Here is a 112,688-nt window from a genome sequence, read left to right on the forward strand (position 1 = left end):
CCCACCTGCGCTGGCTCGACGTGCTCCGGGCGCTCAGCGCTTCGAGCGAGCCCTGAAGACCCCGACCAGGCGCGGACCGGAGAGCCGTTGCTCAAGCTTGCGCGCCTCCCGCTTCACCGGCTGCGCGACGTACTCGCCGAGGATCACCCCGGAGGCCAGCGCGATCGCCACCGAGGCCGCGGTGACCATCGCGAGCAGGCCCTGGGAGATCGCCTCGCCGCCCTCGGCCAGCAGCGAGAGGCCGCGATAGATCGAGAGCCCGGGCAGCAGCGGCACGATCGCGGAGACCACCACCACCAGCGGCGGCACCCGGACCCGGCCGGCGACCGCGTAGGCGACCAGACCGATCGCGAACGCCGCGGTGGCGGCCGCCCAGGTGCGCCCGAGCCCGGCCTCGTCGATCACCCGGAAGATCGCCGCGGCACCGCCGGCGACCACCGCGATCGGCAGCAGGATCCGCTTCGGCGAGTACGCCGAGTAGGCGAAGGCGGCCGCGCAGAGCGCCGCCCCCACGGCCAGCACCCCGATGTCCTGCCAGCCCGACCGGCCGGGCTCCAGCTGGCCCACGTCGACCCCGACCATCTCACCGAGGCTCAGGCCGCCGCTGACCCCGGCGATGATCCCGGCGGTGGCCAGGAGCGCCTCGATGATCCGCGCCCCCGCGGTCACGTAGAAGCCGGAGAGCGCGTCCTGGAGGGCGCCCATGAAGCCGATCCCGGCCAGCAGCATGATGATGTTGGCGGTGACGACCAGCGACGGGTCGACGTCGAGGCCGGAGGCCGCAGCCCCCACGGCGAAGAGGGTGGCCACCACCCCGCCGGCCACCTGGAGGTAGAAGGTCGGCAGCCGCCGGCGGCTCAGGAAGAGCTGCACCCGGTCGATGCAGGAGGCCGCCACGAAGGCGATCGCGACCACCAGCGCACCGCCGCCGAGGAAGAGGGCCACGGAGGCACACATCACCCCGGTGGCGACGGTGACCGCCCAGCGCGGGCGGTTGTGCCCGACCGAGACAATGGTGGCCATCCGGTTGCGCGCCATGTAGAGGTCGAGGCGTCCGGCCAGCAGGTCCCGGACCAGGTGGTCGACCTGGGTGAGGTCCTCGTAGTCGATGTCGCGCTGCTTGACCTGCCGGAGCATCACCAGCGACGGCATCGCCGCGTCGTACTGGTGGCCCATCGAGACCTGGGTGAAGGTCACGTCGATGTCGGTGTGCCGCAGTCCGAGGTGGTGGGCGACCGCGCCCATCGTGGCGGTCACGTCCGCCGCGCCGGCCCCGTTGGCGAGCAGCATCTCGCCGATGCGCAGGCAGAGGTCGATGGTCAGGTTGAGCTCCTTGACGTCAACCTCGCTGTTCTGATCAGGCACAGTCGTCATGCTGTCACGCGCCGCCGGCGACCTCCCGTGCACCTGCCCCTAGGCTGACCGCGTGCGCATCGACTTCCACGCGTCCCCCACGCCCACGTTGGGAGTGGAGTGGGAGCTGGCCCTGGTCGACTCGGAGAGCCGAGACCTGGTCAGCGCCGCGGCCGACCTCTTCGAGCTGGCGGTCCCCCGCCTCGCGCAGCCGGAGCGGCTGCACAAGGAGCTGCTCCGCAACACCGTGGAGGCGGTCACCGGGATCTGCCACGACGTCCCGGAGGCGATGGGGCAGCTGCGCGAGACCCTCGAGGTGGTCAGCAAGGCGGGCGACGAGCTGGGCGTCGACCTCTTCGGGGCCGGGGCACACCCCTTCGCCAGCTGGTCGGCCCAGCAGATCACCGAGGGCCACCGCTACGAGGAGCTGATCAACCGCACCCAGTGGTGGGGCCGGCAGATGCTGATCTGGGGGGTCCACGTGCACGTCGGCCTCCCCGAACGGGACCGGGTGATGCCGGTGCTCACCGGGCTCCTCAACTCCTACCCGCACCTGCTGGCCCTCTCGGCCTCCTCCCCGGTCTGGGCGGGCCAGGACACCGGCTACGCCTCCAACCGGGCGCTGATGTTCCAGCAGCTGCCCACCGCCGGGCTGCCCTTCCAGTTCCAGCGCTGGGATGAGTTCGAGGCGTTCGCCCACGACCAGCTCACCACCGGAGTGATCTCGGAGCTCAACGAGGTGCGCTGGGACATCCGCCCCGCACCCGGACTCGGCACCCTGGAGAACCGGGTCTGCGACGGGGTCTCCACCCTCGACGAGCTCGGGGCGCTCACCGCCCTCATGCACTGCCTGGTCGTCGACCTCGACACCCGGATCGCCGCGGGCGAGCAGGTCAGCACGATGCCTCCGTGGCACGTGCAGGAGAACAAGTGGCGCGCCGCCCGCTACGGCCTCGACGCGATCATCATCCTCGACGGCGACTCACGCGAGCGGCTGGTCACCGACGACCTGGCCGACCTGCTGGAGCGGCTCGAGCCGGTCGCCCGGCGGCTCGGCTGCTCCGACGAGCTGCGCCGGGTCGCGGACATCCCCACCCGCGGCGCCTCCTACCAGCGCCAGCGGGCGGTGGCCCACGAGTCGGGCGGCGACCTGGTGGCGGTCGTCGACTCGGTGGTCAGCGAGCTGCGCAGCTCGCTCGCCTGAGGCGGGCTCAGCGCTCCTCGAGTCCCCCGCCCAGCTGCTCGGCCACGGCGCGCAGCCGCGCGCGGGTGATCTCGGCGACGGTGCCCAGGCCGGCGCGGGCGGCGTTCGAGCCCTGCCGGGTGGCCTCGGCGGAGTTGATCGAGAGGCAGTGCCGGGTGCCGCCGTCCTCGAGGTTGGCGAGCGCGACCGCGTGGCCGGTGGTCCCGCTGCCCGCGAAGGGGTCCACCACCCGGGCGTCCGCCGGCATGGTCCGCAGGATCCGGCGCAGCAGACCGGTCGGCTTCGGGGACTCGAAGACGTGCCCCACCAGCTGCTTGAGCTCGGCGACCGCGGTGTCGGTGGAGCCGACCTCCTCGGCGTGCCAGATGGTGCGCAGCTTCTTGCGGCGCCCCCCGGGCTTCTCCAGCCAGTCGCGCTGGAAGACGTCGACCCGGGGGCCCCGCAGTCCCCGGATCTCCCGGCAGACCAGGTCGTCGGGGCGGGACCCGATCAGCGGCCGCGACCAGCGCCAGACCGCCGCGGCGCCGTCGCCGAAGACGGGGTGCACCTCGACGGCACCGGGGAACGGCGCCAGGGCGACACGCCCGTCGCCGGGGTCGCCGTAGACCGGGAAGTGCAGCGTCGGCGCGGTCAGCGGGTTGAACTTCTTGTTGGTGTTGCGCAGGGGCAGGTGCCGGAAGCGCCGGCCGTCGTCGGCGACCTCGGGGAAGTCGGCGGCGTCCACGCTGTCGGCCGTGGAGGCGTCGAGCCGGCACTCGCGCGCGTCGCGGGCGAAGACGAGCAGGTACTCGTGGTCGGTCGCGAAGCCGCGGCCCAGCTGACGCCCCTTGGGGTTGAGGTTGACGACCACCTGGGCCAGGAAGTTCTGCTCACCGAAGACGTCGTCCATCAGCAGCCGCAGCCTCGCCGCCTCGTTGTCGTCGATGCTGACGAAGACGGCGCCGCCGGGCGCGAGGATGCGGTGCACCTCCTCCAGGCGCGGCCGCATCATCTCCAGCCACGCCTGGTGCCGTCCGGCACGGCCACCGCCGGCGGTCCGGAAGCGGTCGGCGTAGGCGAAGTCGTTGCCGGTGTTGTAGGGCGGGTCCGCGTAGACGAGGTCGACCGAACCCGTCTCGAGACCCGACAGCACGTGGAGGTTGTCCCCCTCGACGAACGTGTTCCAGGCCGTCACGTCCGCCACATTAGTGCTCATCCGTCCTACTCTGGAGCGCATGCCCTCCTTCACAAGACCGCATGCCCCAGCCCACCGCGCCGTCTGGGGGGCCGTCGCCGGCCTCGCCGCCGGCTCCTGCGCGCTGGCTCTGACCGCACCGACCGCCACCGCGCAGACCGGCTCCGCCGGACCGGGCGCCGCCGCGGTCGCCGACCTGAAGGCCGCAGACTCCGCCCACCCAGCCGGGGAGCGGGCCCCCGGGACCGGCACCGCCGAGCGCCCGCGCCACGCCAGCGACGGCAAGACCGGCTGGGTGGCCGAGCCGCTGCCGGCCGGCCGCCGGGCCCCCGCCACCGTGATCTCCGAGACCGGATGGAACATGGCCCCCGGCATCGACTACCGCACCTGGGACCAGATCGAGCCACGCGGGGCGGGCATCCCCCAGACGGTCCGCTTCCAGCTCCTCACCGTCGACATCGTCAACCCGGCCAACAGCTTCGACCTGGTCGCCACCCAGAAGGTCGCCGACGGCACCTCCGTGGAGTGGATGGCCAAGCAGTCCGGTGCCGTGGCCGCCATCAACGGCGACTTCTTCGACATCGGCGACACCGGCGCTCCCCTCGGCGTGGGCAAGGCCCGCAAGGGCGGGCTGCGCCACGCCCCCGCCTCGGGGTGGAACAGCGCCTTCTGGGTGAACAAGGCCGGTCGGCCGCACGTCGGGGAGATGCCGTTCGTCGGCAAGTTCCGCCACGGCAAGCGGCCCAACATCACGTTCTCGGGCTTCAACTCCCCCGTCGTCCCCAAGGGCGGCATCGGGGTCTACAGCCCCAAGTGGGGCAAGACCAGCGGCTACTCGGTGACCGACGGCCAGAAGCGCGCCCGTCAGGTGATCATCAAGAAGGGCCGGGTCGTCTCCAACCGTTACGGCCTCACCCAGGGCAAGAAGATCCAGGGCAAGCTCCTGGTCGGCCGGGGCAAGGGCGCTGCCCTGCTCAAGAAGCTCAAGCGCGGCGAGAAGCTCGGCCTCCAGTGGCGGGTCAAGGGCGCGCCGCGGATCGCCATCTCCGGGGACCGTCCGCTGCTGCTCGACGGGCAGCGCGTGGTCATCAACGACCAGCTGATGCACCCGCGCACCGCGGTCGGGATCGACGAGGACGCCAACAAGGTCCTCTTCCTCACCGTCGACGGACGGCAGGCGCACAGCCGCGGCTACACGATGGTCGAGCTGGCCAACATGATGCAGGCCCTGGGCGCCGAGAACGCCCTCAACCTCGACGGCGGCGGCTCCACCACCATGGTCGGCCACACCGACCTGGGACAGCTCGCGGTGCTCAACACCCCCTCCGACGGCACCCAGCGCAAGGTCCCCAACGGGCTGGCGGTCTTCTCCAACCCGATCAGCTGAGGTGGGGGCCGGCCCCTCAGCTCGGGCCGGCCACCCCCTCCGCCTCCTCCGCGTCGACGGCGAGCACCGCGACCGTGGTCACCGGGACCAGGCACTGCACGGTCTGCTTGGGCATCCGGACCCGGACCCGGAGCTCGCCGTCCTCGCGTCGGAGGAACCACTCCTCCGATGAGTCGCAGCCGACCGAGAGCACGGCACCCAGCAGCGCCTCGTCGTCCTCGAGCTGCTGCCGGGCCACCACGAGGGCCTCGCGGAGATCGTCGCGGAACCGCGACGAGGTGAACTCCACCAGCCAGGCCTCGTCCGAGCCGGTGTCGGCGAGGAGCACCACGTCGCCGCCGCTCCCGCCCGCGTCCGGGCCGGTGACCTCCGCCAGGTCGCGGTGCGCGACCCGCCCCGAGGGCGCACCCGCGCCGGCCGTGGGCTGCTCCGGCGACCCGACGCCCCCAGGAGCCGAGGTCGACGGGGCAGCCGGCTGGGCGGGGGACGGCTCCGCCGGGTCGACGCTGCTCCCGGCACAGGCGGTCACGAGCAGCAGGGCGCACGCCGCGACGAGACCGCCGGCCCTGAGGCGGGCGCCCGGAGAGGTTCGTCGTCGCACGGGTGGCACCTCCGCTGTCGGGCCGGCAGGGCGGGGCTGGAGCAGGCCGGCCGGGGCCTCGACGTACCCCCTGGCCCGCCGCGACTACCCTCCGGGCATGGCGAGATTCACCCGCGCGGAGCTGGAGGCGGTCCGCGACACCGAGGTGCCCGACCTGCTCGGCCCCGACGTGCGGCTGCTCTTCGTCGGCATCAACCCGGGCCTGTGGACCGCGGCGACCCAGACCCACTTCGCCCACCCGGCCAACAGGTTCTACCCCGCCCTGCACCTGGCCGGGATCCTCGAGCGGCGCATCGACCCGGCCGCCGGCATGACCGACGACGACCGGGACCACCTGCGCGCCCGTGGGCTCGGCATCACCAACCTGGTGCCCCGGGCCACGGCGCGAGCCGACGAGCTGACCCCCGACGAGCTGGCCGCCGGCGGGGCCCGCCTGCAGGAGCTGGTGGCCCGGGTGCGGCCGCGGGTCGTGGCGGTGCTCGGCATCACCGCCTACCGACAGGCCTTCGGGGACCGCAAGGCCGTCACCGGCCGTCAGCCGGACTCCTTCGCGGGCGCCGATCTCTGGGTGCTCCCCAACCCCTCGGGGCTCAACGCGCACCAGACCGTCAGCACCCTGGCCGAGGCGTACGCCGAACCCGCGCGCGCCACCGGTCTGCTCTGACCGGACCCCGCGCCGCTCCCCCACGGGGCGCTGTGGAGAGGGCGCCGCCGGTGGAGGGCTGTGCAGAGCCGCCGGGGAGGTCGGACGGGGCGCCGCCACCCTTCCAGGCATGACCACCCCCCTCCCCCACGCCGCCGCCTCGGCCGAGCGGTCCTGGCGCCTCCTCGTCCGTCGGCTCGGCTTCCCGCACCCGCCGGGCTCCGACTTCCCGGGCCACTCGGTGTGGCTGAGCCTCACCCCCCGGGACGACCGCCACGCCTCCCTGGTCGAGATCACCGACACGGTCGTCCCCCCGACCGACGGCGAGCTGGTCGCGCTGGCCGAGCTCCTGGGCGAGCTGGTACGCCGGCAGGAGCCTGCCGAGCCCGCGCGTCGTCCCGAGCACGACGCCACGGGCGTCGGCGTGCAGGTCAGCGTGCTGCGCACCCGGCCCGGAGGCGGCCCGCCGGGCGCCGCCGACCGCTCCTGGGCCGACGCGCTCGGCAGAGCCGCCGAGCTGGCCGGACTCGACTGCGTGCTGGCCTGCTTCGCCAGCCGCGACGAGTTCAGGACGCTGCGCAGGGCGCAGCCGACCACCACGCAGCGCGGCGCCGCCCGCTCCGCATGAGTCCGGTCACCCCGTGGCGCCGGGGTCCTCGATCGTGGTCACCAGGTCGGTGAGCACGGGACGCCGCGGCGCCGAGCTGAACCCGAAGCGGCACGGCGGGTCCAGCGCGGTCAGCGACCCGAGACGAGCGCCGTCGAAGCGACCGGCGACCGAGTCGAGCGCATGCACGTCGGTAGGCCCGTAGAACTCGCGGCGGCCGTGGCCCGCGGTCCCCCGGGTGCGAACGCCGCGCAGCAGGACCCTGGCGACCGGATCGGTCACCCGGGACCAGACGGGCGCCGTGGCGACCGGCCGCGGCACCAGACGCAGCGCGTAGCCGAGCGGGGTGCGACGGCCTATCCCGAAGGTGAGCTCGAGCGACGGGGTCTGCACCCGCCACCGCTCCCGTCCGGCGGGCATCCCGAAGCCGCTCGCCACCCGCCCGGTGACGACCTCGACGGGCTCCACGCGGACCTCGTCGAACCGGTAGGCCCCAGCCACCAGGTCGGCGACCTCGGGGCTGGGGGCCAGCAGCACCCGGTGCCCCTCGACCGTCTCGACCATCACGTCCGCGAAGGGCCCCAGCGGGGAGTGGTCCCACCGTCCGACCACCGCCCGGAGACCGCTGGTGGTCCCCACCCCGGCGATCTGTCCGACGAAACGTGCGCGCGCCATGCCCCGACGGTAGTCGGGCGGAGGTCACCGGGGGCGCGGGCGAGGGTCAGTAGGGCCAGCCCGCGGGCGGGACCTCGACGACGGTGACCGACTCGCAGTCCTTGCCGTCGTACTTGTTGACCAGGCCGATCTTGTCGCGAGGATCGATGGACCCGATGTAGATCACCTGGTCGTAGCCCTCCTGGCAGTAGATCTGGTCGTACTCCCCGTCGTTGAGGACGTAGAAGATGTCGTCCCCCTCCTCGGAGTAGAACTCGTCCGACCCGCTGCCGAGGAAGATGATGTCGTTGCCCTCGTCGCCGGTGCCGTTGTCGTCGCCGGGACCGTCGATGAGCACGTCGTTCCCGTCACCGCCGTCCAGCTCGTCGTCGCCGGCGCCGCCGTCGAGGTGGTCGTTGCCGTCAGCACCCGAGACGTGGTCGTTGCCGTCGCCCCCGTAGACCTGGTCGTCGCCCTGGGCTCCCATCAGGCCGCCGACCCGGGTGCCGCGCCGGAGGTTGTCGTCGCCGGCTCCGCCGTAGATGACGTCGTTGCCGGGCCCGCCGGAGATGCTGTCCCGGCCGTCGCCTCCGTCGAGCGTGTCGTTGCCGACCATGCCGTCGATGACGTCGTCCCCGGCCTCGCCCCAGACGGAGTCGTCGCCGTTGTGCATCATGATCGTGTCGTTCCCGGGGCCGCCCCACGCCTGGTCGTTGCCGGCGTGCCCGTGGAGCAGGTCGGCGCCGCCCTCCCCGTGCAGCAGGTCGTCACCGGCGTTGCCGTCGAGCTGGTCCTTGCCGGGGCCGCCGTAGAGGGTGTCGTTGCCCGGGTGCCCGTAGAGGCGGTCGGCGCCGCCGCGGCCCTTGATCAGGTCGTCCCCCGCGAGGGCCCTGATGACGTTGCCCTTGCCGTTGCCGATGAGCACGTCATCGCCCTTGGTGGCCTTCTTGGCCGCGAAGGCGGGAGCGGCGAGGCTCAGCAGCAGGAGGAGGAAGAGCGGGGCGAGGGCGAATGAGCGGCGGATGGAGGGCCTCCCGGGTCTCGGCGCGGGCCGCGCGGGCACGGAGCCGGCGACGTGGGCCTCAATTATCCCCAGATCGCCTGAGGGAGACTGAGGATTGCCTGGATTTCCGAAGACTCTCCCACCCTGTTCCGGCCCCCGACTGGCAGGCTGCTCCCATGCCCGACTCGCCCCCACCCGCCACCGAGCCCCCCGCCCCTCCCTCGGCACCCGCCCCTCCTTCGGCGCCGGTCCGTGAGGCGGTCCGCCGCTATGCCGCGATGCAGCCCGGTCTGCTGGGTCCGACGCAGCGGTTCGTCGAGCTGGTGACCTCGCTGCTGGACGAGGCGGGCATCAACTACCTCTCGGTGGACGGCCGGACGAAGAGCGTGGCCTCCTTCGCCGCCAAGGCCGCGCGGCTGGTCGACGGGGAGCCGGAGTACAGCGACCCCCTCAGCGAGATCACCGACCAGGTCGGTGTCCGGGTCATCACCTACGTGCACAGCGACGTCGCCGCGGTCGCGGAGGTCTTCGACGACCAGCTGGTCGTGGTGGACGATCGGGACCTGGGCCTCGAGACGGCGCGCGAAGGCCGGTTCGGCTACTCCAGCCGCCACCTCCTGGTCGCGGTCGGCGAGCCCGGCCCGGAGGGCTTCACCGACCTGGCGGGGCGGCGGGCCAGCATCCAGGTCCGCACGGTGCTGCAGCACGCCTGGGCGGAGTTCGAGCACGACATCCGCTACAAGGGCACCGTTCCGGAGGAGCACGCCCCCGACCTCGACCGCCGCTTCACCCTGGCTGCGGGACTGCTCGAGCTGGCCGACCAGGAGTTCTCCGCCATCCGGGCGAGGCTCCAGGGGTCCGGCGCGGCCCGGCTCGAGGACGCGGACCCGAGCGATCCCCGGATCAGCGGGCAGGAGCTGGCCGCCTTCCTGGCGGGCCAGTACGCCGACGCCGGGTGGTCGCACACCGACCACTACGGGTGGATCGCGGGGCTGCTCCTGGAGCTAGGGGTGACCTCGCTCGACGAGCTGGCCGCGCTGCTGACGTCGGTGGACCCCGAGGCGGTGATCCGCCGGATGGGATACCGCTACCCGGCGGGGGCGGTCCGTCGCCTCGACGACGCCCTGCTCGCCATCTTCGGGGAGCAGTACGTCGCTCTCCCCGGCAACGCGCACCGGGTCCCGCTGCTCAGGGCCCGCCTGGCGAAGCTGGTGGACCAGGGAGAGCCCAGGAGCTGAGTGCCCGGCGCGGAGCCTCGCGGCTCCGCGCCGGGCAGCCGTCGGGCTAGGCGTCAGCGGAGGGCGACTGGTCGGCCGGAGCCGGCTTCGCGCTCTCCGCCGGCGCCTTCTCCGCCGGAGCCTTCGTGGCGGGCGCCTTCTTCTCGGGGGCCTTCGCGGCGGGGGCCTTCTTCGCGGGGGCCTTCTTGGCGGGGGCCTTCTTCGTGGCCGGAGCGGTCCCGGTGGCCGCGGCGGTGCGCGTCTCCTCGGGGGCGACCGGGACGCTGGTGTCGACGTCCGAGGCGGCAGCCACCTGGGCGATCGCCGCCGGCGTCGGCGTGCCCTCGGCGACCTTGCGGGGCGCAGCCTTCCGGGTGGGCAGCTTCCCCCCGGGACCGCTCGGGGCGGCCTTCGTGGCGGGCGCCTTCTTCGCCGCCGGGACCGCCGGGGCCGGGGCGGCCTTGGTCGCCGGCGCCTTCTTCGCCGCCGGCGCCTTCTTGGCCGCCGGCGCCTTCTTCGCGGCCGGCGCCTTCTTGGCGGCGGGCGCCTTCTTGGCCGGCACTGCCTTCACGGGTGCGGACGACGTCCGGGGCGCGAGCGGGTCACCGTGCGGCGAGGCCGTCTCGGCCTGCTCGACAGGCGCCTCGCTCGGGCTGACCGGCGTCTGGGGCCGTGGGGAGTCCACCGGCCAGGTCACGTCGCCGCGCGCGTCCCCACGTTCCAGGAGCTGGCCGGCGCGGGCGACCGCTCCGCCGACCACCTGCCCGGCCAGGCCTACGCCGGTCCCGACGACGTCCTTGACGTCGTCGACGATCTCCTGGACGGTCTCCTGCGGGCGGGTGACGAGGCCGGTCGTGCGCCGTGCCACCTGGGCGAGTGCTTTGCGTGGGTCCATGTTCTCTCCTATACCCCGTTGTGCTCCTCGGCATGGGTGAGGAACGCGCCCCATGATCCCCTACCCCGCCGCACGCCGCGTTCGGCGTCACGGCTCGTGGACGGCACACTCAGCGGGCGGACTCCTCCGCCTCGCGAGGCGTGTAGGTGAGCTCCTCGTAGGGACCGACCAGGAAACGGCCGTCGGTGCGCACCCGCACCCACTGGAGCCCCGCGGGGACGCCCTCGTCGTCGTAGGTGATCAGGGTCATCTCGGCGTCACGGCGGGGCTTGCTGCCGATCGCGATGGCGTACGCCGCGCCGCCGGTGGTCCCGTTGGTCCAGGCGTAGCCCACCTCGCCGTCCGGGGCGACCACCTCGGTCGGTCCGTTCTGCACGTGGAGGTGGCCCCCGACCGCGAGGTCGGCGCACCCCCGCTCGAGTGCCTCCTGGGCCAGCTTGACGTCGTGGACGAGGAGGGTGTTGATCCGCTCCTCGGAGTCGCAGGCGGTGTCGGCGAGCCGCTCGGCCACCTCGCTGAAGGTCAGGCCGCTCTCGTCGCGCCAGCTGCCCAGGCCGCTGCTGCGGGGGTCGTCGACACCCAGGATGATTCCGCCGCCGGGCCCCTCCTCCACCTCGTCGACCGGCCGGTTCCAGCCGAGCTGGTCGAGGTAGTCGCCGACGAAGTCGCCGTGGTCGTGGTTGCCGGTCACCGCCCACCGGTCGAGGTCCTCGAAGGACTCCTGCAGGGAGTCGAGGGAGAACGCCTCCCACGGCTTCCCGGTCGAGGTGTCGTCACCCGCCCCGAGGACGGCGGTGGCGCCGGCCCGGTCGGCGACGGCCCGGGCGACCCGGTCCATCCCGACGTTGTCGTGCCGGTCGGAGACCAGGAGCGCCACGGTCTCGTCCTCCTCGGGCTCGCGCACCTCGATCTCGGCGGCCGCCTCGGCGGCTGCGTCGTACCACTCACGGCTCTTGGCGTAGGTCTCCACCGCGCTGGCGATCAGCCGCTTGGTCTGGGTGCCGGTGATGTCGGCGCGGACCTCGAGGCCGGCCGCCTCCTCGGGGATCGGCACCTGCTCGCCCAGGAACTCCGACAACGGGATCCAGCTGCGGGTGCGGTCCACCGCCGGCTCCTCGCCGTACCAGGGCTGCCAGAGCGCCACCACGAGGGCGAGCACCAGCGAGGCCCCCAGCAGCGGCCGGGGCCGGAAGGTGCGCAGCCCGTCGAACAGGTCGCGTCGCCGGGCATGGCCGAGCAGCAGGAAGGCGACCACCGGGATCGCGCCGACTGCCGCGCCCCGCAGACCCGAGGCGATCGCCATCTCGACGACCAGCTCCTGGACCTTCGCGATCTGAGCCTCGGAGTTCGACGCGATCAGCGCGTACCGCTCGAAGAGCTCCTCGGTGGAGCCCGCGTCGGTCTTGCCCAGCGCGATCCGGACCCCCAGGCCGCCCGCGACGTCCATCCGGACGTCGGGCAGCACCGGACCGGTCGCCAGGACCGCGTGGCCGTCGAGGGTGGGGGTGACGACCGCGTCGTGACCGGCCAGCACGGTCGTGCGGCTGCTGTTGAGGAAGAGGGCGGAGCCCACCGCCACCGCGGTGACCACCCAGACCCCGACCAGCAGGGTCCAGCGCAGGACAGAAGTGGGGTCGGGACGGGAGAGCATCTGCCTCACCGTAGCCAAGCGCCGGCGGCCCCCGGCGGGCGGCTCCGGGTCAGGCGCGGGCCTGCGAGATGGCGTAGAGCGCCACGGAGGCCGCCACCCCCGCGTTGAGCGACTCCAGGCTGTTGGCCATCGGGATCGCCACCAGCTGGTCGCAGGTCTCGGCGACCAGGCGGGACAGGCCCTTGCCCTCGGAGCCCACCACCAGGACCAGCGGACCCTCGGCCAGCCCGCCCTCCGCCACGAGCTCGGGCAGCGACATGGTGCCCTCGGCGTCGAGGCCGACGACCATGCAGCCGGCGTCCTGGTAGGCCTTCAGCTGACGGACCAGGTTGACCGCCTGGGCCACCGGGGTCCGGGCCGCGGCGCCGGCGGAGGTCTTCCACGCGGACGCGGTCATGCCGGCCGCCCGGCGCTCGGGGATCAGTACGCCGTGCGCGCCGAAGCCGGAGGCGGAGCGGACGACGGCTCCGAGGTTGCGCGGGTCGGTCACCGAGTCGAGGGCCACGACGAGCGGCGGCTCCTTGGCCTCGGCAGCCCGGTCGAGCAGGTCGTCGCCGTGGGCGTACTCGTAGGACGGGATGCGGGCGGCCAGGCCCTGGTGGACCGCGCCCGCGGTCATCCGGTCCATCTCGTTGCGGGTGACCTCCATCATCGACAGGCCCTGCTCGGCGGCGAGCTTGAAGGCCTCCCGCAGCCGGCCGTCCCGCTCGGCGCCCTCGGCCACGTAGACACCGGTGATCGGCACGCCGGCGCGCAGCACCTCGACGACGCTGTTGCGGCCGGCCACCCACTCGGCGTCGCTGCTCTTCGCGGTCCGGTGTCGCGGCCTGGCCGACGCCTCGCGCTCCGAGCGCGTCTTGGCCTTGTGCGCCTTGTGGTAGGGCCGGTCCTCCGCCTTCGGCGTCGGTCCCCTGCCCTCCAGCCCGCGCTTGACGCGTCCGCCGGAGCCGATGGTCGCGCCCTTCTTCGACTTGCGGATGGATCCCTTGCGCTGGGAGTTGCCTGCCATGTCAGTCCTTCCCGTGCGCCTGGGCCAGCGACCAGCGCGGCCCCGACGGGGTGTCCTCGATCTCGATGCCGGCCGCCTTGAGGCGGTCGCGGAGGGCGTCCGCGGTGGCGAACTCCCGTGCTGCGCGTGCGGCGGCCCGCTCCTCGAGGAGCGCACCGACCAGGACGTCGACCGCGTCGGTGAGCAGCGCGGTCTCCGTGTCGTCGCCGCCGGCCCACGCCGGGTCGGCGGGGTGGAGCCCGAGGACGTCGAGCATCGCCAGCACCTGCGCGGCGGTCTGCGCGGCGTCCCCACCCTCGGCGAGCAGCCGGTTGCCCTCACGGACCGTCTCGTGCACCACCGCCACCGCGGCGGGGGTGCCCAGGTCGTCGTCCATCGCCTCCACGAAGGCCGGCGGCAGCTGCTCGAGGAGCACCTGGCCCGGCTCGCCGGACACACCGGCGCGCTCGAGGAAGGCCTCGACGCGGCGGAAGCCGGTGACGGCCTCGTCGAGCGCCTCGAAGGAGAACTCGACGTGGCTGCGGTAGTGCGCGGCGACGAGGTAGTAGCGCAGCTCGATCCCGCGGTAGCGCTGGAGCACCGCCGGGATAGTCAGGCTGTTGCCGAGCGACTTGCTCATCTTCTCGCCGGCGGTGGTGATCCACGCGTTGTGCATCCAGTACGCCGCGAAGGGGTGGCCGGCGGCCCGGGACTGCGCCTGCTCGTTCTCGTGGTGGGGGAAGCGCAGGTCCATCCCGCCGCCGTGGATGTCGAAGGCGGTGCCGAGGTACTTGCCGGCCATCGCCGAGCACTCGATGTGCCACCCCGGGCGACCGCGACCCCAGGGCGAGGGCCACGAGGCGGTGGCCGGCTCGCTGCCGGACTTCCAGCCCTTCCACAGGGCGAAGTCGCGCGGGTCGCGCTTGCCGCGCGGGTCGGCGTCCTCGGCGGCCTCCATGTCGTCGATCCGCTGCCGGGTGAGCTCGCCGTACGTCGGCCACGAGCGGACGTCGAAGTAGACGTCGCCGGACCCGTCGTCGGCGGCGTAGGCGTGCCCGCGCTCGATCAGGGCGGTGATCATCTCGACCATCTCGGGCACGTGCCCGGTGGCCGCCGGCTCGTAGGTCGGGGGCGCCACGTTGAGGGCGTCGTAGGCGCGGTCCAGCTCGCGCTTCATGGCGTAGGCCAGGTTGTACCAGGGACGGCCCTGCTCGGCGGCCTTGGCGAGGATCTTGTCGTCGATGTCGGTGGTGTTGCGGATGAACGTGACCTCGAAGCCGCGGACCCGCAGCCAGCGCTGGAGGACGTCGAAGTTGACCCCCGAGCGGACGTGCCCGACGTGCGGCTCCGACTGCACGGTGAGCCCACAGACGTAGAGACCGACCTTCCCCTCCTCGAGGGGGACGAAGTCGCGGACTTCGCGCGAAGCGGTGTCATGGAGCCTGAGAGTCACCCGCTCAGTCTAGGGGCGGGCGAGGCCGGGATTCGCATCCCCGAACTCGGTGACGGGTGGGGCTGGTGTGACGTATCGTCCCGAAGATGAACCGCCTGCCCCACGCGCCCTCCCACCGCCCCCTCCCCCGGCTGGTGGCCGGAGCGTCCGCCCTTGCCCTGCCGGCGGCCCTCCTCGGCGTGCTCACCGGCCCCGCCGCGGCCGAGCGGGAGCCCGCGCCGCGTCGCTCGGCCACGCAGGTCTCGGAGACCTCCTTCGACGCCGGCCACGAGCTCCGCCCGGGCAAGCGGGTCGGCACCCGGATCGCCAAGGGGTCGGTGCGGCTCAAGAAGCCCACCCGCACGCGCACCCACGACGGACGCCGCTACGACGTGGGGCTCTGGACCTCGCCGTGGGCCACCGAGCCCTTCGGCTTCACCGAGCTCATCCCGTCCTGGCAGGCGACCACCCCCGGGGACAGCTGGATCGAGGTCAAGGCCCGGCTGCGCGCACCCGACGGCTCCGTCGGCTCCTGGGACACGATGGCGCGCTGGACGTCCGGCAGCCGCTGGGTCCGGCGAGGCACCCTGGGCAGTCAGGACGACGATCTGGCACGCGTCGCCGCCGACACGCTCAAGGTCCACGACGCCGCCGGGGCGGTCGGCTGGCAGCTCAAGGTCCAGCTGATGCGCCGCCAGGGCACCAAGGCCGCACCGTCGCTGGAGCGGGTCGGCGCGATGGCCAGCAGGGTGGCCCCCCGGGGCGCCACCTCCACCCCGGGCCCGGGCGTGGGCACCGTCCTCGACGTGCCGACGTACTCGCAGATGACCCACCGCGGCCACTACCCCCAGTGGGGCGGCGGCGGTGAGGCCTGGTGCTCGCCGACCTCCCTGGCCATGGTGCTCGACCACTACGGCGTGCTGCCCGCCGAGGCGCGCGCCTTCGGCGGCGGCGCCCACACCGACCCGGTGGTCGACCACACCGCCCGGCAGGTCTACGACCACGGCTACCGCGGCACCGGCAACTGGGCCTTCAACACCGCCTACGCCGGCACCCTGCTCCCCCGCACCCGCGTCACCCGGCTGGCCGACCTGCGGGCCGCCGAGGAGCACATCAACGCCGGCACGCCGCTGATCGTCTCGGTCGCCTTCTCCGCCGGCCAGCTCCGCGGCGCCCCGATCACCTCCACCGCGGGACACCTGATGGTGCTGGCGGGCTTCACCCCCACGGGCGACGTGGTGGTCAACGACCCGGCCGCGCCGACCAACTCCACCGTCCGGCGGACCTACGACCGGGCGCAGTTCGAGCAGGTCTGGCTCGACGGGTCGGGCGGCCTCACCTACGTGCTCGAGGACTAGCCGCGCGGGCTACTCCTCGGCGCTGGCGGTGAAGGAGATCTCGTGCCAGCCGGTGGCGCCGTCGGGCACCACGTCGCGTCGCACCCCGGTCTGCACCTCGCCGTGCTTGTCGCGCGCCCTGACCCTGAGCACGTGCTCCCCGGGCTCGACGTCGAGGGTCGCCGCCCACTGCACCCAGGTGTCGTTGGTGCGGGGCAGCGCCACCTCGGCCGGCTGCCAGTCGCCCCCGTCCAGCGCGACCTCGACCGCCGAGATGCCCACGTGCTGGTGCCAGGCCATGCCGCCGACCCTCAGCTCACCGGCGGGCACGTCGTCGCCCGAGGAGGGGACGTCGATCCGCGACGAGAGGCGGACCGGTCCCTGCTCCGACCAGCCCCGCTGGGTCCAGAAGGCGTCCACGTCGACGAAGCGGGTGACCTCCCAGTCGACCACCCACTTGCACGCCGAGACGTAGCCGTAGAGCCCGGGCACGATGGTGCGGGCCGGGAAGCCGTGCTCGAGCGGGAGCGGCTCGCCGTTCATCGCCACCGCGACCATCGAGTCACGCACGTCGGTGAGTGCGCTGAGCGGCGTGCTGCAGTTCCAGCCGTCGTCCGAGGTCTGGAGGACTGCGTCGGCGCCGCGGCGCACACCCGCCAGCTCCAGCAGGGTCGCGGTCCGGACCCCGCTCCACCAGGCGTTGCCGATCAGCGGGCCGGCGACCGGGTTGGAGACGCAGCTGAGGGTGATCCAGGCCTCGCTGAGCTCCATGTCGATGAGGTCCTGGTAGGTCAGCACCACCTCCCGCTCGACCATGCCGTGGATGCGCAGCCGCCAGTCGGAGGGGTTGATGGTCGGCACCGCCAGGGTGGTGTCGATCCGGTAGAAGTCGTCGTTGGGCGTCTGCCAGCTCGACACGCCCTCCAGGTCGATCCTGGCCCGCGGAGGTGTCTCCCGGTCGGTGACGCCGGGGATGCGGAGCAGCCGGCGGCGCTCCTGCACGGCCCGCTTCCGGTTGCCCACGATCCGCCCGAGGGTGGTCGAGGAGACGGCCACCAGGCCCGCGACGGCCAGCCCGGCCAGCAGTCCCCGGCGCCCCGAGGTCGCTCCCTCCGGCGGGGTCTGCCCTCCCCGTGCCGCGAGGAGGGCCAGGAGAGCCTGGCAGAGCAGCGAGGTCGCCAGGCCGACGCCGATCGGGACCGCGTCGACCATCCCGGCGCCTCGCTGCAGCTGGACGGCCAGGAGCCCGGCCGCGGCCAGGACCAGCCACACCAGCACCGAGCGCCACCAGCCCCGCCCCCAGGCCCAGCCGGCGAGGGCGAAGCCTCCCAGGAGCACGAGCGCCACCAGCAGCATCAGCACCGGCTTGTCCGCCGGGCCGAGGGTGTCGATCGCCCACTCGACCACCGGCCCGGGGGTGAACCGGACCACCAGCTCGGCCGCGGCGATCACCGGAGGGTCCCGGATGGTCAGCGCCTTCGCCGCGAGATAGCTCGTCGCCAGCCCGGTCACACCGGCGACGACACCGATGAGGGCCCACGGGCGAGTCGACTGCATGACAGAGATTGTGACTCAGGCATCATCGGTCGTGTGAGCCCCCGTCCCGACCAGTCCCCGACCCCCCTGCCCCGCGTCGGGATGGGCACCGACGTGCACCGCCTCGTCGAGGGGGTCCCCCTCCACCTCGCCGGACTGGCGTGGCCCGAGGAGAGCCACGGTCTCGAGGGACACTCCGACGCCGACGTGGCCGCCCACGCCGCCTGCGACGCCCTCCTCTCCGCCGCCGGCCTCGGCGACCTGGGCAGCAACTTCGGCACCGCCGAGCCGCAGTGGTCCGGCGCCTCGGGTGCGGTGCTGCTCGGCGAGACCGCCGCCCGGGTCCGGGCCGCCGGCTTCGAGATCGGCAACGTCGCGGTGCAGGTGATCGGCAACCGGCCCCGGCTCGGGCCGCGGCGCGCCGAGGCCGAGGCCGCGCTGAGCGCCGCGGTCGGGGCACCGGTCTCGGTCTCGGCCACCACCACCGACGGACTCGGCCTCACCGGGCGGGGCGAGGGCGTGGCCGCGATCGCGACCGCCCTGGTGGTGGGATGAGGACCTTCGACGGGCTCCAGCTCCACGTCCGGGTCCACGGCCCGAGCGCAGCCGCGGTGGCCGCGGCAGGCCTGCCGGAGCCGGTCACCGTCGTCCTGGCCCACTGCTGGACCGCCGACACCGACGACTGGCACTACCAGGTGCTCGAGCTGCTCTCCCGCTTCGGCCACGACATCCGCATCCTCACCTGGGACCACCGGGGCCACGGCCGCTCCGACGCCGCTCCCGAGGCGAGCTGCACGGTGGCCAACCTGGCGCGCGACATGGCCGACCTGATCGACCTGCACGCCCCTCGCGGGCCGTTGGTGCTGGCCGGTCACTCCATCGGCGGCATGACGATCATGGCGCTCGCCGAGCAGCGCCCCGACCTGGCCGCGCGCACCGCCGGTGCCGCCTTCGTCGCCACGTCGTCCGGCCACCTGGACACCGTCACCCTGGGGATGCCCGAGCTCGGACCGCGCGCCCGGGCCCGGCTCCCGCAGCTGCTGGCGCTGCGCGCGCGCACCCTCAGCCGCCGCGCCCGCCGTCGTACGCCGACGATCGAGCGCGCCGTGGTCAACCGGTTCCTCTTCGGGGAGCCGCTGCGTCCCCGCGACGCCGGCCTGGTGGTCGACCAGATCATCAACTGCGCGCCCGCCACGATGCGCGGGTTCTACAACGACATGCAGAGCCACGACCGGGCGGCGGCGCTGGCGGCGTTCGACCACGCCCCCACCCGGGTGCTGGTCGGCAGCAGGGACCTGCTCACGCCGGTCCCGCACGCCCGGCGGATCGCGCACCACCTGCGTCGCTCCCGCCTGGTCATCGCCCCCGACGCGGGCCACATGCTGACCCTGGAGCGCCGCGAGCTGGTGACCGAGCACCTGGTCGACCTGGTCCTGGCCGCCCAGGCCGGACCGTCCGCGCCGGGAGGGCCCGGGCACGACGGCCACGAGGGGCACGACGGGGCGGCTCAGCCCAGCGCCAGCCGGTAGCCGCGCTTCACCACCGTCTGGACGGCGGCGCTGCCGATCGAGTGACGCAGCCGCGCGACCGCCATCTCGACCGCGTGCTCGGAGCCCGCGGTGCCCGACGGCAGGGCGCCGAGCAGCTCGGCGCGGCCGACCACGTGGCCGGGGCGCTCCAGCAGGGCCCGCAGCACCGCCATCGGAGCGGGGGTCAGCCGCACCTCGCCGCCGTCGAGGAGCACCTTGTCCCCGTGCACCCGGAGCACGCGCCCGCCCGCGATGTCGAAGCTCAGCCCGCTGCGCCGGGTCGGCAGCTCGCGCTCGAGCATCGCGACCATCGCGGCCAGCCGCGAGCGGGTGGGCCAGATGGTCGGCACGCCGAGCGGCTGGAGCGCGGCCGCGGTGACCGGGCCGACGCTGGCGGCGACCACGTCGCCGCGGAACGCCTCCAGCGCCTCCTCGTGCCGGCCGGTCGCCTCGGCGGCGTCGAGGAAGGCACGCACGGCGGGGGCGGCGGTGAAGGTGACGGCGTCCAGGCAGCGCTCCGCGACCAGGTCGACCAGGTGGAAGGTGGCGGCGGGGTCGGGGGCGGGCTCCACCCGGTAGACGGTGACCACCTGCACCTGGGCGCCCTGACGGCGCAGGGCGTGCGCCACCATCGAGAGCGACTGGCCGTGCTCCTGCACCACGATCCGCAGCCCCGCCAGGTCACGGCCGCGCAGGTGGGCGAGGACGTCCTCGAAGCACTCCGAGTCCGGCGACCAGAGCTCGCGCAGGCCCCCGGCGCGCAGGGCCCCCACCGTCTTGGGGCCCCGGGCGATGATCTCGGCGCGGTCGAGGTGGGCGAGGAGGTCGGCACGCATCCCCCACATCTCCGCGGCGGAGAGCCAGGCCTTCATGCCCACCCCGGTGGTGGCCACCAGGAGGTCGACCGGTCCGGCGAGCACCCCGGCGGTGGCGGCGCGCAGCGCCTCGTCCTCGGCGTTGGCCACCCCGGTGCGCAGCACCGGCGCCCACGTGACCTCCGCACCCCGTCGCGCCAGCAGGGCGATCTGCTCCTCGGCCTTGCGCGAGGCGGTGACGCCGATCCGGAAGCCGGCCAGGGAGCCGCTCGGGAGCGCCTCAGGCGCTGGCACGTCTGTCCTGGCGGGGGCCCACCTCGACCATGCCCCCCTCGATGCGCACCTCATAGCTGGCGACCGAGACGTGCTCGTCGTCCAGGCACCGACCGGTGCGCAGGTCGAAGGCGTGCTTGTGCATCGGGGAGGCCACGAAGTCGACGTCGCCGCGGGTGCCGACGATGCCGCGGGCCAGGACCGACGCGCGGCTGAACGGGTCGTGGTTGGACAGGGCGTAGACGTGGCCGTCGTGGGTCCGGAAGAGGGCGACCGCCTGACCGTGGACGAGGGCGGCGGCACCGCGCTCGACCTCGAGGTCCTCCAGCCGGCAGACGGGCTCCCACTCGTTCCCGACCGGCGGGGTCATCGGGACTCCTGCCGCATGCCGATGGTCGCGGCCAGCAGCACCGGCTCGACCTCCCTCCCGTCGGGGACCAGCGGCTGGATCTGGCCACGCTCGGTGGTGAAGGAGATCGCCGGGTCCGGCGTCCCGGGGGCGTTGACGAAGGAGACGAAGCGCGACAGCTTCTCCGGGTCCTCCAGGGTGGCCTGCCACTCGTCCTGGTAGGAGCCGATGTGCCGCACCATCGCGGCCTCGAGCTCCGCGCCCAGGCCGAGCTGGTCCTCGACCACCACGGCCCTGACCCGCTCCAGCCCGCCGTCGAGGGAGTCCACCCAGGTCGAGGTCCGCTGCAGCCGGTCGGCGGTGCGGATGTAGTACATGAGGTAGCGGTCGAGGTACCTGACCAGCGTCTGGGTGTCGAGGTCGCCGGCGAGCAGCTGGGCGTGCGCGGGGTTGGCGCCGCCGTTGCCGGCGACGTAGAGGTTCCACCCCTTCTCCGTCGCGATCACCCCGAAGTCCTTGCCGCGCGCCTCCGCGCACTCGCGGGCACAGCCGCTGACCCCGCCCTTGAGCTTGTGCGGCGACCGGAGCCCCCGGTAGCGCAGCTCCAGCGCGATGGCCAGGCCGACGGAGTCCTGCACGCCGTACCGGCACCAGGTCGACCCCACGCAGGACTTCACCGTGCGCAGCGACTTGCCGTAGGCGTGGCCCGACTCGAAGCCGGCGTCGACCAGCCGCCGCCAGATCTGCGGCAGCTGCTCCATCCGGGCCCCGAAGAGGTCGATGCGCTGGCCGCCGGTGATCTTGGTGTAGAGGTTGAAGTCGCGCGCCACCTCGCCGATCACGATGAGCCGCTCGGGGGTGATCTCCCCGCCGGGGATCCGCGGCACGACCGAGTAGGTGCCGTTGCGCTGGATGTTGGCCAGGTAGGCGTCGTTGGTGTCCTGCAGCGCCTTGGTCTCGGCCCCCAGCACGTGCCCGTTGAACTGGCTGGCCAGGATGCTGGCCACCACCGGCTTGCAGACGTCGCAGCCCCGGCCCCGGCCGTGCCCCTCGACCAGGTCGTCGAAGCGCCGGTAGCCGTGGACCGCCACCAGGTCGAAGAGCTCCTGCCGGGTGAGCGCGAAGTGCTCGCAGAGCCCCTTGTCGACCACCTTGCCCATCGCGGCGAAGTGCTCCTCGATGATGTTCTTCACCACCGGCACGCAGGAGCCGCAGGTGCTTCCGGCCCTGGTGCAGGCCTTGACGCACGAGAGGTCGGTGCAGGCCTCGGACTCCGCGGTGACCGCCGCGCCGATCTCGCCCTTGGTCACGTTGTTGCAGGAGCAGACCACGGCCTCGTCGGGCAGCCCGAGCTGGGCCGCCGCGCCGGAGCGGGCCGGCAGGATCAGCTCCTCGGGGTTCTCCGGCAGCGCCATCCCGGAGGAGACCATCGGCCGCAGGACGCCGTACGCCGAGGCGTCGCCGACGAGCACCCCACCCAGCAGCCGGTAGGAGCCGTCCTCGGCCTCCGCGACCACGAGCTTCTTGTAGACCCCCGCGACCGCGTCGGCGAAGACCAGCTCCAGCGCGCCGTCGGTGGTGGCGAAGGCGTCCCCGAAGCTGGCGACGTCGACGCCGAGGAGCTTGAGCTTGGTGGACATGTCGGCGCCGGTGAAGGTGCCCGCCCCGTCGAGCAGCGCGTCGACGACGACCTCGGCCATCGAGTAGCCGGGCGCGACCAGGCCGTACATCCGACCGCCCGGGGCCGCGCACTCCCCGATCGCGAAGACGTGCGGGTCGCTGGTGCGGCACTGCTCGTCGACGAGCACCCCGCCCCGCTCGGCCACCGCGAGGCCGGCCTGCCGGGCGAGCCCGTCGCGGGGCCGGATCCCCGCGGAGAAGACCACCACCTGCGCGTCGACCTGGCCGCCGCCGGCCAGGGTCAGCCCCTCGACCGCGCTCTCGCCGCGGACCGCCTCGGTGGCGGCCCCGGTGTGCACGGTCACCCCGAGCCTCTCCACGTGCCGGACCAGCGTCTGTCCGCCCGCCTCGTCGAGCTGGACCGGCATCAGCCGCGGCGCCATCTCCACCACGTGCGTCTCCAGGCCGAGCTGCACGAGCGCGTTGGCCGCCTCGAGCCCCAGCAGCCCGCCGCCGATGACGACGCCGGTGGTCGCGGAGCCGGCCGCCTCCCGGATGGCGTCGAGGTCCTCGATCGTGCGGTAGACGAAACATCCCGGCAGGTCGCGGCCGGGCACCGGCGGCACGAACGGGGCCGCGCCGGTGGCCAGCACGAGCGCGTCGTAGCGGACCTGCCCGCCGTCGGAGAGGGTGACGGTCCGGGTGGCCGGGTCGACCCCGGTGACCTCGGTGCCGAGACGCAGTCGGACCCGCGGGTCGTCGTACTCCCCCGCCGGGAGCAGTGACAGCTCGTCGGCGCTGGAGGCGGAGAAGTAGGAGGTCAGGGCCACCCGGTCGTAGGCCGGACGCGGCTCCTCGCCGATGACCAGGATGTCGTGGGTCTCGGTGAGACCACGTTCGACGGCGGCCTGCACGAAGCGGTGGCCGACCATGCCGTTGCCGGCGACCACGAGGGTCCTGCGCTGGTGGTTCCTGGGCGCTCGATCCGTCATACCCGGAAACGTAGGTCGGCGATGTTGTCGCCGACGTTTCCCCATGTTTCGGCCAGGAAAACCCTGGCTCACGACCTCCCGCCACAGGTCGGCGGGGCCGCAGGTCAGCCGGGGCCGCAGCAGCCTCAAGCCTTGCGCCGACTCGCGGCCCACCGCTAGGAAGGAGCGCATGGGACACCACGTGACCTACTCGATGGGCATGTCGCTCGACGGCTACATCGTCGGCCCGGACGGTGGCTTCGACTGGCCGGGGCTCGACGAGGAGCTCTTCCGCCTCACCACCGACGAGGTGCGGGGCTCCGACGCGCACCTGCTGGGCCGGCGTCTCCACGAGACGATGCTCGTCTGGGAGACCATCGACCGGAACCCCGGCCTCGACTTCAGCTCCCGGGACTTCGGCGCCCTCTGGCGCGCCCTCCCCAAGGTGGTCTTCTCCCGCTCGCTGACCGCGGTGGAGGGCAGCAACACCCGCCTGGCCACCGGGAGCGTCGCCGACGAGATCGCCCGCCTGCGGGCGGAGCCCGGCGACGGCGACATCGCCATCGGCGGGGCCGAGCTCGCCTCCGAGGTCGCCGCGCTGGGCCTGATCGACGAGTACCGGATCCGGGTCTTCCCGGTGCTGGTGGGCGGCGGCACGCCGTTCTTCGACCACAGGGAACGCCGGGTCGACCTCGAGCTGGTGGAGAACCGCACGATCGGCTCGGTCGCCTACCTGCGCTACCGCGTGCTCCGTTGAGCGCTCTGAAGCACAGGCAAGGTCGAGCACCGCCCGTGGAGTGACCGCGGTGCACGCCCCATTCGCACGGGGAGACAGGTTAAGTGGACGCGTGCGAGGGCGGCGACCGTCGACACCATCCCGCTCACGGAACAGAGCTTCTGGATAGAGTCTGGTGCGCTGTAACGGCTTGAACCCGCCCCCGCTCGCGCGGGGAGGACGCGCACTCTTCGCCGCCGTATACCTCAGGGGTGGACTCACCCCCACTCACGCGGGGAGCACCCGAGGTGCGATGGGACGCCCCGATCCTGCACGGACTCGCCCCCGCTCGCGCGGGGAGCACGTGTCCAGGTGGGTGGAGCTGCTCACCGTCCTGGACTCACCCCCGCTCGCGCGGGGAGCACCGACGTCGCAAGGGCCAGACCGGGGAGGGCGAGGACTCACCCCCGCTCGCGGGGGGAGCACGCGAGGTAGGTGAGCGCGCGGGCGTCCTGGTCGGACTTACCCCCGCTCGCGCGGGGAGCACACCCCACTGTGCGCGACGGGGAGCCGGGCTACGGACTCACCCCCGCTCGCGCGGGGAGCACTGGACCGCCGCGGCCCGGATGACGTACTCGCCGGACTCACCCCCGCTCGCGCGGGGAGCACCGGGGAGCCAGGCAGGCCCAACTCGCGCTCCAGGACTCACCCCGCTCGCGCGGGGAGCACGACTTGCAGAACGCGATCAACAGCCTGCCATCGGACTCACCCCGCTCGCGCGGGGAGCACCGAGACAGTGCGCTGATGCCCTTGATCGGGTCGGACTCACCCCCGCTCGCGCGGGGAGCACGAGAGACCGGGGTCGGCGCGGCCAACCCAGTCGGACTCACCCCCGCTCGCGCGGGGAGCACATGACGACCCGGGAGACCCAGAGCCCGGCTGAGGACTCACCCCCGCTCGCGCGGGGAGCACACCGCGACCAGCTGGTACTTGCCAGCCTTCACGGACTCACCCCCGCTCGCGCGGGGAGCACAGCGCCACCGCGGCCACCACCAGGCCGATGGGGGACTCACCCCCGCTCGCGCGGGGAGCACTCGTAGTCGGACTGGAAACCCTCGTCCCACGCGGACTCACCCCCGCTCGCGCGGGGAGCACCTCTGGGCGAAAGCCACGACCTGCTCGCCGCCGGACTCACCCCCGCTCGCGCGGGGAGCACCCCTCGGTCTGCCCCTTGATCGCCCGAGTGGCGGACTCACCCCCGCTCGCGCGGGGAGCACATGGCGACGAGGTGCCCGTAGGTGGACTTGACGGACTCACCCCCGCTCGCGCGGGGAGCACATCAGGGGCCTGCGTGAGCTGCTCTCCGATCTGGACTCACCCCCGCTCGCGCGGGGAGCACTACGACCGGCTGATCGGGGCCACCAGAGCCGCGGACTCACCCCCGCTCGCGCGGGGAGCACTGCGCAGCCTTGATGCGGAGGAGGTCGCGCTCGGACTCACCCCCGCTCGCGCGGGGAGCACCGGCCCGCCACTCACTGCCCTGGAGGCATCATGGACTCACCCCCGCTCGCGCGGGGAGCACTGGAGGCGTCCGCGCTCCTCGAGACCGGCGATGGACTCACCCCCGCTCGCGCGGGGAGCACCGGCCAGTGGCCTCGAGACGGTCTGGCGCAGACTCACCCCCGCTCGCGCGGGGAGCACGTATTACGTCGTCGACGTGGGTCAGATGGTGGGGACTCACCCCCGCTCGCGCGGGGAGCACGCGTGCGCGGTCTCGCGCTCCTGGTCATGGTCGGACTCACCCCCGCTCGCGCGGGGAGCACGGCAGGTGTAAAGGTCGCCTTGACACTGTTCTGGACTCACCCCCGCTCGCGCGGGGAGCACTGCTGCTCGCTGGCGAACTCACGGGCGTGCCGGGACTCACCCCCGCTCGCGCGGGGAGCACGCCTTCTTCGTGTTGGTCGTGCCGGCCTCGGCGGACTCACCCCCGCTCGCGCGGGGAGCACGAAGTCAGGTCGATGCCCGACAGCGCCCGCAGGGACTCACCCCCGCTCGCGCGGGGAGCACATGACGTGGACGACCGCGGCACCGACCCGGCGTGACTCACCCCCGCTCGCGCGGGGAGCACCGTGGGACGGCACCACCCGCTCCCCCCGTGAGGGACTCACCCCCGCTCGCGCGGGGAGCACGGAGACAGGCATCAGGGGGACTCGCTTTCAAGGGACTCACCCCCGCTCGCGCGGGGAGCACTCGGTGACGCCATCCTCGCCGATGTAGCCGAGGGACTCACCCCCGCTCGCGCGGGGAGCACTCGAAATGGACGGTCGTCTGCCAGGACGCCGGGGACTCACCCCCGCTCGCGCGGGGAGCACAACTTCGGGGCGATGATCGAGGCGTACACGAGGGACTCACCCCCGCTCGCGCGGGGAGCACGCCTCCTTGCCGACCTGGTAGGCCGCGTGCCAGGACTCACCCCCGCTCGCGCGGGGAGCACATCACTTGTCGCGCGTGCGGCGGAACCTACGTGGACTCACCCCCGCTCGCGCGGGGAGCACGGGAGGGTGGTCACCATCTGCGTGTCAATCGTGGACTCACCCCCGCTCGCGCGGGGAGCACAACTACCCCGACCACCCCAAGGTCGAGGCACTGGACTCACCCCCGCTCGCGCGGGGAGCACTTGATGTTCATCGGCGCGGGCCTGGACCGCTCGGACTCACCCCCGCTCGCGCGGGGAGCACTGCTGCGCCGTCCACGGGGACACCGCATCGATGGACTCACCCCCGCTCGCGCGGGGAGCACGACGCAACCCGCCGCACAGCCGCACACATCGAGGACTCACCCCCGCTCGCGCGGGGAGCACCAGACGACGCACTCAGCCACTTTCACACAGAAGGACTCACCCCCGCTCGCGCGGGGAGCACGAGACGGGCGTGGGTCCGCGACTCGTGCGGGAGGACTCACCCCCGCTCGCGCGGGGAGCACGGGACGCTCATCTTCACGGGCCGCAGCGACGTGGACTCCCCCCCGCTCGCGCGGGGAGCACCCCAGAACATCGGCCCGCACGCCGCCACCCACGGACTCACCCCCGCTCGCGCGGGGAGCACAGCGCCTCCGCCTCCGCGACCTTCGCGCCCATGGACTCACCCCCGCTCGCGCGGGGAGCACCGCGTCCTGGGCGCCTTCGACCCCTCGTGGATGGACTCACCCCCGCTCGCGCGGGGAGCACCACCGGGTCTCGGTGATGGTTCCGGTCCAGCCGGACTCACCCCCGCTCGCGCGGGGAGCACGCACGGACACGCTGGGCCGCTGCCGACCCCCCGGACTCACCCCCGCTCGCGCGGGGAGCACTCGTCATCGACTCGGGGAGGTGGGCGGCATGAGGACTCACCCCCGCTCGCGCGGGGAGCACTAAATGAACGCTCCCACCAGAAGACTGATGACGGACTCACCCCCGCTCGCGCGGGGAGCACGCGGCCCCGGCCGCGGCGTGTGTAGCGTCCAGGGACTCACCCCCGCTCGCGCGGGGAGCACCAGCAGTCGACGAGCCATCGCGAACCGTGACCGGACTCACCCCCGCTCGCGCGGGGAGCACGGATCAAACGCGAGCAGGTCGAGAACCCACTGGGACTCACCCCCGCTCGCGCGGGGAGCACGTGGGGACCGAATGCGGCTCGTAGGCGCGGACGGACTCACCCCCGCTCGCGCGGGGAGCACTCCTCGTCCTCGGCCACAACGATGGCCTCAATGGACTCACCCCCGCTCGCGCGGGGAGCACATCAACAACCACACCCGCAAGGCCGAGAGGAAGGACTCACCCCCGCTCGCGCGGGGAGCACTCCCGCTCCTCGGCAGCGACGGCGTCGGCCACGGACTCACCCCCGCTCGCGCGGGGAGCACCCCCGGCCGATCGGCGTAGGGCAGGGCGAGGAGGACTCACCCCCGCTCGCGCGGGGAGCACGACGACACCAGCGTCAAGGTCTTCGGCACCCAGGACTCACCCCCGCTCGCGCGGGGAGCACCAGATCGTCGGCGAGCAGACGCTGAGGTACGCGGACTCACCCCCGCTCGCGCGGGGAGCACTCCGGCACCTTGCCCGGCTCGTAGGCGCGCACAGACTCACCCCCGCTCGCGCGGGGAGCACGCGGGCACGGGGTTGTTGATCCGGCGCCTCACGGACTCACCCCCGCTCGCGCGGGGAGCACTGGAAGCTGGTCGCGGTCCTACTCTCCGGGCCGGACTCACCCCCGCTCGCGCGGGGAGCACCCGCGAGCTTCGCCACCCACAGCGCCGGGCGCGGACTCACCCCCGCTCGCGCGGGGAGCACGGGTCGACATCGACCAGCGGCGGCCAGTCCCAGGACTCACCCCCGCTCGCGCGGGGAGCACCGGGGGTAACCGTGTCGTCTTTCTGGCTGCGCAGACTCACCCCCGCTCGCGCGGGGAGCACAGCTCGAACGCGCGGGCGGCGTGCTCCCACACGGACTCACCCCCGCTCGCGCGGGGAGCACCGGTGTGGAGCGGCATCCTCAGCCAGCCGGGCAGACTCACCCCCGCTCGCGCGGGGAGCACCGGTCGATGGTGGGGTTTGCCCCGAACAGGGTGGACTCACCCCCGCTCGCGCGGGGAGCACCCAGCGGCGACAGCGGTCGAGACAAAGCCCGAGGACTCACCCCCGCTCGCGCGGGGAGCACCCTTCGTGACCTGCTACTTTACGGATAACCCGACTTGGAGACCGGCCGTCTATCCCCGTTCTGTGCCTCTCGGGCCGCGTGAGCCTGTCACCACGTCGGGTCGGGTAGGGCGAGAAGTTCATCCTCCGGCTCGCCATCATCGACTTTGCTGTGTCGAACTGTGATCAACTGCATGCCGTCGAGGTCAACCACCTGGTACCGGTGGTCGCCGACGTGCTGGATGCGAAAACCCTGATCGTCGTCGCTTTGGTGAATCAGTGCCGCGTACGCCTCTCGCACTGGGATTGCGTCGCTGAGCTCCCGCCACAGATAGTCGCGGACTCGCGCCGGCGGCCGACCTACGAAAACGCCGGGCAGCACCTCCAGCATCCACTGATTGAGCGAACCCCGGATGCCTTCAGGGACCCGCGATGTCGCGAGGACACACAGGAAGCTCACCGCAAGGGCTCGTCTCGACCGAATCTGTTGTGCTCAGCGGGGACAAGTTGACCGCCAGTGCCCCACAGCGAGAGCTGGTTGATGTCCCAGTCGTCGTCCGGTGCGGGGTCGATCTCGAGGATTCGATAGATATCATCGACGACGCGGGGAAGCAGTCGGAGCAACTGAAATTCGTCCCGCAGAGCACGCATTGCATCTCGTCCGGGGTCCGTCGACGCATGCTGTTTGAACGCGAGCGGAATGGTCACCTCGGTCTTGTACAGGTCGGCGATGTCTAGCACGAACGCCTTGGGGTTGCCTTCGTGGATGATCCCCAGGCCAGGAGACATCCCCAGGGCACACACTGCGGCTAAACAGACGCCGTAGAGGGCCGTGTTCGCGTGGTTGAGGGCCTCATTGACGGGATCCAGGGCGCCCCTCCCGTCCCGTTCGTCCTTGCGACGGCGCCAGCCGGAGAGGCGACGACGGCGGGCCTCCTGCTGGTAGGTCATCTTGACCCGTGCACCTTCGAGACCCCGAAGCTGCTCAAGCGTCACGGGCGAACCGTCCCTGTTGACGTCTGGCAGCACGATGTCGGGGAAGCGCATCCGCATCATGCGGGCCGCCGCCGCGGAGCGGAGCTCTGGGACGACCGAAGCCCTGGCCTGCGCGTTCAGCAGTGCAGTCGACTTGGACAGCGGGGAGAACGTCGAATAGAGCCGCACCCCGCCGGCCCCGGTCATCAGGACTGCGCAGCCGTTACGGGCCAAAGCGGCTGCTGCCGGCGAGGTGATGGAGGTGCCGGGCCCGAGCATGAGGCAGGCCAGATCCGCGGACGGCAGATAGGTGGTGAAAAGCGTGCCGTCTTCCGTTTCGACGCGGGTATGCGTCCCGTTGTCGTCCTGCTCGACGCGACACTTGTCGAGGTAAAGGAACGTCGTGCGGTCCGAGATCCGCGTGAGGCCGATGGCGCCCGCACGTCCGCTGTTGGGACGCGACAGCGAACCGGGCGTGTTCAACGACTCCTCCGCTCGCGCGGAGAGAAACGGTGTCCGTCTGTCCGAACCGAATCACCCCGCCGGCCGAGCCTCATGCTGGGTCTCGCGATGGCAGGAAGACACACCCGGTTCGCTCTCTCCATTGGATCACGGTCTCCTCATCCCAGGCCGAACGGATCGACGGCCTTGGTCGCGGTCAGCAGTCCGCACCCGTAGGCCCGCGACCGCCCGATACCGGAGAGGCGGAGCGCGTCGAACTCTGTCGAGTCGCCCACCGTGGCCGTCGCATCAACCGTGTCCACCACGACGACATGCGCCCCGGACCGGGTCTTGTCGCGGTAGTGGTTGACGATGGAGAGGTCCGAGAGGGCTCCGCCCAGTTTCGCATTCAACCACTCGACCACTTCGTCGACCGGGACGACGCGAGCAGTCCTCTTGATGGCTCCGCGGATGCGTCTCCCGTCGGGGTCACGAGGAACCACAGACTGTTGGTCGGGCCGGTTGGACCAGGCGGCCACCTGTTCCCTCACCGCGTCTTCGTAGTGGCGCGTGGTACGAGTCACGGGGTTGATCGCGAGCCGGAGGACGACCTGGTCTCCGGGCCGGAAGTCCCATCCTCGCCTAGACACCTCGGTGCACCTGTGGTCACGCGGGAACAGCTCCGGGGCGACCAAGGACTGGATGATGATGGTTGGTTCACCATCGGGCCCGAGGGCGTCGACCCGGTAAAGGATTCCTGACTCGCCGCGACGCTGGTCCGCCGGACCGTCGAGGCGTGGGGCGAAGAGCCGACTCACCGCCCGGTGGGCGGTCTTGTGGTCGCCCCAGTCGACGGAGTTGCCATCACGGTCGGTCAGGGCGGCGGCCGGGAACTGCGTCCAGAAGACGCCGCTCTTGCTGGCGGCCGAGGGGTTCGGCTTCATTGCAGATTCTCCTTGGCCCATTCCAACTGTTCAGCCCTACTCACAGTGGCGGGGCGGTAACGACCCGGGTGCTCGGTGACTAGGTGCGCGTCATAGTCGCCAGCGACCTCGTAGCCGATCAGCGGGTCCTGAGCCGAGTGCCCAGGGTTCTTGGCGACGTGTGGAAGTTCCTGGAAGAGGCCGCCGGCGGGGCCGTCGTGGACACCCAGGACGAAAGGAAAGGCCGGCGCACAGGAGCGCCGTCCCAGGTAGGGCATGAATTTAGGGCGGCGCAGGGCGTCGTGCCAGACGAGCACGGTCTCCTCGTCTGCCTCCAGCGCCACCATGAACTCGGTATGGGCCAAGAAGTCCCGGCGCGAGACCGTGGTCGGGAAGTTCCCGAGGCCACGTACATCGTTGCGGAACCCGCCAGTGCCTGCCTCGCCGAGCCGGTGCCAACGGTCCGCTACGCCGGCTGCCTTGCCGGGCAGCGGACCCAGGACCTGGAAGTCTTCGGTGGCCGGGTTTCGCGTCTCGACGCGTACGTGCAGGTGGTAGCGCGACGCGACGGCACCGAGGTCTCGCGCCGAACCGAACCCGTGGTCGACAGGGCCGATCGCGGCCCCGATCAGGCCGGTCACACCGGACTTGCGCGGCACCTGCTCTGTCGGCACCACCGACTGCATGCTCACGAGGTGGCGGTATCCGCTCCACGACTGGAGAGAGCCCGAAAGGCGCAGGAGGAGGCAGCTCACTGGCTCCCCCCCTCCGAGGCTCCGTTGAGGCCAGCGAAGACGAGCGCCGCGGTCTGGCTGGTGAGCTCGTCGATGGAGCCGACGACCTTGGCCCCGTCGAGGCCATCGACTCCCGGCGCATACGCAACGGTGGCGAGGTAGTTGTCGGCGTCGTAGGAACGGGCGAGTTCGTACTGCTTGATGAGAGAGTCGACGGTCGGCTGGACATATCCGCCGGCCTGGGCCTTCTGGACCGGGGTCTCGAACTCGTAGACGGTGCGGCTGTGCTGGTTCTCGACCAGGACCAGGAACGGCTTCGTGTGCGCGTTGGTGTTGGTGAGCTTTCCCGTCGGAAGCGCCTCGATGAGGGCCTTGACGAGCGCCTCGACCTGCTGCTGAGCACTAGGCGCAGTGATTCCGCTCCAGGAGCGACGGAGTTGGTCAGGGTCGATGGTGAAGGTCGAGTAGTAGACCCCCGAGGTGTAATAGGCCAGCCCCAGGTGCCCAGCACCGGAATCGACCCGTTCTTCGTCGGCATACTCGTCGACTGCCGTGAAGTAGTCGATCGTCAGCGACATCTCGTGCGTCATCACGGCGTGCGAGACGGCGACGGCGGCCTGGGTGGCTTTGTCCGCGCGTGAGGCGAACATTCGGCCGAACGCGGCCACGTCGAGAGAGGCCGACTTGAAGTCCTGGATGAAGGTGTCGACCGTGGCCTCCTCGCCACCGCTCTGCTCGTCGACGATGGCCTGGGCCAACGTCTCCAACTCGGCATCGGAGAAGAGCAGGATGTTGTCCTTCTTGTCCACGGACTCCGCGGCCGTTGCCTCCGCGTCGGGCTTCGCCTCCGACTCATCCTTGGCCTTCTTGGCGAGCGACTTGATGACCGAGTTGGCCGTCTTCCTCGCGGCTGCCACGTCGAGCTGCTTGTCCTGCTCTGCGGCGAACTTCTCGGCGAGCCCCGTGACTATCTTCGCGGCGTTCGAGTCCATCGTCCGGATGGAGGCAGGAGCGTCGGACAAGCCGGACACAGCTTCACGGAACGCGACACGGGCAGGCCTCTTGATGGCCTGGCTGGCCAGCCTGCCGCGCTGCACGCCGCCATCGAACTGCGACTTGGGGAGCCCGTTCTGGTCGCGGTTGAGATTGTGCATCGGAAGCGAGCGGAGGATGTGGACGGTAATGAACGACATGGGCACGTGCTTTCTCTCGAGGGGTCAGGACTGCGTGGTCGCTCCGGGATGGTCGGGCGAGCGCTGGAGGTAGAAGTCGAGGACGATTCGGTTACGGCGGCTCGTGGCATGCGTCCCGGCCCCGCTGCCCCAGTAGACGAGGGAGTCGTTGAGGTCGTGGAAGTTCACCGGGATGCCGTGTTGGGCGCAACGACCGATGAGCCCGTCGATGACCAGAGCGGCGGCGTCTCGGTTCATGAGCGGCAGTGCCGCGACCTGCCCCTCGATGTTGGACCCGGACGTGGCGGCGAGCCGCCCCAAGGCGTGACCGAGCCGCTTGCCGCTGTCGTCGTGGAGGACGTCCTTGTTGAGGGCGCGGATCGCGGCGGCGCGCAGCACACTGGAGCGCTTCCACACGTCCAGCTCGGCGACGAACGGAGCGGCTTGGCCGATCGCACGGAGCTCGCCCGACGGGGTGATCGCCAGACGAATCGCGGCGAGCCAGCCGGCGTACTCGTTGGACCCCGCTCGGTTGTTGGCTTTCACGCGCGAGTTCGTCACCGCCATCAGCCGATGATCAGGGCTCGACTTCTTCTCGTGCACCGCGGTGGCTGCTGCAGTCTCGGTCATGAGGTCTCCTGCCTGTTGGGATCGTCCTGAATGACGGGGACCGGGAAGAACTTGGCGAGATCGCCGCCGATCGACCGGGCAAAGTCGGAGCGTGCCCTGGCCACTGCGGCTACCGCGGCGGGAACCATCAGCGGGTCCGTGGCGCGGTCGAACTCCCGCAGGGCGCGTTGCCGGATCTCGGCAGCGTGTGCGCGCGGCTCGGGTCCGCGCCCTTCGCGTACCTCTTCGGCGATCTCGCCGATCAGCGGGGCGAGCGATGAATAGAAGGCGGCCTGTCCTGTTGCTGCTGCCACCGCATCACCGGGTGTTGCGGTCTTCATGTGGCGGGCGAACTGATATCGACACCTCGACGCGAACTCGAGAAGAGTGCCGATGCTGGCGCGGACCTCTCCGTCGGCGCCGGCGAATGCGGCCGGCATCTCGTCCCAGGCGGCCCAGGTGCGCGTGCCTTTGCCGTCGGTGGTCTCGCTGAACAGGGACATGGTCCATCGCGATCTCTCGGCGTCGTGTATCTGGAGACACCGTTCGACTCGACGCCACCGATCGAGCGCCGCGGGGATGCCGTTGTCCTTGCGGAACCAGCGCTCAAACCCTTCAGTGGTCGTGAGCCGGCCACCGAAGGATCCGCGGGCCCGGCGCTCGATCGTCGCCGGCTGGCCTCCGCGGGCCTTCTTGAGCGTCTCGAGGTAGAGCCGGGTGTGGTCGTCGGCGTGAACGACGCCGAGGCTCTCCTTCTCGGTGGCGGCGAGTACCGGCACCGGTATTGACTCGTCAGCACCGATCACGAATCCCACGGCTGCGCCGTCCTGCACCTGGACGAGCGGGAGCGTCTTGGCGTAGGTGAACCGAGTGACGGAGTCGGTGGCGGCGGTTGCGAAGTCATCGGGAAGCGTGCTGTGGTCGAGGTAGAGAGGGAGGTCTCTCCGGTCCTCCACCCAGGCGACAGGCGTGTTGGCCAGGATCGTGCGCGCAAGGCTCCGCGGATCGGTGTAGTAGACCGCCAACGGGTTGACGTGCCAGGTACCCGCACTGCCCTTCAGGGTCTTGCCCTTCCACGGATCCTGACCGTTGCCGTTCTTCGTCTGGAACCACGCGGTCAGGAGGAGGAGGACGAGGTCGGGCGGGTTGCGTGGGTCGCGATTGTCGCGACGGATCGCCCACTTGGACGAGCTCGCGCCAGGCTCGTGGGCGTGGAGCTGGTCCAGGGGTTTCAGGACCTTGGACAGTCCGACCTTCGGGTCCGCAAGTGCTGCGACGTCGCGAGTGGTCTTGTCCCATCGCTGCAGGAAGGGACGGTCACCGAAGAGGTCGAACCTGTCCACGAACTCTGCCTCGAACTGCTCCACGGCCTGCAGGCTGAATCGTCCTTCGATGTCGGCGGAGTCACGGCGCAGGATCATCGCCGCGACCGAAGGTAGGAAGCGGTAGAGCGAGTCAAGGTCGAGCGGGGTGAGCCCGCTGCCGAGCCCCGTCAGCTCGTGCGCGTCGAGGAAGGCATCGCGCAGTGATACGCGCTCCTCGAAGCCGTCGCCACGACGGCGGACGGGAAGCCATGGGTCTTTCCACGCGTTGAACGCCGTCACGAGTCCCTGCCTCTCTTCATCAATCCGGCGATCGGGTGGTAGTAGGCGTCGTCGAGGTGCTTCAGATCGAGGGGTGGCACACCGGACAGGATCTTGGCCTGAGGCGCCCACTCCATCCCCTCCAGAGTGGTGCCCACAGCAGCTCTTGCCGTCTGTTGGAGCACGAAAGGTACTACGCAGCGCAGACGTTCGAACAGAGGTAGCGCCGAACTAGTTTTCATCTTGCCAAGACGAGCCGCCGTCAGCGCCGGGAACGGAACCCGGTCCCCGGTGATCGGGTCGAGGTAGTAGGACTGCTCGGTCGAATCGAAGAGCAGCACTGTGAACGACTCATGCTCGATGTAGCGCGTCCGCATGAGGTCCTCGTCGTCGGGCCGGCGCGTCATCTCAACCAGCCCGGACCAGTTCGCTCCGGACCGCTGACCTGGAGGCAGCAGAGGGCGGTTCGCGCGCCCTCGTCGCGCCAGGGCGGCACGGGAGTCCTGAGCGGCCTTCCGCCTCTGGACCTCGTCGAGCATCTCTCCGACAGCGTTTCGCTGCTCGTCTGCGTCCTGCGACATCAGGGCCTCCGGCGAGCGGTCGTAGGCCGCATCGACCCAGGTCTGGGAGAACCCCAGAACGTCCACCACCTCCCCCTGAACCTCCTGGTGAGAGGCGAGAGTCCCGTGGGTTCGCCCGAGGACCGGCTGCAGGTAGGGGCGAGCGCCCTTGGCATCGACCCGCCCTTGGCCATCGATCGTCGAGACGACACGGAAGGTTCTGGCTGCGCCGTCCGGCAGACGGCCGCCACGGAACGGAACACCTTCCAAGGAGCCCTCGAATCGCCAGGCACGCCCCAGCCGCTGGAGGAGATCCGGGGCTGGGGCGAGGTCGGACGCCATGAAGTCGACGTCGTAGTCCAGCGACGCCTGGATGACCTGGGTGCCCACGACGACGACCGGCCTGGTGGCGCCTGCTTCGAAGCCGGTCAGGTGGGCGTCCTTGCCGAGCCGGTCGAGTAGGTGCCGTTCCGTGACTTCCCGGTGTCCCGCGACAAGAGAAGAGTGCAGGCAGATGACGTCGTGGGTGGCTGCGACGCCTGGATCCTCACGCAACTCCGAAGCGATCCGCGTGCAGTCGGCGACCACGTTGGAGACGATCGCCAGGGGGCTCGCGGGATGACTGTTCACCGTCGACCTGGCCCAGCTGAGATGCGCCGTCACCCGGTCGTCCCGGGTAGCGACGTCCGTCATCTCGAACTGCGTGTCCGGTGGCCGACGGACGGCCCCGTTCGGTGTTTGGATGGAGGGTGGGTCGCCCTTCAAGGAGACCGAGACCGTGGACGGGAACGGCGGGGTCAGGTCGGCGACGTCCGCAGCAGTAACGTCGAATCCGACACACCGGGTTCCTGCCAGGTAGGCCTGGACCATGAGGCGCATGTGGGTGCTCGGCAGGGTCGCGGAGAGCAGCGTGACCCGGGTGCCCGAGAGTCCCCACCAGTAGAGGAGCTCGATGAGCAACTCGGTCTGGAAGGCGTCGTAGGTGTGTACCTCGTCGAGGACGAGGTGATGGTTGGCAACACCGAAGAGCCTCATGGTGATGTGACGGTTCGCGAGTGCGGCCACGAGTACCTGGTCAACAGTGCCCACGACGTTCGAGGCGACGAGCTTGCGCGTCGAGGTCGTGTACCACGTCGGGTTCGCCTGGTCGCAGCACTCGTCGTCGGAGTTGTCCGCGCGCTTCGGCTCATGTCCGAACTGCGTTAGGTCGGCAAACTGATGGGACTTGATGATCTGCCACTTCTGCCCGGCGGGGAGTCTGGCGGAGACCTCCGTGATCCGCTTCTCCATCGCGTCGGTGGTAGCGAGGGTCGGCAACCCGAAGAAGATGCCTTCTTCCGGTGCGATTGCGCCGCGGAGCAAGGCGGCCTCGGTCTTCCCGTCGCCGGTGGGGTACATGCAGATCCACAATCCGGTGTCGTCTCCATCCGGCATGCCCGCAGCCTCGGCCTGGAGCGGGCGCGGCTGGTAGCCACCCATCACGGCGGTGGAGACGGATTCTCGGGTAGCGGAAGGGATGCTTCCCAGGCTGCTCAGGACGTGAGCCCCGAACTCCTCGCGACGGCCCTCCATCCACGCGGCAGCGGCCTCCGGCGATTCGTGCGGACTCTGTTCCTCTTCCTCCAGTCGCTGCCACAGGGCCTTTCCGTCACGGACCCTGGCGTCGTCCGATGCGATCCAGTCCGCTGTGGTCAGGAGGCCGGAGAAACAGAGGAACGGCACAGCAGCGGCTGGACCCTCGAGAGGGGGCGCGTCGCGGATGCACAGGCCGATGGCAGCCTCGATCCTGGCCACCAGGGCGGCCTGCTGCTCCGACCACCCTTCCAACATCTTGTCGCCGTGCCCGCCGAAGTCGCCCACCCACGAGTCGTGGACTGTCGCCCCTCGCCAGTAGCCGTGGTGGCCGCCGGCGAGAATCCCGAGCCACTGCTCCCCCCGCAACTTGTGCCCGTCTTGGGCCCATTCGCCCGCGACCAGGCGGTGCGAGATGAACTCGTGACGGCGCAACGGATGGAGTGGGGTGCCATTCAGGACGTCCCGCACGCGTGGTTCGGTACGGGGTAGCCCGAGGGACTGCTGCAACTGGTCCGCGAACGCGGCAGAGGCGCGACGGCGTTCCTGGTACTGGAAGAACGGGTTGACCTTGCCTACATCGTGGAGGCCCGCGACCAGACCGAGCGTCAGACCTGCCCGCTCGACCGAGACGCCCAGGACGTCGGCAACCCTGGCACGAAGGGATGGTCTCACCCGGGTGCGCCACAGCTCGCTGGCAACGACCGCAGTGTCGAGCAAGTGGCACAGGACCGGATAGGACCCAAGCTCTCCGGGCGCCGATGCGGGATCCTTTCCATGGATCCTCGGGTCAGGGCGGACCGACGTCCCAGTCAGGTCGATCATGCTGACTCCTGTGCCGCTGGCTCGCCGGCCCCCCACCGGTCGTCGCGACAGGACCGTATCGCTGGTTCGCCCAGTCCGTCCGGCGTTTCGTCACGATGCCCAGCCGCCCGTTCTCGGCGCCGGGATTCGCGGTCTCCGTGCGGACGTAGGGCACATGGGCACTCGCGCACTACCGGGCCGGAAGGTCCACATGGCTCACATGCTCGGCCAGCAGCGTCCGGACGACCCCCTCGCAGCCACCGCAGCCGCTGGTGGCGCGGGTGCTGGCGCGGACCTCCTCGAGGGCGGCGCAGGCCCGGATCGCGCCGGCGCTCACGCCCGCGCAGGCGCAGACCTCGACGTCGTCCGGCAGGGTCACCGGCACGGCAGGCGCCTGCGGCATGAGCAGGGCACCCGGCTCCGCGGGCCCGAGCACGGTACGCCGGTCGAAGAGCTGGGTGACCAGCCCGACGCTCGACAGGTCCCCGACCAGCGTGGCCGCCTCGATGACCCCGCCGCGGACCACCAGCTTGCGGTAGGTCCCCTGGACCGGGTTGCTCATCTCCACCACGTCGCCCTCGGCGGTCTCGGGCTCCCCGAGGACGGCGACCTCGAGCCCGGTGGCGCGCAGCCGGGCGACGGTGCGGTGGCCGTCGTACCCGGGAGGCCCCGCCCTTCCCGGAGACGCGGGACCGGCGCAGAGCTGGGCCGCGAGGACGGACGCCTGCTCCCACGCCGGCGCGACGAAGCCGGTGGTCCGGCCCCGGTGCTCGGCGCAGTCGCCGAGCGCGTGGATCCGCTCGTCGGTCACCGACTCCAGGCGGCTGCCGACCACCACCCCGCGGCGGACCATCAGGCCGGCGCGGCGGGCCAGGGCGGTCGAGGGCCGGCCCCCGGCGGTGAGCACCACCAGGTCGGTGGGCAGGTCGACCCCGTTGTCGAGCCGCAGCCCGGCCTCGGTGAGCCGGACCGCCCGCACCCCGACGTAGACCTCCGTCCCGAGCCGCTCCAGGTCGCGGCGCAGCACCCGTCCCGCGACCTCACCCACCTGCCCCGAGAGCAGGTGGGTGCTTCCCTCGACCACCTCGGTGGCCACCCCGCGGACCGCCAGGGCACGGGCCACCTGGAGGCCGAGCAGCCCCCCGCCCACCACCACCGCACGGCCCGGCACCCCGTCGGCCAGCGCATCGAGCAGCCGGTGGCAGTCGACCAGGCTGCGGAAGGCGTGGACGGACTCGTGCAGCCGCCCGTCCATCCCGACCAGCCCGCGGATCGGCGGCAGCGTGGGGATGGCGCCGGTGGCCAGCACCAACCTGTCCCAGGGCACCCGGTGACCGTCGACGAGCACCACGTCACCGGCGTCACGGTCGATCTCGGCGACCCGGGCGCCGAGGCGCAGCGCGACCCCGTGCTCGGCGAACCACGAGCGGTCCCGCAGGGTCAGTGCGTCGGGGCGGTGGCTCCCCTCGAGGACCGCGGAGAGCAGGATCCGGTTGTAGGGCGCGTCCTCCTCGTCGCCGAGGACGGTGACGTCGCCGCGGTAGTCGCCGGCGACCAGCCCCTCGACGAGCCTCGTCGCCGCCATCCCGGCGCCCACCACGACGAGCCGCTCAGCACCGGACTGCTCAGCACCGGGCCGCTCAGCCATGCCACGCCCCCGCGGGGAGGGTCGCCGGCAGCTCCGCGGGCATCCGGGCCGGGATCGAGAGACGGGCCGCGCACGCCTTGAACTCCGGCATCCGCGACGCCGGGTCCAGGGCGTCGTTGGTGAGCCGGTTGGCGCCCGCCCAGTGGAAGGGCACGAAGACGGTGTCCGGCCGGATCGACTCGGTGACCCGGGCGGGCGCGACCATCCGGCCGCGCCGGGTCTCCACCTCGACCGGCTCCCCGTCGGCGGTGCCCAGCCGCATCGCCAGCAGCGGGTGGAGCTCGACGAACGGACCGGTGTCGGGGAGGTCGCGGACCCGGCGGGTCTGTGCCCCGGACTGGTACTGCGCCAGCACCCGCCCGGTGGTCAGGTGCACGGGGTACTCCGCGCACGGCACCTCCGCGGCGCCACGGTGGTCGACGACGTGGAAGCGGGCGCGCCCGTCGGGGTGGGCGAAGGAGTCGGTGAACATCCGCGGGGTGCCCGGGTGCGACGGGTCTGGGCAGGGCCAGAAGACGCCCTGCTCGTCCCGGATCCGCTGCCAGGTGATGCCGGCGTAGTCGGCCGGCCCACCCGCCGAGGCCGCCCGCAGCTCGGTGAAGACCTCCTCGGGGTCGGTGGCCAGCACCACCGGGCTGCCGAGCCGCTCGGCCAGCCCGGCCAGGACCTCCAGGTCGGAGCGGACCCCGGCAGGCGGGGCGAGGGCCTGCTGGCGCAGGATCACCCTCCCCTCCAGGTTGGTCATCGTCCCCGACTCTTCGGCCCACTGGGTCACCGGCAGCACCACGTCGGCCTGGGCCGCGGTCTCGGAGAGCACCAGGTCGCAGACGACCAGCAGGTCCAGCGACGCCAACCGCTCGGCGACCCGGTGCGCGTTGGGCGCGGAGATCACGATGTTGGAGCCGTGCACCAGCAGCGCGCGCGGGCCGCCGTCGGTGCCCAGCGCCATCAGCAGCTCGTAGGCCGACCGCCCCTTGCCCGGCAGCGACTCGGGGGCGACCCCCCAGACCCCGGCCACGTGCTCCCGCGCAGCCGGGTCCTCGATGGAGCGGTAGCCGGGCAGCTGGTCGGCCTTCTGGCCGTGCTCGCGCCCACCCTGCCCGTTGCCCTGGCCGGTGAGGCAGCCGTAGCCGCCGTACGGACGGCCGCACTGCCCGAGCGCGAGGGCGACGTTGATCCAGGCCAGCACCGTCTCCGAGCCGGTGCTGTGCTGCTCGGCGCCACGGGCGGTCAGCACCATCACCGTCGCCGAGGCCGCCAGCAGCCCGGCCAGGTCGCGCAGCTGGCTCGCCGGCACCCCGGTGACCCGCTCGACCCGCTCGGGCCACCACGCCGAGACCGAGTCACGCACCCCCCCGAAGCCGGTGGTCCGCGCGGCGACGTACTCCTCGTCCACCGCTCCCGCCGCCACCAGCAGGTGGAGCACGCCCAGGGCCAGCGCCAGGTCGGTGCCGGGGACCGGCTGCACGAAGAGGTCGGCCCGGTCGGCGGTGGCCGTGCGACGCGGGTCGACGACCACCACCCGGCCGCCGCGCTCCCGGAGGCGGTCGAGGTGCCGCGCGGCCGGCGGCATCGTCTCGGCCAGGTTGGAGCCCACCAGCACCACGAGGTCGGTCTGCTCGAGGTCGGCCAGCGGGAAGGGCAGCCCCCGGTCGAGACCGAACGCCCGCGACCCGGCGGAGGCGGCCGACGACATGCACCAGCGGCCGTTGTAGTCGATCTGGCTGGTGCCCAGCACCACCCGGGCGAACTTGCCGAGCTGGTAGGCCTTCTCGTTGGTCAGACCGCCGCCGCCGAAGACCCCCACCGCGTCGGGGCCGTGCTCCTCCCGGACCCGGCGGAGACCGTCGGCGACCACGTCGAGGGCCTCGTCCCAGGAGACCGGCGTGAACTCGCCGCTCTCCCGGTCCCGCAGCAACGGGGTGGTGAGCCGCTCGCGTGAGCCCAGCAGGCCGGCCGCGCTCCACCCCTTGCGGCACAGCGCACCCGCGTTGACCTCGAACTCCGGCCACGCCTCCACCTCGGGGGCGCGGCGCCCGACCAGGCGCATGCCGCACTGCAGGGAGCAGTAGGGGCAGTGGGTCTGGGTCATCAGATGCCGGCCCGCGCCATGCTGGTGGCTCCCGCCCGGCGGCGCAGGTAGACGCCCCAGGTCACCCCGGCGCAGACCACGTAGAAGGCGGTGAAGACCACGAACGCGCCCTTCGTAGCCTGCATCGGGTCGGCCACCCAGGGGGCGGAGAAGGCGAGCGGGATCAGGAACCCGCCGACCGCGCCGACCGCGCCGATCACGCCGATCGCGGCCGAGGACTGCTTGGTCGCCGCGTGCAGGGCCCGGGTGCGCTCGGGGGTCTGCGGGGTGGTGGCGCGCTCGGCCTCCACCCGGAAGATCGCGGGGATCATCTTGTACGTCGACCCGTTGCCGATGCCGGTGCACGCGAAGATGCAGAGGAAGAAGGCGAGGAACCAGCCGAACCACGACTGGTTGTCCAGCGCGATCGCCGGGTCGGCCGTGGGGTTGGGCGTGAGCCGGGTCAGGGTCCACAGCACGGCCAGGGTGAAGACCACCAGCCCGAGGAAGGCGCCCAGCGTGACCTTCGCGCCCCCCAGCCGGTCGGCCAGCCAGCCGCCGAAGGGCCGGGTGACCGAGCCGACGCCCGCGCCGAGGAAGGCGTAGTAGGCGAAGAAGATGCCGGTGCCCAGCGGCGCCGGGTCGGGCACCCAGAAGTTGAGCTTGATCAGCAGGGGCATCGCCGCGGAGTAGCCGATGAACGAGCCGAAGGTGCCGATGTAGAGGAACGACATCACCCAGGTCTGCCGGTTGCGGACGACCGCCAGCTGCTCGCGGGGGTGGGAGACCGCCGAGCTCAGGTTGTCCATCCAGCGCCACGCGGCGAAGGCGGCGACCAGCGCCATGCCGGCATAGACGTAGGCCGCCACCTCGAGCCGGATCCCCGACTCGCTGGCCTTGACCAGGCCGAAGATGCCGGCGCCTCCCACCATCACCGGCAGCAGCAGCTGGATCAGGGAGACGCCCAGGTTGCCGCCCGCGGCGTTGAGCCCGAGCGCCGCGCCCTTCTTGGCCGAGGGGTAGAAGAAGTTGATGTTGGCCATCGAGGAGGCGAAGTTGCCGCCCCCGAAGCCGGCGGTGGCGGCGACCAGGCAGAAGACCCAGTACGGCGTCTCCGGGCGCTGGACGAAGAAGGCGAAGAGCAGCGTCGGGATCAGCAGGAGCAGCGCGCTGACCATCGTCCAGTTGCGGCCGCCGAACTTCGGCACCGCGAACGTGTAGGGCAGCCGGAGCACCGAGCCGACGAGGTTGGGCAGCGCCACCAGGAGGAAGAGCTGCTGGGGGGTGAAGCTGAACCCCTGGGCCAGCAGGAAGGCAGAGGAGACGCTCCAGATGAGCCAGACCGAGAAGCCCAGGTGCTCGGCGAAGATCGACCACACCAGGTTGCGGCGGGCGACCTGCCTGCCGCCGCCCTCCCAGAAAGCGGGATCCTCGGGGTGCCACTCGTCGATCCAGCGTCCGGTGCGACGCTCGGTCGGCGGGGCGTCGTCGCGGGCGGTGGGGTTGTCGGTGACGGTGGCCATCGTGTCCTCCAGGGGCGGTGCAGGGTCGTGGTCGACCCCTGAACCCTGCGTCGGGCATGTTTCGGGTGCCCCCCGGAGTGTTTCTCCCGGGTGTCAACTTGTTCTCACGACCTCACGCGTCCGGTGCCGGGCCGGGGCGGCGCCCGGGCCCCGTATCCTGCGGGCGTGCCTCCCTCCGCCTTCGTCGTCCTGGCCGCCGGCGCGGGCTCCCGGGTCGGCGCCGTCGTCGACGGGGTGCCCACCAACAAGGTGCTGCTCTCCCTGGCGGGTCTCCCGGTGCTGGCGCACTCGGTGCTGGCCGCCTTCGCCGTCCCCGAGGTACGTCGGGTCGTCGTGGTGGTGAGACCCGGCGAGGAGACCGTGGTCGGCGAGGCGCTCTCCCCGCACCTGGGCGAGCGCGAGGTGCTGCTGGTGACCGGTGGAGCCACCCGCCACGACTCCGAGCACGCGGCACTGCGGGTGCTCCGCGCGGAGGTGGAGTCGGGCGAGGTCGAGGTGGTGGCGATCCACGACGGGGCGCGCCCGCTCGTCGACCCCGCCCTGGTCGAGCGTCTGCTGACTGCGGCCGCCGAGGACGGGGGCGCCGTCCCGGTCGTCCCCGCGCCGCCGATGCTGCACCTCGACGGATCGGTGGCCCCACGGGGCCTCGGCACGGTGCAGACCCCCCAGGCGTTCCGCGCCGCGGCGCTGCTCGCCGCCTACGACGCCGCCGACCGGGAGGGCTTCCAGGGCGCCGACACCGCGAGCTGCGTCGAGCGGTACGCCGGTGTCGGAGGGGGCCGGCCGGTGCGGATCCGGGCCGTCCCGTCGTCGGGCCGCAACCTCAAGGTCACCTTCCCCGAGGACGTGCCGCTGGCCGAGGCCCTGCTCAGGACAGAGGAGAGCGGGCCGACGACCCGGCGGTGAGCTGCTCCAGGGCCCTCACGTCGTCCGCGTCCTGCACCCGTCGGGCCTCCGGCGGGGCGTCCACCAGCTCCAGCCAGGTGGCACGGTCCTGGCCCAACGGCAGGACCAGCGCCTCCAGGAGCTCCGCCAGGTCGGTGGCGGGCAGGTCGGGCAGGCGGCGGACCACCTCGGCCGGCAGGACCACCGGCGAGCAGAGCACGCGAAGCCCCTCCCGGTCGACGGTGCGGCCCACCGTCGAGCCGGCCACCTCCTTGACCGTGTCGGTCACCGGCCGGACGCCGACGACCACCCGGCCGGTCTCACGGGCCCGCTCCACGCAGTCGGCGAGGAACGCCGAGGGGGTCATCGGACACAGCGAGTCGTGGAGCACCAAAGGGCCGCCGCCCTCCTGCACCTCCTCCCACGCGGTGCCGTGGTCGAGCAGCCGGATCCCGGCCTCACCCGCCGCCCACGCGGCGCAGGCGACCAGCGCCTCCGCGTGGATGAGGCTGTAGGGCAGGGGACCGCGGTCCTCGTCGAGCACGCGACCGAGGGGGCGCGGCACTTCGTCGTCGTAGACGTCGTAGGGGTCTGCAGTCATGGCAGGACCAGCCTAGGGCCAGACGGTACGGGCGGGGCAGAGACGACGAGGCCCCGACGACCGTGTGGTCGTCGGGGCCTCGTCACGAGTCAGGGGCTGCGCCTCAGGAGGCGAGCACCTCGTCGAGGATGGCCTCGGCCTTGTCCTCGTTGGTGCGCTCGGCGAGAGCCAGCTCGGAGACCAGGATCTGCCGGGCCTTGGCGAGCATCCGCTTCTCCCCGGCGGAGAGGCCGCGGTCGCGCTCGCGGCGCCACAGGTCGCGGACGACCTCCGACACCTTCATCACGTCGCCGGAGTGGAGCTTCTCCAGGTTGGCCTTGTAGCGGCGCGACCAGTTGGTCGGCTCCTCGACGTGAGCCGCACGCAGGACGTCGAAGACCCGGTCGAGACCGGCCTTGTCGACGACGTCGCGGACCCCGACCAGGTCGAGGTTGCACGCCGGCACCCTGACGACCAGGTCCTGCTGGGCCACGATGCGGAGGACCAGATACTCGCGGTCCTCCCCCTTGATCTTCCGCATCTCGATGTCCTCGATGATCGCGGCCCCGTGATTCGGGTAGACAACCGTTTCGCCCACGGTGAAAGTCATATGGTGAGTTCCCCTTTCAAGGAGCCCTAGTCTAGCACGTCACATAGACAGTTCAGACTGTCGTTTCCGCAGGTCAGAGGCGTGTAGCGCCTTGACAGAACCCGCGAGCATGTGTTCGCGGGTGACCGGCGCCACGTCCGGGACGGCCGGCTCCGCCGTCCTCGCCGTCCCTCCGCGCGAAGCCCGCGGACCCCCCACGCCGTGGCCCCGCGGTCGCCTCGCGCGCGGTCGGCGCTACGCTCTGCACCATGCACACGCCCCACCGTCGTACGACCGCGCTGGCCTCCCTCGCGCTCGTCCTCGCCCCCGTGCTGAGCTCCTGCGGCTTCGACTACGCCACCGACCGGGACTACACCCCCGCCGTCGGCACCAACCACCGTGAGGGCCAGGTCAACGTGCTGGGCGCCACCGTGGTGGCCGCGGAGTCCGGCGAAGCCGTCTTCGTCGCCTCGATGACCAACCTCGGCGACGCGGAGTCCAGCCTCGAGGGCATCAGCAGCCTCGACGGGCTGACCTTCTCCGGCGTCGAGGACATCACGGTGCCCCCCGGCGGCCTCGTCAACCTCGCCGCCGCCGACGTCCCCGTCACCGTCGAGGGCGACATCGAGCCGGGCTCCTTCGTCAACATCTCCCTGGAGTTCTCCCACGGCGACACCGTGACCCTCGATGTCCCGGTGCGGCCCGCCTGCGGCGACTACGCCGACATCCCCGGCGTCCCCGCGGGCGACGAGGTGTGCGAGGTCTCCACCGGCGACGAGCACTGAGGGGTCGACGATGACGTACACGCTGGTCCTGCTCCGCCACGGCGAGAGCGAGTGGAACGCCAAGAACCTCTTCACCGGCTGGGTCGACGTGGCCCTGACCGAGAAGGGCCGGGCCGAGGCGGTCCGCGGCGGTGAGCTCATGCGTGACGAGGGCGTGCTGCCCGACGTCGTCCACACCTCCCTCCAGCGGCGCGCGATCAACACCGCCGCCCTGGCGCTCGACGCCGCCGACCGGCACTGGATCCCGGTCAAGAGGTCCTGGCGGCTCAACGAGCGCCACTACGGCGCCCTGCAGGGCAAGGACAAGAAGCAGACCCTCGCGGAGTACGGCGAGGAGCAGTTCATGCTCTGGCGCCGCAGCTTCGACACCCCGCCGCCGCCGCTCGACGACGCGGACGAGTACTCCCAGTCGGGCGACCCGCGCTACGCCGACCTCGGCGACGAGATGCCCCGCACCGAGTGCCTCAAGGACGTGATCGCCCGCTTCCTGCCCTACTGGGAGTCCGCGATCGTGCCGGACCTCCGGGCCGGCAGGACCGTGCTGGTCGCGGCCCACGGCAACAGCCTCCGCGCCCTGGTCAAGCACCTCGACCAGATCAGCGACGCCGACATCGCCGGGCTCAACATCCCGACCGGGATGCCGCTGGTCTTCGAGCTCGACGAGGAGCTCCGCCCGATCACCGCCGGCGGTCGCTACCTCGACCCGGAGGCCGCCGCGGCCGCCGCGGCCGCGGTCGCCAACCAGGGCCGCTGAGCCCAGGCCAGCGCGGAGCGGGTCACTCCGAGAGGACCGGCCGGCCGGTGACCACGAAGACCACCCGGGTGGCCACCGAGACCGCGTGGTCGGCGATCCGCTCGTAGTAGCGCCCGAGCAGGGCCACGTCCACCGCCGCCTCCACGCCGTGCTCCCAGTCGTCGGAGAGCAGCGTGACGAAGCTGGAGCTGCGCAGCAGGTCCATCTCCTCGTCGTCGCGAGCCAGCGAGTGCGCCGCCTCGACGTCGCGGTCCGCCACGATCCGGATCACCTGCGCGACCATGTCCTCGGCCACCTCGGCCATCCTGGTCACCGTCGGACGCATCGCCTCCGGCACCGCCACCGCGGGCGCCCGCAGCCGCGCCACCTTGGCGACGTGCACCGAGAGGTCGCCCATCCGCTCCAGCTCGGTGACCATCCGCAGGGCCGCGACGACCAGGCGCAGGTCCCCGGCGACGGGGGCCTGGAGGCTCAGCAGCGCGAACGCCTTGTCCTCCACCCGCTCCCGGGCCAGGTCGATCTCGGCGTCGGCCGAGATCACCTGCTCGGCCAGGGCCGCGTCACCGGTCAGCAGCGACCGGGTGGCCCGGTGCACCGCCGTCCTGACCAGGCGGCAGATGTCGACCAGGTCGTCGAAGACGGAGTCGAGCTGTTCATGGAAGACCTCGCGCATGCCGGTCACCGTAGGCCGGCGAGGTGTCCGGACGGCGACGTGAGTTGAACGCCGGGTGAACAGTCCCCGACGCCCCGTCGGAGCGGCGGGGGCGGCGCGGCCCCTGGCCTACGATCGCCTTGTGGATCCGACGACCCAGGCCGCACTGGCCGCCCTCCTCGGGCTCGTCGTCGGAGCGGTCGGCGTCCTCGCCTGGCACATCAGCGACAGCCAGCAGCGCACCCACCACCCGGTGGAGGAGCCGGCGGTCCCTCCCGGGGTCGACACGGTGCTCTCGGTGCTGCGCAGCAGCGCCGTGGTCGTCGACGAGCACGACCGGGTGCTGAAGGCCTCCGCACCGGCCTATGCCTTCGGCCTGGTGCGCGAGCAGCGGCTGGTGCCCGGCGAGCTGGCCGAGCTGGTCGCGCAGGTGCGCCGGGACGGCCAGATCCGCGAGACCGAGCTGAGCCTGCGGCGCGACCGGTCGGCCCCCCTGTCGGTGAGTGCCCGGGTGGCGCCGCTGGGGACCCGCCTCGTCCTGGTGCTGGCCGAGGACCGCACCCGGGAGCGTCGGGTGGAGGCCGTGCGCCGCGACTTCGTCGCCAACGTGAGCCACGAGCTGAAGACCCCCGTGGGTGCCGTCCAGCTGCTGGCGGAGGCGGTCGCCGAGGCGTCGGACGACCCGGAGGCCGTGCAGCGCTTCGCGGGCCGGATGCTGGTCGAGAGCGACCGGCTCACCCAGCTCGTCCACCAGGTCATCGAGCTCTCCCGGCTGCAGTCCCTCGATCCGGTCGACGACGAGTCGACCGTCTCCGTCGACGAGGCGATCACCCGGGCGGTCGACACCTCGGCCACCGACGCCCAGGCGAAGCGCATCGTGCTGGTCACCGACGCCGAGCCCGGCCTCGAGGTGCGCGGGAACGCCCGCCAGGTGACCGCGGCGGTCTCCAACCTGATCGCCAACGCGGTCGCGTACTCCGGCGAGGGCACCTCCGTGGTGGTCAGCGCGAAGGGCACCGCGGAGGCCGTCGACATCTCGGTCATCGACCACGGGATCGGGATCCCCCCCGACGAGATCGACCGCATCTTCGAGCGCTTCTACCGCGTCGACCCCGCCCGCCACCGCTCCACCGGCGGCACCGGGCTGGGGCTCTCCATCGTCAAGCACGTGGCCGCCACCCACGGCGGTGAGGTCTCCGTCTGGTCCGTGGAGGGGCAGGGCTCCACGTTCACGCTCTCCCTGCCACGGCAGGCACCGCCCCAGGAAGGAATCCGATGACCCGGGTACTAGTCGTCGAGGACGAGGACAGCTACAGCGACGCGCTGGCCTACATGCTCCGCAAGGAGGGGTTCGAGGTCGCGATCGCGGCCGACGGCACGACCGCCCTCCACGAGTTCACCCGCCAGGGCGCCGACATCGTGCTCCTGGACCTCATGCTGCCGGGGGTGCCCGGCACGGAGGTCTGCCGGCAGATCCGGGCGACCTCCAACGTCCCGGTGATCATGGTCTCGGCCAAGGACGACGAGGTCGACAAGGTGGTCGGCCTCGAGCTCGGCGCCGACGACTACGTCACCAAGCCCTACTCGCCCCGCGAGCTGGTCGCCCGGATCCGGGCGGTGCTGCGCCGCGGCACGGAGCCCGAGCTGCTCCCCGACACCCTCGAGGCGGGTCCGGTGCGCATGGACGTCGAGCGCCACGTGGTGACCGTGGACGGCGATGAGCAGCGGCTCCCGCTCAAGGAGTTCGAGCTGTTGGAGATGTTCCTGCGCAACCCGGGCCGGGTGCTCACCCGGGGCCAGCTCATCGACCGGGTCTGGGGCTCGGACTACGTCGGCGACACCAAGACCCTCGACGTGCACGTCAAGCGCCTGCGCGCCAAGCTCGAGCCCGAGCCGTCGCACCCGCGCCGCCTGGTGACGGTCCGAGGGCTGGGCTACAAGCTGGACCTCTGAGCCGCCCCGACGCCGCGTCCGAAACCCGCGCGACGGACGGCGCCGGCGCCGCTTAGGGTCCTTCTGTGACGACCCCGACGAAGCCGCCCGCGGCGACGCCCCGCGCCACCGCCGGGTGGCTGCCGCTCCTCGCGGTCGCCTTCACGCTGGTCACCTGGGCCTCGGCGTTCGTGGCGATCCGCCACCTCGGCGAGACCGTGCCGCCCGGGTCGCTCAGCCTCGGCCGTCTGGTGGTGGCGGTGCTGGCCCTGGGCGTCATGGTGTGGCTCCAGGCCCGTGGGCCACGACGCCGCGGCGGGCGGGCGACCCGGCTCCGGGTCCCGCGCCGTGCCGAGTGGCCCCTGGTGCTGGTGGGCGGGCTGAGCTGGATCACGGTCTACAACGTCGCCCTCAACGAGGCGGAGCGACGGGTCGACGCCGGCACGGCGGCCCTGCTGGTCCAGCTGGGCCCCATCCTGGTCGCCCTGCTGGCGACCTTCTTCCTCGGCGACCGCCTCACCGGATGGCTCGTCGCCGGGCTCGTCGTGGGCTTCGGCGGGGTGATCCTGATCGCCCGCGCCTCCTCCGCGAGCGCCGAGGGCGACGTGCTGGGCGTGGTGCTCGGCGTCGTCGCCGCGGTCGGCTTCGCCCTCGGGGTCCTGACGCAGAAGCGGCTGCTGGGCAGCGGCATGACCGCGCTCGACATGACCTTCTGGTACTACGTGGTCGGCATGGTCGGGTGCCTGCCGTGGACGCTCGAGCTCGTCGGGGTGGTCCGGGACGCCAGCGCCGCCGACCTGTGGTGGATCGCCTACCTGGGGGTCTTCCCCAGCGCGATCGCCTTCACCACGTGGGCCTACGCGCTCTCGCACGCCGACGCGGGCCGCTTCGCGATGTCGACCTTCCTGGTCCCCTTCATCACGACGCTGCTCGCCTGGGCCCTGCTCGACGAGGTGCCGCCGGCCCTCGCCTTCGCCGGCGGGGTGCTCTGCATCGGCGGCGTGCTGCTCAGCCGGGTGAGCCGTCCGTGGCGGGGTCGGCCCCGGACTCCAGCCAGCCCTTGAACGCCTCGAGGTTGGCGGTCGACTCCCCCCGCGAGGTCCGCCACTCCCACTCCTTGCGGATCGAGCTGGCGAAGCCGAGCTCGAGGATGGAGTTGAAGGACTCGTCGGCGTAGGTGAGCACCGAGCCGAGGAGCCGGTCGAGCGTCTCGCCGTCCACGCCGGTCAGGGGCAGCCGGGCATCGAGGTAGATGTCGCCGGTCGCGTCCACCGCGAAGGCCACCGCGAAGAGCCTCAGGTTCTTCTCCAGGAGCCACCGGTAGACGCGCTCGTGATTCTCGTCCGGGTTGCGGCACACGAAGGCGTGCACGCCGAGGGCGTGCGGGCCGACGTCGAGGCGCACCGGCGTCTGGAGCTTCTTCTCCCCCGGCAGGGTGAAGGAGAAGACCCCCGGCGAGATCTCGTCGTACGCGATCTCGTTCTCGCTCAGGTGCTCACGGACCAGCTCCACGACTGCGTCGCTCACACCGGCACCTCCATCCTCATCAGGGACGCGGCACGCCCGTAGGTCTCCAGAGTCTCGCGGGCGGTCCGCTCCCACGCGAACCGGCCGGCCTGGGCGACCGCCCCGGCGCTGAGCCGGTCGTGCAGGCCGGGTTCGGCCAGCACCCTGCGCAGCGCGTGCGCCCAGTCGGCCGGGCGGTGTCCCTCGACCAGCAGGCCGCTCACCTCGTCGGCGACCGCCGTGGTCAGCCCTCCCACCGCGGCCGCGACGACCGGGGTGCCGCACGCCTGCGCCTCGACGGCGACCAGCCCGAAGGACTCGTTGTAGGACGGCACCGCCACCAGGGAGGCGGCGGCGTACCAGGTCGAGAGGGTGGCCTGGTCGACCGGCGGCACGAACCGGACCACGTCGGTCAGGCCCAGGTGGTGGGCGAGCTGGACCAGCGACTCGGGATGCTCCAGGCCACTGCCGGAAGGACCCCCGACCACCGGGACCACCAGCCGGGGCCTCAGCGACGGATCGAGCTCGAGGAGGGTCGCCACCGCGCGGAGCAAGACGTCGGGCGCCTTCAGCGGCTGGATCCGCCCGGCGAAGAGCAGGACGTGCGCCTCCAGCGGCAGGCCCAGCTCGCGCCGCGCGGAGTCACGGTCGCGCCCCCGGAAGACGCCGAGGTCCACGCCGGGGTGGATCACCTGGACCCGGCGCGGCTCGGCGTCGTAGAGCTCCACCAGCTGGCGGGCCTCCTCGTCGGTGTTGGCCACCAGCACGTCGGCGGCGGCGACCACCTGCTCCTCGCCGATCAGCCGGGCCGTCGGCTCCGGCCTGTCCCCGTCGGCGAGGGCGGCGTTCTTGACCTTCGCCATCGTGTGCATGGAGTGGACCAGCGGCACCTGCCACCGGTCGCGGGCCAGCGCCCCGACCTGCCCGGAGAGCCAGTAGTGGGAGTGGACCACGTCGTAGCGGCCCCTCGGGTGCACCGCCTCGGTCCGCAGCACCTCGCGCGCGAAGGCGCAGAGCTGGGCCGGCAGCTCCCCCTTGGAGAGCCCCTCGAAGGGTCCGGCCTCGACGTGCCGGACCAGGACGCCGTCGGCCGCCTCCACGACGGCGGGCAGCGAGGAGGCGGTCGCGCGGGTGAAGATGTCGACCTCGACGCCTTGGCGGGCAAGCCTGCGGGCCAGCTCGAGGACGTAGACGTTCATGCCCCCCGCGTCACCCACCCCCGGCTGGTCGAGAGGTGAGGTGTGCACGCTGATCATCGCCACCCGGTCCACGCGTGAGGCCTTCCGTCGTCCACTCAGTGAGGCGGACGCGTCATCCGGCCCCGACCTGTGCGGGGCGGCGCGACCGCGCCGAGCACAACGCACACCCCACCCCGGTTGATTCCCCGCCCTCCGCGGGACGGGGGACCAAGGGGCGTCGCTCGGTGGCTCGGCCTCAGACGTGGGCCTCCGCAGGCTCCTGCACGCGGGGCTTCCCCTTCACGATCAGGCCGATGCCCACCAGCACCCACAGCACGCCCACGATCCCGTGGAAGAGGAGCGCCGGCTCCTCGAGCTCGGCGCGGACCAGCTCGTAGACCGCCCAGAAGAGCGCGGGCGCCGCGAACCCGACGACCACGTCGAGCCACAGGGCCTGCCCCTTCACCAGGGTCAGCCCGACGCAGACGAGTCCGAGGAGCACGAGAGCGAGGCCTGCATAGCGCATGACGTCCGCGGGACCTTCCGCCGGCGCCAACAGCCAGCGAGCGATCCACACGAGTCCGCCGAGGAGGCCGAGCCCGCCACCCAGTTGACGTACTGTCATTGATTTCCACTTCCTGTGAGGCAACGCAGCGAGAGTGCGAGGAGCAGTCCAGCCGCGCGCGTGCGCGACACGGCTGCGTCCTGTGTCACATTTTACCTACGTTCGGCCGTCGCGTGGTGAAACCGTTGAACCCAATTTCCTTGTGCACGCAGCCACCACGCGCTGTGCAGTGCCGGCCCGTCGGGGCCGAGGGTACGGCAGATCAGGAGCACCTGGTCTGGGACGACCTGCTCGACCGAGACGACGTCGAGGGTCGTCTCCTCCTCCTCCGCCGGCAGCGGCGCGATCTCGGCGAGCCGCTCGTCGCGCGTCCGAGGCCGGCCGGAGGGTTCGATCTCCTGCCACCGGGGGTGCAGCAGCGCCGCCACCGCGGCGCGGTCGCCGCGCGCCCCGGCGAGGAGCAGGCCGCGCTCCAGCTCGACCACCTCCTCCTCGGGCGAGGGGACGTGGTCCGGCACCTCGCCCAGGCCCGAGAACAGGTCGGGCTCCTCCTCGACCTGACCCGGCGCGGCCGCCGGGTGCCGGGTGCTCGACCCCGAGAACCCCGGCCCGGGATCGGGGGCCGCGCCCTCCTTGAACGCCTGGGCGGCCCCGGTGGCGAGCCGGTCGGCGTGCTCGTTGAGGACGTGCCCGGTGTGGCCCTTGACCCACTCGAAGGTGACGTTCCGCCCCGCCATCGCCGCGTCGATCGCCTTCATCAGCTCGACGTTGAGGACGGGCTTGCCGTCGCCCTTCTTCCAGCCGCGGCGCTTCCAGCCGGCCATCCACTTGGTCACGGAGTTGATCACGTAGGTGCTGTCGCAGATGACGTGCAGGTCCTCGTCGAGGTGCGCGCTCTGCTGGAGCAGGTCGAGGACGGCCATCAGCTCGCCCATGTTGTTGGTGCCGTTCGGCCACCCGCCGCAGGCCCAGCGCTCCTCGTCGACGTACCACCCCCAACCGGCCGGGCCGGGGTTGCCGAGGGCCGATCCGTCTGCCGCTGCGATGATCGTCACGAGCGGCGATCCTGCCATCATGGGACCCGTGAGCTCACCTGCCCCCGCCCCGCACCGCACCGCCGTCGTCACCGGGGCCAGCAGCGGCATCGGTGCGGCCACCGCCCGCGCGCTGGCCGCCGCCGGCTTCCACGTGATCTGCGCCGCCCGGCGCCTCGACCGCCTCGCGGCCCTGGCGGAGGAGATCGGCGGCACCCCGGTCGCCTGCGACGTCACCTCCGCCGACTCGGTGGCCGAGCTGGCCGCCACCGTCGCCTCGCTGACCGGAGGCGGCGACGACGGGGGCCCGGGGAGCCTCGCCGTCCTGGTCAACAACGCCGGCGGAGCCATCGGGATGGAGCCGGTGGAGAGCGCGGACCCCGAAGCCTGGCGGAGCATGTACGACGTCAACGTCCTGGGCGTGCTGCGGGTCTCCCAGGCGCTGCTGCCCGCCCTGCGGGCCAGCGGCGACGCGGTCCTGGTCAACGTGGGCTCGACCGCCGGGCGGATCGCCTACGAGGGCGGTGCCGGCTACACCGCGGCCAAGCACGGGCTGCAGGTGATGACCGAGACCCTGCGACTCGAGCTCGTCGGCGAGCCGATCCGGATCAGCGAGGTCGCCCCCGGCATGGTCGCGACCGAGGAGTTCTCCCTCAAGCGGTTCGGCGGGGACGCCGAACGCGCCGCCGGCGTCTACCAGGGCGTCCCGGACCCCCTGGTCGCCGAGGACGTCGCGGACGCGATCGCCTGGATCGTCACCCGCCCCGCCCACGTCAACATCGACGAGATCGTGATCAAGCCGCGGGCGCAGGCGGCCCAGCACAAGGTGCACCGGGTCTGACTGCGGCGTCCCGCAGGCCGGGCACCCTCTCGGTCACGGGAGGCTGATGGGCTCCCCGACGCGGGACGACGTCCCGGTCCTCGGCAGCAGGCGGGAGCAGCCGTAGAGCGACCCCACCTGCGCGAGCCCCGCCAGGTCGCCGGTCCCGAAGTACGTCGGCGACGCGGTGGAGTACGACGGCGACATGATCTGGTCCGCTCCCCTGGCATGCTCGAGCCCGACCGCGTGGCCGATCTCGTGGTGGAGCATGACCATCGTGAAGTGCGGGGTCCACCGGCTCGCCTCGGGGGCGAGGGAGTCGATGAAGACCTCGGCGGTGTCGATCTGCACGTGGCGCCCACCGGCGTCCATGGCCCACCACCCCGGGTTGGGCCCGCCGCGGCCGGCGGCGATGCCGGTCATGGGCTGCACGGTGTGCTGCTGGCCGCCGAAGCTGATCAGCAGGTCGGTGGTGCTCGGGTCGATCCCGGGCAGCCCGGCCACCGGCCAGGAGTAGGCGTCGGTGTCGCCCGCGTCGACGAAGGTGAGACCGGTCGCGAAACGGACGTGCCGCAGCGCCTCCTGGACCGCCTCACGCGCGCCGGCGGGCGCGTGCGTGTAGTTGACCCGGTAGCGCACCGGCTGGCAGGAGTCGAAGCGGTGGCGCATCCCCGTCAGCAGCGTGTAGTTCGTCGGGTCCGAGCCCTGAGGGGTGTAGTGCGGCGTGACCGCGGTGACGACAGGCTCCGAGAACGCCGGCTGGGCGCCGGCGGTCTCCTCCACCACCACCCGGGTGTGCGTGCTGCGCAGCCAGTCGTTGGGCAGCGAGACCGCGTAGCTGCCGTCGGCGGCACTCACCGTGCCGGCGAGCGGCAGCCAGTCGTTGCCGAACTGCCCCTGGACGACGACGCTGCGACCCTCCGGCACGCCGGTGACCAGGCCGGAGGCCGTCGTCGCCGTCGTGTAGGCGACCGCGCTCGGCACCGTCACGGTGGCGGTGATCCCGGTCGGCGCCTTGGGCGGCGGGGCCGGCGTGGTGCTGCGAACCACCCGCACCTTCAGCGTCCGCCGGTAGGGCTTGAGTCCTCGGGCCCGCGGGGCCGTCGTCACGAAGGTGCGGACCCGGGGCTTGCTACCGGCGCGGACGGCGAAGCTGAACCGTCCCTTCTTGCTGGCCCGGGTGCGGTCGAGCCTGCGCAGCTTGCGCCCCGACTTCTCGTGGAGGGTCACCGTGCGCTTCACGCCGCGGCGCGTCGGCACCTTGCCGCGGAGCTTGAAGCGCGATCCGGCCTGCACCTTGGTCACCCGGGCGCGGCGCGCGGCTGGTGCCTCTGCCGACGTCGACTCCGCCAGCTCGAGCGTGACCCCGGTGGGGGCGGCCGCCCCCACCGCGGTGGGCGCGGTCCCGAGCAGCGGGAGGCTCACGGCGGCGGCGGCCAGGACGGCGACGACCGGTCGGTGCAGGTGCAAGACGGACCCCTTGATGTCGGTGGAGGCTTCCTCGGCGGAGGACACCTTGACCCACGGGCCGGGCCCGGGTGCTCGGTGTCCGCCAGCCGGTCAGTCGGAGAGGGCCAGCTCCAGCGCGGCCTTCACGTGCAGCGTGGTGCAGCCCAGGACCGGAAGCTCCACGTCGGCCTGCCGGACCAGGAGCTCGAGCTCGGTGCAGCCGAGGATGACACCACCGGCACCGGCGTCCCACAGCTCCTCGACGATCTGGACGACCTCCCTGCGGGAGTCGTCCTCGACCCTGCCGTGCACGAGCTCGTCGTAGACGATCCGGTTGAGGGTCTCGTGGTGCCGCTCGTCGGGGACGACGACCTCCAGACCGTGCGAGGCGATCCGGTCGGTGAAGAAGCTCCGCGACATCGAGAACCTGGTCCCGATCAGGCCGACCGACTCCAGACGGTGCTCGGCGCAGGCGTCGGCGACCACGTCGGCGAGGTGGAGCAGCGGGATGTCCACCGCGGCCTCGACCTGCTCGGCCACCCGGTGGAACGCGGTGGTGCACAGCACGAGGAAGTCGGCGCCGGCCCGCTCCGCGCCCCGGGCGGCCTCGGACAGGATGGTGGCCACGTCGTCCCAGCGCTCCTGCTGCTGCAGGGCGGTGACCTCGGCGAAGTCGACCGAGACCAGCACACTCCTGGCCGAGGCGAGCCCTCCGAGCCGCTCCTCCACCCCCTCGTTGAGGAGCTTGTAGTACACCGCGCTGGATTCCCAGCTCATGCCGCCGACGAGTCCGATGGTCTTCACGCGGAGCAGTCTGCCAGTTTGCCCGGCCGGGGTCAGCGGACCCCGGCCTCACGCCCCGTCGTGCCGCCCCACGGCGCCGCCACCTCCGCCAGCGTCGCGGCGAGGAGACGGGGGTTGCTGGCCATCGGCCAGTGCCCGGTCGCGAGGTCCACCAGCCGCAGGTCGGCGGCCTGGGGCAGCTCGGGCACCTCACCGGCCTCGATCCAGGCACGCGCCTCCTCGGGGGAGTACTCGGGACAGAGCATGACGGTCGGCACCTCGTACCTCCTCGGGTCGTGCAGCCGGACCACGCCCCGGGCGACCGCCTCCGGGAACGCCACGGCTCGCCTGGCGAGGTCGTCGCGCAGCGGCTCGTCGAGATCGGCGATGTCCGGCCCCTCGAAGCGCTGCCACCCGGGGAAGGGGATCATCGCGTCGGAGGCCTCGAACCAGTTCGCGTACTCGCCGCCGTCCGCCACCGGCATCCCGCCGATCATCACGACTCCGGCCACCCGGTCGGTGCGCGCGTCCGCGGCCACCCAGGCCAGGGCACTGGCGGCCGAGTGCCCGACCACCACGACCGGGTCGCCCGAGGCCGCGGCGGTGTCGACGGCGTCGAGCACCGCGCGCACCTGGTCCTCGTAGGTCGCGGTCGGGTCCCCGTCCCCCTGACCCGGGAGGGTCAGTGGCACCCCCTCGATCCCGAGCTCCGCCAGCGCCGGCACCACCTCCCGCCACACCGTGGCCTCGAGCCAGAGCCCCGGGATCAGCAGCATCCTCATGTCGATTCCTCCCACGCTGTGCTTCCGGCCGGACGCCCCGGCTCGTCTCCGCCACCGTAGGCGCGATTCCGGACGTTCTGCTTCCGGATTGGTCGGCGAGGAACCTAGGGTTCGGAGGGTGACCGACCGTCCCAGCCCGACCGCCCGCGCCCTCCGCGCCCTCGAGGTCCTCCAGCACCGGCCGGGGACGACCGCCGCCGAGCTGGCCGACCGGCTCGGGGTCACCGAGCGCGCGGCCCGTCGCTACGTGGCCATCCTCCGCGAGGCCGGGGTGCCGGTCACGGGCTCCCGCGGTCCCTACGGCGGGTACCGCCTGGGGCGGGGCACCCGCCTGCCGCCGGTGAGCTTCAGCCAGGCCGAGGCCCTCGGCCTGGTGATGGCCGTCCTGGACGGGCAGCCCGCCGCCACGGACCCCGACGACCTGGTGGGCGCCGCCCTCGGCAAGGTGATCCGGGCCCTCCCGGAGGCGCTCGGGGCCGAGGCGGCGGCACTGCGCCGGCACGCCGCCGCCACCCCGGACGGCCGAGAGAGCCGGCCCGACCCGAGGATCACCTCCGACCTGGTGTCGGCGGTCGTCGCGCAGCGGCGGGTCCGACTGGTCCACGGCGGCGCGGGAGCCGGGCCGGGGGACGCGCTGGTGGACCCGTGGGCGGTCGTGGTGCGCCACGGCCGGTGGTACCTGCTGTGCCACTCCCACCGGGCCGAGGCGGTCCGCACCTACCGGGTCGACCGGATCCGCGCCGTCACCACCACCGAGGAGCCGTTCACCCCGCCGCAGGGGCTCGATCCCGTCGCCTCGCTGGCCGAGCACCTGGCGTCCGGGTGGGCGCTGCCGACCCGGGTCGTCTTCGGGGCCCCGGCCGAGGAGGTCGCACGCCACGTCGGCCCCCACATGGGCCGCCTCGAGCCGCACCCGGAGGGCTGCGTGCTCGTCGGCTCCACCCAGAACCCGACCATGTATGCCGCGGAGTGGCTGGCGGCGGTGCCCCTGGGGTTCCGGGTGGAGGAGGGCCCCGAGCTGCGGGCCGCGGTCGCCGAGCTCGCCGACCGGCTCACCGCGGCGGTGGCGCCCCCGACCTCCGCCGGCGAGTAGCCGGCGAGTCGTCAACGAGTCGCCGGTGAGCCGTCAGCCCTCGCCCCCCAGCTCGACCACGAGGTCGGCGAGTCGGCGCAGCTCCCCCGTCAGCTGCTGCTCCGGCACCCGCAGCGGCTCCCGACCGGGCACCTCGAAGGTGTAGACGAAGGCATCGGGGACGTCCCGTCCTCCCTCGACCCTGGCCCCCCGCACCGAGGCGAGAAGCTCGGCGAGCTCTCCGGCGCGCAGCTCGTCGGACACCTGCGCCAGGTCGAGCTGGAACGAGGTGGCACGCCCGGTGAAGCCGCCGGAGCGGCGGACGCAGACGTGACCGCTCGCCGGGACGGGCGGCACCGCGTCCGGCGCGGACCCCACCTCGTCCTTCGCCGGGGCGGCTGGCTCCGGGGGCGCCGGGGCGGCCGCCTCCGGAGACGCCGGGGCCACGACGACGCCCACCTCCGCCCAGGCCTGCGCCACCACCTCGGCGGCCCGGGTGTCCAGCACCCCGGGGGCGGCCGCGACGGTGGCCGCGGCGAAGCCCTCGAAGTCGCTGCGCGGGCCGACCAGGTCACCGGTCAGCGCGGCATACCAGACCAGGCCGGCTCGCTCCCAGATCCGGCCGCCCAGCCGGGTCGCCGCCAGGTGGAAGGCACGGTTGGGGATCCCCGAGTTGAGGTGGACCCCCCCGTTGTCGTCGTCGGTCACCACGAAGTCGTCCATGTGGCCTACCTGCGGGTCCCGCCCGAGCACCGGGTCGTCGTACGCCGTGCCGGGCGCGGCCATGTCCCGCAGCGCGCGGGCCGAGACGCCGGGGAGGAAGAGACCCTGGCCGATCAGCCACGTGCCGTCGCCGGCCTCCTGCCCGGCCAGCCACTGCAGCAGGCACGTGGCGAGCACGTCGGCGACCGACTCGTTGAGGGCTCCGCTCTCGTCGGCGTAGACCAGGCGGGAGGAGCCGTCGATGACCGCGTGCCCGAACTCGTGGGCCAACACGTCGACCGGCTTGGTGAAGCGGTCGAAGACCTCGCCGTCCCCGTCGCCGAAGACCAGCTGGCGACCGTCCCAGAAGGCGTTCTCGTACTCCTCGCGGTAGTGCACGGTGAGCGAGACCCCGGCACCCTGGTCGTCGTAGGAGTCACGGCCGAACGCCTCGGAGAAGAGGCGCAGCGTCGCCGCGATGCCCTCGGCCGCCTCGTCCACCGCCGGGTCCCCGGTGGGACCCTGCCCGGGCTGACGAGCCGCCCGGCCCGGCAGCCGGGTCCCGTTCTCCGCGTCGTGCACGGTCCACGCCACCACGGGAGCGGCGGCGCGGGTGCCCAGCTCGGTGGTGTGGACCGAGAACCCCGTCCGCGCGCCCTCGGTACGCCGCGCGTCACGGAACCACTCGTCGACGCGGAGCGTGTCCTGGCTCAGCCCCGCCGCCCGCTGCGCCGAGGAGCGGGCGATCCCCCGCAGCAGGTAGGGCGGCACGAATCCGCACCTGTTCATCGCACTCCTCCCCCGACCTGCCCACCCGTCCGTCCGCCCGCGTGCCGGCGACGTCGCCACCGGCCCACCGTGACCAGTGCCCCGACCATCGTCGCGGCCAGCAGCGCGAGGAGGAAGAGGGCCAGCACCGGCCAGAAGACGGCACTGAGGGCGAGGCCCGCCGAGAAGGAGTCCTCGACCGTGGAGACGACCGGGGTCGCGGTGCCGAGCGAGCCGGCGTCGATCACCGGCCTGGCCACGCTCTTGCCGCCGTGCACCACCGCGGAGACCACCCCGCCGAGGAGCACCGCGACCCAGGGGTTCTCCTGCAGCCACCCGGTGGACCGCTCCAGGTCGTCGGCGGCCTGGGTGGCTGCGAAGACCAGGCCGCCGGTGGCGGGGCGGACGACGGTCTGGATCGCGTCGTTGACCGAGTCGACCACCGGGATCTTGTCCAGCACCACCTCGACCAGCAGCAGGACGGCGCAGACGCCGATCGCCCAGCCGGACTCGATCCACGCGTAGGCCGCGGGCAGGGTCAGGACGTCGGTGAAGCGGGCGACCACCGCCACCACCAGGAACGGGATGTAGGCGTTGAGGCCCGCGGCGGCCGACAGACCGGCGCCGGTCAGGGCAGCGAGCATGCGGTCCTCCTCGAGCGGTGCGCGTCGCGTGGAGACCCAACGTGGCACGAGCCGCCGACAGCCGCCAGCCCACCGCCGGCGCGGCGGACGCTCCTCAGCCGGGGAGGCGCCAGGGGTCGCTGCTCGCCCACAGGTCGGGCAGCCGGAGCCGGACCCCGTCCCGATCGGCGAGGTGCCGCAGCCTGGCCACGGAGACGTGGAGGTCGTCGCCGGCGTACGGCAGCGCGCGCAGGGGGGCGGTCAGCGGACGGAAGAAGTCGTCCCAGTGGACCAGCACGACCACGTGCCCGCCGACCCGTCCGACGGTCTCGTCCCAGTACCGGTCGATGTAGGCGTGGTCCATCAGCCCCAGCTGGCCCACCCCGAGGTAGACCACCTCGGCGCGGTGGCCGGCCAGGTTGCCCGGCACGCAGCCGGCGGAGCCCTGGATCATCAGGCGACGACCACTGGGCAGGTGGTGCACCAGCGTCGACCAGGTCTCGCCGCACCGGTACGCCGTGGTCCGGGCGCGCCGCGCCACCGGCTCCTCGATCCTCCCCGGGAAACGGTCCGGGGGGCAGTGCGCCCCCTCCACGAGGGTGACCTCGTAGGTGCCGAGGCGCGTCGGCTCACCGGCACCCACCACCCGGATCCGCTCCTCGGGGAGGCCGTGGCCGCGAGCCACGTGGGCGGCCGACTCGCCGCCGACCAGCACCGCGCCGGTCCGCGACGCGACGGTCGCGGAGTCGAGCACGTGGTCGTAGTGGGTGTGCACCGGCAGCACCGCGTCGAGCCGACCGATGCCGGCGCGGGCGAGCGCATGGTCGATCCGCACCGCGTCCGGCTCGAGCCGGCGGAAGCCGGCGCGCAGCAGGCCGGGGCGGGAGAAGAACCCGTCGGTGAGCAGGGCCGACTCGCCGTCGTCGATCAGCACGGTGCTCACCCCGAGCCAGGTGACCGCCGGGCCGGCGACCGCCGGGCCGGCGGCCGCCGGACCGGCGGGGTCGGCCGGCGGCAGGCCGCGCAGATCGTCGTGGACTCCGACGTCCGGTCGGCCCGGCCGCAGCCGCATCCCGGGCTACCGGGCCTCGGTGGTGCTGACCTGGCGCGAGCCGAGCTCCTCGTCGAGGCGGAGCAGGCCGGGGCCGTCCTCGTTGATCAGCTGGACGCGGCCGACGATCTCGCTGACGGTGGCCTCCTCCTCGATCTGCTCCTCCAGGAACCAGTTGAGGAGCGGGCGGGAGTCGAGGTCGCCCTCGGCCTCGGCGAGCCGGTAGAGCTGGCGGATCGACTCCGAGACCTTCTGCTCGTGGGCGTAGGCGGCCTGGAAGACCTCCAGGACCGTGCCGGAGGTCACGGTCGGCGCGGGGAGCGCCCCGATCCGCGGGTGGTTGTCGCGGTCGGCGACGTGGTCGATGAACTTGTTGGCGTGGACGATCTCCTCGTCCGCCTGGTGGCGCAGCCAGGCCGCCATCCCGGGGAGGTCCTGCAGCTCGAGCGCGATGGCGAGCTGACGGTAGACCAGGGAGGCGTGGAACTCGAGGGTGATCTGGTCGTTGAAGGCGTCTTCGAGGGTCTGGGTCAGCTTCATGTCGGCAAGACTAGGCCGCGGGGGCGTGCGCCGCACCGAAGGCAAGTCTTGCCTCACCACCCAGGAGACGGACGACGCGACGGCTGAATCCCTCCCGTCCACCGATTCGCCGAGTCGGGAGATGCGCTCACCAGCCCTTAGACTGGCGGACGGCCCGAACGGGTCCACGACCCGATCCGAAAGTGACACCGTACCTCCATGTCTTCCACCCGCAGGGACGACCTGCGCAACGTTGCCATCGTCGCCCACGTCGACCACGGCAAGACCACCCTCGTCGACGCGATGCTCCGTCAGGGTGGCGCGTTCACCGAGCACCAGGCCGAAGGCGTGGCGGAGCGCGTCATGGACTCCGGTGACCTCGAGCGCGAGAAGGGCATCACCATCCTCGCGAAGAACACCGCCATCCACTACGCCGGCCCCGCCGCCGAGGGCAAGCCGATGACGATCAACATCATCGACACCCCCGGCCACGCCGACTTCGGTGGCGAGGTCGAGCGCGGTCTCTCGATGGTCGACGGCATCGTGCTGCTGGTCGACGCCTCCGAGGGCCCGCTGCCGCAGACCCGCTTCGTGCTCCGCAAGGCGCTCAACGCGGAGATGCCGGTGATCCTGGTGGTCAACAAGACCGACCGTGGCGACGCCCGCATCGCCGAGGTGGTCGACGAGACCTACGAGCTCTTCATGGACCTGCTCGACGACTCCCACGGCCAGGACGCCCTGGACTTCCCGGTCGTCTACGCCTCGGGCAAGGCCGGCATCGCCGCCCTGACCGCCCCGGAGAACGGCACCCTCCCCGAGGGCGACAGCCTCGAGCCGCTCTTCAAGACGATCCTGGAGACCATCCCGGCGCCGGTCTACACCGAGGGCGCCCCGCTGCAGGCCCACGTCACCAACCTCGACGCCTCGCCGTTCCTCGGTCGCCTGGCGCTGCTGCGCATCCGCCAGGGCAACCTGAAGAAGGGCCAGACCGTGGCCTGGATGCGCCGCGACGGCTCGGTCAAGAACGTCAAGATCACCGAGCTGCTGGTCACCGAGGGCCTCGAGCGCCAGCCCGGCGAGTCCGCCGGCCCCGGCGACATCGTGGCCGTCGCCGGCATCCCGGAGATCACCATCGGCGAGACCCTCGCCGACCCGGAGAACCCGGTCGCGCTGCCGCTGATCCACGTCGACGAGCCGGCGATCTCGATGACCATCGGGACCAACACCTCGCCGCTGGTCGGCCGGGTCAAGGGCTCCAAGGTCACCGCCCGCCTGGTCAAGGACCGCCTCGACTCCGAGCTGGTCGGCAACGTCTCGCTGCGCGTGCTCCCCACCGAGCGTCCCGACGCCTGGGAGGTGCAGGGCCGCGGCGAGCTGGCGCTGGCCATCCTGGTGGAGCAGATGCGGCGCGAGGGCTACGAGCTGACCGTCGGCAAGCCGCAGGTGGTCACCAAGGAGATCGACGGCAAGGTCCACGAGCCGGTCGAGCGCCTCACCATCGACGCGCCCGAGGAGTACCTCGGCACCATCACCGAGCTGCTCGCCAGCCGCAAGGGCCGGATGGAGCAGATGACCAACCACGGCACCGGCTGGGTGCGGATGGAGTTCCTCGTCCCGGCGCGTGGCCTGATCGGCTTCCGGACCGAGTTCCTCACCGAGACCCGTGGCACCGGCATCGCCCACCACATCTCCGAGGGCTACGAGCCGTGGGCCGGCGAGATCCGGTCGCGCAACAACGGCTCGCTCGTCGCCGACCGCAAGGGCGCTGCGACGGCGTACGCCATGACCTCGCTCCAGGAGCGCGGCGTGATGTTCGTCGAGCCGACGACCGAGGTCTACGAGGGCATGATCGTCGGCGAGAACTCCCGCGCCGACGACATGGACGTCAACATCACCAAGGAGAAGCAGCAGACCAACATCCGGTCCGCCACCTCCGACAACTTCGAGAAGCTGATCCCCCCGCGGAAGCTCTCGCTGGAGCAGTGCCTGGAGTTCTGCCGCGAGGACGAGTGCGTCGAGGTCACCCCCGACGCCGTCCGCATCCGCAAGGTCGAGCTGGACGCCAACGTCCGCGCCAAGACCGCCTCGCGGGCGCGCAAGGCCAACAAGAGCTGATCTGCTTCGTCACGAGGGCCCGTCACGCTGTCGCGTGGCGGGCCCTCGGCACACCGGGGCGGGGGTGCTCCGGTGCGGCCGGCGATCACCCCCGGGGATACTGAGGTCATGACTGCCACGCGTCACCTCCCGACCGAGGAGGCCGCCGAGCTCCTCACCCTGGTCCGCGACCTCGCCACCCGTGAGCTGGCACCCCGCAGCGCCGAGGCCGAGGCGACCGAGACCTTCCCCCGCGACATCTTCCGGCTCCTGGGCGGCGTCGGCATCCTGGGCCTGCCCTACGCCGAGGAGCACGGCGGCGGCGGACAGCCCTACGAGGTCTACCTGCAGGTGCTCGAGGAGATCGCCGCGGTCTGGTCCTCGGTGGGGGTCGGCGTCTCCGTGCACGCCCTCTCCTGCTTCGGGCTGGTCGAGTTCGGCACCGAGGAGCAGAAGCAGAAGTGGCTGCCCGAGATGCTCGGCGGCGACCTCCTCGGCGCCTACTGCCTCTCCGAGGCCCACGCCGGCTCCGACCCGGCCGCGATGCGCACCTCCGCCCGCCGCGAGGGCGACGAGTACGTGCTCAACGGCGCCAAGGCGTGGACGACCCACGGCGGGCAGGCCGACTTCTACAAGGTGATGGCGCGCACCAGCGACGACCGGAATGGGATCTCCTGCTTCCTGATCCCCGCCGACACCCCCGGCCTGAGCGCGGACGCCCCGGAGCGGAAGATGGGCCTGACCGGCTCCCACACCGCCACCATGCGCCTCGACGACGTCCGGGTGCCCGTCGAGCGGCGCCTCGGCGCCGAGGGCGAGGGCCTGCGCATCGCGCTGGCGGGCCTCGACTCCGGTCGTCTCGGCATCGCCGCGGTCGCCACCGGGCTCGCCCAGGGCGCACTCGACCAGGCGGTCGCCTACGCCCGGGAGCGGGAGACCTTCGGCAAGCCGATCATCGACCACCAGGGGCTCGCCTTCGTGCTGGCCGACATGGAGGCCGCGGTCCAGTCGGCGCGTGCCACGGTGCTCCACGCCGCGCGCCGCAAGGACGCCGGACTGCCGTTCTCCCGCGAGGCGTCGATCGCCAAGATGGTCGCCACCGACAACGCCATGAAGGTGACCACCGACGCCGTGCAGGTCCTCGGCGGCTACGGCTACACCCGCGACTTCCCGGTCGAGCGCTACATGCGCGAGGCCAAGGTGATGCAGATCTTCGAGGGCACCAACCAGATCCAGCGGATGGTCATCTCGCGCTCGCTCGCCAAGGACGACGCGGGCCGGATCACCCACGCCTGACCGGGCCCCGCCCGCCCCTCCCCCACAGTGCCCTGGGCACCGCCTGCCCTGAGCACCCCACTCCCACCCACCCACACCCACACAGCAGGAGAGTCACCGACCGTGCAGCTCAACGACACCGCCGCGATCGTCACCGGAGGGGCCTCCGGGCTCGGGGCGGCCACCGCGACCGCCCTGGCCGGCAAGGGCGCCAGGGTCTTCGCCTTCGACCTGCCCTCGGCGATCGACGACGCGACCGCCCCCGACGGCGTGCAGTACGTCGCGGTCGACGTCACCGACCCCGACCAGGTCGCCGCCGGCGTCGCGACCGCGGCCGGCGCCGGCGTCCCGCTGCGCACCGTGGTCAACTGCGCGGGCATCGGGCCCTCCATGCGGATCCTGGGCAGGAAGGGCCCCCACGACCTGGGCTTCTTCGCCAAGGTCGTCCAGGTCAACCTGGTCGGCACCTTCCACGTGATGACGCTGGCCGCGGAGCAGATCGCGGCCACCGAGCCGCTCGCGGACGGCCAGCGCGGCGTGGTCATCAACACCGCCTCGATCGCGGCGTACGACGGCCAGGTCGGCCAGGCCGCCTACGCCGCCTCCAAGGGCGGGGTCGTCGGCCTGACGCTGCCCGCGGCGCGCGACCTCGCGCAGCACGGCATCCGGGTGCTCACCATCGCGCCGGGCATCATCGAGACCCCGATGCTGGCGACGGTCGCCGACGAGTTCCGGGCCGGGCTCGCTGCCGGCGTGCCGTTCCCGCAGCGGCTGGGGCGCCCCGACGAGTACGCCCAGCTCGCGCTGACCATGGTCGAGCACGACTACCTCAACGGCGAGGTCGTCCGGATGGACGGCGCGCTGCGGATGGCCCCGCGCTGACCTCCTGGGAGGACGGGGTGCCGCCCTCGGGGCTCTCGGGCAGGACGACGTTGAACCGCCGCCGCTGGACGCTCACCACGACGTCCTGGGACTCCGCCCACCCGGTCTCGGGGTCCAGGGCGGTCAGCACGTAGCGCCCGATGGGCGGCAGGTCGAGCTGGTAGTGGCCCTCGTCGTCGGTCCGGGTGACCCCCACCGACTCGCCGGTGCTGTCGGTCAGCACCACGAGCGCGCTGTCGATCGGCCACCCGCCCCGGGAGACCACACCCGCGACGGTGAGCCGCTCGTCGAGCCTCAGCGCGGACTCCACGTCCGGCGAGAGCTGACGCAGCTGCGACCTCGCGGCCCAGCCCTCGGCGGAGCAGACGACCAGGTACTCCCCCGCGCCCGGCAGCACCACCGACCAGCGTCCCGCGTTGTCGGCGCGCGCCCAGTCGGCCTGGCGGCCGGTCGGCTCGAGCACCGAGACCACCGCCAGCCGCGCCGGCGAGCCGTCGGGCCTGCGCACCTGACCCCGCACCACGACCTCCGCCGCGGCGTCCACCCGGCGTACGGCGTCGGCCCGGGCGGGCTCCCCGGCCGGTCGGGCGGTGGGGAGCACGGGCGTGAGGCGAACCGGGATGAACCAGCCGACGCCCGCCCCGAGGAAGGCGGCGCAGGCGGCCAGCCAGCTGGTCGCGTGCACGGCGGCCTCGGAGGGGAAGCCGCTGGCGAGCGTGCCCGCGGCGAGCACGGCCGCGACGCACGCCGAGGAGGTCGAGGTGCCGATCGAGCGGACCACCGTGTTGAGCCCGTTGGCTGCGGCCGTCTCGGTGATCGGGACGGCCTGCATGATCAGCACCGGCATCGCCGCGAAGCAGACCGCGATGCCGACGGAGACGATCGTGACGCCGAGCAGCAGCTGGATCACGGTGGCGTCGAAGAGCACCCGGGAGACGTAGCCCAGGCCGGTCACCACGAGTCCGGCGATCAGCGTGGTGCGGGCGCCGAAGGTGCGGGTGATGGCGGCCGAGACCGGGGACATCAGGATCATCAGGACACCGCCGGGCAGCATCGCCAGCCCCGCCTCGGTCACCCCCAGGCCGAAGCCGACCCCGCTCGAGACGGGCAGCTGCAGCTGCTGGACGGCGACCAGCAGGTTGGCGAACATCGCGAACCCCGCGAGCAGGGAGGCGATGTTGGTCAGCAGCACCGGACGACGCGCCGAGGTGCGCAGGTCGACGAGGGGCTGGCCGGTGCGCAGCTCCCACGGCGTCCACAGCCCGAAGACGAGCACCGCGAGCAGGAAGCAGAACAGCGTCCACTGCGACGTCCAGCCCCACTGCCCGCCCTTGGAGATGCCCAGGAGCAGCGAGGTCAGCGCCACCGACATCAAGATTGCGCCGAGCCAGTCGAAGCTGCCGCGTGCCTGCACCGACGACTCAGGCACCACCGCGAAGACCAGCGCGAGCATCACCACCGACATCACGACGCTGCCGTAGAAGACCGACTGCCAGCCGAAGGTCTCGTACATCACCCCGGACAGCGGCAGGCCCACCGCGCCCCCGATGCCCAGGGTGGCGCTCATCAGCGCGACCGCTCCGCCGATCTTCTCCGGCGGCAGCTCGTCGCGCATGGTGGAGATGCCGATGGGGATCAGCGCGGGCGCGAAGCCCTGCAGGGCCCGGGCCACGATCAGCACGGTCAGAGAGTCGCTCGCCGCTCCCAGCAGCGACCCGGCCAGCAGCACCAGCAGCGAGACCATCATCATCCGGCGTTTGCCGTACATGTCGGCCAGGCGGGAGAGGATCGGCGTCGCCACCGCCGAGGTGAGCAGGGTGACGGTGACCAGCCAGGAGGCGTTGTCGGCAGTGGTGCCGAGCAGCCGGGGGAAGTCGGGCAGCAACGGCACGACCAGGGTCTGCATCAGCGAGACCGCGGTGCCGCAGAGCGCCAGCACGAGCACGATCGTGCCGGAGCGCCGCGGTCGCTGCGAGGTCTGGGGAGCGGAGGTGGCGGTCGCGGTCAACGCAGCACCGCCCTCGTCAGGACAGCCATGGCTGGCACCTTACGGCGTGGCCGGCTCGCGCCGGTCGCGCTCCCACCCGGACCGCTAGCAGCAGCGGGCCCCCGGCGCGTGCTCGCGCTGGTCGTCGCGGTGGCGTTCGAACTGCCGCCGTGACATCGGCGTCGCGCCGGCCGCGGAACACTCGGCGAGGTAGTCGTCCCACTTCGCCTCCCCGGTGAGCTGGCGGACGTACCAGCGCAACCGGGACAGCACCCTCATGGCCGCTCCCCCGTCCCGGCGGTCTGGCGCTGCTCCTCCCAGCGGCGCACCGCCTCCTTCTCCTCGGCCGTGGCGAAGAAGTCGGAGGGGGCCACGAGGTGCGACGGCTGCTTCGGCACCTCGGTGGTGGGCAGGCCGCCGGCCCGGACGCCCTTGACGCAGATCACCAGGGCGTTGGCGACCACCACCAGGACCAGCACCGCGAAGAGCGCCTGCAGGGTGCCGTTGAGGGTGGAGTTGAAGACCACCTGGTCCATCTGCGCCTGGTCGGCCGCCGGTGCCAGCACCTCCCCGGCGTCCCGGGCCTCGGCATAGCGGGAGCGCTGGCTGAAGTAGCCGAGGGTGGGGTCGTCGGAGAAGACCTTCTGCCAGCTGGCGGTCATCGTGACCACCAGGTCCCAGACCAGGCCGATGCCCGGCACCCAGCACCACTTCGCCTTGCCGTGCTTGATCAGCAGGGTCACGCAGAGGGTCAGGGCGATCGCCGCCAGCAGCTGGTTGGCGATGCCGAAGAGCGGGAAGAGCTGGTTGATGCCGCCCAGCGGGTCGGTCACCCCGACGTAGAGCATGTAGCCCCAGAGCCCGACCACCACCGCGCTCGCCGACCAGCTGGCCGGCTTCCAGCCGAGGTCGGCGTACCGGGGCCAGAAGTTGCCGACCGTGTCCTGCAGCATGAAGCGGCCCACCCGGGTGCCGGCGTCGACGGCGGTGAGGATGAAGAGCGCCTCGAACATGATCGCGAAGTGGTACCAGAAGGCCGCGAGGCCGCCGCCGAAGGCCTCGCTGAAGACCGAGGACATCCCGAACGCCAGCGTCGGGGCGCCGCCGGTGCGGGAGATGAGGCTCCCCTCCTCCACGGAGTCGGCGGCGGCCTGCAGGTCGGCCGGGCTGATGGTGAAGCCGAGGTTGGCCACGAACTCCGCCGCCGTGGCCGGGTCTCCCCCGGTGGCGCCGGCGGGCGAGTTGATCGCGAAGTAGAGGCCCGGGTCGATGACGCTGGCCGCGATCAGCGCGCTGATCGCGACGAACGACTCCATCAGCATGCCGCCGTAGCCGATCATCCGGACCTGGCTCTCCTTGGCCACCATCTTGGGCGTGGTGCCCGACGCGATGAGCGCGTGGAAGCCCGAGAGCGCCCCGCACGCGATGGTGATGAAGACGAACGGGAAGAGCTTGCCGGCGAAGACCGGTCCGGTGCCCTCGATCGCGAAGTCGGTGACCGCCTCCTGCTGCAGCGTCGGGGCGGCGAGGACCAGGCCGACGGCCAGCAGCACGATCACTCCGACCTTCATGAAGGTGGAGAGGTAGTCGCGCGGGGTCAGCAGCATCCAGACCGGGAGGATCGAGGCGACGAACCCGTAGACCACCAGCGCCAGCGTCAGCTGCTCCTTCGACAGCGTCAGCACCGACTCCAGGCCCATCTGCTCGACGTAGCCCCCGCCGATGATCGCGAGGAGCAGCAGCGCCACGCCGATCGCGGTGACCTCGGAGACCCGTCCGGGGCGCAGGACACGGAGGTAGAACCCCATGAAGAGGGCGATCGGGATGGTCAGGCCGATGGAGAAGACCCCCCACGGCGACTCGGCGAGCGCGTTGACCACGACCAGGGCGAGGACGGCCAGGATGATGATCATGATCGCGAAGACCGCGATCAGCGCGGCGATCCCGCCGACCAGGCCGATCTCCTCGCGGACCATCTGCCCCAGGCTCTTGCCGTCGCGCCGCATCGAGAAGAAGAGGACCACCATGTCCTGCACGGCACCGGCGAAGATGACCCCGACGATGATCCAGATCGTGCCCGGCAGGTAGCCCATCTGCGCCGCGAGCACCGGGCCGACCAGCGGACCGGCGCCGGCGATGGCGGCGAAGTGGTGGCCGAAGAGGACGTGCCGGTCGGTGACGTCGAAGTCCCGGCCGTTCTCCAGCCGTTCGGCGGGGGTGGCCCGGGTGTCGTCGACCTCGAGCACCTTGTCGGCGATGAAGCGGGCGTAGAAGCGGTAGGCGATCGCGTAGGAGGCGAGCGCGGCGAAGAGGATCCACAGGGCCGAGACCTCCTCCCCGCGGGAGAGCGCCAGGACCGTCCAGCAGGTCGCGCCGACGAGGGCGACGACGACCCAGACCGCGGTCGAGACGGCGCTGCGCCTGGTCGGGCCCGGCGAGGGCTGCGGCGTGGCCGTCTGGGTCGTCCCTGCTGACATGGGCGTCCTCCTCCGAGAAGGGGCACGCCCCGATCCGCGAGCCCACTGCCTGATTCGTACTCCACCGTGACCTGGATCACAAGCATCAGGCCGCAGGGCGGTCGTGGGCGGGGGTGGCGGGCGTTGTCGCGGCGTTCGTGGGGTTCGTGGGGGGCGGCGCTCAGGCCCGGTGGGCGCGTGAGGCCGGGGGCTCGCGGAAGACCGGCTCGTCCCCGGCAGGAACGGCCGGCGGGCGCATGGCGCGCGCCGGTGCGGTCACCGGCAGCCGGCACGTGAAGGTGCTGCCCACCCCGAGCCCTCCGGAGACTGTCATGGTCCCGCCCATCAGCTCGGTCAGCTGCTTGCAGATCGCCAGCCCCAGGCCGGTCCCGGCGTAGTGTCGGGTGGCGGAGCCGTCCACCTGGCGGAAGGCCTCAAAGATCGAGGCGTGGTCCTTCGCGTCGATCCCGATGCCGGTGTCGGAGACCTCGATCTGCACGGCGCGGTCGCCGTCGGCGACCACGGCGCTGACCTGCACGTGCACTCGTCCGTCCGTGGTGAACTTCAGCGCGTTGTCCACGAGGTTGTTGAGCACTTGGACGACTCGGGTCCGGTCGCCCGTGACGGTGCGGGGGACCTGCGGGTCCACGTCCCAGTCGAGCGCGATGCCGCGGTGACGGGCGCGCGGCAGGTTGGCGTCGACGATGTCCTTGACCATGGTGGGCAGGTCGAACTCCGTCTCCTGCAGCGACGCGTGCCCGGCCTCGATCCGGGAGAAGTCGAGGAGGTTCTCCACCAGGGAGAGCAGCAGTCCCCCGGAGAGACGCATCCGGTCGAGCAGCTTGCCCTGGACCGGGTCCAGCGGGGTGTCCTCCAACAGCTCGCCGGCGGCGAGGACGGTGGTGAGCGGTGTGCGGATCTCGTGGCTCATGTTGGCCAGGAACATCGACTTCGCGTTCGAGGCCGACAGGGCCGCGTCGCGAGCCGTCTTCAGCTCCTCGGCGAGGGTCTCGAGGTCGCTGACGCTGCGGGCGCGTTCGACGGCGACCCCGGCGTGGGCGGCGAGCGCCTCGAAGACCTGGACGTCCTCGGTCCCGAAGGTCTCCTTCTCGAAGGACCTGTCGCACACGACGAGCACGTAGCGGGTGGGCTCCCCGGTCCGCAGCCGGGCGGCGAGACCGTCACGGGGAGCGGAGAACAGCCCCGGCGTGCCCGCGGGCTCCGGCTCCTCGCGGTGCCCGTGGCCACGGGGCGCCTCGTAGCGGACGATCCCCGAGGCGAGCGCGCCCCACCACCACGGCCTGGTGTCCTGGACCTCCAGGGACTCGTTGCGCAGCGAGCCGTCACCGTAGGAGGAGTAGCTCATCTGATGGTCGTTGACGATCTCCACCAGGTAGGCACGCTCGGCGTGCATCAGGTCGGCCGCCTCCCGGACCACGAGGTCGATGATCTCCTCGGGCGACATCGCCGAGGAGGTGCGGTCGACGAAGCGGTAGAGCAGGTGCGTGCGGGCGTGGCCGCGGGCGAGCGAGATGTAGACCCGGTAGCCCAGGACGAGCAGGACGACGACGACGCCCAGGAGGGGAAGGGCCGAGGGCTGGACCAGCACGAGGGTGGCGACCAGGAGGGCGACGCAGGTGTTGATGAACGCCGCGACGGAGCCCGACCGCAGTGCCTCCCGGAGGACCTCTCCGTCGAAGACGTTCTCGGTGAGGCTGATGGCAGCGGTCACCGCGCCGGCGGACATGAGGTCGGTGACGAGCACCGCCACCAGGACGGCGAGCCATCCGGTCATCGACAAAGGATCCCCGCCCTGCAGGATCAGGTGGTAGACCAGCGCCCCGAGGGCCGCCTCGAGCGCGAACATGGCCGCGTTGAACGCCAGCTTCACGCCCCGCATGCGCGCGGCGACCACGAGCGCCAGGACTGCGCCGACGACGTACACCGTGACGTACTGCGGCGGCACCAGGAACGTCAGGCCGAGCACGGCCGGGATCTCCCGCAGCGTGTGGCCGTGAGCGTTGCGCTGGGTGGGCAGGTGGATGACCACGACCTCGGCGAGCGCGAACAGCGGGAGCAGGACGAGCCACTCGAGGCCCGGCACCGCGGCCGAGGGTTCCGCCAGCACCCCCGGTGCCGCGATCAGGACGGCCAGCCCTGCCATCGCCGTGGCGAGCAGCGAGACCAGCAGCGCCTGGCGCCGCCCCGGTGGCGCCCCGGCGGTCACCGCCTCGCCGTCGGTGGTCATCGCGCCGGCCCCCGCGCCGTGGGCAGCGCGGTGGGCAGCGTGAGCCAGCTGGACTTCACGTTCCCATCCCTTCGAGACGACCGCGCCGCGGCAAGTGTCGTGAAGGCAGGGTAAGTCGCACGGGGGGTCGCCCACCGGAGAATGGTGGAATCCGTCCGACGATCATGTCGGCGTGAAGGACCCGGCCCGGGGGTACCCCGGGCCGGGACGAGGATGGGGCAGGCGCGCGCCGGGCTCTACCCGGCGCCGGGGCCTACCAGGCCGCTCCGGAACCCGACAGGGCACCGCGCCACGAGCGGGCACCCCAACCGTTCTGGGACCAGCTGCGGTCCTCGATGCTCATCGTCGACCAGCCGGCGGAGGTCCACAGGTCCCCGCGCCAGCTGCGTGCCAGCCAGTCGCCGCCGGCCCACGAGTCGCCCGACCAGGTGGCCTCGCGCCAGGACCGGGCGGCCCAGGAAGTGCCGGACCAGTCCGAGCCCGTCCAGGTCCTGCCGTTCCAGGTGCCGGCCGACCACGCCGTGCCGGCTGCGGTCGCCTCGCGCCACGAGCGGGCGTCCCAGGGGTTGCCCATGGCGTCGACCTCACCGGTGAGGACGGTGCCGTCGAGGGGGTCCACGACGTGGCTGCCGCCTCGGGCACCCTCGAGGGTGCCCGTCCCGGTGGCGGCGGGCCAGTGCTGGGCGGCGGCCGCGGCGGACGGCGTCGACGCCTTGAGCGCGGCGTGCACGTCGAGGACGCCGGCCCCCTGAGCGGGGTCGGTGCCGGCGAGCGGATTCGCGGTCGAGCGCAGCAGGTACTTGACCTGGTCGGGGGTCAGCTCCGGCCGCGCCTGGAGCAGGAGCGCCGCGGCACCGCTGACCATGGCGGCGGCCTGCGAGGTGCCACTGCCGCGGAAGAACCGCTGGGCACTGTCGCCGGTGACCCGGCCCTCGGGGTGGAGCCGGTCGGAGTAGGAGCCGGGCGTGCGCAGGGAGACCACCGACTTGCCGGGCGCGAGCAGGTCCGGGCGCCGGTCAGGGGTGCCGGAGTTCGTGAAGGCCCCGGTGATGTCGTCCTTGAGGGACTTGGTGCCGACGTGGTCCACCGCCCCGACGGCGAGCACGCGGGGGTTGGCCGCAGGCATGTTGAGCTGGTTGTCCGCGCCGTCGTTGCCGGCGGAGACGACCACCACGATGCCCTTGCGCCAGGCGTTCTCCACGGCGTAGGCCAGCGGGTCCACCGTGTACGGCTGGGTCGAGCGCGTGCCGTAGGACAGGTTGATCACCCGGATGTTCAGGCCGGCGTCGTTGCGGTGCTGCACGACCCAGTCGATGGCCGCGATGATCTGGCTGACGTCGGCGCCGCCGTCCGCGGTGGCCACCTTGACGTTCACGATCCGCGAGTCGGGGGCGATGCCGACGAAGTGCTCGTCCTTGTCCTCCTTGCCGGCCACGACCTGGGCGTCCCGCCCGGCGATGATGCCCGCCATGTGGGTGCCGTGGCCGTAGCCGTCCAGGTGCCGGGTGGAGGCGTCCTGGCTCTCGAAGGAGAGGTCTGGACCGTTGACCACCTTCGCGGGGTCGCTCAGCCCGGCGACCGGGGCCACGCCGGTGTCGATCAGGGCGACGTCGACGCCGCGACCCGTCACGTTGACCTTCGCGGCGTCCTTCGACTTCCACACCTTGTGGGCGCCGTACTCCTTGGCCGCGGTGTACATCGACCCGAGGTCGTGCTTGGCCTGCCAGAGCCCCATGCCCTTCGAGGCCTTCTCGTCCTCGCGGGTGGTGTCGTCGCCCCAGCTCCTGTCCTGGAACGAGGTGCCGCCGGTCAGGGAGAGCGCGGCGGCGGGCCGGGCGTCCTGGGGCGCGGCCACGGCTGACCCGTGCAGCGACCCCGCCGTGGCGGTCGCGACGGCCAGCGGTGCCAGGAGCAGCCCGACGGCCAGGCGCCGACCCCGACTCTTGCCGCAGAAGTCGTTGTTCCTCATGACGTTCCCCCCATTGTGCTTCCGCACGTAGCTCACCCGTTAGCTGCAGACTCAAGATCAAGGAGCAGTCAGCAGAGGCTATGGCCTCCGGAGGTGCGCGGGCTGCAGTGTGACGTAGGCCACAGCCCCGCCGCCGAGGGCCCGGATGTGGACAGGGCCTGGGGCCCAGAGGTGCATCGCTAGGCGGAGAGGCGCTCGCCCGACGCCGGGTCGAAGACGTGGACCGCGGCCGGGTCGATCGCGAGCCCGATCCGGTCGCCCTTGGCCGCCTGGTGGTGGCCCTCGATCCGTACGACGACCGGGGTCGGCGCCACGGCCGCGTGCGCGGCGTCGCCGTCCCGCAGCGCGTAGACGAAGGCGTCGGCGCCCAGCTCCTCCACGACCGTGACGGTCGCCGGGACCGAGGGCTCGTCGGCGCTGACGACCCGCCACGCGTGGGGGCGCACCCCGAGGATGACCTCCCGGCCCGCCCGCGCGACCACCTCCCGGGGCAGCGCCACCGGGCACCCGTCGACGGTGGCCACACCGTCGCCCACCTCAGCCGGCAGCAGGTTCATCGCGGGCGAGCCGATGAAGCCGGCCACGAAGAGGTTGGCCGGGCGGTCGTAGAGGGCCAGCGGGGTGTCGACCTGCTGGAGCGTGCCGGCCATGAGGACGGCCACCCGGTCGCCCAGCGTCATCGCCTCCACCTGGTCGTGGGTGACGTAGACGGTGGTGGTGCCGAGCCGGTGCTGCAGCGCCGCGATCTGGGTGCGGGTCGAGACCCGCAGCTTGGCGTCGAGGTTGGAGAGCGGCTCGTCCATGCAGAAGACCTGGGGCTGGCGGACGATCGCCCGGCCCATCGCCACCCGCTGCCGCTGCCCGCCGGAGAGCGCCTTGGGCTTGCGGTCGAGGACGTCGGCGAGGTCGAGCATGGCGGCAGCCTCGGAGACCCGGCGCACCCGCTCGTCCTTCGGCATCCGGGCGACCTTGAGGGCGAAGCCCATGTTGTCGGCCACGCTCATGTGCGGGTAGAGCGCGTAGTTCTGGAAGACCATGGCGATGTCGCGGTCGCGCGGCAGGTCGTGGGTGACGTCGCGGTCGCCGATGGAGATGTGGCCCGAGGTGCACTCCTCGAGGCCGGCGAGCATCCGCAGCGAGGTCGACTTGCCGCAGCCCGACGGCCCCACCAGGACCATGAGCTCGCCGTCGGCGATCTCGAGGTCGAGGGCGTGCACCGCGGGATGCTCCGCGCCCGGGTAGCGGCGTTCCGCCTGGTCGAACCGGACCTGGGCCATCGGGTCTCCCCTCGTGTCGGGCACGCCACCGGCGAGCTCTCCCGGCCTCGGACGCCCGGGTGCTTCTCACCGTACGACGCCGACTCTCCGCCGTCTAGTGGAAGCGCTCTCACAGATCAAAGATCTCAGTCAAGGCGTGTATTGACACCTGATGTGACCCCTGTCATGGTGAATCGAAGATCGATGTGGAAGCGCTTCCACACCCTCCGTCCGGAGGTCCACCTCGATCGAGCCACGTCGGACCAAGGCGGTCCGCGAGTCAGCAGGAGTGTCAGGAGACCACGGTGCACGGAGACAAGAGGCGTAGGACACGGGTCGCCGCGGGAGCCCTGGTGGCGCTCGCGCTGGCCGCGACGACGGCCGCCTGCGGAGGCGACGACGACGGGGGCGAGTCGGATGACGGGAAGGTGCGGCTCACGGTGGCCACCTTCAACGAGTTCGGCTACGAGGGCCTGATCGAGGAGTACAACGAGATGCAGGACGAGGTGGTGGTCGAGCAGAAGAAGGCCGGCACCGCCAACGAGCACCAGGACAACCTCTACACCAAGCTCGCCGCCGGCTCCGGCCTCTCCGACATCGAGGCGATCGAGGTCGACTGGCTGGCCGCCCTGATGCAGGAACCCGACGCCTTCGTCGACCTCTCCGACCCCGAGGTCGAGGGCCGCTGGCTGGACTGGAAGGCCGAGGCGGCCACCACCGACGACGGCCAGCTCATCGGCTACGGCACCGACATCGGCCCGCAGGCGGTCTGCTACCGCGCCGACCTCTTCAAGAAGGCCGGGCTGCCCACCGAGCGCGAGCAGGTGGCCACGCTCTTCACCACCTGGGACGACTACTTCGAGACCGGCCGCGACTTCGTCGAGAAGGTCCCGGGCGTCGCCTGGTACGACGCCTCCGGCGCCACCGCCCAGGCGATGGTCAACCAGACCCAGTACACGTTCGAGGACGAGGACGACAACGTCATCGCCGCGGACAACCCGGAGGTGAAGCAGATCTTCGACACCGTCACCTCGATGTCGCAGGACGGCCTCTCCACCAAGCTCGTCCAGTGGGGCGAGGACTGGGTCGCCTCCTTCCAGAAGGACGCGTTCGCCACGATGGCCTGCCCCGGCTGGATGCTCGGCGTGATCGAGGGCAACGCCGAGGGCGTCGAGGGCTGGGACGTGGCCGGGGTCTTTCCCGGCGGCCCCGGGGTCTGGGGCGGCTCCTACCTGACCGTGCCCGCCCAGGGCGAGCACCAGGTGGAGGCCATCGCGCTGGCCAAGTGGCTCACCGCCCCCGAGCAGCAGGCCAAGGCCTACACCGCGAAGGCGACCTTCCCCAGCCAGGTGGAGGCGCTCGAGGACCCGGTGGTGGCCGAGAGCACCCGTGAGTTCTTCAACGACGCACCCGTCGGCGAGATCCTGGTGGAGCGGGCCAAGGCGATCGAGTTCATCCCGTACAAGGGCCCGAAGTTCGCCGACATCAACACCGCCTTCCAGCAGGCCATCCAGCGTGTCGACGAGGGCAAGGAGTCCCCGGACGAGGCGTGGGAGTCGTTCCTGGCCGACGTCGAGCGGCTCGGCTGAGCGGGACCGGCCACCCTCCATGTCCCTCGACCCCGGGCGCGTGCAGGCGCCAGGCAGTCCCGCCGGGGAGGCCGGACCACCGGCCTCCCCGGCGGGCTCCACCCCTGAGTCCGCACGCCCGGACGGCGTACCCGCCCCCGGCACGCCCCGCCGGCGGTCCGGCCCCTGGCGCTCCAGGCTCGGCCGCTGGGAGGCCAAGTCCTCCCCCTACCTCTACATCTCGCCCTTCTTCCTCCTCTTCGCCCTCGTCGGGCTCTTCCCGCTCCTCTACACCGCCTACGTCTCGCTCCACCACTGGAGCCTGCTCGGCGGGCAGGGCGAGTTCAGCGGGCTGGAGAACTACGAACGGGTGCTCGCCGACCGCTACTTCTGGAACGCGCTGCGCAACACCCTGAGCATCTTCCTGCTCTCCTCGGTCCCGCAGGTGCTCCTCGCCCTCGGGCTGGCGGGACTCCTCGACACCCAGCTGCGGGGGCGGACCCTGTGGCGGATGAGCGTGCTGCTCCCCTTCGTGGTCGCCCCCGCCGCGGTGGCCCTCATCTTCGGCAACGTCTTCGGCGACCGCTTCGGGCTGGTCAACGGCGCGCTCGACCTGATCGGGGTGGAGCCCGTCGCCTGGCACGTCAACACCCTGGCCAGCCACGTGGCGATCGCGTCGATGGTCAACTGGCGCTGGACCGGCTACAACGCGCTGATCTTCCTGGCCGCCATGCAGGCGGTGCCGCGCGACCTCTACGAGTCCGCCTCGCTGGACGGCGCCGGCCGGGTGCGGCAGTTCGTCTCCATCACCGTGCCGATGATCCGGCCGACCCTGCTCTTCGTCATCATCACCTCGACCATCGGCGGCCTGCAGATCTTCGCCGAGCCCCGGCTCTTCGACACCCAGGGACTCGGCGGCTCCGACCGGCAGTACCAGACGCTCACCATGTACCTGTGGGAGCTCGGCTGGCGGGTCCGCGACCTCGGCATGGCCTCCGCGGTGGCCTGGCTGCTCTTCCTGATCATCGTGGTCTTCGCCGTCCTCAACCTCTGGCTCAGCCAGCGCGCCGGCTCGCTCGCGGGCCGCCCCGGTGGCCGGGCCGGCCGACGCGGCCGGGCGGCCCTCCTCCGTGCGGAGGCACGCCGATGACCCGGCGTCCCGGCTTCCTCGTCTACGGGCTGCTCACCGCCTTCGTGCTCGGCTCGTGCGCGCCGCTCTACTGGTCGTTCCTGGTCGGCTCCCACAACCGGGAGGACCTGGCCGGCCGGGTGCCCCCGCTGCTGCCGGGCGGCCACTTCCTCGACAACGCGCAGCGCGCGATCGAGGCGGTGCCCTTCTGGAAGGCCCTGGGCAACAGCCTGCTGGTCTCCTCGACCGTGGCCACGTCGGTGGTGGTCTTCTCCACGCTGGCGGGCTTCGCCTTCGCCAAGCTCGCCTTCCGCGGCCGCACCCCGTTGATGGTCTTCGTGGTGGCCACGCTGGCCGTGCCGACCCAGCTCGGGGTGATCCCGCTCTTCATCGTGATGGCCGAGCTGGGCTGGGTGGGCTCCATGTGGGCGCTGATCGTGCCGGGCATGGTCACCGCCTTCGGCGTCTTCTTCATGCGCCAGTACCTGGTCGACGCCGTCCCCGACGAGCTGATCGAGGCGGCCCGGATGGACGGGTGCTCGATGGCCCGCACCTTCTGGAACGTCGCGGTCCCGGCCGCGCGCCCCGCCGCGGCGATCCTCTGGCTCTTCTCGTTCATGGCCACCTGGACCGACTTCTTCTGGCCGTTGATCGTGCTGCCCGCCAGCAACCCCACCGTCCAGATCGCCCTCCAGCAGCTGCAGAGCGGCTACTACGTCGACTACAGCCTGGTGCTGGCCGGTGCGACGCTCTCGGTCGTGCCCCTGCTGGCCCTCTTCGTCCTCACCGGCCGCCAGCTGGTGTCCGGCATCATGCAAGGAGCAGTCAAGGGATGACCGTCGAGCGCACCCGCCCCGTCCCGCAGGACCACCCCCACCGGACGGCGGACCACCCCCGGTTCCCGGCGACCTTCACCTGGGGCGCCGCCACCGCGTCGTACCAGGTCGAGGGGGCGGTGGCCGAGGACGGCCGGACGCCGTCCATCTGGGACACCTTCTCCCGAGTGCCGGGCGCCGTGCTGGGCGGGGACACCGGCGACGAGGCCTGCGACCACTACCACCGGATGCCGGACGACGTGGCGCTGATGGCCGACCTGGGGCTCTCCTCCTACCGGTTCTCGGTCGCCTGGCCGCGGGTCCGTCCCGACGGCGGCGCGGTCAACCCCGCCGGCCTGGCCTTCTACGACCGGCTGGTCGACCGGCTGCTGGCCCACGGCATCGCCCCGTGGTTGACCCTCTACCACTGGGACCTGCCGCAGGCTCTGGAGGACGCGGGCGGCTGGACCGACCGCGACACCGCGTACCGCTTCCTCGACTACGCGGGGTCGGTCCACGACGTGCTGGGCGACCGGGTGCCGACCTGGACGACGCTCAACGAGCCGTTCTGCTCCGCCCTGCTCGGGTACGCCGCGGGGCACCACGCGCCCGGCCGCCAGGAGGGGGCCGCCGGGCTGGTCGCCGCCCACCACCTGCTGCTCGGCCACGGCCTGGTCGTCGACGAGCTCCGCCGCCGCGGCGTGCACGGGGAGCGCGGCCAGGTGGGGGTCAGCCTCAACTTCACCGTCGCCGACCCCCACGACCCCGACGACCCGGTCGACGTGGACGCCGCCCGCCGGGTCGACTCCCTGCACAACCGGCTCTTCCTCGACGCCGTGCTCCGCGGCTCCTACCCCGCCGACCTGCTCGACGACACCGCCCACCTCGCCTGGCAGGACCGGGCCTGGACCGACGTCGTCCGCGACGGCGACCTGGCGCTGATCGCGACCCCGATCGACGTGCTGGGCGTGAACTTCTACCACGGCAACGCCGTCTCGGGGCACCCGCACACCGACGTGATGGCCCGCGACGCCGACAAGCCCGACCGGGTCTCCCTCTCCCCCTTCGTGGGCTCCGAGCACGTCACCTTCCCGCGCCGCGACCTGCCGGTGACCGACATGGGGTGGGAGGTCCACCCCGACGGGCTGCACCGGCTGCTGGTGCGCCTCCACGAGGAGTACGCCGTGCCGCCGATCTACCTGACCGAGACCGGGGCTGCCTACGCCGACTCCCCGGACGAGCACGGCCGGGTCCACGACCCCGACCGGATCGCCTTCCTCGACGCCTACCTGCGCGCCACCCACCGGGCGATCAGCGAGGGGGTGGACGTGCGCGGCTTCTTCCACTGGTCGCTGATGGACAACTTCGAGTGGGCCTTCGGCTACGCCAAGCGGTTCGGCCTGATCCACGTCGACTACACCGACCAGCGGCGTACCCCCAAGTCGAGCGCCCACTGGTACGCCGAGCTCGCACGCACCTCGACCCTGCCACCACCGGAGGAGCACGGGTGACTACGGTGAGGCGGGTGAACGGGAACGGGTCGCCGACCCTCGACGAGGTGGCACGCGTCGCCGGCGTCTCCAGGGCCACCGCCTCCCGGGCGATCAACGGCGGTATGCGCGTCAGCCCCGCCGCCCGGGCGTCGGTCGACGCGGCCGTCCGCAGCCTCGGCTACGTGCCCAACCCGGCTGCCCGCAGCCTGGTCACCCGCCGCACCGACTCGGTGGCCGTGGTCGTGCCGGAGCCGGACGAGCGGATCTTCTCCGACCCCTTCTTCGCCGGCACCCTGCGCGGGGTCACCCGGGTGCTGACCGAGCGCGACCTGCAGCTGGTGCTGCTGCTCGCCCGGCCGGGGGCCTCCAGCGCCCGCACCCTGCGCTACCTCAACAACCGGCACGTCGACGGCGCCCTGGTCGTCTCCCACCACCGCGACGACGGTCTGGCCGAGCAACTCGCGGGCACCGACCTGCCCTGCGTCTTCGGGGGCCGCCCCTGGACGGCCGGCGACCGCGTCGCCTACGTCGACGTGGACAACGTGGCCGGGGCGCGGCAGGCCACCGAGGCGCTGGTGGAGCGCGGGTGCCGGCGCATCGCCACGATCGCCGGCCCCGCCGACATGACGGCGGGGGCCGACCGGCTGGAGGGCTGGCGTCAGGCGATGGGGGCGGCCGGGCTGCCGCTCGACGCCGTCCAGTACGGCGACTTCACCCAGGAGAGCGGGGAGGTCGCCGCCACGACGCTGCTGGAGACCCACCCGGACCTCGACGGCCTGGTGGTCGCCTCCGACCTGATGGCCGCCGGCGCCCTGCGGGTGCTGGCCCAGGCCGGCCGGCGGGTGCCCGACGACGTGGCCGTGGTCGGCTACGACGACCTGGGGGTCGCGGAGCGGACGACTCCCCCGCTGACCACCATGCGCCAGCCGGTCGAGGAGATGGCGGAGCGGGCCACCCGCCTGCTGCTGGAGCAGATCGAGGGCCGCGGCGGCGGGCGGCCGATGCGCGTCATCATCCCCCCGCAGCTGGTGCGCCGGCAGAGCGCCTGACCCACCCCGCGCGGCGGTCGATTCGCCTGCGCCCCCGGCCGGAGCCGACATACGATCGGCGCGCGGCAGCAGGCCGCTCGGAGAGCGGAGACTGAGCACACATGACCGACCTGATCGACCAGACCCCCGTCACCGCTGCCGTGGTCGTCGCCCGGCTCCCGGTCGTGGACACCGCACGGGCGATCGTGGGCTTCGAGCTGGTCAACCGCTCCGCCCCCGGGCCCGGCGCGGGCCACCAGGACGACGCCGGCCGGGCCGTGGTGACCGTCTCGAGCCTGCTCGGCTCGGTCGACGTCGACCTCTCCGCCATCGTCGGCGACAAGCTCCTCTTCTGCTCCGTCGACCGGGACGCCCTCGTCGGCGAGGTGCGCCTCACCCTCCCGCCGCGACGGACCGTGCTGGAGGTCCCGAGCCGCGACGTCGACGAGGAGCTGCTGGACGCGGTCCGCGCCCACAAGCGGGCCGGCTTCATCATCCTGGTGGCGCACACCGAGTGGACCCCGGAGACCGAGGTTCTGCTGGCCCTCGCCGACCTCGTCAAGATCGATCTCGGCAGCGGCACGCCCGGCGAGGTGATGGACGTCGCCGCGACCTACGCCGACGCCTCCCTGGAGCGCGTGGCGGCCGGCTGCGACACCGAGGCCGAGCTGGCGTGGGCGCTGGCCGTCGGCTTCGACCTCTTCCTCGGTCGCGCCGTCCAGGTGCCGTCGACCACGAGTGACTCCGCCAGCGCGCCGCTGCCGTTCACCCAGGTGCAGCTCGGTGTCGAGCTGCTCAGCCGCGACCTCGACCTCGACTACATCGAGGACGTGCTGCGCGGCGACCCCGCCCTGGTGATGCAGCTGCTCAACATGGCCTCGGCCGGCGCTGGCGGCGGCGTTCGCCGGCAGGTGCGCAGCCTGCGCGAGGCCCTGGTGGTCCTCGGGACGACCAGGCTCCGGCAGTGGGCCGCCCTGGTGATCCTGAGCCGCCACAGCCGCCGGCAGGGCGACGCCCTCGTCACCGCACTGGTCCGGGCCCGGATGTGCGAGCTCCTCGCTCCCGGTCGCGGCCTCGACGGCCCCTTCGCGTTCACCGCCGGGCTCCTCTCCGCTCTCGACCTCGTGCTGGGCGTGCCGCTGCCGGAGGTGGAGCAGCAGGTCACGGTGGCCGAGGAGCTCAGCGACGCCGCCTTCGGGCGCCGGGGCGCGATGGGCGAGCTGATCACCAGGGTGGTGGACCACGAGCAGTGGATCGACACCGGCAGCCGCCTCCGCGACGACCACGACGAGGTCACCCTGCTCGGGGCCCAGGCCTTCGGCTGGGCAGCCCAGTACGCCGGGGCGATCGACGCCGCCGCCGAGGCGTAGTCGCTAGGAGCCGTCGACCCGGAGCAGGCCGAGCCGGTAGGCGGCTGACACGGCCGCGGCCCGGTCGCTGACCTCGAGCTTGGCGTAGAGCCGGGCCAGGTGGGTCTTGACCGTGGTCTCGGAGATGTGGAGCTCCCGGCCGATCTCCTTGCTGGCCAGGCCGTCGGCGACCAGGCGCACGATCTCTCGCTCGCGAGGAGTGAGGGTCGCGGTCGCGGACGGCTCGTCGCCCCGGTAGCGGCGGACCAGCAGCCCCGCGACGGACGGGGCCAGCACGGTCTCCCCCCGGCTGGTCGCCCGGATCGCCGCGAACAGCTCCTGCCGGGTCGCGTCCTTGAGCAGGACCCCGGTGGCACCCGCCTCGAGGGCCGGGCGGAGATCGCCCTCCCCGCCGTACGTCGTCAGCACCAGGACCGGGACCGGCGGCGTCCGGCGCCGCAGGGCGGCGATCAGCGCGACGCCGTCCCCGGAGGCCATCCGCAGGTCGGTCACCACGACGTCGGGGTCGAGGCGCTCCACCAGCGCCAGCGCCTCGTCACCGCCTGCGGCCTCCCCCACCACGACCAGGTCGTCCTGGGTGCCGATCTGGCCCACCAGCCCGTCGCGGACGATCGGGTGGTCGTCGGCCAGGACGACCCTGATCATGCGTCCGCTCCCGCGCGGCGGGAGGCAGGCACGGTCGCGGTCACCGTGGTGCCCGCACCGGGGGCCGACTCGAGGCTCAGGCTTCCCCCGACCAGCCCCAGCCGCTCGCGCGCGGCCGTCAGGCCGTACCCGCCGCCCCTGTGCTCGTGCCCGTGCCCGTGCCCGACGGTGGCGGCGTCGAAGCCGACGCCGTCGTCGAAGACGTCGACCAGCACCACGTCGCCGACGCCGGAGACCGTCACGGTGGCCTGGGAGGCCTCAGCGTGCCGGCCGATGTTGGCCAGTGCCTCCTGGACGAACCGGAGCAGCGCGACCTGCACCTCCTCGTCCTCGGGCTCCACCGCTCCGGTCACCTCCACATGCACCGGGACGGCTTGCCGCTCGCTCCACGAGTCGACCGTCCCGCGGAGGGCCGCCATCAGCCCGTGCTGCGCCAGTGGCCCCGGCCGGAGCGCCTGCACGGAACGCCGGGCCTCGACCAGGCTGGAGCGGGAGAGGTCCAGGGCGGTGCGCACCCGTCGGCTGGCCGGGTGCTCCTCGGGCAGCAGCGCATCGGCGTTCTCCAGCTGGGAGGTGATGCCGGCCAGGCCCTGGGCCAGGGTGTCGTGGAACTCGCGGCCCAGCCGGGCGCGCTCGTCCGCCGTGCCGGCCTCGCGCGCAGCCAGGGTCAGCCGCACCTGGAGGGCGTCCTTCTCCTCCTGCGCCCGCCGCAGCGCCTCCGTCAGCGCCGCCAGCTCCGCGTGGGCTCGGCGGCGCTGCCCCGCCTCGGCCTCGATCTCCCGGATGGCCCACCCGACGGCTCCGGCCAGTGCCGAGGCCCCCACGACCTGCGCGGTGACCAGGACGTCGAGACCCGGTCCGCTGAACCCGACCAGCAGACAGGCTCCGGTGAGCGCGACGCCGAGGTAGGCCCAGCGGCCCGGGAGGGCGACGAACGCCATCGGGTAGCAGCCCAGCACGAGGAGGCCGAAGGGAGCGGCCTCGCCGGCCAGCACCACCGCGCCGCCGAGCAGGCCGAGGAAGTAGGCGGCCATCGGGACGAGCCGACGCTCCGGCCAGCCGGGGTGCAGCGTGAGGAACCAGAAGGTCCAGGCGACCAGGACGAGCGAGCCGGTGGTGATCAGCACGCGCTGCTCGCTGCTCAGGTCGGTGACCGACGAGGTCACGAACGCGAAGCCGGTCATCACGTAGGGCAAGAGCCCCCAGCCACGGTCCCACCAGCCGTCGAAGGCCAGGAAGCGGGCCGCCGGACCGGGGTCGCCCGGCACCTCTCCCGGCTCCTGCCTCGACGTCGCTCCCCTCACGCGACCTACCCTCCCACGGGGACGGCGTCATCGAGCGGTCTCGCGGCGACCAGCCGCCGCTGCGCCCACTCCGCCGGGCCCCGGCGACCGCGCCGCTCCAGGGACGCCGCCCCCACCACCGAGAGCGCCCACACCGCGAGGGCCAGCCCCGCCGCCGACGCCGTCCCGAGGGTGGCGCCGAGTCCCCCGAAAGGAGCGGTCAGCAGGAGCACGAAGACCACCGACTGCGCCAGGTAGGCGCTCAGGGAGCGGCGTCCCGTGGCCGCGACCGCGGCGACGAGCCGCGGCGCGCGGGCGCCCCAGCGCTGCGCCGCCAGGGCGAAGGCGGCTGCCAGCCCGAGGCCTCCGGCGACGCCGGTGCCCGAGTGCACCACGGCGAGCAGCACCGCGAGGCCGGGGTCCGGGGCCGGCAGCACGCCGCCGGCGACCAGTCCGCTGGGAGCTCCTCCGGCGACACCGAGCGCGATCCCGGTCCGAGCCACGGTGCGCAGCAGCCTCCGGTGGCGGCTCGGCTCCTCCATGATCCGCTGCCGGGCGGCCACCATGCCGACCAGCGCGGCGGTGACGACGGGCAGGAGGCCGAACGGCGCCATCACCCACTCCACGGGTCGCGAGGCCAGGGCCGCGAGGGGGTCGGCCATCTCGAACGACCAGAAGAAGTCCCGGTCCGGGCCGTTCGCGAGCCCGTAGACCAGGCCGGTCACCAGGCAGGCGGGGAGCAGCCAGAGACCGGAGATCCGCAGCAGGCTCCGGTCCGTGCGCCCGGAGACGGCCACCAGGAGCAGCCCGACGACGCCGTACCAACCGAGGATGTCGCCGGGGAAGAGCAGGATCCCGTGCACGGCGCCGAAGGCGATCAGCACCAGGCTGCGCCGCCGCAGCAGCGTCCGCACCGCCCCGGCGCTCAGGCCGGCCCGTCGCCGGCTCGCGGAGAGCTGGACCATGCCGTAGCCGAAGAGCAGCGCGAAGAGCGGGAAGGCCCGCCCGTCGACCGTGGTCACCACCAGGAAGGAGACGACGTGGTCGGCCGTCCCCTCCTCGACGATGTGCTGGCGGAAGCCGTAGGGCCGGTCGACCAGGTAGATCATCACGTTGGCCACGGCGATCAGCGCCAGCATCAGGCCACGGGCCAGGTCCGGCGCCAGCACGCGGGCCGACGAGGAAGGCGGGAGCGGGGTGCCCGGTGCGGGCGCACGACCTGTCATCCCGCCACGCTAGGTCTGGCGCACCCCCGCCCGGATCCGTCCGTCGGGCACAGCGTCGGTCTCGTCCGGCGGACGACGGGGTCCTCCGGACGGAGGACCCCGACCGAGGGCTCAGCGATGGCCGGAGATGGCGTGCGGCTGGTAGCCGCCCTCCAGCTCGGCGACCTCGTCCTGGGTCAGCTCGACATCCAGGGAGGCCAGCGCGTCGGTGAGGTGCTGCGGCTTGGTGACGCCGACGATCGGGGAGGTGACGGCCGGCCTCGAGGAGAGCCAGGCGAGTGCGACCTGCGCCCGCGGGATCCCCCGCCGCTCCGCGACGGCGGCGACCGCGTCGACGACGGTCCGGTCGCCGTCGAGGTAGAGGGAGGCGCCGAACTCGTCGGTCTGGGCGCGGGCGGTCGCGGCGTCCCAGTCGCGGGTCAGGCGGCCGCGGGCGAGCGGGCTCCACGGGATCACGCCGACGCCCATCTCCTCGCAGAGCGGGAGCATCTCCCGCTCCTCCTCGCGGTAGAGCAGGTTGTAGTGGTTCTGCATCGAGACGAACCGGGTCCAGCCGCCGAGGTCGGCGGCGTGCTGGGCCTTCGCGAACTGCCAGGCGAACATCGACGAGGCGCCGAGGTAGCGGGCCTTGCCGGCCTTCACCACGTCGTGGAGCGCCTCCATGGTCTCCTCGATCGGCGTCGTCGGGTCCCACCGGTGGATCTGGTAGAGGTCGACGTGGTCCACCCCGAGCCGGCGCAGGCTCGCGTCGATCTGGGCCATGATCGCGGCCCGGGACAGCCCCGAGCCGGTCGGGCCGGGACCCATCCGACCGTGCACCTTGGTGGCGATCACGACCTCGTCACGCGGCGCCATCTCCTGGAGCAGCCGACCGGTGATCTCCTCGCTGCTGCCGCCGGAGTAGACGTTGGCGGTGTCGAAGACGGTGATCCCGCCCTCGAGCGCGGCACGGACGACCGGCCGCGCGGCGTCCTCGTCCATCACCCACGGGTGCCCGCCGCGGCTGGGGTCGCCCCAGCTCATGCACCCCAGCGTCAGCGCCGAGACCTCCAGGCCGGTGCTGCCCAGCTTCGTGTACCGCATCTGGTCACCTTCCGCCGTTCCGGCTCCGCACGATAGCCGGGTCGGCGCGGGGAGCGCCGGGCTCTCGCTACTCTCGCCACCGGACGAGGGGCGCATCGCGAGGGGGGACCGGATGACCGAGGGGGACGGCGACAAGGTGGTCTACCGCGGGCGCGCGGTGGCGGGGTGGCTCTGGTGGGGCACCTGGGCGGCGCTGCTGGCGATGGCGGTCGTGCCGCCCGTGCTGGACGACGACTTCGTCTCGACCGGCGACTTCCTCATCCAGGTGTTCGCCTACGGGGCCGCCTGGGGGGTGCCGATCTGGGTCATGCTGATCACGCTGTGGTCGATGGAGCTCTACGGCAAGGTCACGCTGACCCGTTCGACCCTACGGGTCGGGCGGGACCGGATGCCGCTCTCCGAGCTCGATCCCGAGGGGGCACGCGCGGTCGACCGGGTGCAGCCGTCGATGGGCAGGCGGGTCCGTGCCTCGGCGGGCGACGTGCACGTGCCGACCTCGCGCCCGGCGCGCCCGCGCAGGTCGGGCTTCCGCTACCTGGGTGGCTCCTACGGGACCCCCTTGGGGATGGACGCCGTCAGCCTGCCGACCCGCGACGGCGGCGAGGTGCGCTTCTACGTCCGCAACCGCGGGGCGTTCCTCGCGGCGCTCGACCAGGTGCTCCCCTCGTCCTGACCACCACGGCCCTGCGACCACTAGCCTGCCGGGCATGGACATCAACGGAGCATCCGCCCTCATCACCGGAGGTGCGTCGGGCATCGGCGCCGCCGCCTGCCGCCGGCTGGCCGCCCAGGGCGCCCACGTCGTCGTCGCCGACCTCAACGACTCCGCCGGTGAGACCCTGGCCGCCGAGATCGGCGGCGTCTTCGTGCACGTCGACGTCACCGAGACCGACCAGATCAAGGCCGCCGTCGCCCGCGCGGGGGAGCTCGGCCCGCTGCGCGTCCTGGTCAACTCCGCCGGGATCGGCTGGGCGCAGCGCACCGTCGGACGCGACGGGGAGCTCGACTCCGCGCACGACCTCGACGCCTACAAGAAGGTGATCGCGATCAACCTGGTCGGCACCTTCGACGCGATCCGGATCGCCGCCACCGCGATGGGCCGCACCGAGCCGCTGGCCGGCGGCGAGAGGGGCGCCATCGTCAACATGGCCTCGGCCGCCGCCTTCGACGGCCAGATCGGCCAGGCGGCGTACTCCTCGTCCAAGGGTGGCGTGGTCGGCATGACCCTGCCGGTGGCACGCGACCTCGCCGCGATCGGCGTCCGCGTCAACACCATCGCGCCGGGCCTGATCGACACCCCGATCTACGGCGAGGGCGAGGCGGCCGAGGCGTTCAAGGCCAAGCTGGGCGAGTCGGTGCTCTTCCCCAAGCGTCTCGGCGTGCCCGACGAGCTGGCCAGCATGGTGGTGGAGTGCGTGACCAACTCCTACATGAACGGCGAGACCGTCCGGGTGGACGGCGGCATCCGGATGCCCCCGAAGTAGGGGCACCCGGAGCGCGTTCCACCCCGAGCGGGTCGGCGTCAGCGACCGAGGAAGCGCCCGATCAGCGCCTGCGCCTCCGCGCCGGGGACCATCGAGCTGATGGTCCGCGCCTCCTCGGTGCCGGTGGCCGCCCGGTCGAGCTCCCAGCCGGCCCGCAGCAGCCGGCGCACCTGCCCGTAGGCCGCCGCCGGTCCGGTCGCGAGGCCGGCGACCAGCTCGGTGGCGCGTGCCGCGGAGTCCTCGGCCACCTCGGTGACCAGGCCCCACTCGAGCGCGGTCTCGGCTGCGATCGGCTTGCCGCTGAGGGCGAAGCCGAGCGCGCGGTGCGACCCGATCGCCCGCGGCAGCAGCCAGGAGACGCCGCAGTCGGGGGTGAGGCCGATGCCGGGGTAGGCGAAGACGAACTTCGTGCCCGGGGCGGCGACGACCAGGTCGGCGCTGAGCATCACGCCCAGCCCGGCGCCGGCGACCGCGCCCTGGACCGCGCAGACCACCGGCTTGGGCATCGCGGCGAGCCGTTGCAGCACCCCGTCGAGGTGGAGCGCCAGCTCGTGGAGGTATGCCTCGGGGTCGGCGGCGGCCACGAAGGAGGCCACGTCTCCCCCGGCGCAGAACCGGGGGCCCGCTCCCGTCAGCAGCACCGCGCGCACCTCGTCGTCACCGGCGGCCCTGTCCACCGCGTCACCGAACGCCTGGGAGGTGGGCAGGTCGAAGGTGTTGGCCACCTCGGGCCGGGAGAGCTCGAGGTGGGCGACACCGTCCCGGACGTCGTACCGGACCAGCTCGGTCATCCTCAGGCCCGCCGGAAGAGCGCGGCCAGGGCCTGACCGCCGCCGATGCACATCGTGACGATGCCCAGCTCGAGGTCCCGGCGGACCATGTCCTTGGCGACCCGCAGGGTGAGGATCGCGCCGGTCGCCCCGACGGGGTGGCCGAGGGCGATCGCCCCGCCGTAGGGGTTGACCTGCTCGGGGCGGAGACCGGCGTCGCGGATCACCGCGACCGCCTGGGAGGCGAACGCCTCGTTGAGCTCGATGACGCCGATGTCCGACGGCGACGTGCCGGTCTTCTCGAAGAGGCTCTGCAGCGCCAGCACGGGCGCGTAGCCCATCAGCTCGGGCTCCATCGCGGCGGTGGCGACCGCCTCGATGGTGACCAGGCCGGTCATCCCGCGCTCGATCACCGCGGACTCCCGGGCCAGGACCAGGGCGGCGCCGCCGTCGTTGATCCCCGAGGCGTTGCCGGCGGTGACGGTGCCGTCCTTCTTGAACGCCGGACGCAGGCTCGCCAGGGTGCCGAGGGTGGTCTCCGGCTTGGGGTGCTCGTCGACCGAGACGGTGAACGGCTTGCGGCCGCCCACCTCGAACTCGACGATCTCCTCCGCGAAGGCCGCACGGGCCGCATCGGTCGCGGCCCGACGCTGCGACTCGGCGGCGAACTCGTCCTGGCGCTGCCGGGAGACGTCGTACCTCTCCGCGACGTTCTCGGCGGTGACGCCCATGTGGATGCCGTGGAAGGGGTCGGTCAGCATCATCACGGTGCCGTCGGCGAGCTCGCGGTTGCCGAGCCGGTAGCCGTTGCGGGCACCGAAGTCGTAGAAGGGCATCCGGGTCATCGACTCGTCGCCACCCGCGAGGGTGAAGTCGAGGTCGTTCCAGCGCATCTCCATCGCCGCCGACCAGACGGCCTGCAGGCCGGAGCCGCAGAGCCGGTTGACGGTGTAGGCCGGCACGTTCGTGGGCAGGCCGGCCGCCACCGCGACGCGGCGGGCGTTGTAGGCGTCGGGCCCCACCTGGCCGATGCACCCCATGACGACTTCCTCGATCTCGTCGGCGCCGACACCGGAGCGCTTCAGCGCCTCCTTGGCCGCGGCCGCACCGAGCTCGTGGCCCGGCACGTCCTTGTAGACCCCGCCGAAGCTGCCGATCGGGGTCCGGGCACCGTCGAGGACGACGATCCTGTCGTTGTTCATGGGTGGGGGTCCTCCAGCTGTCGGCGGGACGGGCCGCCGCTGTGGTCGACGCCCGTTCAGTAGGTGTAGAAGCCGCGCCCGGTCTTGCGTCCGAGGAGGCCGGCGTCGACCATTCTCGCCAAGAGGGGCGGCGCGGCGTACAGCGGCTCCTTGAACTCCTCGTAGAGCGACTCGGCGACCGCCTTGGTGGTGTCCAGGCCGATCAGGTCGGCGAGCGCCAGCGGGCCCTGCGGGTGGGCCGCCCCGAGCACCAGGCCGCGGTCGATGTCCTCGGCGGTGGCGAAGCCGGACTCCAGCATCCGGATGGCGGAGAGCACGAACGGGATCAGCAGCGCGTTGACCACGAAGCCGGCCCGGTCCTGGCAGTCGATCGCCTGCTTGCCCAGCACGCCCTCGACGAAGTCGCGGCTGCGGGCGGTCGTCTCCTCGGAGGTCAGCAGGCTGGGCACCAGCTCGACCAGCTGGAGCATCGGGACGGGGTTGAAGAAGTGGATGCCGATGACGTTCTGGGGGCGGGCGGTGACCACGCCCAGCTTCATGATCGGGATCGAGGAGGTGTTGGAGGCCAGGATCGCCTCGGGGTCCACGACCACCTTGTCGAGGGTGCGGAAGAGCTCGGTCTTGGCGTCCTCGTCCTCCACGATCGCCTCGACCACGAGCTGGCGGTCGGCCAGGTCGGCGAGATCGGTGACGACCCGGATGCGCTCCAGCACCGCGGCGGCGGAGTCGATCTTGCCCTTGGCCTCGGCGCGCGACAGCGACTTCTCCAGGCGGGCCCGGCCGGCCTCGGCGGCGGCCGTGCTCGACTCCGCGACGACCACGTCGAGTCCCGCACGGGCGCTGACCTCCGCGATGCCGGCTCCCATCAGCCCGCAGCCGACAACTCCGACCTTCTCCATCTTGCTCATCCGCGCATGCCCTTCGTCGTCGTGGGACCGAGTACGCCCACGACGGTATTCAGTACCGGCGAGTAGGCGAAACCCGGCGGTCGTCGTACCGCATCCCCCAGGCGGCGCAGACACCGCCGAGGGCCCCGAACAGGTGCCCCTGCCAGGAGACGCCCGCTTGGCCGGGCAGCACCCCCCACAGCGCCCCGCCGTAGAGGAGGAAGACGAGCACCCCGAGCGCGATCTGCCCGGGGCGACGGGTGAAGAACCCGCGGACGATGAGGTAGAGCAGCCAGCCGAAGACCAGGATCGACGCGCCCAGGTGGACGGTGCCGGCCCCGCCGAAGAGCCAGGTGCCGAGGCCCCCGACGATCCACACCACCGCGGTGACCACCAGCCACCTGCCCACCCCGGAGAGCAGGATCAGGAAGCCGAGGACCAGCAGCGGGACGGTGTTGGCGATGAGGTGGTCCCAGCCGTGGTGCAGCAGCGGCGCCAGCAGCACGCCCATCAGCCCGTCGGTGCTGCCGGGCCGGATCCCGTCGTCGTCGAGCTGGTTGCCGGTGGCCGCGTCGAAGCCCTCGACGGCCCAGAGCAGGGCCACGAAGCCGAGGCTCCACACCGCCGCGGTCCGCCAGGCGGCCCACCGCGACGGGCCGCGCTCCACGTAGGGACCTGGGGAGGAGGGCGGCCAGCCGGACATGCCCCCACGCTAGGCGGCACCCACAAGAGCACGGACGCGACGTGGTGGTCACCCAACTCCTAGGACGTCCGAGCAGCGCTAGCGTGGAGTCATGACCTCCCACTCCCCCGAGGCGCGCGACCCGATCCGGGAGGCGCACGCCCAGTGGCGACGCCACGGCTGGGACGACGCCGCCGACGGGATGGCGATGGTCACCTCGGTGGTCCGGGTGCACCAGCTCCTGATGGAGCGGATCGACGCCGCCCTGCGCCCGCTCGGTCTCACGTTCGCCCGCTACGAGGTGCTGCGCCTGCTCTCGTTCGTGAAGTCGGGCTCGCTCCCGATGACTCGCCTCGGGTCGCTGCTCCAGGTGCACCCGACCAGCGTCACCAGCGCCGTCGACCGCCTGGTCAAGCAGGGGTACGCCGAGCGGCGCCGGCACGCCGACGACGGCCGGGTGGTGCTCGCCTCGCTCACCGAGGAGGGCCGCGAGGTCGTGGAGCAGGCGACGGTGGCGCTCAACTCCTCGGTCTTCGAGAAGCCCGGCGTCGCACCCGACGAGGTCGCGGCGCTGACCCGGCTGCTGGGTCAGGTGCGCGCCGGGGCCGGTGACCTCGTCGTGCCGCTGCACGAGTGAGGCGGGCTGCGGACCCCGGCGACGGCCCTCAGATGAAGGTGACCGGAGCCTGTCGCCACGGGGCGAGCACGCCGTCGGCGTCGGCGTACTCCTCGGGCAGGTCGTCGGTCAACGCCAGGCTGGAGTCCATCCGGCCGTAGCCGACGAACGACCCGACCAGCAGGCAGAGCTCCATCACCTCGGGCCAGGTGAAGTGCTCGTGCAGGCGGGCGAAGGTCGAGTCGTCCACCCGCAGGTGGTCGGTCGCCATCAGGTCGGCGTAGGCCAGCGCAGCGCGCTCGGCCTCGGTGAGGTCCTCGGCCTCCTCGGGCTTCTCCAGCGAGCAGACCAGGCCCTCGTCGAGGCCGCCGGTGGAGTAGCGGATCGCCATGCAGCTGCGGCACTGGTTGTGGAAGGCGATCCGCAGGCGCACCAGCTCCACCAGGCGACCGGGGAGGATCCCCTTGGTCTTGATGGCCGTCATCCAGGCGATGTAGTCCTCCAGCAGGTGGGAGGCATGGGCGTGCACCTGCCGCCGCAGCGGGGCGTCGGCCCCGACGATCGGCTCGTAGATCTCGGGGGACGCGGGAGGGATGCGGGACACGCTGGGCTCCTGGGGCTCGGTGGGGGCGGCGCGCACGGGTGCCGGAGAGCACCGCCGGGCACACAGCGCCGCACCCCAGGGGAAGCGACCGACCGACTGGTTGTCAAGGGCCTCGGCGGCTGCCACCGCGACCGTCGCCCCTACTTGCGGGTAAGCCACCCCGTGACTTCCCACAGGTACTTGGGCGTCCTACCATCTAGGTACTAGGAAGTCCTACCAACTCCCGCGAGGTCTCGATGTCCGCCACGCACGACCTGCACGTCCCCCAGCACCCGGTCCGCCTCGTCACCGCCTCCAGCCTCTTCGACGGTCACGACGCGTCGATCAACATCATGCGGCGGATCTTCCAGAGCCAGGGCTGCGAGGTCATCCACCTCGGGCACAACCGGTCCGTCCAGGAGGTGGTCGACGCGGCGCTGGAGGAGGACGTGCAGGGGGTCGCCGTCTCCTCCTACCAGGGCGGCCACGTGGAGTACTTCGAGTTCCTGGTGGAGTCGCTGCGCGCCGCGGGTGCCGGCCACGTCAAGGTCGTCGGCGGGGGCGGCGGGGTGATCGTTCCCGCCGAGATCCAGCGGCTGCGGGAGTCCGGGGTCACCATCTTCTCCCCCGAGGACGGGCAGCGGATGGGGCTCGTCGGGATGGTCGGCTCCGTCGTCCGCGACTGCGACTTCGACCCCTGGGCCGTGCGCCCGGTCGGCGCCGACGAGGTCCTCACCGGCGACCGCACCGCGGTCGCCCGCGCGCTCACCGGCGCCGAGACCGGCCAGCTGCCGGCCGACGTGCTGGCGCGGCTCAGGGAGGCGGCCGCCGCCCACACCACCCCGGTCCTCGGCATCACCGGCACCGGCGGCTCCGGCAAGTCCAGCCTCACCGACGAGCTCGTCCGCCGCTTCCGGGTCGACCAGCAGGACAAGCTCCGGATCGCGGTCATCGCCGTCGACCCCACCCGGCGCAAGGGCGGCGGGGCGCTGCTCGGCGACCGGATCCGCGCCAACTCCCTCGACGGCGACCGCGTCTTCTTCCGCAGCCTCGCCACCCGTGGCGCCCACGAGGTGCCCGAGCACCTCGCCGACGTGATCGACGTGATGAAGGCCGCCGGCTTCGACCTGGTGATCGTGGAGACGCCCGGCATCGGGCAGGGCGACGCCGCCATCGTGCCGTTCGTCGACACCTCGCTCTACGTGATGACACCCGAGTTCGGCGCCGCCTCGCAGCTGGAGAAGATCGACATGCTCGACTTCGCCGACACGGTGGCGATCAACAAGTTCGAGCGCCGTGGCGCCAAGGACGCGCTGCGCGACGTCGGCCGCCAGCTGGTGCGCAACCGCGAGGCGTTCGGGAAGCAACCGCACGAGATGCCGGTCTTCGGCACCAGCGCCGCCACCTTCCACGACGACGGCGTCACCGCGCTCTACCAGCACCTGCGCGACCTGCTCGCCGACCGGGGCCTCCCGGTGGCCGAGGGCACGCTCCCGCACGTCGACGTGCGCCACTCCTCCGGCATCCGCCAGGTGGTGCCCCCCGAGCGGGTCCGCTACCTCGCCGAGATCACCGAGACGCTCCGCGGCTACCACGCGCGGACCGACATGCTGGCCCACGCCGCCCAGCGGCTCCAGCGGATCCAGTGGACCGCCGACGAGCTGGCGGCCGCCGGGGCCCCGGACGAGGCCGCGCGGTTGGGCGGCGTCCCGGCGTTGCTCGAGACGGCTCGCAAGCAGGTCCCGCACGAGATCCAGGAGCAGATCGCGGCCTGGCCGACGGTGGTGGAGTCCTACTCCGGCGACGAGCAGGTGGTGAAGGTCCGCGACCGGGAGCTCCACACCCCCCTGACCCGGGAGTCGCTGAGCGGCAGCAGGATCCCCCGCGTCGCGCTGCCGAGGTACACCGACCACGGCGAGCTGGTCCGCTTCTGGCGCAGGGAGAACCTGCCCGGGTTCTTCCCCTTCACCGCAGGCGTCTTCCCGTTCAAGCGCGACGGGGAGGACCCGGCCCGGATGTTCGCCGGCGAGGGCGACCCGGCGCGCACCAACCGGCGGTTCAAGATCCTCTCGGCCGACGGGGAGGCCACCCGCCTCTCCACCGCGTTCGACTCCGTGACCCTCTACGGCCGCGACCCCGACCCGCGGCCCGACGTCTACGGCAAGGTCGGCACCTCCGGCGTCTCGGTCGCGACACTGGACGACATGAAGGTGCTCTACGGCGGCTTCGACCTGGTCTCCCCCTCGACCAGCGTCTCGATGACCATCAACGGCCCGGCGCCGACCGTGCTCGCGTTCTTCCTCAACACCGTGATCGACCAGCAGGTCGACGCCTTCCGCGACCGGGAGGGGCGCGAGCCCGACGAGGCCGAGCGCGCCGAGCTGACGGCGTACGCACTGGCGAACGTGCGCGGCACCGTGCAGGCCGACATCCTCAAGGAGGACCAGGGGCAGAACACCTGCCTGTTCTCCACCGAGTTCAGCTTGAGGATGATGGCCGACATCCAGGAGTGGTTCATCGCCCAGCAGGTCCGCAACTTCTACTCGGTCTCCATCTCCGGCTACCACATCGCCGAGGCCGGGGCGAACCCGATCAGCCAGCTCGCCTTCACCCTGGCCAACGGGTTCACCTACGTCGAGGCCTACCTGGCCCGCGGCATGGACGTCGACGACTTCGCGCCCAACCTGTCGTTCTTCTTCTCCAACGGCATGGACCCGGAGTACAGCGTGCTGGGCCGGGTCGCGCGCCGGATCTGGGCGGTCGCCATGAAGGAGAGGTACGGCGCGAACGAGCGGTCGCAGAAGCTGAAGTACCACGTGCAGACCTCCGGCCGCTCCCTGCACGCGCAGGAGATGGACTTCAACGACATCCGCACCACGCTCCAGGCGCTGATCGCGATCTACGACAACGCCAACTCGCTGCACACCAACGCCTACGACGAGGCGGTGACCACCCCCACCGAGGAGTCGGTCCGGCGCGCGCTCGCGATCCAGCTGATCATCAACCGCGAGTGGGGGCTGGCGATGAACGAGAACCCCCTCCAGGGCTCCTTCATCATCGACGAGCTCACCGACCTGGTGGAGGCCGCGGTGCTGCGCGAGTTCGACTCCCTCAACGAGCGCGGCGGCGTGCTGGGCGCGATGGAGACCGGCTACCAGCGCGGCCGGATCCAGGACGAGTCGATGCTCTACGAGCACCGCAAGCACGACGGCTCGCTGCCGATCGTCGGGGTCAACACCTTCGTCCGGCCGGACTCCGACGTCTCCCCCGCCGAGGTCGAGCTGGCCCGCGCCACCGAGGCGGAGAAGGAGTCGCAGCTGAGCCGGGTCCGCGACTTCCGGGCCACGCACGCCTCGGAGGCCCAGACCGCCCTGGCCCGCCTCAAGGAGGCGGCGGTCTCCGGCGACAACGTCTTCGCGGTGCTGATGGACGCCGCCCGGGTCTGCACGCTGCAGCAGGTCACCGAGGCGTTCTTCGAGGTGGGTGGTCAGTACCGCCGCAACGTCTGAGCGCTCAGACCTCAGGACTCAGGGCACCGGGGAGAACCCGCCGTCGACGTTGACGGCCGCCCCGGTGACGTACGACGCGCGCGGCGAGAGCAGGAAGGACGCCACGTCGGCGAACTCCTCGGCGCGCCCCAGCCGGCCCATCGGGATGCCGAGCCGCTCGGCGAGCGCGGCGGTGAACTCGCCGTACTCCTGACCGGCCCGGCCGGCGGCGCGCACCCACTGGTCGCTGTCGACGTAGCCGATGAGCACCGCGTTGACCCGGACCCCCGACGGCGCCAGCTCCTGGGCCATCGCCTTGGTCCAGGCGAGCCCGGCCGCGCGCGAGGCCGAGGTCGGCAGGGTGCCGGCCGCGGGCGCCTTCGCCGAGACCGCCAGGCTGTTGAGGACCGCTCCCCCGTGCTCGCGCAGGTGGGGCAGGGCGAGGCGGGTGAGCCGGACCATCGCCATCACCTTGAGCTCGTGGTCGGCGAGGATCTCCTCGTCGCCGAGACCCTCGAAGGCGCCGGCGGCAGCCTGCCCGGCGTTGTTCATCACCCCGTCGAGGCGGCCGAACCGCTCCAGGGTCCGCTCCACCAGCGCGGCGAGGTCGGCGGTCTCGCGGACGTCGGCGCGCACCCCGAGGGCTTCCCCGGGGAGGCCCTCCAGGGTGGCCAGCGCACGCTCCAGTCGCGCCTCGTCCCGTCCGCAGATCGCCACGCCGGCACCCTCGGCGGCAAGCCGGCGCGCGGTCGCCAGCCCCAGCCCGTCGGAACCACCCGTGAGGACGAACGCCCGGCCAGTCAGCTCCAGGTCCATGGATCTCCCCTCTCGTCCGGACCCATACTGCCGCGCCTGAACACCTTGTGGGTGGCACCATGGATGTTAGTATTCATATGCATTGATTGCGGTTGAGAGGAAGCCACATGAGCAAGTCCGGGTCCCAGGCACCCCTGTCCGGCGTGCGCGTCATCGAGCTCGGCTCGATGTATGCCGCCCCCACCGCCGGGCGCATGCTGCGCGACTTCGGCGCCGACGTGGTGAAGATCGAGGACCCCGCGCAGGGTGACTTTGCGCGGCAGTGGCAGCCCGCCCACGAGGGGCTGGCCATCGGCTACTCGCGCCTCAACTCCGGCAAGCGCTCCGTCGGCCTCGACATGCGCAGCGAAGAGGCCCGCGACGTCGCCAAGAAGCTGATCGCCGGCGCCGACGTGGTGATCGAGAACTTCCGCCCCGGCCGGATGGAGAAGTGGGGCCTCGGCTACGCCGAGCTCTCCGCGGAGCACCCCGGACTCGTGATGACCCGGGTCAGCGGCTTCGGCCAGACCGGCCCCTACTCGGCCCGGCCAGGCTTCGGCACCGTCGCGGAGACGGCGTCCGGCTACGCCTTCCTCAACGGGTGGCCCGACACTCCCCCCACCGCCCCGCCGTTCGGCTTCGCCGACTCGATCGCCGGCATCTCGGCCGCCTTCGGCACCGCGATGGCGCTCTTCAAGCGTGAGATGACCGGCCAGGGCTCCGAGGTCGACGTCGCGCTCTACGAGCCGCTGATGTTCATCCTCGGCGACGCCGTCCTCAACTACACCGCCACCGGCACGATCATGCAGCGGCACGGCAACGCCTCCGGCGCCGCCTCGCCGCGCGGCATCTACGAGGCGGGCGACGGCCGCTGGCTCTCCATCGCGGCCTCCAACCAGTCGATCGCGTTGCGGCTCTTCGAGGCGATGGGCCGCCCCGACCTCAAGGACGACGAGCGGTTCGGCACCAACACCGCCCGGATGGCCAACAACGAGGCCATGCAGCAGATCGTCATCGACTGGGTGAAGTCCTACCCCCGCGACGAGGCACTGGCGATCCTCGACAAGCACGAGGTGGTCGCCGCGGCGGTCAACGACGCCAGGGACGTCACCCTGGACGCCCACTTCCAGGAGCGGACCCTGGTCGACCTGGCCAACACCGTGCTCGGCCCGGCCCTGATGCCGGGTCCGATCCTTCACCTCGCCGACTATCCTGGACCGAAGTACGACGGTGTCGCCGCCGTCGGCGAGCACACCCGCGAGGTGCTGGTCGACGAGCTGGGGATGTCACCCCACGACGTCGCTCGCCTGGCTCAGGAGGGCGTGGTCAGCCGCTGAGACGCCGACCAACCCAGGGCGAATGAGCGACATACAGGCCTTAATGCTGATTATGATCACGCCACCGCACGGACGCGTCTGCTCCGGCTCCGAGAGGACTCACCGATGACTGCCACCACCCTGCGTCCGATGAAGACCGCGATGCTGGTCGCTCAACGCATCGTCGCGGACATCAACGCCCGCGGCAACATCATCGGCGACCGGCTTCCGCCGGAGCGAGCCATGCTGGAGAAGTACGACGTCGGGCGCGGCACGCTGCGCGAGTCGCTCCGCTTCCTCGAGCTCCAGGGCGTCATCACGCTCAAGCCCGGCCCCGGCGGCGGCCCCGTGGTGGTCCAGCCCGACGCCAGCAGCCTGGCCACCTCGCTGACGCTGCTGCTGCAGTTCTCCGACGCGCCCTTCCGGACCATCGCCGAGGCCCGGCTGGGCCTGGAGCCGATGATGTCCCAGCTCGCCGCCGAGCGGATGAGCGAGGAGGCGCTGACCTCCCTGCGCGAGAGCGTGGAGAACATGTACGACAACCTCGGGAACCAGTCGATCTTCCTCGAGGAGAACAAGCGGTTCCACGACGTCATCTCGCACGGCTCGGGCAACGCGATGTTCGGTCTCCTGGTCGACGCGCTCCTCGGCATCCTGGACGGCTCGGCGATCGGCATCGACTACCCCGAGCCGCGCCGCGCCGCCGTGCACAAGGCGCACCTGCAGATCTACAAGACGATCGAGGCCCGCGACCCCTCCGCGGCGGCCGCGGCGATGCGGGACCACATCCAGGAGTACGTCCGCTATGCGGAGAAGAAGTTCCCCGAGGTGCTGGACGCGCCCATCGTGTGGGGCCGGGTCTGAGCTGACCGCCTCCCGGCCCGCGCGCGTCAGGACGGCAGGCGGTCACCCAGGACGCTTGCCAGGGTGCCGCCGAGCACCATCTTGGTCTCGTCGTCGGTGAGCCCGAGCGCCTCGATCGCGCGGATCTCCTCCGCGGGGCTGGTCATCGGCCAGTCGGAGCCGAAGACGATGCGCTCGGCGCCGTGCTTGCGGATCAGGTCGCGGACCCGCTCGGGGCGCAGGGTGGCCAGGCTGGGCGGCCAGGAGGTCTCCAGCACCACGTCGGCACCGGCCAGCATCTCCTCGGCGTCGTCGAGGATCTTGTAGCCGCCGAAGTGGCAGGCCATCAGCCGCAGGTCGGGGAACTGCCGGGTGATGTCGCGGATCATCCTCGGGTTGGAGAGGCTGTTGGTGAACTCGTCCCCGCCTTCCCCCACGTGGGTGATGACCGCGTAGTCGCTGCCGAACGCCTCGAAGATCTCCCACAGCCGCGGGTCGTCGAGGGCGTACTTCTGGAAGAGGGGGTGGATCTTGACCGCCCGGACCCCGTGCCGCTGCAGGCTGGCGAGGTTCTCCTCCACCGACAGCTCGACGTGGACGGTGCCGAAGGGCACGTGCGTCTCGTCGGCCAGGCCGGCGACGAAGCGGTTGACCGAGTCGACGTGACGGGCCTCGTTGGCGATGGCCAGGCAGCAGCTGACCTGCACGCCGCTGTCGGCCATGTCGTCGGTCAGGCCGCCGACGGTGCCGTCGCCGCGGGCCTCCAGGCCCTGGACGCGGTTGCCGCCCAGCGCGATGGCGGCGATCTTGTCGGGCCAGACGTGGGTGTGGGCGTCGATGATCACGTGGGGGTCCTCTCGGGGGTCACAGCTTGCCGGACTCGCCACCGTCGACGACGAAGATCGCGCCGGTGGTGAAGGACGACAACGGGGAGACGAGCAGGCAGGTCAGCGGCACGATCTCGGACGGGTCGGCCATCCGGCCGGCGGGGATCTTCGCGATCCGCTTGGCGTGGAGCTCGGGCGACTCGGTGACCGCCTTCTGCGCCTCGGTCACGAACGCACCGGGGGCGATGCAGTTGACCTGCACGTTCTTCGACGCCCACTCGGCGGCCAGCGCCTCGGTGAAGCGGACGACCGCGCCCTTGGAGGTCGAGTAGGGCACCAGGAACGGCTTGCCGCGCACCCCGGTGGTGGAGGCGATGTTGACGATGCGCCCCGCGCCCTGCTCGATCATCCGGACGCCGGCGGCCTGGGCCAGCAGCATCGGGGCGATCACGTTGACCGCCATCGCGTCCTTCCAGACGCCGGGGTCCTGGGTGGCGAACTTGCCGGCCGGCGCGATGCCGGCGTTGTTGACCAGCCCGTCGATCCGGCCGTGGCGCTCGATGACCTCGGGGACCAGCGCCGCCACCGACTCCTCGTCGCGCATGTCGACCCGGGCGGCGGTGATGCGCCCCTCGCCCCGGGCCGCGACCTCGTCGAGGCTGTCGACCGAGCGGGCGGCGGCCACCACGGTGGCTCCCTCGCGGGCGAGGGCGAGCGCCATGGCGGCGCCGAGGCCGCGGCTGGCGCCGGTCACCAGGACGACGGTCCCGTCGAGTCGCAGGTCCATCAGCGGGCTCCCTTGGCGAGCCGCCGGGCCAGCGAGTCGAGCAGCACCTCGGTGGCGCCCTCGTAGACCCGCAGCGGGCGCGCGTTGCGGTAGAGCCGCTCGATCTTGGAGCCGCGGACGAGGCCGAAGCGGCCCATCGTCTGCACCGACCGGTCGACCACGGCCGCGGCGGCCTCGGTGGCGTGCACCTTGGCCATCGAGGAGTAGTCGAGGTGGGCGAGCGGGTCGCTCTTGGCCAGGGCGGCCGCGCGGTAGACGAACGCCCGCGCCGCCTCGACGTCGGTCCACGACTGGGCCAGCTTCTGCGAGACCGCGCCGAGCTCGATGAGCGGCTTGCCGAACTGCTCGCGCGCCATGGCGTGCGCCTTGGCCTCGTCGAGGGCGGCCTGGCCGAGACCCACGGCGGAGGCCGCCACGGTGACCCGGAAGACGGCCAGCGTCTGGAGCATCAGCGAGAACGCCTTGCCCGGCACGCCGAGACGGTGGTCGGCCGGCACCCGGACGCCCTCGAAGGTGAGCTCGCCGAGGATGTGCGGGGCCATCAGGTCGGCGCCCTTCTCGACGCTCAGGCCCGGGGTGTCGGCGGGGATCAGCACCATCGACCAGCCCTCGTCCTCGCGGACCAGGGTGCAGTAGAAGTCGGCCGCCCCACCGTTGGTGATGAACGACTTGCGCCCGTCGATGACCAGCTCGTCGCCGTCGACGACCATCCTGGTGGTGATGGCGCGCAGGTCCGAGCCCACGTCGGGCTCGGTGAGCGCGAGCCCGGCGATCGCCTCGAGGGTGGCCACCTTGGGCAGCCACCGCTGCTTGAGCTCCTCGGAGCCGCCCACCGACAGCGAGTAGCTGCCGACCCCCTGCATCCCGAACATGGAGTCCAGGTGCGCGGAGGAGTACATGAGCTGCTCGCGGACCACCGCGATCGTCAACGGGTCGAGCACCTCGTCGTGGCCGCCGTACGCCGCCTGGACGACGTAGCGGGCCAGGCCGCTCTCCCTGAGCGCGTCGAGACACCCCTGGTGCACGACGACGGCCTCGTCGGCCTCGGCGGCGAAGGGCTCGACCTTGGCGGCCACCTCCCGGGCGATCTCCCTGACCTCGCGATGACGCGGGCTGAGGTCGAACAACTGGCCGTCTTCCACGGTGAGTCCTCTCAAAGAATTGTCGACGTGCCGGAGGGCGCGAGCCCGGTCAGCGACGCTGGTCGAACTTGCGGCCGAGCACCTCGGAGACGATGCGGATCCGCTGCATCGTCGGGGTGCCGCCGGCGATCGCCCAGCCGTGCGAGTCGCGGTGCAGGCGCTCGAGACCGTACTCCTCGGTGTAGCCGTTGCCGCCGTGGATCTGCATGGCCAGGTCGGTGACCCGCTTGGCCATCTCGTTGGCGGTGCACTTGGCGAGCGAGACCGCGAGCGGGTCCGGGATGCCGGTCTCGGTGGCGGAGGCGGCGGCGCGGTCGCGCAGCAGCCGAGCGGCCTCGACCTGCAGGATCATGTCGGCCAGCATCACCTGGATGCTCTGGAACTCCACGAGCTCCTTGCCGAACTGCTCGCGCTCCTCGACGTACTTCAGCGTCTTGTCCAGGGCGGCCTGCCCGATCGCGAGGCTCATGGTGGTGTTGCCCATGCGCTCGATCGAGAAGATGCCGAAGAGCTTGCCGAAGGAGCCGGCGGGGACGACGACGTTCTCCAGCGGCACCTCGACGTTGTCGAAGTAGAGGTCGGCCGAGGGGATGCCGCGGAAGCCCATCAGGCGCTCGCTGGCCCCGAAGCTGAAGCCGGGGGTGCCCTTGTCGACCACGACGGCGCCGATGCCCTTGGCACCCGGCGCGTCGGAGAGACGGCAGTAGAGGAGGTACTGGTCGGCCTCGCCGCCGTTGGAGATCCAGCGCTTGGAGCCGTTGACCACCAGGTGGCCGTCGACCTCCTTGGCGGTGGTGCGCATGTCGGTGGCGGCCGAGCCGGCGTCGGGCTCGGAGATGCCGACGGCCATGGTCCGCTCGCCGCTGATGATGTCGGGGAGCCAGCGCTCGCGCTGCTCCTCGGTGCCGAGGTGGGTGATCACCTGGGCCGGGCCGGTGTTGGCCTCGAACACCTGGAAGGCAGCGGGGCGGCAGACCTTGCCCAGCTCCTCGATGACCACGAGCGCCTCCTCGAGCGGGGCGCCGGAGCCGCCGTACTTCTCCGGGTGCGCGATGCCGAGGAAGCCGAGGTCGCCGAGACGGCGCCGCTCCTCCTTGGGGATGGGCGTGCGGTTGACGTCGAGCGCTTCGGCCATGGGTTCGTAGACCTCACGAGCCACCTGTGCCGCGAGCTGCCTGATCTCCGCGTACTGATCCGTCACGGACTCACCTCCTTGGTTGTAATCATTATCCTAGATTCATCCTGGATTTTGTGTCAAGCAATGTCGGTATCCGGGCATGCCCCGGAGGCCGAGGACCCCATGGACATACGCATGACAATCATGATAAGCAATAGGCATGGTCCAGACGCAAGGAAACAGCCCTCGTGACGTGGTGATCGTCGACGCCGTCCGCTCCCCCGTCGGCCGAGGCAAGGCCGGCGGCGCGCTCGCCGACGTGCACCCCGTCGACCTCCTCGCCCAGACGCTCCAGGCGCTCCTCGCCCGCTCGCCCCAGGTCGACCCGGGCACCGTGGACGACGTCATCATCGGCTGCGTCTCGCAGGTCGGCGAGCAGTCGGCGACCCCGGGCCGGATGGCCTGGCTGGCTGCGGGCTTCCCCGCCCACGTGCCCGCCGTGACCATCGACCGCAAGTGCGGCTCGAGCCAGCAGTCGGTCCACTTCGCCGCCCAGGGCATCCTCTCCGGCGAGTCGGAGATCGTGATCGCGGGCGGCGTGGAGTCGATGAGCCGGGTGGTCATGGGGTCCGCCCGGATGGACGCCGACCCGTACGGCGCCGGCGTCGCCGCGGCGTACGCCCCCGGCCTGGTCTCGCAGGGCGTCGCCTCCGAGCTGGTCACCGCCGAGTGGGGGTTCACCCGCGAGGAGCTCGACGAGTACGCCGCCCTCTCCCACCAGCGGGCCGCCGCGGCGCAGGACGCCGGAGCCTTCGCGCGCGAGATCGTGCCGATCACCACCCCGCACGGCGTGGTGAGCGAGGACGAGACGATCCGCCGCGGCACCACCGCGGAGAAACTGGGCGGCCTCCGGGCGGTCTTCGAGACCCCCGAGCTCTCCGAGCGGTTCCCGCAGGTGACGTGGTCGACCACCGCCGGCAACTCCTCCCAGATCACCGACGGCGCGGCCGTGCTGCTGCTGATGTCGCGGGCCAAGGCCGACGAGCTCGGGCTGCGCGCCCGCGCCCGGGTGCACACCATGTCGGTGGTCGGCAGCGACCCGCTGCTGATGCTCACCGGCCCCATCCCCGCCACCGACAAGGTGATGAGCCGCTCCGGCCTGACGCTGGACGAGATCGACCACGTCGAGGTCAACGAGGCCTTCGCCCCGGTGCCGCTGGCGTGGCTCAAGGAGCTCAAGGGCGACCCCGCCAAGCTCAACCCCCGTGGCGGCGCCATCGCGCTGGGTCACCCGCTGGGCGCCTCCGGGGCCCGGCTGATGACCACCATGCTCCACGCCCTCGAGGACGAGGGCCAGCGCTACGGCCTCCAGCTCATGTGCGAGGCCGGCGGGATGGCCAACGCCACCATCCTCGAGCGGCTCTGACCCGCTCCTCCCCTCCCCCCACACACACGCAAGGAGTCCGAGTGGACGTCAACGGAGCATCAGCCCTGGTCACCGGCGGGGCCTCCGGCCTCGGCGCGGCGACCGCCCGCCGTCTCGCCAAGGCCGGGGCCCACGTCGTGGTCCTCGACCTCAACGAGGAGCTGGGCAAGGAGTTCGCCGCCGAGATCGGGGGCACCTTTGCCCAGGGCGACGTGACCGACGCGACGTCGGTCGACGCCGCCCTGGACGCCGCCGAGGAGCACGGTCCGCTGCGGGCGCTGGTGCACTGCGCCGGCAAGGGCGGCACGGTCCGCCTGGTCAACCGTGACGGCACCCCGGGCGACCTCGAGCTCTACCAGCAGCTGATCAACATCAACCTGGTCGGCACCTTCAACGTGCTGCGGCTGGCTGCCACCCGGATGGCGAAGAACGAGGTCGTCGAGGGCGAGCGCGGCGTCTGCGTGCTCACCGCCTCGGTGGCCGCCTGGGAGGGCCAGATCGGCCAGATCCCCTACGCCTCGGCCAAGGCCGGCGTGGTCGGCATGACCCTGGTCGCCGCCCGCGACCTGGCGACGAAGAACATCCGGGTCAACACCATCGCCCCGGGCGTCTTCGACACCCCGATCCTGGCCCGCTTCTCCCAGGAGATCCGCGACGGCCTCGGCGCCCAGGTGCCCAACCCGGCACGGCTGGGCCAGCCCGACGAGTTCGCGATGATGGCCCAGCAGGTCGTGGAGAACCCCTACCTCAACGGCGAGACGATCCGTCTCGACGGCGCGATCCGGATGTCGCCGCGATGAGCGCCGAGACGGACGCCCAGTCGGACGCCCAGTCGACCGCCGAGTCCACCGGCCCGGAGCTCAAGGTCGAGGAGCGCGGCCGGGTGCTGGTCATGACGATGGACCGACCCCAGGCGCGCAACGCGATGTCGCTGCAGATGTCCCAGGAGATCGCCGCCGCGCTCGACCTGCTCGACAGCCGTCCCGACCTCAGCGTCGGCGTCATCACCGGCGCCAACCAGACGTTCTGCGCCGGGATGGACCTCAAGGGCTTCGCCCGCGGGGAGCGCCCGGTCATCGAGGGCCGCGGCTTCGCGGGCCTGGTGCAGAAGCCGCCGACCAAGCCGCTGATCGCCGCCGTCGAGGGCTACGCCCTGGCCGGCGGGTTCGAGATCGTCCTGGCCTGCGACCTGGTGGTCGCCTCCCACGCCGCCAAGTTCGGCCTCCCGGAGGTCAAGCGCGGCCTCACCGCCGCGGCCGGCGGCCTGCTCCGCCTCCAGCGGCGCATCCCCTACCACCTGGCCATGGAGCTGGTGCTGACCGGCGCGATGTGGCCGGCGACCGCCGCCGCCGAGGTGCACCTGGTCAACCGGCTCGCCGAGCCCGGCTCCGCCCTCGACGTCGCGCTGGAGCTCGCCGACGAGATCGCGGCCAACGCTCCCCTGGCGCTGGCCGCCTCCAAGCAGGTGCTGGTCCGCTCCCAGGACTGGGAGCTGGAGGAGATGTTCGACCGCCAGCACGAGTTCGTGCAGCCGATCCGCGAGTCCGCGGACGCCAAGGAGGGCGCGCTCGCCTTCGTCGAGAAGCGGGACCCCGTCTGGGCCGGTCGCTGAGACCAGCTCCCCCAGGAGGCCGCGCACCGTCAGGTGCGCGGCCTCCTGTGCGTCTGGCGAAAACTCTGGACGGTCACCCCCTGTGCAGCGGGGCGATGGAGGCTTAGTGTCCAAGATCACAGGGGAGTCGGCTCGCTCGGGTCCGGACCCTGTCTCTCGGAAGGAACGATCCTCGTGCGAACCACGACTGCCGGGCTGAGCCTGGCTCTGATGGCGGGGGTGGGCCTGATGGCCCTCCCGACGGCCGCGGCCCCACCGGCCGCTTCCTCAGGCACCACGGGCGAACCCCAGGTGGCCAACCCCGATCACGTCCTGCCCAACCCCAAGGCGGAGAAGCAGATCGGCCTGCGTGAGCAGGCCTGGGCCGAGGTGCTGAGCGGGGAGGCGACTCCCCGCACGCTCAACGGCAGCTCGGTGCTCAAGGTCGGGCAGGAGCCCGCGGCGGTCGCCGAGGTCGGGGCGCGGCAGCAGGCCGCGGCCGAGACCCAGGACCAGTTCGTGGAGCTCTCCAACGAACGCACCGACAAGGTCTTCGTCTTCCTGGTCGAGTTCGGGAACGAGCGGCACCCGCAGTTCCCCGACCGCGACACCTCCCCCAACACCCCCGGACCGGCCCGCTTCGACGGCCCCCTCTTCAACGAGATCCCGAAGCCCGGCCCCGACGACAACCGGACCCAGTGGCGCAAGAACTTCAACAAGCGCTACTACAAGGACCTGTACTTCGGTGAGGGCGAGGGCGTGGAGTCGCTCAAGACCTACTACGAGCGGCAGTCCTCGGGCCGCTACAGCGTCGAGGGCATGGTCACCGACTTCACCACGGTCCGCTACAACCAGGCCCGCTACGGCCGCAGCGACGGCTACCCGTGCGGCGGCAACGTGTGCTCCAACACCTGGAACCTCGTCTCCGACGGCCTCACCCAGTGGGTGGCGGACCAGAAGGCGGCCGGCAAGACCGACGCACAGATCCGCCGGCAGGTCGCGCAGTACGACATCCGGGACCGCTACGACTACGACGGCGACGGCAACTTCGACGAGGCCGACGGCTACATCGACCGGTTCCAGATCATCCACGCCGGCGGCGACCAGGCCGACAGCGACCCGATCTACGGTGAGGACGCCATCTGGAGCCACCGCTGGAAGGCCTTCCAGAACGGCGACGGGGTCTTCGGCCCCGAGGGCAACCTCGACGGCGGCGCGCAGATCGGCAACACCGGGATCTGGGTGGCCGACTACACGATCCAGCCGGAGAACGGCGGCCTCTCGGTCGTCGCCCACGAGTACGGCCACGACCTCGGCCTCCCCGACCACTACGACACCGCTGCCTCGGGCGACAACCCGGTCAACTGGTGGACGCTGATGGCCCAGAGCCGGGTCTCCGCCCCGGGCGACCAGGGCATCGGCACCCGTGCCGCCGACCTCGGCGTGTGGGACAAGCTGCAGCTCGGCTGGCTCGACTACGAGACCGTGGTGGCCGGACAGGACCGCACCATCGACCTCGGCCTCCACGAGTACAACTCCGACAAGGCCCAGGGCGTCGCGGTCGTGCTGCCCGACAAGCAGAAGGTCACCACCCTGCCGACCCCGCCTCAGGGGACCAGGCAGTGGTGGAGCGGCCAGGGCGACGACTACGAGTCGTCCATGTCGCGTGCCGACGTGGCGGTGCCCGCGGGTGGCGCGACACTGAGCCTGCGGACGCAGTTCAACATCGAGGAGGACTACGACTACGCGTGGTTCGAGGCCGAGGTGCCCGCGGGCAGCGGCAGCTGGACCCAGCTGCCGACCACGGTCGACCCGGATGCCGGTCAGGACGCCGACGAGATCGGCATCGACGGGGTCAGCGCCGGCTACGTACCGGTGACCTTCGACCTCACGCCGTACGCCGGTCAGACCATCGGCTTCCGTGCCCGCTACCTGACCGACGGGGCGGCGCAGGGCCAGGACCCGGCGCTGGGCTGGTCGGGCATCTTCGTCGACGACATCCAGGTCACCGCGGGTGGCCAGGTGGTCTTCGCCGACGGCGCGGAGACCTCGCCCAACGGGTGGACCCTCGACGGCTTCTCGTCGGTGGGCGCCACCCGCACCACCACGACCGACCAGTTCTACCTGGCGAGCAACCGTGCCTACGTCTCCTACGACAAGTACCTGCAGACCGGTCCGTACAACTTCAGCTTCCCGGACCGGCCCAACTTCGTGGAGAAGTTCCCGTACCAGAACGGGCTGCTCGTCAACTACTGGGACGCGTCCTTCACCAACAACAACACCAGCCAGCACCCCGGCCAGGGGCTGGTGCTTCCGGTGGACGCCAACCCGCAGGTGCTCTACAACCTGCAGGGCCAGGCGTGGCGTGGTCGGATCCAGACCTACGACGCCCCGTTCGGGCTGGAGCGGTCGGACTCGTTCTACCTCTACGCAGGTGGACGCCGGAGCTACGTGCGCGGGGCGGCACCCAACCCGGTCTTCGACGACTCCGACCCGGACCGGTACTTCCGGCCGTTCGCGGAGGCAGGTCAGCCGCGCACCGGCGTGAAGGTGGCCGGTGTCGGGGTGCAGATCCGGGTGCTCGAGCAGAACGGCACCTCCATGCGGATCCGGGTGCAGTGACCGGACCGGGGTAGCAGCACGGCGAGGGCCGGGGGCAGCACGCCCCCGGCCCTCGTCGCGTCCGGCCTCAGTCGAGGACCGTGACGGTCGTCGCCCGCACCAGGGGTCCCCCGCAGCCGGTGGCCCCCAGGTCGGGGGCGCCGGTGACCCGGACCCGGTCCCCCACCTCGAGCCCGTCGGTGACCTCGCCCGTCAGCGTCCAGGTGATCGCGTGGTCGTCGCGCACCACGACGCAGTCGCCGGTGCCGCTGACCTCTCCGGTCACCCGGATCTTCTGCAGGCCGTCGGTGGGTGGGGTGGTGGCCCGGGTGGGCGACGGGGTGCTGGTCGGCGCCTCGCTGGTCGCGGAGGTCGCGGGCGTCTCCGGGGGCTCAGTCGCAGGGGCGTCCTGGGACGCCGTGGGGTCGCCGCACGAGGTCAGCGCCAGCGCACCGGTGAGCAGCAGGGCGGAGAGGTGGAGTCGCGGCGTCATACCGGTGGGACGCGCCGCTCCCCGCGACGGCTCCCTGGACCACCAGCCCACTCACGACCGGCTCAGCTCCCGGCGGCTCCGGGACGCGCCTCGGATCGGGATCGCCACCAGCAGGGCGCCGACCAGCAGCATGATCGCGGCCGTGATCAGCAGGACCGCGACCAGCGTCGCCAGGACGGGGAACTCGGCCCCGACGGCGACGTCGGCATCGACCCCGGCCGTGCCGTCGGCGCGCATCAGGACGACCGTCCAGTCGCCCTCGTCCGGCGACCAGGTGACCTGGACGCCGTCCACCCCGGAGTCGCTGTCGGTCCAGAACTCCTCGTCGGTGGGCGCGGCCGCAGGTGCTCCACCCTCGACGGAGCGGTAGACCGGCTTCTCGTCGTCGTTCAGCTTCTCGAGGACGTCGAGCCGGACGCCGTCGAGGTAGCGGTCCACGTCGCGGGTGGGTGCCACGCCGAGGAACACCGCGTCTCCGGCGCGGCTGTCCGCAGTGAACCGCACGTCGCCGACCAGGGTCTTCGGCAGGAGCGGCTCGGGAATGCCGGTCGGGATGTCCAGGTCGTCGAAGGTGATGGCGAACGAGGTGGTGGTGAGTGTCTCGTCGGGGCTCATCACGTATCCGTCGGGGTCCTTCGCGGCCACGTCGGCCGCCGCCAGCAGGACCCCGGCCAGGGCGAGAAAGAGCGAGAACGCCACCAGCATCGATCCGATGACCAGGGAGACGACCCGCCCGGCGGACCACCCCGTGGGGGCGGACTCCGTGGGGTCCGGTGTCGTCGCCGCCGGCGTCTGCTCGACGCCCGTGGCCGTCGGCGAGACGGTCGACCACGGGGCCTCGTGCCCGCCCTGCTCGAGGCTGAACGGGGGGTAGCGGTCGGTCATCAGGGAGACGTAGGCCGCCACCCTCAGGACCCAGCGGTTCAGGCCCAGCAGAAAGTCGAAGACCCCGCTCGGGTAGCGGCCGGTGAAGAGGAGGACCACTCCGGCGATCAGGACGAGGATGCCGATCAGTCCGAAGCTGAGCGCCGGGTCGTCTGGGATGCCGCGGATGCCGTAGGTCACCCCGCCGACGAAGAGGCCCACCACCAGGTAGTGCGGGATGGCCAGCAGCCACCACTTGACCAGCACCAGGCCACGGGAGAGGCGCGCGGGGTAGTCGACCGTGAGGTGGGCCGGATAGCCCGGCACGTCCGCGAGCGTGAACGGCGGATAGCGGTCGGTGCCCAGGGCGGCGTACGCGTAGAACATGACCCGCCAGTTCCACCGCAGGACGCCGACGTTGAAGTCGAACAGGACGCGCGGGTAGCGACCGGTGAACAGGATGCTCCAGAAGGCGAGGAAGCTGGTGAGCCCGAAGGCGGTCCACAGGAAGGTCAGCACCACGTAGTGGGGCACCGCGAGGAGCCACTTGATGAGCCAGAGGCCACGGCTGAGGCTGGGATCGAACTCCGCCTCGACGCGGACGGGATAGGGGTCGGGACCGGTCGGGGTGTTCATCTGCCACTCCTCACGAGGACCCAGCTCGTCCGTCGAGCCGTGGTCTGGGGTGCACACTCCTTCCCCATACTCCGCCGATGGCCGGGATCGGCAAGGGCCGGAGGCCTCTGCCGAAAGCCCCTGGCGCTTGACGCGCCTGGCACGGTGGGGCACGTGGATGTGCGCGTGGGGCTGTGCGGGTGGACGATCTCCCAGGCGTCCTACGTACGTCGTTTCCCGCTCGTCGAGGTCCAGCACACCTTCTACGAGCCACCGGCCGACGCCGTGCTGGCGCGCTGGCGGGCGCAGGTGCCGCCCGACTTCGAGTTCACGATCAAGGCCTGGCAGCTCGTCACCCACGAGTCCAACAGCCCCACCTACCGACGCATGAAGAAGCCCCTCCCGGACAGCGCCCGCGGGCAGGTCGGCGCGTTCCGGACGACCCCGGAGGTCCTGGCCGCCTGGCAGCGGACCCTGGAGTGCGCC

General features: G+C 72.2%; 98 protein-coding genes and 1 CRISPR repeat array (2 of these 99 only partly in view). Of the genes, 38 read left to right on the forward strand and 60 right to left on the reverse strand.

Features of this window, described 5'->3' with window-relative positions:
- Window positions 1-56, forward strand: the end of a protein-coding gene (locus AC3X7R_RS01365; RefSeq protein WP_489963750.1) for a DUF402 domain-containing protein. Its footprint begins 529 nt before the window's first position; 56 of the gene's 585 nt are visible here — the last part of the coding sequence; the start codon falls outside the window, past its left edge; its stop codon occupies window positions 54-56.
- Here the strand turns inward: AC3X7R_RS01365 and AC3X7R_RS01370 are convergent.
- Entirely contained in the window at window positions 34-1,365 is a 1,332-nt protein-coding gene (locus AC3X7R_RS01370) for a threonine/serine exporter family protein (RefSeq protein WP_489963751.1), read from the reverse strand. The genes AC3X7R_RS01365 and AC3X7R_RS01370 overlap by 23 nt on opposite strands.
- A gap of 61 nt (window positions 1,366-1,426) precedes the next feature.
- Between AC3X7R_RS01370 and AC3X7R_RS01375 the strand changes: the two genes are divergently transcribed.
- On the forward strand, window positions 1,427-2,557 hold the full coding sequence (locus AC3X7R_RS01375; protein WP_489963752.1) for a glutamate--cysteine ligase: 1,131 nt from the start codon (window positions 1,427-1,429) through the stop codon (window positions 2,555-2,557).
- 7 nt (window positions 2,558-2,564) lie between these two features.
- On the opposite strand, the gene AC3X7R_RS01380 is transcribed toward AC3X7R_RS01375, so the two are convergent.
- A complete protein-coding gene (locus AC3X7R_RS01380; RefSeq protein WP_489963753.1) occupies window positions 2,565-3,752 on the reverse strand; it encodes a site-specific DNA-methyltransferase in 1,188 nt (395 codons plus the stop codon).
- A gap of 19 nt (window positions 3,753-3,771) precedes the next feature.
- Between AC3X7R_RS01380 and AC3X7R_RS01385 the strand changes: the two genes are divergently transcribed.
- On the forward strand, window positions 3,772-5,118 hold the full coding sequence (locus tag AC3X7R_RS01385) for a phosphodiester glycosidase family protein (RefSeq protein WP_489963754.1): 1,347 nt from the start codon (window positions 3,772-3,774) through the stop codon (window positions 5,116-5,118).
- 16 nt (window positions 5,119-5,134) lie between these two features.
- On the opposite strand, the gene AC3X7R_RS01390 is transcribed toward AC3X7R_RS01385, so the two are convergent.
- Complete coding sequence (locus AC3X7R_RS01390) at window positions 5,135-5,719, reverse strand: hypothetical protein (protein WP_489963755.1); 585 nt, start codon at window positions 5,717-5,719, stop codon at window positions 5,135-5,137.
- Window positions 5,720-5,816: 97 nt separating this feature from the next.
- Here AC3X7R_RS01390 and mug point away from each other — a divergent pair, with 97 nt between their 5' ends.
- Together mug and AC3X7R_RS01400 are read left to right on the forward strand one after the other, a co-directional pair.
- Window positions 5,817-6,383: a G/U mismatch-specific DNA glycosylase gene (mug, locus tag AC3X7R_RS01395; RefSeq protein ID WP_489963756.1), complete on the forward strand. Its 567-nt coding sequence runs from the start codon at window positions 5,817-5,819 to the stop codon at window positions 6,381-6,383.
- 109 nt (window positions 6,384-6,492) lie between these two features.
- Window positions 6,493-6,990 carry a hypothetical protein gene (locus AC3X7R_RS01400; RefSeq protein ID WP_489963757.1) on the forward strand — a complete coding sequence of 166 codons (498 nt, stop codon included), beginning with the start codon at window positions 6,493-6,495 and terminating at the stop codon, window positions 6,988-6,990.
- A 6-nt stretch (window positions 6,991-6,996) separates the two neighbouring features.
- On the opposite strand, the gene AC3X7R_RS01405 is transcribed toward AC3X7R_RS01400, so the two are convergent.
- Together AC3X7R_RS01405 and AC3X7R_RS01410 are read right to left on the reverse strand one after the other, a co-directional pair.
- On the reverse strand, window positions 6,997-7,644 hold the full coding sequence (locus AC3X7R_RS01405) for a hypothetical protein (RefSeq protein WP_489963758.1): 648 nt from the start codon (window positions 7,642-7,644) through the stop codon (window positions 6,997-6,999).
- A gap of 46 nt (window positions 7,645-7,690) precedes the next feature.
- On the reverse strand, window positions 7,691-8,686 hold the full coding sequence (locus AC3X7R_RS01410) for a calcium-binding protein (protein ID WP_489963759.1): 996 nt from the start codon (window positions 8,684-8,686) through the stop codon (window positions 7,691-7,693).
- A gap of 116 nt (window positions 8,687-8,802) precedes the next feature.
- Between AC3X7R_RS01410 and AC3X7R_RS01415 the strand changes: the two genes are divergently transcribed.
- Entirely contained in the window at window positions 8,803-9,864 is a 1,062-nt protein-coding gene (locus AC3X7R_RS01415) for a GTP pyrophosphokinase (protein WP_489963760.1), read from the forward strand.
- A 46-nt stretch (window positions 9,865-9,910) separates the two neighbouring features.
- Here AC3X7R_RS01415 and AC3X7R_RS01420 read toward each other — a convergent pair whose 3' ends face one another.
- The 4 genes from AC3X7R_RS01420 to cysS form a co-directional block, all read right to left on the reverse strand.
- The gene (locus AC3X7R_RS01420; protein WP_489963761.1) at window positions 9,911-10,738 is read right to left on the reverse strand and encodes a hypothetical protein; all 828 of its coding nucleotides are present in this window, start codon (window positions 10,736-10,738) and stop codon (window positions 9,911-9,913) included.
- A gap of 109 nt (window positions 10,739-10,847) precedes the next feature.
- Window positions 10,848-12,389, reverse strand: a complete 1,542-nt coding sequence (locus AC3X7R_RS01425) for a metallophosphoesterase (protein ID WP_489963762.1) — start codon at window positions 12,387-12,389, stop codon at window positions 10,848-10,850.
- A gap of 49 nt (window positions 12,390-12,438) precedes the next feature.
- A complete protein-coding gene (gene rlmB, locus AC3X7R_RS01430) occupies window positions 12,439-13,398 on the reverse strand; it encodes a 23S rRNA (guanosine(2251)-2'-O)-methyltransferase RlmB (RefSeq protein WP_489963763.1) in 960 nt (319 codons plus the stop codon).
- A gap of 1 nt (window position 13,399) precedes the next feature.
- On the reverse strand, window positions 13,400-14,830 hold the full coding sequence (gene cysS / locus AC3X7R_RS01435) for a cysteine--tRNA ligase (protein WP_489963764.1): 1,431 nt from the start codon (window positions 14,828-14,830) through the stop codon (window positions 13,400-13,402).
- A gap of 86 nt (window positions 14,831-14,916) precedes the next feature.
- Here cysS and AC3X7R_RS01440 point away from each other — a divergent pair, with 86 nt between their 5' ends.
- Window positions 14,917-16,167 (forward strand): C39 family peptidase, encoded by a 1,251-nt coding sequence (locus tag AC3X7R_RS01440; protein WP_489963765.1) that lies wholly within the window; start codon window positions 14,917-14,919, stop codon window positions 16,165-16,167.
- Window positions 16,168-16,176: 9 nt separating this feature from the next.
- Here the strand turns inward: AC3X7R_RS01440 and AC3X7R_RS01445 are convergent, their stop codons facing one another.
- Window positions 16,177-17,703 carry a molybdopterin-dependent oxidoreductase gene (locus AC3X7R_RS01445; RefSeq protein WP_489963766.1) on the reverse strand — a complete coding sequence of 509 codons (1,527 nt, stop codon included), beginning with the start codon at window positions 17,701-17,703 and terminating at the stop codon, window positions 16,177-16,179.
- A gap of 81 nt (window positions 17,704-17,784) precedes the next feature.
- Here AC3X7R_RS01445 and ispF point away from each other — a divergent pair, with 81 nt between their 5' ends.
- Window positions 17,785-18,237, forward strand: a complete 453-nt coding sequence (ispF, locus tag AC3X7R_RS01450; protein WP_489964302.1) for a 2-C-methyl-D-erythritol 2,4-cyclodiphosphate synthase — start codon at window positions 17,785-17,787, stop codon at window positions 18,235-18,237.
- The gene (locus AC3X7R_RS01455; RefSeq protein ID WP_489963767.1) at window positions 18,234-19,211 is read left to right on the forward strand and encodes an alpha/beta fold hydrolase; all 978 of its coding nucleotides are present in this window, start codon (window positions 18,234-18,236) and stop codon (window positions 19,209-19,211) included. Before ispF ends, AC3X7R_RS01455 begins: the two co-directional genes overlap by 4 nt.
- On the opposite strand, the gene AC3X7R_RS01460 is transcribed toward AC3X7R_RS01455, so the two are convergent.
- The 3 genes from AC3X7R_RS01460 to nirB are packed head-to-tail and all read right to left on the reverse strand — an operon-like array spanning window position 19,190 to window position 23,260.
- Window positions 19,190-20,320 (reverse strand): uroporphyrinogen-III synthase, encoded by a 1,131-nt coding sequence (locus tag AC3X7R_RS01460; protein ID WP_489963768.1) that lies wholly within the window; start codon window positions 20,318-20,320, stop codon window positions 19,190-19,192. The genes AC3X7R_RS01455 and AC3X7R_RS01460 overlap by 22 nt on opposite strands.
- Window positions 20,307-20,669, reverse strand: coding sequence for a nitrite reductase small subunit NirD (gene nirD, locus AC3X7R_RS01465; protein WP_489963769.1), 363 nt, complete (start codon window positions 20,667-20,669; stop codon window positions 20,307-20,309). The genes AC3X7R_RS01460 and nirD overlap by 14 nt, the downstream gene beginning before the upstream one ends.
- Window positions 20,666-23,260, reverse strand: a complete 2,595-nt coding sequence (gene nirB / locus AC3X7R_RS01470; protein ID WP_489963770.1) for a nitrite reductase large subunit NirB — start codon at window positions 23,258-23,260, stop codon at window positions 20,666-20,668. The genes nirD and nirB overlap by 4 nt, the downstream gene beginning before the upstream one ends.
- Before the next feature lie 169 nt (window positions 23,261-23,429).
- Between nirB and AC3X7R_RS01475 the strand changes: the two genes are divergently transcribed.
- Complete coding sequence (locus tag AC3X7R_RS01475; protein WP_489963771.1) at window positions 23,430-23,996, forward strand: dihydrofolate reductase family protein; 567 nt, start codon at window positions 23,430-23,432, stop codon at window positions 23,994-23,996.
- 779 nt (window positions 23,997-24,775) lie between these two features.
- A CRISPR array of direct repeats spans window positions 24,776-28,644; the repeat unit is 29 nt; unit sequence GGACTCACCCCCGCTCGCGCGGGGAGCAC.
- Between the two features lie 87 nt (window positions 28,645-28,731).
- On the opposite strand, the gene cas2e is transcribed toward AC3X7R_RS01475, so the two are convergent.
- The 11 genes from cas2e to AC3X7R_RS01530 all read right to left on the reverse strand — a co-directional run bounded on the left by cas2e (window position 28,732) and on the right by AC3X7R_RS01530 (window position 43,237).
- On the reverse strand, window positions 28,732-29,013 hold the full coding sequence (gene cas2e / locus AC3X7R_RS01480; RefSeq protein WP_489963772.1) for a type I-E CRISPR-associated endoribonuclease Cas2e: 282 nt from the start codon (window positions 29,011-29,013) through the stop codon (window positions 28,732-28,734).
- Between the two features lie 65 nt (window positions 29,014-29,078).
- Window positions 29,079-30,080, reverse strand: coding sequence for a type I-E CRISPR-associated endonuclease Cas1e (cas1e, locus tag AC3X7R_RS01485; RefSeq protein WP_489963773.1), 1,002 nt, complete (start codon window positions 30,078-30,080; stop codon window positions 29,079-29,081).
- A 137-nt stretch (window positions 30,081-30,217) separates the two neighbouring features.
- The gene (locus tag AC3X7R_RS01490; protein ID WP_489963774.1) at window positions 30,218-30,982 is read right to left on the reverse strand and encodes a type I-E CRISPR-associated protein Cas6/Cse3/CasE; all 765 of its coding nucleotides are present in this window, start codon (window positions 30,980-30,982) and stop codon (window positions 30,218-30,220) included.
- Window positions 30,979-31,716, reverse strand: coding sequence for a type I-E CRISPR-associated protein Cas5/CasD (cas5e, locus tag AC3X7R_RS01495; protein WP_489963775.1), 738 nt, complete (start codon window positions 31,714-31,716; stop codon window positions 30,979-30,981). Before cas5e ends, AC3X7R_RS01490 begins: the two co-directional genes overlap by 4 nt.
- Window positions 31,713-32,888: a type I-E CRISPR-associated protein Cas7/Cse4/CasC gene (locus AC3X7R_RS01500; RefSeq protein ID WP_489963776.1), complete on the reverse strand. Its 1,176-nt coding sequence runs from the start codon at window positions 32,886-32,888 to the stop codon at window positions 31,713-31,715. The genes cas5e and AC3X7R_RS01500 overlap by 4 nt, the downstream gene beginning before the upstream one ends.
- Window positions 32,889-32,912: 24 nt before the next feature.
- Entirely contained in the window at window positions 32,913-33,497 is a 585-nt protein-coding gene (locus tag AC3X7R_RS01505) for a type I-E CRISPR-associated protein Cse2/CasB (protein WP_489963777.1), read from the reverse strand.
- Window positions 33,494-35,080: a type I-E CRISPR-associated protein Cse1/CasA gene (locus AC3X7R_RS01510; protein WP_489963778.1), complete on the reverse strand. Its 1,587-nt coding sequence runs from the start codon at window positions 35,078-35,080 to the stop codon at window positions 33,494-33,496. Before AC3X7R_RS01510 ends, AC3X7R_RS01505 begins: the two co-directional genes overlap by 4 nt.
- Complete coding sequence (cas3, locus tag AC3X7R_RS01515; RefSeq protein ID WP_489963779.1) at window positions 35,077-38,016, reverse strand: CRISPR-associated helicase Cas3'; 2,940 nt, start codon at window positions 38,014-38,016, stop codon at window positions 35,077-35,079. The genes AC3X7R_RS01510 and cas3 overlap by 4 nt, the downstream gene beginning before the upstream one ends.
- A gap of 169 nt (window positions 38,017-38,185) precedes the next feature.
- Window positions 38,186-39,643 carry an FAD-dependent oxidoreductase gene (locus AC3X7R_RS01520; protein WP_489963780.1) on the reverse strand — a complete coding sequence of 486 codons (1,458 nt, stop codon included), beginning with the start codon at window positions 39,641-39,643 and terminating at the stop codon, window positions 38,186-38,188.
- On the reverse strand, window positions 39,636-41,735 hold the full coding sequence (locus tag AC3X7R_RS01525) for a molybdopterin oxidoreductase family protein (RefSeq protein WP_489963781.1): 2,100 nt from the start codon (window positions 41,733-41,735) through the stop codon (window positions 39,636-39,638). The genes AC3X7R_RS01520 and AC3X7R_RS01525 overlap by 8 nt, the downstream gene beginning before the upstream one ends.
- On the reverse strand, window positions 41,735-43,237 hold the full coding sequence (locus AC3X7R_RS01530) for an MFS transporter (RefSeq protein ID WP_489963782.1): 1,503 nt from the start codon (window positions 43,235-43,237) through the stop codon (window positions 41,735-41,737). Before AC3X7R_RS01530 ends, AC3X7R_RS01525 begins: the two co-directional genes overlap by 1 nt.
- A gap of 165 nt (window positions 43,238-43,402) precedes the next feature.
- On the opposite strand from AC3X7R_RS01530, the gene AC3X7R_RS01535 reads away from it, so the two are divergent.
- The gene (locus tag AC3X7R_RS01535; RefSeq protein ID WP_489963783.1) at window positions 43,403-44,143 is read left to right on the forward strand and encodes an IspD/TarI family cytidylyltransferase; all 741 of its coding nucleotides are present in this window, start codon (window positions 43,403-43,405) and stop codon (window positions 44,141-44,143) included.
- Here the strand turns inward: AC3X7R_RS01535 and AC3X7R_RS01540 are convergent.
- Together AC3X7R_RS01540 and AC3X7R_RS01545 are read right to left on the reverse strand one after the other, a co-directional pair.
- On the reverse strand, window positions 44,106-44,723 hold the full coding sequence (locus AC3X7R_RS01540; protein ID WP_489963784.1) for a 2-C-methyl-D-erythritol 4-phosphate cytidylyltransferase: 618 nt from the start codon (window positions 44,721-44,723) through the stop codon (window positions 44,106-44,108). The two genes, AC3X7R_RS01535 and AC3X7R_RS01540, sit on opposite strands and share 38 nt — an antisense overlap.
- A gap of 103 nt (window positions 44,724-44,826) precedes the next feature.
- Window positions 44,827-45,312, reverse strand: coding sequence for a CarD family transcriptional regulator (locus AC3X7R_RS01545; RefSeq protein ID WP_489963785.1), 486 nt, complete (start codon window positions 45,310-45,312; stop codon window positions 44,827-44,829).
- A gap of 248 nt (window positions 45,313-45,560) precedes the next feature.
- On the opposite strand from AC3X7R_RS01545, the gene AC3X7R_RS01550 reads away from it, so the two are divergent.
- Window positions 45,561-46,076, forward strand: a complete 516-nt coding sequence (locus AC3X7R_RS01550) for a copper chaperone PCu(A)C (RefSeq protein WP_489963786.1) — start codon at window positions 45,561-45,563, stop codon at window positions 46,074-46,076.
- 10 nt (window positions 46,077-46,086) lie between these two features.
- A complete protein-coding gene (locus AC3X7R_RS01555; protein ID WP_489963787.1) occupies window positions 46,087-46,830 on the forward strand; it encodes a phosphoglyceromutase in 744 nt (247 codons plus the stop codon).
- Window positions 46,831-46,852: 22 nt separating this feature from the next.
- On the opposite strand, the gene phoU is transcribed toward AC3X7R_RS01555, so the two are convergent.
- Window positions 46,853-47,503 carry a phosphate signaling complex protein PhoU gene (gene phoU, locus AC3X7R_RS01560; RefSeq protein ID WP_489963788.1) on the reverse strand — a complete coding sequence of 217 codons (651 nt, stop codon included), beginning with the start codon at window positions 47,501-47,503 and terminating at the stop codon, window positions 46,853-46,855.
- A gap of 121 nt (window positions 47,504-47,624) precedes the next feature.
- Here phoU and AC3X7R_RS01565 point away from each other — a divergent pair, with 121 nt between their 5' ends.
- The 3 genes from AC3X7R_RS01565 to AC3X7R_RS01575 all read left to right on the forward strand — a co-directional run bounded on the left by AC3X7R_RS01565 (window position 47,625) and on the right by AC3X7R_RS01575 (window position 50,478).
- Window positions 47,625-48,761 (forward strand): sensor histidine kinase, encoded by a 1,137-nt coding sequence (locus AC3X7R_RS01565; RefSeq protein ID WP_489963789.1) that lies wholly within the window; start codon window positions 47,625-47,627, stop codon window positions 48,759-48,761.
- The gene (locus tag AC3X7R_RS01570; RefSeq protein ID WP_489963790.1) at window positions 48,758-49,435 is read left to right on the forward strand and encodes a response regulator; all 678 of its coding nucleotides are present in this window, start codon (window positions 48,758-48,760) and stop codon (window positions 49,433-49,435) included. The genes AC3X7R_RS01565 and AC3X7R_RS01570 overlap by 4 nt, the downstream gene beginning before the upstream one ends.
- A gap of 65 nt (window positions 49,436-49,500) precedes the next feature.
- Window positions 49,501-50,478, forward strand: coding sequence for a DMT family transporter (locus tag AC3X7R_RS01575; RefSeq protein WP_489963791.1), 978 nt, complete (start codon window positions 49,501-49,503; stop codon window positions 50,476-50,478).
- On the opposite strand, the gene AC3X7R_RS01580 is transcribed toward AC3X7R_RS01575, so the two are convergent.
- The 4 genes from AC3X7R_RS01580 to AC3X7R_RS01595 form a co-directional block, all read right to left on the reverse strand.
- Window positions 50,423-50,941 carry a type III secretion system chaperone family protein gene (locus AC3X7R_RS01580; RefSeq protein WP_489963792.1) on the reverse strand — a complete coding sequence of 173 codons (519 nt, stop codon included), beginning with the start codon at window positions 50,939-50,941 and terminating at the stop codon, window positions 50,423-50,425. The two genes, AC3X7R_RS01575 and AC3X7R_RS01580, sit on opposite strands and share 56 nt — an antisense overlap.
- Complete coding sequence (mshA, locus tag AC3X7R_RS01585; protein WP_489964303.1) at window positions 50,938-52,176, reverse strand: D-inositol-3-phosphate glycosyltransferase; 1,239 nt, start codon at window positions 52,174-52,176, stop codon at window positions 50,938-50,940. The genes AC3X7R_RS01580 and mshA overlap by 4 nt, the downstream gene beginning before the upstream one ends.
- 178 nt (window positions 52,177-52,354) lie before the next feature.
- Window positions 52,355-52,723, reverse strand: a complete 369-nt coding sequence (locus tag AC3X7R_RS01590; RefSeq protein WP_489963793.1) for a hypothetical protein — start codon at window positions 52,721-52,723, stop codon at window positions 52,355-52,357.
- 92 nt (window positions 52,724-52,815) lie between these two features.
- Window positions 52,816-53,718, reverse strand: a complete 903-nt coding sequence (locus AC3X7R_RS01595; protein WP_489963794.1) for an RNase H family protein — start codon at window positions 53,716-53,718, stop codon at window positions 52,816-52,818.
- A 19-nt stretch (window positions 53,719-53,737) separates the two neighbouring features.
- Here AC3X7R_RS01595 and AC3X7R_RS01600 point away from each other — a divergent pair, with 19 nt between their 5' ends.
- Entirely contained in the window at window positions 53,738-54,538 is an 801-nt protein-coding gene (locus AC3X7R_RS01600) for an SDR family NAD(P)-dependent oxidoreductase (protein ID WP_489963795.1), read from the forward strand.
- A gap of 33 nt (window positions 54,539-54,571) precedes the next feature.
- Here AC3X7R_RS01600 and AC3X7R_RS01605 read toward each other — a convergent pair whose 3' ends face one another.
- From AC3X7R_RS01605 to AC3X7R_RS01615, 3 genes are all read right to left on the reverse strand, one after another.
- Window positions 54,572-55,987 carry a matrixin family metalloprotease gene (locus tag AC3X7R_RS01605; RefSeq protein ID WP_489963796.1) on the reverse strand — a complete coding sequence of 472 codons (1,416 nt, stop codon included), beginning with the start codon at window positions 55,985-55,987 and terminating at the stop codon, window positions 54,572-54,574.
- A gap of 90 nt (window positions 55,988-56,077) precedes the next feature.
- Window positions 56,078-56,770: an aspartate/glutamate racemase family protein gene (locus AC3X7R_RS01610; RefSeq protein ID WP_489963797.1), complete on the reverse strand. Its 693-nt coding sequence runs from the start codon at window positions 56,768-56,770 to the stop codon at window positions 56,078-56,080.
- A gap of 32 nt (window positions 56,771-56,802) precedes the next feature.
- Window positions 56,803-57,531, reverse strand: coding sequence for an alpha/beta fold hydrolase (locus AC3X7R_RS01615; RefSeq protein ID WP_489963798.1), 729 nt, complete (start codon window positions 57,529-57,531; stop codon window positions 56,803-56,805).
- A gap of 118 nt (window positions 57,532-57,649) precedes the next feature.
- Between AC3X7R_RS01615 and AC3X7R_RS01620 the strand changes: the two genes are divergently transcribed.
- Window positions 57,650-58,624, forward strand: coding sequence for a helix-turn-helix transcriptional regulator (locus AC3X7R_RS01620; RefSeq protein WP_489963799.1), 975 nt, complete (start codon window positions 57,650-57,652; stop codon window positions 58,622-58,624).
- A 33-nt stretch (window positions 58,625-58,657) separates the two neighbouring features.
- Here the strand turns inward: AC3X7R_RS01620 and AC3X7R_RS01625 are convergent, their stop codons facing one another.
- The 4 genes from AC3X7R_RS01625 to AC3X7R_RS01640 form a co-directional block, all read right to left on the reverse strand.
- On the reverse strand, window positions 58,658-60,094 hold the full coding sequence (locus tag AC3X7R_RS01625) for a protealysin inhibitor emfourin (protein ID WP_489963800.1): 1,437 nt from the start codon (window positions 60,092-60,094) through the stop codon (window positions 58,658-58,660).
- A complete protein-coding gene (locus AC3X7R_RS01630; protein ID WP_489963801.1) occupies window positions 60,091-60,717 on the reverse strand; it encodes a DUF4126 domain-containing protein in 627 nt (208 codons plus the stop codon). The genes AC3X7R_RS01625 and AC3X7R_RS01630 overlap by 4 nt, the downstream gene beginning before the upstream one ends.
- Before the next feature lie 94 nt (window positions 60,718-60,811).
- A complete protein-coding gene (locus tag AC3X7R_RS01635; protein WP_489963802.1) occupies window positions 60,812-61,768 on the reverse strand; it encodes an MBL fold metallo-hydrolase in 957 nt (318 codons plus the stop codon).
- Window positions 61,769-61,774: 6 nt separating this feature from the next.
- On the reverse strand, window positions 61,775-62,287 hold the full coding sequence (locus AC3X7R_RS01640) for a ferritin (protein WP_489963803.1): 513 nt from the start codon (window positions 62,285-62,287) through the stop codon (window positions 61,775-61,777).
- Between the two features lie 198 nt (window positions 62,288-62,485).
- Here AC3X7R_RS01640 and typA point away from each other — a divergent pair, with 198 nt between their 5' ends.
- The 3 genes from typA to AC3X7R_RS01655 all read left to right on the forward strand — a co-directional run bounded on the left by typA (window position 62,486) and on the right by AC3X7R_RS01655 (window position 66,517).
- Entirely contained in the window at window positions 62,486-64,381 is a 1,896-nt protein-coding gene (typA, locus tag AC3X7R_RS01645) for a translational GTPase TypA (RefSeq protein WP_489963804.1), read from the forward strand.
- Between the two features lie 108 nt (window positions 64,382-64,489).
- Window positions 64,490-65,656, forward strand: coding sequence for an acyl-CoA dehydrogenase family protein (locus tag AC3X7R_RS01650; protein WP_489963805.1), 1,167 nt, complete (start codon window positions 64,490-64,492; stop codon window positions 65,654-65,656).
- A gap of 102 nt (window positions 65,657-65,758) precedes the next feature.
- Complete coding sequence (locus AC3X7R_RS01655; RefSeq protein ID WP_489963806.1) at window positions 65,759-66,517, forward strand: SDR family NAD(P)-dependent oxidoreductase; 759 nt, start codon at window positions 65,759-65,761, stop codon at window positions 66,515-66,517.
- Here AC3X7R_RS01655 and AC3X7R_RS01660 read toward each other — a convergent pair.
- From AC3X7R_RS01660 to AC3X7R_RS01685, 6 genes are all read right to left on the reverse strand, one after another.
- The gene (locus AC3X7R_RS01660) at window positions 66,465-68,525 is read right to left on the reverse strand and encodes an MFS transporter (RefSeq protein ID WP_489963807.1); all 2,061 of its coding nucleotides are present in this window, start codon (window positions 68,523-68,525) and stop codon (window positions 66,465-66,467) included. The genes AC3X7R_RS01655 and AC3X7R_RS01660 overlap by 53 nt on opposite strands.
- An 84-nt stretch (window positions 68,526-68,609) precedes the next feature.
- Complete coding sequence (locus tag AC3X7R_RS01665) at window positions 68,610-68,783, reverse strand: YbdD/YjiX family protein (protein ID WP_489963808.1); 174 nt, start codon at window positions 68,781-68,783, stop codon at window positions 68,610-68,612.
- The gene (locus tag AC3X7R_RS01670; RefSeq protein ID WP_489963809.1) at window positions 68,780-70,981 is read right to left on the reverse strand and encodes a carbon starvation CstA family protein; all 2,202 of its coding nucleotides are present in this window, start codon (window positions 70,979-70,981) and stop codon (window positions 68,780-68,782) included. The genes AC3X7R_RS01665 and AC3X7R_RS01670 overlap by 4 nt, the downstream gene beginning before the upstream one ends.
- A gap of 160 nt (window positions 70,982-71,141) precedes the next feature.
- Window positions 71,142-73,208 carry a GAF domain-containing sensor histidine kinase gene (locus tag AC3X7R_RS01675; RefSeq protein WP_489963810.1) on the reverse strand — a complete coding sequence of 689 codons (2,067 nt, stop codon included), beginning with the start codon at window positions 73,206-73,208 and terminating at the stop codon, window positions 71,142-71,144.
- A 253-nt stretch (window positions 73,209-73,461) separates the two neighbouring features.
- Entirely contained in the window at window positions 73,462-75,177 is a 1,716-nt protein-coding gene (locus tag AC3X7R_RS01680; RefSeq protein ID WP_489963811.1) for a S8 family serine peptidase, read from the reverse strand.
- 179 nt (window positions 75,178-75,356) lie between these two features.
- Window positions 75,357-76,454 (reverse strand): ABC transporter ATP-binding protein, encoded by a 1,098-nt coding sequence (locus AC3X7R_RS01685; protein WP_489963812.1) that lies wholly within the window; start codon window positions 76,452-76,454, stop codon window positions 75,357-75,359.
- Between the two features lie 284 nt (window positions 76,455-76,738).
- Between AC3X7R_RS01685 and AC3X7R_RS01690 the strand changes: the two genes are divergently transcribed.
- From AC3X7R_RS01690 to AC3X7R_RS01715, 6 genes are all read left to right on the forward strand, one after another.
- On the forward strand, window positions 76,739-78,022 hold the full coding sequence (locus AC3X7R_RS01690; RefSeq protein ID WP_489963813.1) for an extracellular solute-binding protein: 1,284 nt from the start codon (window positions 76,739-76,741) through the stop codon (window positions 78,020-78,022).
- A gap of 19 nt (window positions 78,023-78,041) precedes the next feature.
- Window positions 78,042-79,151 carry a carbohydrate ABC transporter permease gene (locus AC3X7R_RS01695; RefSeq protein ID WP_489963814.1) on the forward strand — a complete coding sequence of 370 codons (1,110 nt, stop codon included), beginning with the start codon at window positions 78,042-78,044 and terminating at the stop codon, window positions 79,149-79,151.
- Window positions 79,148-79,966: a carbohydrate ABC transporter permease gene (locus tag AC3X7R_RS01700; protein WP_489963815.1), complete on the forward strand. Its 819-nt coding sequence runs from the start codon at window positions 79,148-79,150 to the stop codon at window positions 79,964-79,966. The genes AC3X7R_RS01695 and AC3X7R_RS01700 overlap by 4 nt, the downstream gene beginning before the upstream one ends.
- The gene (locus tag AC3X7R_RS01705; protein WP_489963816.1) at window positions 79,963-81,456 is read left to right on the forward strand and encodes a GH1 family beta-glucosidase; all 1,494 of its coding nucleotides are present in this window, start codon (window positions 79,963-79,965) and stop codon (window positions 81,454-81,456) included. The genes AC3X7R_RS01700 and AC3X7R_RS01705 overlap by 4 nt, the downstream gene beginning before the upstream one ends.
- Before the next feature lie 14 nt (window positions 81,457-81,470).
- Window positions 81,471-82,487: a LacI family DNA-binding transcriptional regulator gene (locus AC3X7R_RS01710; RefSeq protein ID WP_489963817.1), complete on the forward strand. Its 1,017-nt coding sequence runs from the start codon at window positions 81,471-81,473 to the stop codon at window positions 82,485-82,487.
- A 101-nt stretch (window positions 82,488-82,588) separates the two neighbouring features.
- On the forward strand, window positions 82,589-83,836 hold the full coding sequence (locus AC3X7R_RS01715) for an EAL and HDOD domain-containing protein (protein ID WP_489963818.1): 1,248 nt from the start codon (window positions 82,589-82,591) through the stop codon (window positions 83,834-83,836).
- 3 nt (window positions 83,837-83,839) lie between these two features.
- On the opposite strand, the gene AC3X7R_RS01720 is transcribed toward AC3X7R_RS01715, so the two are convergent.
- From AC3X7R_RS01720 to AC3X7R_RS01735, 4 genes are all read right to left on the reverse strand, one after another.
- Complete coding sequence (locus tag AC3X7R_RS01720; RefSeq protein ID WP_489963819.1) at window positions 83,840-84,481, reverse strand: response regulator; 642 nt, start codon at window positions 84,479-84,481, stop codon at window positions 83,840-83,842.
- On the reverse strand, window positions 84,478-85,785 hold the full coding sequence (locus AC3X7R_RS01725) for a sensor histidine kinase (RefSeq protein WP_489963820.1): 1,308 nt from the start codon (window positions 85,783-85,785) through the stop codon (window positions 84,478-84,480). Before AC3X7R_RS01725 ends, AC3X7R_RS01720 begins: the two co-directional genes overlap by 4 nt.
- 5 nt (window positions 85,786-85,790) lie before the next feature.
- Entirely contained in the window at window positions 85,791-86,990 is a 1,200-nt protein-coding gene (locus AC3X7R_RS01730) for a DUF418 domain-containing protein (RefSeq protein WP_489963821.1), read from the reverse strand.
- A 111-nt stretch (window positions 86,991-87,101) separates the two neighbouring features.
- Window positions 87,102-88,073, reverse strand: a complete 972-nt coding sequence (locus AC3X7R_RS01735; RefSeq protein WP_489963822.1) for an aldo/keto reductase — start codon at window positions 88,071-88,073, stop codon at window positions 87,102-87,104.
- Window positions 88,074-88,185: 112 nt separating this feature from the next.
- Between AC3X7R_RS01735 and AC3X7R_RS01740 the strand changes: the two genes are divergently transcribed.
- Together AC3X7R_RS01740 and AC3X7R_RS01745 are read left to right on the forward strand one after the other, a co-directional pair.
- Entirely contained in the window at window positions 88,186-88,746 is a 561-nt protein-coding gene (locus AC3X7R_RS01740; RefSeq protein ID WP_489963823.1) for a hypothetical protein, read from the forward strand.
- A 34-nt stretch (window positions 88,747-88,780) separates the two neighbouring features.
- Window positions 88,781-89,557 (forward strand): SDR family NAD(P)-dependent oxidoreductase, encoded by a 777-nt coding sequence (locus AC3X7R_RS01745; protein ID WP_489963824.1) that lies wholly within the window; start codon window positions 88,781-88,783, stop codon window positions 89,555-89,557.
- A gap of 38 nt (window positions 89,558-89,595) precedes the next feature.
- Here the strand turns inward: AC3X7R_RS01745 and AC3X7R_RS01750 are convergent, their stop codons facing one another.
- From AC3X7R_RS01750 to AC3X7R_RS01765, 4 genes are read right to left on the reverse strand one after another with little or no spacing between them, the layout of a single operon-like run.
- Entirely contained in the window at window positions 89,596-90,348 is a 753-nt protein-coding gene (locus AC3X7R_RS01750) for an enoyl-CoA hydratase/isomerase family protein (protein WP_489963825.1), read from the reverse strand.
- Window positions 90,349-90,350: 2 nt separating this feature from the next.
- A complete protein-coding gene (locus tag AC3X7R_RS01755; protein WP_489963826.1) occupies window positions 90,351-91,529 on the reverse strand; it encodes a thiolase family protein in 1,179 nt (392 codons plus the stop codon).
- 56 nt (window positions 91,530-91,585) lie between these two features.
- Window positions 91,586-92,428: a 3-hydroxybutyryl-CoA dehydrogenase gene (locus tag AC3X7R_RS01760; protein ID WP_489964304.1), complete on the reverse strand. Its 843-nt coding sequence runs from the start codon at window positions 92,426-92,428 to the stop codon at window positions 91,586-91,588.
- 58 nt (window positions 92,429-92,486) lie between these two features.
- Window positions 92,487-93,119 (reverse strand): rhomboid family intramembrane serine protease, encoded by a 633-nt coding sequence (locus AC3X7R_RS01765; RefSeq protein ID WP_489963827.1) that lies wholly within the window; start codon window positions 93,117-93,119, stop codon window positions 92,487-92,489.
- A 91-nt stretch (window positions 93,120-93,210) separates the two neighbouring features.
- Here AC3X7R_RS01765 and AC3X7R_RS01770 point away from each other — a divergent pair, with 91 nt between their 5' ends.
- Entirely contained in the window at window positions 93,211-93,735 is a 525-nt protein-coding gene (locus AC3X7R_RS01770; RefSeq protein WP_489963828.1) for a MarR family winged helix-turn-helix transcriptional regulator, read from the forward strand.
- A 28-nt stretch (window positions 93,736-93,763) separates the two neighbouring features.
- Here the strand turns inward: AC3X7R_RS01770 and AC3X7R_RS01775 are convergent, their stop codons facing one another.
- Window positions 93,764-94,318 (reverse strand): carboxymuconolactone decarboxylase family protein, encoded by a 555-nt coding sequence (locus tag AC3X7R_RS01775; RefSeq protein ID WP_489963829.1) that lies wholly within the window; start codon window positions 94,316-94,318, stop codon window positions 93,764-93,766.
- A gap of 236 nt (window positions 94,319-94,554) precedes the next feature.
- On the opposite strand from AC3X7R_RS01775, the gene icmF reads away from it, so the two are divergent.
- Entirely contained in the window at window positions 94,555-97,806 is a 3,252-nt protein-coding gene (gene icmF / locus AC3X7R_RS01780; protein ID WP_489963830.1) for a fused isobutyryl-CoA mutase/GTPase IcmF, read from the forward strand.
- Between the two features lie 18 nt (window positions 97,807-97,824).
- On the opposite strand, the gene AC3X7R_RS01785 is transcribed toward icmF, so the two are convergent.
- Window positions 97,825-98,601, reverse strand: a complete 777-nt coding sequence (locus AC3X7R_RS01785) for an SDR family NAD(P)-dependent oxidoreductase (protein WP_489963831.1) — start codon at window positions 98,599-98,601, stop codon at window positions 97,825-97,827.
- A gap of 107 nt (window positions 98,602-98,708) precedes the next feature.
- Between AC3X7R_RS01785 and AC3X7R_RS01790 the strand changes: the two genes are divergently transcribed.
- Both AC3X7R_RS01790 and AC3X7R_RS01795 read left to right on the forward strand, forming a co-directional pair.
- Window positions 98,709-99,917, forward strand: coding sequence for a CaiB/BaiF CoA transferase family protein (locus AC3X7R_RS01790; RefSeq protein ID WP_489963832.1), 1,209 nt, complete (start codon window positions 98,709-98,711; stop codon window positions 99,915-99,917).
- 105 nt (window positions 99,918-100,022) lie between these two features.
- Entirely contained in the window at window positions 100,023-100,760 is a 738-nt protein-coding gene (locus AC3X7R_RS01795) for a FadR/GntR family transcriptional regulator (protein ID WP_489963833.1), read from the forward strand.
- A gap of 26 nt (window positions 100,761-100,786) precedes the next feature.
- Here AC3X7R_RS01795 and AC3X7R_RS01800 read toward each other — a convergent pair whose 3' ends face one another.
- Genes AC3X7R_RS01800 through AC3X7R_RS01815 form a run of 4 tightly spaced genes read right to left on the reverse strand, consistent with a single transcriptional unit; the run spans window position 100,787 to window position 104,696 of the window.
- Window positions 100,787-101,584, reverse strand: a complete 798-nt coding sequence (locus AC3X7R_RS01800; RefSeq protein ID WP_489963834.1) for an amidohydrolase family protein — start codon at window positions 101,582-101,584, stop codon at window positions 100,787-100,789.
- A 19-nt stretch (window positions 101,585-101,603) separates the two neighbouring features.
- Window positions 101,604-102,353 (reverse strand): SDR family NAD(P)-dependent oxidoreductase, encoded by a 750-nt coding sequence (locus AC3X7R_RS01805; RefSeq protein WP_489963835.1) that lies wholly within the window; start codon window positions 102,351-102,353, stop codon window positions 101,604-101,606.
- Window positions 102,353-103,495: an acyl-CoA dehydrogenase family protein gene (locus AC3X7R_RS01810; protein ID WP_489963836.1), complete on the reverse strand. Its 1,143-nt coding sequence runs from the start codon at window positions 103,493-103,495 to the stop codon at window positions 102,353-102,355. The genes AC3X7R_RS01805 and AC3X7R_RS01810 overlap by 1 nt, the downstream gene beginning before the upstream one ends.
- Window positions 103,496-103,544: 49 nt before the next feature.
- Window positions 103,545-104,696 carry an acyl-CoA dehydrogenase family protein gene (locus tag AC3X7R_RS01815; protein WP_489963837.1) on the reverse strand — a complete coding sequence of 384 codons (1,152 nt, stop codon included), beginning with the start codon at window positions 104,694-104,696 and terminating at the stop codon, window positions 103,545-103,547.
- Between the two features lie 136 nt (window positions 104,697-104,832).
- Between AC3X7R_RS01815 and AC3X7R_RS01820 the strand changes: the two genes are divergently transcribed.
- The 4 genes from AC3X7R_RS01820 (at window position 104,833) to AC3X7R_RS01835 (ending at window position 110,251) form a co-directional block, all read left to right on the forward strand.
- The gene (locus AC3X7R_RS01820) at window positions 104,833-106,038 is read left to right on the forward strand and encodes a thiolase family protein (RefSeq protein ID WP_489963838.1); all 1,206 of its coding nucleotides are present in this window, start codon (window positions 104,833-104,835) and stop codon (window positions 106,036-106,038) included.
- Between the two features lie 41 nt (window positions 106,039-106,079).
- Entirely contained in the window at window positions 106,080-106,838 is a 759-nt protein-coding gene (locus AC3X7R_RS01825) for an SDR family NAD(P)-dependent oxidoreductase (protein ID WP_489963839.1), read from the forward strand.
- Entirely contained in the window at window positions 106,835-107,650 is an 816-nt protein-coding gene (locus AC3X7R_RS01830) for a crotonase/enoyl-CoA hydratase family protein (RefSeq protein WP_489963840.1), read from the forward strand. The genes AC3X7R_RS01825 and AC3X7R_RS01830 overlap by 4 nt, the downstream gene beginning before the upstream one ends.
- A gap of 174 nt (window positions 107,651-107,824) precedes the next feature.
- Window positions 107,825-110,251, forward strand: coding sequence for an immune inhibitor A domain-containing protein (locus tag AC3X7R_RS01835; RefSeq protein WP_489963841.1), 2,427 nt, complete (start codon window positions 107,825-107,827; stop codon window positions 110,249-110,251).
- 67 nt (window positions 110,252-110,318) lie between these two features.
- Here the strand turns inward: AC3X7R_RS01835 and AC3X7R_RS01840 are convergent, their stop codons facing one another.
- A complete protein-coding gene (locus AC3X7R_RS01840) occupies window positions 110,319-110,723 on the reverse strand; it encodes a hypothetical protein (RefSeq protein WP_489963842.1) in 405 nt (134 codons plus the stop codon).
- A gap of 51 nt (window positions 110,724-110,774) precedes the next feature.
- Window positions 110,775-112,223: a DUF4389 domain-containing protein gene (locus AC3X7R_RS01845; protein ID WP_489963843.1), complete on the reverse strand. Its 1,449-nt coding sequence runs from the start codon at window positions 112,221-112,223 to the stop codon at window positions 110,775-110,777.
- A gap of 153 nt (window positions 112,224-112,376) precedes the next feature.
- Between AC3X7R_RS01845 and AC3X7R_RS01850 the strand changes: the two genes are divergently transcribed.
- Window positions 112,377-112,688 carry the 5' end (the start) of a DUF72 domain-containing protein gene (locus AC3X7R_RS01850; RefSeq protein ID WP_489963844.1) on the forward strand. Its footprint extends 396 nt past the window's final position, so the window shows 312 of its 708 coding nt (coding positions 1-312); its start codon is at window positions 112,377-112,379; its stop codon lies beyond the right edge, outside the window.

Source organism: Nocardioides sp. Z22_16, assembly GCF_058134365.1.

Bases quoted from the DNA above. Each gene is read 5' to 3' on its own strand.
- AC3X7R_RS01600 (WP_489963795.1), top strand. From the start codon at position 53,738: ATGGGACCCGTGAGCTCACCTGCCCCCGCCCCGCACCGCACCGCCGTC.
- AC3X7R_RS01790 (WP_489963832.1), top strand. From the start codon at position 98,709: ATGAGCAAGTCCGGGTCCCAGGCACCCCTGTCCGGCGTGCGCGTCATC.
- ispF (WP_489964302.1), top strand. From the start codon at position 17,785: ATGGGCACCGACGTGCACCGCCTCGTCGAGGGGGTCCCCCTCCACCTC.
- AC3X7R_RS01640 (WP_489963803.1), bottom strand. From the start codon at position 62,287: ATGAAGCTGACCCAGACCCTCGAAGACGCCTTCAACGACCAGATCACC.
- AC3X7R_RS01490 (WP_489963774.1), bottom strand. From the start codon at position 30,982: ATGAAGCCGAACCCCTCGGCCGCCAGCAAGAGCGGCGTCTTCTGGACG.
- AC3X7R_RS01720 (WP_489963819.1), bottom strand. From the start codon at position 84,481: ATGATCAGGGTCGTCCTGGCCGACGACCACCCGATCGTCCGCGACGGG.
- AC3X7R_RS01505 (WP_489963777.1), bottom strand. From the start codon at position 33,497: ATGACCGAGACTGCAGCAGCCACCGCGGTGCACGAGAAGAAGTCGAGC.
- AC3X7R_RS01590 (WP_489963793.1), bottom strand. From the start codon at position 52,723: ATGACAGTACGTCAACTGGGTGGCGGGCTCGGCCTCCTCGGCGGACTC.
- cas3 (WP_489963779.1), bottom strand. From the start codon at position 38,016: ATGATCGACCTGACTGGGACGTCGGTCCGCCCTGACCCGAGGATCCAT.
- AC3X7R_RS01440 (WP_489963765.1), top strand. From the start codon at position 14,917: ATGAACCGCCTGCCCCACGCGCCCTCCCACCGCCCCCTCCCCCGGCTG.
- AC3X7R_RS01840 (WP_489963842.1), bottom strand. From the start codon at position 110,723: ATGACGCCGCGACTCCACCTCTCCGCCCTGCTGCTCACCGGTGCGCTG.
- AC3X7R_RS01665 (WP_489963808.1), bottom strand. From the start codon at position 68,783: ATGAGGGTGCTGTCCCGGTTGCGCTGGTACGTCCGCCAGCTCACCGGG.
- AC3X7R_RS01760 (WP_489964304.1), bottom strand. From the start codon at position 92,428: ATGGAGAAGGTCGGAGTTGTCGGCTGCGGGCTGATGGGAGCCGGCATC.
- AC3X7R_RS01400 (WP_489963757.1), top strand. From the start codon at position 6,493: ATGACCACCCCCCTCCCCCACGCCGCCGCCTCGGCCGAGCGGTCCTGG.
- typA (WP_489963804.1), top strand. From the start codon at position 62,486: ATGTCTTCCACCCGCAGGGACGACCTGCGCAACGTTGCCATCGTCGCC.
- AC3X7R_RS01630 (WP_489963801.1), bottom strand. From the start codon at position 60,717: ATGCTCGCTGCCCTGACCGGCGCCGGTCTGTCGGCCGCCGCGGGCCTC.
- cas2e (WP_489963772.1), bottom strand. From the start codon at position 29,013: ATGCTGGAGGTGCTGCCCGGCGTTTTCGTAGGTCGGCCGCCGGCGCGA.
- AC3X7R_RS01500 (WP_489963776.1), bottom strand. From the start codon at position 32,888: ATGTCGTTCATTACCGTCCACATCCTCCGCTCGCTTCCGATGCACAAT.
- mshA (WP_489964303.1), bottom strand. From the start codon at position 52,176: ATGATCAGCGTGCACACCTCACCTCTCGACCAGCCGGGGGTGGGTGAC.
- AC3X7R_RS01530 (WP_489963782.1), bottom strand. From the start codon at position 43,237: ATGGCCACCGTCACCGACAACCCCACCGCCCGCGACGACGCCCCGCCG.
- AC3X7R_RS01420 (WP_489963761.1), bottom strand. From the start codon at position 10,738: ATGGACCCACGCAAAGCACTCGCCCAGGTGGCACGGCGCACGACCGGC.
- AC3X7R_RS01715 (WP_489963818.1), top strand. From the start codon at position 82,589: ATGACCGACCTGATCGACCAGACCCCCGTCACCGCTGCCGTGGTCGTC.
- AC3X7R_RS01740 (WP_489963823.1), top strand. From the start codon at position 88,186: ATGACCGAGGGGGACGGCGACAAGGTGGTCTACCGCGGGCGCGCGGTG.
- AC3X7R_RS01625 (WP_489963800.1), bottom strand. From the start codon at position 60,094: ATGAACAGGTGCGGATTCGTGCCGCCCTACCTGCTGCGGGGGATCGCC.
- AC3X7R_RS01540 (WP_489963784.1), bottom strand. From the start codon at position 44,723: ATGACTGCAGACCCCTACGACGTCTACGACGACGAAGTGCCGCGCCCC.
- AC3X7R_RS01385 (WP_489963754.1), top strand. From the start codon at position 3,772: ATGCCCTCCTTCACAAGACCGCATGCCCCAGCCCACCGCGCCGTCTGG.
- AC3X7R_RS01685 (WP_489963812.1), bottom strand. From the start codon at position 76,454: ATGGCCCAGGTCCGGTTCGACCAGGCGGAACGCCGCTACCCGGGCGCG.
- AC3X7R_RS01705 (WP_489963816.1), top strand. From the start codon at position 79,963: ATGACCGTCGAGCGCACCCGCCCCGTCCCGCAGGACCACCCCCACCGG.
- AC3X7R_RS01525 (WP_489963781.1), bottom strand. From the start codon at position 41,735: ATGACCCAGACCCACTGCCCCTACTGCTCCCTGCAGTGCGGCATGCGC.
- AC3X7R_RS01750 (WP_489963825.1), bottom strand. From the start codon at position 90,348: ATGACCGAGCTGGTCCGGTACGACGTCCGGGACGGTGTCGCCCACCTC.
- AC3X7R_RS01785 (WP_489963831.1), bottom strand. From the start codon at position 98,601: ATGGACCTGGAGCTGACTGGCCGGGCGTTCGTCCTCACGGGTGGTTCC.
- AC3X7R_RS01730 (WP_489963821.1), bottom strand. From the start codon at position 86,990: ATGACAGGTCGTGCGCCCGCACCGGGCACCCCGCTCCCGCCTTCCTCG.
- AC3X7R_RS01520 (WP_489963780.1), bottom strand. From the start codon at position 39,643: ATGGCTGAGCGGCCCGGTGCTGAGCAGTCCGGTGCTGAGCGGCTCGTC.
- mug (WP_489963756.1), top strand. From the start codon at position 5,817: ATGGCGAGATTCACCCGCGCGGAGCTGGAGGCGGTCCGCGACACCGAG.
- AC3X7R_RS01695 (WP_489963814.1), top strand. From the start codon at position 78,042: ATGTCCCTCGACCCCGGGCGCGTGCAGGCGCCAGGCAGTCCCGCCGGG.
- AC3X7R_RS01765 (WP_489963827.1), bottom strand. From the start codon at position 93,119: ATGTCCGGCTGGCCGCCCTCCTCCCCAGGTCCCTACGTGGAGCGCGGC.
- AC3X7R_RS01830 (WP_489963840.1), top strand. From the start codon at position 106,835: ATGAGCGCCGAGACGGACGCCCAGTCGGACGCCCAGTCGACCGCCGAG.
- AC3X7R_RS01680 (WP_489963811.1), bottom strand. From the start codon at position 75,177: ATGAGGAACAACGACTTCTGCGGCAAGAGTCGGGGTCGGCGCCTGGCC.
- AC3X7R_RS01570 (WP_489963790.1), top strand. From the start codon at position 48,758: ATGACCCGGGTACTAGTCGTCGAGGACGAGGACAGCTACAGCGACGCG.
- AC3X7R_RS01770 (WP_489963828.1), top strand. From the start codon at position 93,211: ATGACCTCCCACTCCCCCGAGGCGCGCGACCCGATCCGGGAGGCGCAC.
- phoU (WP_489963788.1), bottom strand. From the start codon at position 47,503: ATGCGCGAGGTCTTCCATGAACAGCTCGACTCCGTCTTCGACGACCTG.
- AC3X7R_RS01700 (WP_489963815.1), top strand. From the start codon at position 79,148: ATGACCCGGCGTCCCGGCTTCCTCGTCTACGGGCTGCTCACCGCCTTC.
- AC3X7R_RS01845 (WP_489963843.1), bottom strand. From the start codon at position 112,223: ATGAACACCCCGACCGGTCCCGACCCCTATCCCGTCCGCGTCGAGGCG.
- AC3X7R_RS01380 (WP_489963753.1), bottom strand. From the start codon at position 3,752: ATGAGCACTAATGTGGCGGACGTGACGGCCTGGAACACGTTCGTCGAG.
- AC3X7R_RS01415 (WP_489963760.1), top strand. From the start codon at position 8,803: ATGCCCGACTCGCCCCCACCCGCCACCGAGCCCCCCGCCCCTCCCTCG.
- AC3X7R_RS01555 (WP_489963787.1), top strand. From the start codon at position 46,087: ATGACGTACACGCTGGTCCTGCTCCGCCACGGCGAGAGCGAGTGGAAC.
- AC3X7R_RS01795 (WP_489963833.1), top strand. From the start codon at position 100,023: ATGACTGCCACCACCCTGCGTCCGATGAAGACCGCGATGCTGGTCGCT.
- AC3X7R_RS01550 (WP_489963786.1), top strand. From the start codon at position 45,561: ATGCACACGCCCCACCGTCGTACGACCGCGCTGGCCTCCCTCGCGCTC.
- AC3X7R_RS01455 (WP_489963767.1), top strand. From the start codon at position 18,234: ATGAGGACCTTCGACGGGCTCCAGCTCCACGTCCGGGTCCACGGCCCG.
- AC3X7R_RS01735 (WP_489963822.1), bottom strand. From the start codon at position 88,073: ATGCGGTACACGAAGCTGGGCAGCACCGGCCTGGAGGTCTCGGCGCTG.
- AC3X7R_RS01545 (WP_489963785.1), bottom strand. From the start codon at position 45,312: ATGACTTTCACCGTGGGCGAAACGGTTGTCTACCCGAATCACGGGGCC.
- AC3X7R_RS01675 (WP_489963810.1), bottom strand. From the start codon at position 73,208: ATGACCACCGACGGCGAGGCGGTGACCGCCGGGGCGCCACCGGGGCGG.
- AC3X7R_RS01635 (WP_489963802.1), bottom strand. From the start codon at position 61,768: ATGCGGCTGCGGCCGGGCCGACCGGACGTCGGAGTCCACGACGATCTG.
- AC3X7R_RS01615 (WP_489963798.1), bottom strand. From the start codon at position 57,531: ATGAGGATGCTGCTGATCCCGGGGCTCTGGCTCGAGGCCACGGTGTGG.
- AC3X7R_RS01745 (WP_489963824.1), top strand. From the start codon at position 88,781: ATGGACATCAACGGAGCATCCGCCCTCATCACCGGAGGTGCGTCGGGC.
- AC3X7R_RS01475 (WP_489963771.1), top strand. From the start codon at position 23,430: ATGGGACACCACGTGACCTACTCGATGGGCATGTCGCTCGACGGCTAC.
- nirB (WP_489963770.1), bottom strand. From the start codon at position 23,260: ATGACGGATCGAGCGCCCAGGAACCACCAGCGCAGGACCCTCGTGGTC.
- AC3X7R_RS01805 (WP_489963835.1), bottom strand. From the start codon at position 102,353: ATGGACCTGCGACTCGACGGGACCGTCGTCCTGGTGACCGGCGCCAGC.
- AC3X7R_RS01755 (WP_489963826.1), bottom strand. From the start codon at position 91,529: ATGAACAACGACAGGATCGTCGTCCTCGACGGTGCCCGGACCCCGATC.
- AC3X7R_RS01405 (WP_489963758.1), bottom strand. From the start codon at position 7,644: ATGGCGCGCGCACGTTTCGTCGGACAGATCGCCGGGGTGGGGACCACC.
- AC3X7R_RS01650 (WP_489963805.1), top strand. From the start codon at position 64,490: ATGACTGCCACGCGTCACCTCCCGACCGAGGAGGCCGCCGAGCTCCTC.
- AC3X7R_RS01445 (WP_489963766.1), bottom strand. From the start codon at position 17,703: ATGCAGTCGACTCGCCCGTGGGCCCTCATCGGTGTCGTCGCCGGTGTG.
- nirD (WP_489963769.1), bottom strand. From the start codon at position 20,669: ATGACCCCGCCGGTCGGGAACGAGTGGGAGCCCGTCTGCCGGCTGGAG.
- AC3X7R_RS01670 (WP_489963809.1), bottom strand. From the start codon at position 70,981: ATGTCAGCAGGGACGACCCAGACGGCCACGCCGCAGCCCTCGCCGGGC.
- AC3X7R_RS01425 (WP_489963762.1), bottom strand. From the start codon at position 12,389: ATGCTCTCCCGTCCCGACCCCACTTCTGTCCTGCGCTGGACCCTGCTG.
- icmF (WP_489963830.1), top strand. From the start codon at position 94,555: ATGTCCGCCACGCACGACCTGCACGTCCCCCAGCACCCGGTCCGCCTC.
- rlmB (WP_489963763.1), bottom strand. From the start codon at position 13,398: ATGGCAGGCAACTCCCAGCGCAAGGGATCCATCCGCAAGTCGAAGAAG.
- AC3X7R_RS01820 (WP_489963838.1), top strand. From the start codon at position 104,833: ATGGTCCAGACGCAAGGAAACAGCCCTCGTGACGTGGTGATCGTCGAC.